We start from the raw sequence: 111,406 nt of genomic DNA, 5'->3' as shown, positions 1-111,406 counted from the left end.
CCCAGACCGAAACCCTTGGCTTCCAGACCGAGGTCAAGCAGCTGCTGCAGCTGATGATCCACTCGCTGTACTCGAACAAGGAGATCTTCCTGCGCGAGCTGGTCTCCAACGCCGCCGACGCCGCCGACAAGCTGCGCTTCGAGGCCCTGACCCAGCCGGCCCTGCTGGAAGGTGACAGCGAGCTGCGCGTGCGCGTCAGCTTCGACGCCGCCGCCCACACCATCACCATCGAAGACAACGGCATCGGCATGAGCCGCGCCGAAGCCATTGCCCACCTGGGCACGATTGCAAAATCCGGCACCGGCGACTTCCTGCGCCAGCTGTCCGGCGACCAGAAGAAGGATTCGCAGCTGATCGGCCAGTTCGGCGTCGGCTTCTACAGCGCCTTCATCGTCGCCGGCGAAGTGGAAGTGACCTCGCGCCGCGCCGGCCTGGCCGCCGGCGAAGGCGTGCGCTGGACCTCCCGCGGCGAAGGCGATTTCGAAGTCGCCACCGTCGACAAGGCCGAGCGCGGCACCCGCATCGTGCTGCACCTGAAGGACGGCGAGCATGACTTCGCCGACGGCTGGCGCCTGCGCAGCATCCTGAAGAAGTATTCGGACCACATCGGCCTGCCGATCCAGATGCCGAAGGAAGGCGAAGAAGGCGCCGCGCTTGAATGGGAAACCGTCAACCGCGCCAGCGCGCTGTGGACCCGCCCGCGCACCGAGATCAGCGACGCCGAGTACACCGAGTTCTACAAGCACGTGGCGCACGACCACAGCGATCCGCTGGCCTGGAGCCACAACAAGGTCGAAGGCAAGCTGGAATACACCTCGCTGCTGTACGTGCCCGGCCGCGCGCCGTTCGACCTGTACCACCGCGATGCGCCCAAGGGCCTGAAGCTGTACGTGCAGCGCGTGTTCGTGATGGACCAGGCCGAGCAGTTCCTGCCGCTGTACCTGCGCTTCATCAAGGGCGTGGTCGATTCCAACGATCTTTCGCTGAACGTGTCGCGCGAAATCCTGCAGTCCGGCCCGGTCATCGATTCGATGAAGGCCGCCCTGACCAAGCGCTCGCTGGACATGCTGGACAAGCTGGCCACCGACAAGCCCGAACAGTACGCCAGCTTCTGGAAGGAATTCGGCCAGGTGCTGAAGGAAGGCCCGGCCGAGGACTACAACAACCGCGAGAAGGTGGCCGGCCTGCTGCGCTTCGCCTCCACCCGTGGCGAGGCCGACGCGCAGAGCGTGTCGCTGGCCGATTACATCGCGCGCATGGCCGAAGGCCAGGACAAGATCTACTACCTGACCGGCGAGAGCTACAGCCAGGTGCGCAACAGCCCGCACCTGGAAGTGTTCCGCAAGAAGGGCGTGGAAGTGCTGCTGCTGACCGATCGCATCGACGAGTGGCTGATGGGCTACCTGACCGATTTCGACGGCAAGGGCTTCGTCGATATCGCCCGTGGCGACCTGGACCTGGGCGCGCTGGAAAGCGAGGCCGACAAGCAGGAACAGGAAGCGGCCGCCAAGGACAAGCAGGCCCTGGTGGAGCGGCTGAAGACGGTGCTGGGCGATGACGTGGCCGAAGTGCGCGTGTCGCACCGCCTGACCGATTCACCGGCGGTGCTGGCCATCGGCGAACAGGACCTGGGCCTGCAGATGCGCCAGATCCTGGAAGCCAGCGGGCAGAAGGTGCCCGACAGCAAGCCGGTGCTGGAGATCAATCCGGGCCACCCGCTGATCGCCAAGCTGGATGCCGAAGCCGATGGTGCACGCTTTGACGATCTGGGCCGGGTGCTGTTCGACCAGGCCGCGCTGGCCGCCGGTGACAGCCTGAAGGACCCGGGTGCCTATGTGGCCCGCCTGAACAAGCTGTTGCTGGAGCTGTCGGCCTGACCGAGGCGGTTGCCGCCGGGCACGGCCCGGCGCAACCGCGCCCTGGTAGATGCCAACCTTGGTTGGCACACCTGCTTTGGTAGGTGCCGACCTTGGTTGGCATGGCTGCTGTGGTAGGTGCCGACCTTGGTTGGCATGGCTGCTGTGGTAGGTGCCAACCTTGGTTGGCACACCAAGAGCGTGTCAACCAAGGTTGACACCTACCAAGGCGGGGGGGGGGGCGGTCCGCTCAGACATTGCGATCCAGCAGGGTGCCAAGCATCTGGTCCTGGCGGCGCACCAGCGCGGCGTTCGCAGCGAAGGCCACCACCTCGGTTTTCGCCGCCAGCAGGTCGCCCAGCGGCGCGCTGGGATCGGGCTCGGTGGTGGCCACCACGGTCTCCACCCCACCCTGCTCCATCGCGCTGCGCTGCACCTGCAGCCGTTGCGCATCCGGGGTCGCCAGGTGGGCCACGTTGTGTGCGGCCACCTGCACGCCCTGCTGGGCCGCACGCATGCCGGAAAGGGCCGTTCCCATCACGCTGTTCATGTTGGCCTCCGGGCCGCCCAACGCAGCCCTCCGTACCCGTTAGCGGCCGGTCGGCCGCAACCTTCAGTCCACATCGGCCCGACAGGCCCGAGTGGTAGCATATCCCCCTGATTTCAGCGCCTTTTGCCAATGCTCAGTTTTTTCCGCCGCAAGAAGCCCCAGGACGCCGCCGCACCGGACGCGCCCAAGACCCAGCACTACTCGGCTGAAGAGCTGGCGGCGGCGTTCCCGTCTGCCGCCCCGGCCGAAGACGCGCCCACCGCTGCGGTGGCCGAAGCCGTAGCACCTGCACCGGCACCGCAACCGGCCCCGGAACCGGCCCCGGTGCCGGCGCCCGTCGCCGAAACGCCCGCCGTGCCGGCTGCACAGCCCGCTGCGCAGCCAGTCATCGCCGCCGAGGACGTGCAGGCCGAAGCGCTGGCCGCCGCCGCTGTGCTGGCGCCGCTGGCCCCGGTCGTCCCGGCCGAAGAGCCGGTCGCCCCGGCCGCCGATCTGCCGGCCCTGGTGGATGCCCCGCCGGCCCCGGCCGGCAAGCCCGGCTGGCGCGAGCGCCTGCGCAACAGCGTCATCGCCCGCAGCTTCGGCGGCCTGTTCTCGCGCAATCCCAAGCTCGACGACGATCTGCTGGACGAGCTGGAAACCGCCCTGATCACAGCCGACGTTGGCGTGGGTGCCACCACCGATCTGGTGGAAGGCCTGGGCAAGCGCATGAAGTCGCGCGAATTCGCCGATGCCAATGCCCTGCTGGCCGCCCTGCGCAGCGAACTGATCGCGATCCTGCAGCCGGTGGCGCAGCCGCTGGTGATCGACCGCAATGCCAAACCGTTCGTCGTGCTCACCGTCGGCGTCAACGGCGTCGGCAAGACCACCACCATCGGCAAGCTGGCCAAGCGCTTCAAGGACGACGGCCACAGCCTGATGCTGGCCGCCGGCGATACCTTCCGTGCCGCCGCCGTGGCCCAGCTGCAGGCCTGGGGCGAGCGCAACGGCGTGGCCGTGGTCGCCCAGGGGCAGAACGCCGATGCCGCCTCGGTGGCTTACGACGCATTGCAGGCCGGCAAGGCCCGTGGCACCTCAGTGCTGATTGCCGACACCGCCGGCCGCCTGCATACCCAGTCCGGCCTGATGAACGAGCTGGGCAAGATTCGCCGCGTGCTCGGCAAGATCGATGAAACCGCCCCGCACGAAGTGCTGATGGTGATCGACGGCACCACCGGCCAGAACGCGCTCTCGCAGCTGCGCCAGTTCAATGCAGCGGTGAAGGTGACCGGCCTGGTGGTGACCAAGCTGGACGGCACCGCCAAGGGCGGCGTGGTGTTCGCGTTGGCCCGCGAGTTCGGCATTCCGATCCGCTTCGCCGGCATTGGCGAGCGCCCGGAAGACCTGCGCGTGTTCGATCCGGAAGCGTTCGTCGACGCCCTGCTGCCTGAAGCGCTGGGCGGCTGATACACCGTGCAGCCACGCATGGCGTGGCTCTACTGCCCCGCGCGCGACACCCTGGTAGAGCCACGCCATGCGTGGCTGCCCTCCCCGGAACACACATGCCCCGCCAGCCGCACGCCAGCGCCGACACCGCCCAGCACGACCGCTTCGTCGACCGCCTGCTGCACTGGTTCGACGCCCACGGTCGCCACGACCTGCCCTGGCAGCATCCGCGCAGCCCGTACCGGGTCTGGCTGTCGGAAATCATGCTGCAGCAGACCCAGGTGGCCACGGTCATCCCGTACTTCCATCGCTTCCTGCAGCACTTCCCGATCCTGCCCGACCTGGCCGCCGCCAGCAACGATGCGGTGATGGCGCAGTGGGCCGGCCTGGGCTACTACGCCCGCGCGCGCAACCTGCATGCCGCGGCCCAGCGCTGCGTGGAACTGCACGACGGCGACCTGCCGCGCGATTTCGATGCGCTGCATGCCCTGCCCGGCATCGGCCGCAGCACCGCCGGCGCGATCCTCAGCCAGGCCTGGAACGACCCGTTCGCCATCCTCGACGGCAACGTCAAGCGCGTGCTCAGCCGTTACCACGGCATTGAAGGCTTCCCCGGCCTGCCGGCCATCGAGAAGCAGTTGTGGACGCTGGCCGAGGATCATGTCCGCCACGTACCCGAAGGCCGCATGGCCGATTACACCCAGGCGCAGATGGATCTGGGCGCGACGGTCTGCAGCCGGGCCAAACCTGCCTGCGTGATCTGCCCGCTGCAGGACGACTGCGTGGCCCGCCGCGACGGTCGCACCGCCGAACTGCCCACCGCCAAGCCCAGCAAGACCCTGCCCGAGCGCGAAGCGGTGGCCCTGCTGCTGCGCGATGCGCGCCAGCGCGTGCTGCTGCAGAAGCGGCCGGACACCGGCATCTGGGCCCAGCTGTGGACCCTTCCGCAGGCCGACGCCGGCAGCGCGCTGCAGGACTGGTTCGACGCCCACGTCGACGGCTCACTGGAAGACGCCGAAGAACTGCCGCTGCTGCAGCACACTTTCAGCCACTACAGGCTGCACCTGCAGGTATTGTCACGTCAGGTGCGCGGCCTGCGCGTGGAAGAACCCACGCTGCGCTGGGTCGCCGCCGATGAACTGCCCGCGCTGGGCCTGCCGGCACCGATCCGCAAGCTGCTGGATGGCGCCAGCGCCAAGGCGCCGAAACGAAAGACCCCGAAACCACGCAACCACGAGTAACCACCATGCCCCGAACCATCTTCTGCCAGTACGAACAACGCGATGCCGAGGGCCTGGACTTCGTGCCCTACCCCGGTGAGCTGGGCCAGCGCGTGTTCAACCACATCGGCAAGCCGGCGTGGACGGCATGGCTGGCGCACCAGACCATGCTGATCAACGAAAACCGGCTGTCGCCGCGCAACCCGGAACACCGCGCGATGCTGGAGGCGGAACTGGTGAAGTTCCTGTTCGAAAAGGACGCCGAAAAGCCGGCCGGGTTCACCCCCGAAGCCTGAGCCGGGTTCCGCCGGGCATGGCCCGGCGCTACCGGTTATTTCGCGGGTTCTTCGCGCTCCTGCACCTGCGCCTGGCGCATTTCCTTTTCCTCCGCACGCAGTGCCTTCACGTCCAGCTTGCGGATGGTCTTGATGAAGCAGGGCATGCGCGGGCCACCGGTGGGATCGCGCACCAGCACCTTGTCGAACGGCGCGCTGACCCGGCCCATGTGGCTGGTCAGGCCGATGGCCGGGGCAAAGGACAGATCCGGGCAGGGCCCGGTCAGCTCCAGCAGGTAGGCCTCGCTGGGCTTGGTCCAGACCGCCAGCGCACTGTCACCCAGTTCGGTCCAGCCATTGAGCGTGCCGAAGAACTGCATGTCCTTCTGCGGCGCGCCCGCGTGGGCGCGATAGAGATCCAGGCGCTCGGCACTGCTCAGCCGACCGGTAGTGGCACAGGCAGCCAGGGCCAGGCACAGCCCAGCCAGCAACAACGGGGTCTTCATCGGCATCTCCACGGGGAAGTGCGCACATCATGCGCCCCGCCGGGCAACACCGGCGCGACGATCGACCGCCAGATTCAGCCGCTGGTCGGCGAGCCCCGCCCGCACGCTGCCCGGTAGGTGCCCACCTTGGTGGGCACACCCAGACACCGCTCAAACCTCGGCGTGCGCCAGCGCGTGCAGCCGCCCTTCGCGCAGCTCCAGCACCCGGTCCAGGCGCCGGGCCAGGCTGCGGTCGTGGGTCACCAGCACCAGGCTGGTATGGCGCGCGCGGTTCAGCTCCAGCATCAGCTCGAACACCGTCGCCGCCGTGCGGTCATCCAGATTGCCGGTCGGTTCGTCACCCAGCACGCAGGCCGGGTGGTTCACCAGTGCGCGTGCGACCGCCGCACGCTGGCGCTCGCCACCGGACAGCTCGCCCGGCTTGTGGTCCAGGCGATGGCCCAGGCCAACGGCCTCCAGCAGCGCGGTGGCGCGCGAGCTGGCTTCGGCCACGGCGGTACCGGCCAGCATCACCGGCATCATCACGTTTTCCAGCGCAGTGAATTCGGGCAACAGATGATGGAACTGGTACACGAAGCCCAGCGCCTGGTTGCGCAGCAGGCCACGGGCGGTGTCTGAGAGCGCCGACATGCGCTGGCCGGTCACGTACACCTCGCCGGCGCTGGGCACATCCAGCCCGCCCAGCAGGTGCAGCAGGGTGCTCTTGCCGGCGCCAGAGGCACCGATGATCGCCACGGTCTCGCCGGCGTTCACCCGCAGGTCCAGGCCGTCGAACACCGGGGTCTGCATGCGGCCTTCGGCGTAGGTCTTGCCCAGCGCTTCGGCACGGATCACTTCATCGCCGCGGTTGACGATCTTATTCATAGCGCAGGGCCTCGGCCGGCTGGGTGCGTGCGGCCCGCCAGGCGGGGTACAGGGTGGCCAGGAAACTCATCAGCAGCGCGATCAGGGTGATCGCCACGATGTCGCCGGTCTGCATGTCGGTGGGCAGGCCGGTGATGTAGTACACGTCTTCCGGCAGCAGCTTCACGTTGAACACCGATTCGATCGCGCCCAGGATGCGCTCCAGGTTCAGGGTCAGGGTGATGCCGCCGATCAGGCCGGCCAGGGTGCCGAAGATGCCGATCAGCGAGCCCTGCACCATGAACACCTGCATCACCCCGCCCGGGGTCAGGCCGAGCGTGCGCAGGATCGCGATGTCGGCCTGCTTGTCAGTCACCAGCATCACCTGCGAGGACACCAGGTTGAACGCGCCCATGGCGATGATCAGCGAGAGCAGGATGCCCATCACCACTTTTTCCATGCGCAGCGAGTGGTACAGGTTGGCGTTCTGCTGGGTCCAGTCGCTGACACGGTACGCCCCGCCCAGGTTCTGCGCCAGGTCCACGCCCACTTCCAGCGAACGGTCCATGTCGTGCAGCTTCAGGCGCACGCCGGTGGCGCCGTCGCTGCGCAGCACGCGCTGCAGATCCTGCATGTTGGCAAAGCCGACGCCGCGGTCCACTTCGTTGTAGCCGGCCTCGAAGATGCCGCTGACCGTGAAGCGTTTCATGCGCGGCACCGCGCCGGCGGGCGTGCCCTGTACTTCGGCGAAGGTGACCAGCACCTGGTCGCCCACGTCCACGCCCAGCCAGATCGCCAGCTCCTTGCCCAGCAGCAGGTTGAAGCTGCCCGGCTTCAGGCTGTCGTAGCTGCCCTTGACCACCTTCTGGTCGATCACCGATACCTTCGGTTCCAGCGCCGGGTCGATGCCCTGCACGATGGCACCCTGCACGCGCGGGCCGCTGATCATCGACTGGATCTCGATGTACGGCGCGGCGCCGGCCACGCGCGGGTCCTTGCTGGCCACGTCCACCACCCGCATCCAGTCGGGCATCGGTTCGCCGTCACGGCTGATGGTGGTGTGGGCGGTCATCTGCAGCAGGCGGCTGCGGATTTCCTTCTGGAAACCGCTCATGACCGCCAGGGTGGTGATCAGCACCGTAACGCCGAGCGCAATGCCCAGGATCGATGCCATCGAGATGAAGGAGATGAAGCCGTTGCGGCGCTTGGCGCGCAGGTAACGCAGGCCGATTGCCACGGGGATGGGTTTGAACATGCAGGCACGCCGGTCAATTCAGCTTATGGTGCCACCGACCGGGGCCGACGGGAAACCGCTCGTGCTGCCACGGCCAGTCGCAGTTCACGTCGCTGTGCGCAATCCAGCACGTCCGGCCAGAACAGCAGGTGCCGACGCCGGCCCTGCTGCCGCCAGCGCAGCAGCAGCCAGGGGCCGCGGGACAGCAGCCGCGGGCTGTCGATGTCCTGCCCGGCCACCTGCAACGGCGCCGGCAGCGAAGGCAGCAGCAGCTCACGCGGCGGCCGGTACAGGCGCCAGCCCAGTTCGGCCAGGCCCACCGCCCACACCGCCGCCAGCACCGGCCAGTACAGCGCCGGCGGCAGCGCCGACGCCTGCAGCAGCCAGGGGGCAGCGATCAGCACTGCCAACTGCGCTGCGCCCTGCAGGCGCGAGGGGCGCCACTCAAGCCTTGAGGGCGAGGATCTTCTGCATGAGCGGAATGGCGTGGGCATGCGGGCAGGCCTCGTAGCCCATGAACCAGCGCCACAACTTATCGTCCTCGCACTCGAGCAGGAACAGGAAAACCTCGCGCTCTTCGGTCGGCGCAGTGCCCCATTCGCGGTCCAGGTAGCGCTCGAACAGCTGGTCCAGTTCGCGCATGCCGCGGCGGCAGCGCCAGCGCAGCTTCTTCAGCAGGACGTCTTCTTCCATCGTGTTTCTCCAGATACAGCAAAGCCACGCATGGCGTGGCTCTACTGGGGGGCACAGCCACGCATGGCGTGGCTCTACCGGGTACCGCCAGCCTGTATCAGGCGCGGCGTTCCATCATCAGCTTCTTGATCTCGGCAATCGCCAGCGCCGGGTTCAGGCCCTTCGGGCAGGTGCGGGCGCAGTTCATGATGGTGTGGCAGCGGTACAGCTTGAACGGATCTTCCAGATCGTCCAGGCGCGCACCGGTGTCTTCATCGCGCGAGTCGATGATCCAGCGGTAGGCCTGCAGCAGGATCGCCGGGCCCAGGTAACGCTCACCGTTCCACCAATAGCTGGGGCAGCTCGTCGAGCAGCAGGCGCACAGGATGCACTCGTACAGGCCGTCCAGCTTCTTGCGGTCTTCCGGCGACTGCAGGCGCTCACGGTCCGGCGGTGCCGGGGTCTGGGTACGGATCCACGGCTTGATCGAGGCGTACTGCGCGTAGAAGTGGGTCAGATCCGGAACCAGATCCTTGACCACGTTCATGTGCGGCAGCGGGTAGATCGGCACTTCCTTCTTGCCGCAGTCCGCGATGGCACGGGTGCAGGCCAGGGTGTTGGTGCCGTCGATGTTCATCGCGCACGAACCGCAGATACCTTCGCGGCACGAACGGCGGAAGGTCAGGGTCGGGTCGATCTCGTTCTTGATCTTGATCAGCGCGTCCAGGACCATCGGGCCGCAGGCGTCCAGATCGATCTCATAGGTGTCGGTGCGCGGATTGCTGTCGTCGTCCGGACTCCAGCGGTAGATCTTGAAGGTGCGCACGTTCTTGCCACCGGTCTTGGCGGGGAAGTGCTGGCCCTTCGTGATCTTGGAATTCTTGGGGAGTGAAAACTCGGCCATGGCTGCTCTCGTTGGCTCAGGCGGCCCGCGCCCGTGGGCGCGGATTGCATGGTAGGCGGGGTCGGATCAGTACACGCGCGGCTTCGGCGGCACCACGGACACGTCGTCGGTCAACGTGTACATGTGCACCGGGCGGTAATCGAAGCTGCACTTGCCCTTCTCGTCCACGCTGACCAGGGTGTGCTTCTGCCAATTGACGTCGTCGCGATCGGGATAGTCCTCGTGCGCATGCGCGCCGCGGCTTTCCTTGCGCTGTTCGGCCGAATTGATCGTCGCCACCGCGTTCAGCAGCAGGTTGTTCAGTTCGTACGTCTCGATCAGGTCCGAGTTCCAGACCAGCGAACGGTCGGAAACCTTCACGTCCTGGAACGAATCGAACACCTTGGCCATCTTCTCGCAGCCTTCCTTCAGGCTTTCGCTGGTGCGGAACACCGCAGCGTCGGCCTGCATGGTGCGCTGCATGCGGTCACGGATGACCGAGGTCGGCGTATCACCATTGGCGTGGCGCAGCTTGTCCAGCAGGCCCAGTGCCTTGTCGCAGGCATCGGCCGGCAGCGGCTTGTGCGCAGCGCCCGGCTTGATGGTCTCGGCGCAGCGGTTGGCCACCGCGCGACCGAACACGACCAGATCCAGCAGCGAGTTCGAACCCAGGCGGTTGGCACCATGCACCGACACGCACGCGGCTTCGCCGATCGCGTACAGGCCCGGCACCACCGAATCGGGGTTGTCGCCGACCTTGCGCACCACTTCACCGTGGAAGTTGGTCGGAATGCCGCCCATGTTGTAGTGCACGGTCGGAATGACCGGGATCGGCTGCTTGTGCACGTCCACGCCGGCGAAGATGCGGGCGCTTTCGGCGATACCCGGCAGCTTCTCGTCGATCACGCCCGGGCCCAGGTGGGTCAGGTCGAGCAGGATGTGATCCTTGTGCTCGCCGACGCCGCGGCCTTCGCGGATTTCGATGGTCATCGAACGGCTGACCACGTCGCGCGAGGCCAGATCCTTGTAGTGCGGTGCGTAGCGTTCCATGAAGCGCTCGCCCGAGCTGTTGCGCAGGATGCCGCCTTCACCGCGGACACCCTCGGTGATCAGGCAGCCGGCGCCGTAGATGCCGGTCGGGTGGAACTGCACGAACTCCATGTCCTGCATGGCGATGCCGGCGCGCATGGCCAGGCCGCCACCGTCGCCGGTGCAGGTGTGCGCCGAGGTGGCGCTGAAGTACGCACGGCCGTAGCCGCCGGTGGCCAGTACCACGCCCTGGGCGCGGAACAGGTGCAGCGTGCCGTCGGACATGTCCAGGGCCAGCACGCCACGGCACACGCCTTCGTCATCGAAGATCAGGTCGAGTGCGAAGTACTCGATCATGAAGCGTGCATCGTGCTTCAGCGACTGCTGGTACAGGGTGTGCAGCATGGCGTGGCCGGTACGGTCGGCCGCCGCGCAGGTACGCTGCGCCGCCGGGCCTTCACCGTACTTGGTGGTCATGCCACCGAACGGACGCTGGTAGATCTTGCCTTCGGCGGTACGGCTGAACGGCACGCCGTAGTGTTCCAGCTCGATGATGGCCGGAATGGCCTCGCGGCACATGTACTCGATGGCGTCCTGGTCGCCCAGCCAGTCCGACCCCTTGATGGTGTCGAAGAAGTGGTAGCGCCAATCGTCTTCGCCCATGTTGGCCAGCGCGGCGGAAATACCACCCTGCGCGGCGACGGTGTGCGAACGGGTCGGGAACACCTTGGTCAGACACACGGTCTGCAGGCCCTTGGCAGCCAGGCCGAACGTGGCGCGCAGGCCGGCGCCGCCGGCGCCCACCACGACCATGTCGTACTTGTGTTCAGTAATCTTGTAAGCGGACATCTAATCTGGATTCCTGTCTTGTGCCTGGGCTCAGGCGACGCCGAGGGCGATGCGGCCCACCGCAAACACGCTGACGATCATGCCGAGCACGGCCACGAACTTCACGAAGGTCTGCAGCACCAGGGCCAGCAGCGATTCGTGGATGTAATCTTCCAGCACCACCTGCAGGCCCAGCTGGGCGTGCCAGAACATGGCGATGAGCAGGCCGATCAGCGGCACCGCGTTCCACGGCTTGGCGATGGCGGCAGTGGCGGTCACGTAATCGGCACCGGCCAGGCGCACCACGAACACCAGGAACCACACGCCCAGCACCACCAGGGCGGCGGCGGTCAGGCGCTGGTGCACGAAGTGTTCGGTACCGGTCTTGGCCGAGCCGAGGCCGCGCACGGTCTTCAGCGGGGTACGGAACTTGTTCGGCTTGTTCATGCGGCACCTCCCAGAAGCACGTAGGCCCACACCAGCGCGGTGATCACCAGGCTGCCGAAGACCGAGATCCAGCTGCTGCGCACGAAGGCGGGAATGCTGAAACCGATGGCGAAGTCCTGCACGATGTGGCGGATGCCATTGCACAGGTGGTAGGCGAACGACCATGTCCACGCGAACAGGAACACGCGGCCATACCAGGCCCCGGCATGGCCGGTGTAGCAGTTCCAGGATTCGGGCCCCATCATCAGAGCCAGCAGGCCCGCGGCGATGATGAGGGCACCAACAGACAGAAAGACGCCAGTGGCTCGATGCAGGATCGAGGTGGCCATCTGAATCTGCCAGCGATACACCTGAAGGTGCGGGGAAAGTGGGCGTTGTCTGGTCGCCATTCGCTGGGCTCGTTGTCTCGGCTGGGCGGCACGCGGCCGCGTTGGCTCAATGCTGATCAGAAATCGATGCAGCGTCCGTTTTTCTCCCAATCGCCGTACCGCACCGGATCAAGTCCGCCGCGGCCACCGAATTCCTCTTCCACCTTTTCCGGTTCCACAGGCACAGGTGCCGCGGGGACCAGCGGGGCTTCAGTTTCGGCGTCGGGAGTGGGGGTTGTTTGGCCTATCATGTTCGGTCTCGCAACGCACAAATTTTAGACCTCGTTCACGTGCCTGACAACCTGCCCCCTGCTTTCGTCGCATATCCGCACCTTCCGGGCCACCAGCTGGTGAGCCTGCAGGGTGCCGATGCGGCCGCGTTCGCCCACGCCCAGTTCAGCAGCGACGTGACCGCCCTGCCCCTGCTGCACTGGCAATGGAGCGCCTGGCTGAGCGCCAAAGGCCGCACCCTGGCGGTGTTCCAGCTACTGCGGCTGGCCGAAGATCACGTAATGCTGGTGCTGGCCGACGGCGACGCCGATGCGATTGCGTCGCAACTGCAACGCTTCGTGTTCCGGCGCAAGGTGAAGGTGCAGGTGCGCGCGGATCTGGCGGTGACCGGCGCCTTCACTGCGCCCGAGGCCGCCAGCGGCGCGGCGATTGCCCTGGCTGAAGGCGCGGACTGGGAACTTGACCTGGGCAGTGATGCGCTGCCGCGCACCCTGCGCATCGGCGCGCCCGACGCAGCGGCCACGGAAGCCGACGCCGCCGCGGACACCTTCGCCCTGGCCTGGCGCCAGGCCGATCTGCGCTTCGGCCTGCCGCGCCTGGATGCCAGCCAGCGCGAGGTGTGGACGCCGCAGCAACTGGGGCTGGACCGCCTGAACGGGTACAGCGTGAAGAAGGGCTGCTACCCGGGCCAGGAAATCGTGGCCCGCACCCATTTCCTGGGCAAGGCCAAGCGTGCGGTGCAGCTGCTGCACACCGCCGCAGCGGCGCAGGCCGGTGACACGGTGCAGCAGGACGCCGCGGCGCTGGGCACCCTGGCCAGCGTGGCCGCGGACCTGGCGCTGGCGGTGCTGCCACTGGAAACCAGCGACGGTGAACTGCAGGTCGGCGGCGTGGCCGCGCAGCGCGTGCCGCTGCTGGACGGCCTGGCGCGCTGAGCCCAGTCGCGGGTGCGGACCTGAACTGGTGGGTGCGGACCTGAACTGGTGGGTGCGGACCTGAACTGGTGGGTGCGGACCTTGGTCCGCACTGCTTCTGCTGGCATCCCATCCACGCATGGCGTGGATCTACGGGGCCCGCTTCATCCACGCATGGCGTGGATCTACGGCGGCCCGCTTCATCCACGCATGGCGTGGATCTATTGGGGCCCTGCTTCATCCACGCATGGCGTGGATCTACTGGGGCCCTGCTTCATCCACGCATGGCGTGGATCTACTGGGGCCCTGCTTCATCCACGCATGGCGTGGATCTACGGCGGCCCGCTTCATCCACGCATGGCGTGGATCTACGGCGCCCCGCTTCATCCACGCATGGCGTGGATCTACGGCGCCCCGCTTCATCCACGCATGGCGTGGATCTACGGGGGCCTCGCTTCATCCACGCATGGCGTGGATCTACCGGGCCCTGCTCTGGTAGGTGCGGACCTTGGTCCGCACGCCGACCAAACATCCTTACAGGCGTTCGCCGGTTTCTGCGCTGAAGAAGTGCAGCCCCTGCGGGTGGATCGCCACGCGGATCTCCTCGCCCACCGCCGGCAGTGCCTGCGGCGCCACGCGCATGGTCAGCGCATGCTGGCCACTGCTCAGGTTCACGAAGATCTCGTTGCCAACCGGCTCGATGCCCTCGATGCGCGCGGTGAAGGCATGCGCATCATCGGCGGCTGCCGGCTGCAGATGCTCCGGACGCACGCCCACGGCGATCGACTTCTGCAGCCACGCCGGGTCGATGGTGGCCTGGCCCAGCGGGGCGCGCCACGCACCGTCCACCACGCTTACGCCACCGGCATCGCCCTGCAGCGTGCCGCGCAGTACGTTCATCGCCGGGCTGCCCAGGAAGCCGGCCACGAACAGGTTGGCCGGGCGGTCGTACAGCGCCATCGGCGTGTCGATCTGCTGGATGATGCCGTCCTTGAGCACCACGATGCGCTGGCCCAGGGTCATCGCTTCCACCTGGTCGTGGGTCACGTAGATCATGGTGGTGCCCAGCTTGCGATGCAGCTGCGCGATTTCGGTACGTACGCTGTGGCGCAGCTTGGCGTCCAGGTTGGACAGCGGTTCGTCCAGCAGGAACACCGCCGGCTCGCGCACCAGTGCACGGCCCAGGGCCACGCGCTGGCGCTGGCCACCGGACATCGCCTTGGGCAGCTTGTCCATCATCTCGGTCAGGCCCAGCGTCTGCGCCGCCTCGGCGATGCGCTTGTCGATGGTCGCCTTGTCGTGGCCGCGCAGCTTCAGGCCAAAGGCCAGGTTCTCGGCCACGGTCATGTGCGGGTACAGCGCGTAGCTCTGGAACACCATCGCGATGTCGCGATCCTTCGGCGCCACGTCATTGACCACCCGGTCACCAATGGTGAGCGTGCCGCCGCTGATTTCCTCCAGGCCCGCCACCATCCGCAGCAGCGTCGACTTGCCGCAGCCGGACGGCCCGACCAGCACCATCAGCTCGCCGTCGGCCACCTCGAACGTGGCGTCCTTCACTGCGACCTGGCCGTTGTCGTAGACCTTGCGCACACCCTGCAACTGCACTTTTGCCATATCACTCTATCCAGTCCGCCCGGTGCCGGGCTGTCATTGGGGACTGCCTTCGGCCCTCCCGATGGCAGTGATGATTGCGCGGTCGCCGCATGACGGCGAGCACTGCAATCGAATACAGTTGCCCATTCTGCCATGTAAACGTTTTCACGTGGCACTATCCGATGGTCGGCGCGCACCGACCTGCAACAGCGGCCAACCGAAAGCGGGCCGTTGCGGTGGTTTCGAATGGAACGGTTGCCCGGACGCCCGGAACACCGCCCCCAGCGAACCTCGGACAGACAGTAGCGCGGATGTCCCCTGAACCCAGCCATGAAGCGATTGACAACGATGTCACCCGGATCTGAAACTCGAGCGATGCACGACACCCTCTTCCTGTTTGGTGCCACAGGTGATCTGGCCCAGCGCTACCTGTTCCCTTCGCTGCTGCGCCTGCTCGGCGACGGCCTGCTGCCGGAGGATTTCCGCATCCGTGCGCTGGCCCTGTCCGGCCACGACACCGAAGCCTTCCATGACATCCTGCGCCCGCGCCTGCAGCAGGCCATGCCGATGGCCAGCCAGGACGACATCGCCGGCCTGCTGCGCCGCATCGACTACCGCTCGGTGGACCTGCGCGACGTCGACTCGGTGGCCGCCGCCGTGTCCGACCTGGTGCACCGCCGCTGCGTGAGCTACCTGGCCATTCCGCCGGGCCTGTACATCTCCACCTGCGAAGGCCTGGCCAAGGGCGGCGCACTGGCATCGCCGGCACGCCTGATGCTGGAAAAGCCGATCGGCAGCGACAGCGAAAGCGCCGAGGAGATCATCAGCACCATCGGCCAGTGGATCGACGAAGACCGCGTGTTCCGCCTGGACCACTACCTGGGCAAGGCCGCGGTGCAGAACCTGATCGCCCTGCGCTTTGGCAACACGCTGCTGGAAGCCGTGTGGAACCGCAACTACATCGAATCGGTGCACATACTGGTGGCCGAAAGCGAAGGCGTGGACGGCCGCGACGCCTACTACGCCCGCTCCGGCGCACTGCGCGACATGGTGCAGAGCCACATCCTGCAGCTGCTGTGCATGGTGGCGATGGAACCGCCGGCCTCGCTGGAAGCCGACCGTATCCGCGACGAAAAGGTGAAGGTGCTGCGCGCGCTGCGCCCGCTGGATGCCAAGCACGCCGCGCGTGACAGCATCCGTGGCCGCTACACGGCTGGCAGCATCAACGGCCAGCCGGCCCAGGCCTACCAGCCGCCGGAAGGCAGCGACGTGGAAACCTTCGCCGGTGTCACCGCGCACATCGACAACTGGCGCTGGAGCGGCGTGCCCTTCCACCTGGTTACCGGCAAGCGCCTGCCCGAGCGCACCACCCGCGTGGTGGTCACCCTGAAGCCAGTCACCCATTGGCTGTTCGAGCGCCCGCAGCGTGCGCAGGCCGCACCGAACCGCCTGGTGTTCCAGCTGCAGCCGCAGGAAAACATCGAACTGGGCCTGATGAGCAGCCTGGCCGGCCCGGAATGGGGCGCGCTGGAACTGCACCCGTTGGAGCTGGAACTGTCGGTGCCAACCGGTCTGCACCGCCGCATCGCCTACGAACGCCTGTTCCTGGACGCCTTCAACGGCAACCACACCCTGTTCGTGCGCGATGACGAAGTGCGCGCCGCCTGGGCCTGGATCGACAGCGTGGCCGACGCCTGGAAGGACGCCAAGCTGCCACTGGAACCCTACCCGGCCGGCCAGTGGGGCCCGAGCAGCGCAACCGGGTTCCTGCCGCAGGGCGTGGATGCTCCCGACAGCGGAGCCTCGGCATGAGTGCCGCCAGCCAGCCGGTGCTGGTGGCCGATATCGGCGGCACCAACGCCCGCTTCGCCCTGGCCGACACCTCGCAGGACGCGCCGCTGCTGAAGGACAGCATCCGCGAATACGCGGTGGCCGAGTTCCCGTCGCTGGGCGATGCCGCGCGCCATTACCTGGAACAGGCCGGCGCCAGCGCCCGCCGCGGCGTGTTCGCCGTGGCCGGCCGCGTGGATGGCGACGAAGCCCGCATCACCAACCACCCGTGGGTGATCTCGCGCAGCCGCACCGCGGCCATGCTCGGCTTCGACGAACTGCACCTGATCAACGATTTCGCCGCGCAGGCCATGGCCGTAGCACTGCTGCAGCCGCATGACGTGGTGCAGATCGGCGGCGCGCACTGGACCCCGGCCGCACCGGGCCAGCCGCGCAACTACGGCGTCATCGGCCCGGGTACGGGGCTGGGCGTGGGCGGCCTGCTTGTGCGCCACGGCCGCAGCTACCCGCTGGAAACCGAAGGCGGCCATGTCAGCTTCCCGCCGGGCACGCCGGAAGAAATCCGGATCCTGGAGATCCTGTCCGAACAGTTCGGCCGCGTTTCCAACGAGCGCCTGATCTGCGGCCCGGGCCTGGTCAACATCCATCGCGCCGTGTGCGAAATGGCCGGCTTCGATCCGGGCCAGCTGCAACCGGCCGATGTGACCGCGCGCGCCGCGCTGGGCGACCCGCAGGCAATGCGCACCGTGGATGTGTTCTGCGCGGTGTTCGGCGCCATCGCCGGCGACCTGGTGCTGGTGCAGGGCGCCTGGGACGGCGTGTTCCTGACCGGCGGCCTGGTGCCGAAGATGCTCGATTCGCTGCAGCATTCCGGTTTCCGCCAGCGCTTCGAACACAAGGGCCGGTTCTCTTCCATCATGGGCCGGGTGCCGTCGCTGGCGATCATGCACCCCTGCCCCGGCCTGCTGGGCGCTGCCGCCTACGCCGCCGACGCCGAACGCGATGCCCCTGGAGTTGCTGCATGAGCCCGATCTTCCACGACGACCGCATCGACTTCGTACAGCACGGCGACGCCGATGCCTGGATCGAAGCGGTGGCCGCCGAGATGGCCCAGGCCATCAACCATGACATCAACGACGTGGGCCGTGCCCGCATCCTGCTGTCCGGCGGCACCACCCCGGCGCCGGTGTACCAGGCGCTGGCCGAACTGGACGTGCATTGGGACCGGGTGGAAGTGAGCCTGGCCGATGAGCGCTGGCTGTCGCCGCAGGATCGCGACAGCAATGCCTGGCTGGTGCGCGAGCACCTGCTCAAGCGTGCCGAAGGCGCGCACTTCGACCCGCTGGTGCGGGTGGGCAAGCCGCTGCCCGAATGCGTGTACACCGCCAACCTGCAGGCCCAGCACAGCCAGGCGCCGAGCGTGGTGGCCCTGGGCATGGGCAACGACGGCCATACCGCGTCGCTGTTCCCGGGTTCGAAGGACCTGACCCGCGCATTGGAAAGCACCCTGCCCTACGCGGCGCTGGATGCCACCGGCTGCCCGGGCTCGAACCAGTGGCCGCTGCGCATCACCCTGACCCCGCGCGGGCTGGGCCAGTGCCGCCAGCGCCTGCTGCTGCTGCGCGGCAAGCAGAAGCTGCAGGTGCTGCGCCAGGCCTTGGACAGCAACGACCCGCAGCTGTACCCGATCCTTTCTGCGATCAACCTGGACGGCGCGCGCCTGCGCGTCCACTGGGCTGATTGATGTCGGCGGCGGCACCTCGGTGCCGCCTGTCACTCGCCACCTTGAATGCCGGTAGCCAATGAGCCTCCATCCGCAACTGCAAGCCATCACCGAGCGTGTCATCCGCCGCAGCGCCGCGTCCCGCGCCGCCTACCTGGCCACGATCGACGCCTCGCTGCGTGACGGCCCGTTCCGCAGCCGCCTGAGCTGCGGCAACCTTGCCCACGGCTTCGCCGCCTGTGGCGGCACGGACAAGAGCCGCCTGCGCGGCGGCGTCACCGCCAACCTGGGCATCATCACCGCGTACAACGACATGCTGTCGGCGCACCAGCCGTTCGAGACCTACCCCGAGCAGATCCGCCAGATCGCCCGCGAACTGGGCGCGACCGCGCAGGTGGCCGGTGCCGTGCCGGCCATGTGTGACGGCGTCACCCAGGGCCGCGGCGGCATGGAACTGTCGCTGTTCTCGCGCGATGTGATCGCCCAGGCGACCGCGATCGGCCTGAGCCACGACATGTTCGACACCACCGTCTACCTTGGTGTGTGCGACAAGATCGTCCCCGGCCTGCTGATCGGCGCGCTGGCCTTCGGCCACCTGCCGGCAGTGTTCGTACCGGCCGGCCCGATGACCCCGGGCATTCCGAACAAGCAGAAAGCCGAAGTGCGCGAGCGCTACGCCGCCGGCGAAGCCACCCGCGAGGAGCTGCTGGAAGCCGAATCGGCGTCGTACCACGGCGCTGGCACCTGCACCTTCTACGGCACCGCCAATTCCAACCAGGTGCTGCTGGAAGCGATGGGCGTGCAGCTGCCGGGCGCGTCGTTCGTGAACCCCGGCACGCCGCTGCGCGATGCACTGACCCGCGAAGCCACCGAGCGCGCACTGGACATCACCGCGCTGGGCGACGATTTCCGTCCGCTGGGCCGCATCATCGACGAGCGCGCCATCATCAACGCGGTGATCGCGCTGATGGCCACCGGCGGTTCGACCAACCACACCATCCACTGGATCGCCGTGGCCCGCGCGGCCGGCATCGTGCTGACCTGGGACGATTTCGACGAGCTGTCGCAGCTGATTCCGCTGCTGGCACGCGTCTATCCGAACGGCGAAGCCGACGTGAACCGCTTTGCCGCCGCCGGTGGCCCGGCCTTCGTGTTCGGTGAACTGATCAAGGCCGGGCTGATGCACGGCGATCTGGTCAGCGTGGCGCGCGGCGGCATGGCCGACTACGCGCGCGAACCGCAGCTGCGCGATGGCCAGCTGGTCTACCTGCCGGGACTGGAACGCAGCGCCGACGACGAGGTGGTGCGCGGCGTGGACAATCCGTTCGAGAGCCAGGGCGGCCTGCGCCTGCTGCGTGGCAACCTGGGCAAGTCGCTGATCAAGCTGTCGGCGGTGAAGCCGCAGTACCGCACCATCGAGGCCCCGGCCGTGGTGGTCGATGCGCCGCAGGTGCTGAACAAGCTGCACGCCGCGGGCATGCTGCCGCAGGATTTCGTGGCGGTGGTGCGTTACCAGGGTCCGCGCGCGAACGGCATGCCGGAACTGCATTCGCTGGCGCCGTTGCTGGGCCTGCTGCAGAACCAGGGCCGGCGCGTGGCGCTGGTTACCGACGGTCGTCTGTCGGGTGCGTCGGGCAAGATTCCGGCGGCCATCCACGTGACGCCGGAAGCGGCGCGCGGGGGGCCGCTGGGCAAGGTGCGCGAGGGCGACATGATCCGTCTGGACGGTGAGGCCGGCACGCTGGAAGTGCTGGTGGATGCGGCCGAATGGGCGGCGCGTACGCTGGCGCCCAATACCGCGCCGGCGGCCAACGACATGGGCCGCAATCTGTTTGCGATCAATCGTCGGGTGGTCGGGCCTGCGGACCAGGGCGCGATTTCGATTTCGTGCGGGCCGGCGGCGGCCGATGGTGGGCCGTGGGATTACGACGCGGAGTACGAGCTGGGGCACGATGCTGCGGCGGCGGCGGCGCCGCATGAGGCGAAGGACGCCTGAGGGTTTGAAGAGCGTTGCGGGTTTGTCGCGGCGGTGGGGTTCCTGGTTGAGGGCGCGGTCAGCCCCAGCCGGGACACGCCGTAAACCCCTCCTTGGGGGCTCGTAGGCGCCATCCATGGCGCCTGCGGTCCCGGCTGGGGCTGACCGCGCCCTCCTGACACTCTCCGGCGCGTCAACGCCGCGAAGTGATCGTTGAAGAGCACAAATAGAGCGAAAGCGAAGGCAAGGGCAAAAGCATGGGTATCGAGCAACATCAGGTTAAGGCGGCGGAGATGCTGCGGGCGGCGGGTATTCTGCCGGTGGTGACGATTCATACGCTGGAGCAGGCGCGGGCGGTCAGTGCGGCGCTGCTGGAGGGCGGGCTGCCGGCCATCGAGTTGACCCTGCGCACGCCGGTGGCGATGGAGGCGCTGGCCATGCTCAAGCGCGAACTGCCCGATGTGGTGGTGGGTGCGGGCACGGTGCTGACCGTGGAGCAGATGCAGCAGGCCATCGATGCCGGTGCGGATTTCCTGGTCACTCCGGGTACGCCGCCGGTGCTGGCCGATGCGCTGGCGGCGGCGCCGCTGCCGGTGGTGCCGGGTGCGGCCACGCCCACCGAGCTGCTGTCGCTCTACGCGCGCGGCTTCCGCGTCTGCAAGCTGTTCCCGGCCACGGCCGTGGGTGGGCTGGCGATGATCAAGGGCCTGGCTGGGCCGGTGGCTGACCTGAAGCTGTGCCCCACCGGTGGCATCACCGAAAACACCGCCGCCGAATACCTGGAGCAGAAGAACGTCGTCTGCATCGGTGGTTCGTGGATGGTGCCGGGCAACTGGATCGCCGATGGCCAGTGGGACAAGGTGCGCGAAAGCGCCGCCCAGGCGGCGAAGATCGTCAAGCGCGTCCGCGGCCACTGAAGAACTACGGGGTCAGAGCCCTTTCCCGCCGGGAAAGGGATCCGACCCCGGGGTCCGCTGGCCCCAGGCCACGAGCGCGCAACGCGCGCGACCCGCTCCCGCTCCTCCTTCTTCATTCCGCGGTGGCGGCGCACGGAAACTATCCGTGGCCCTGCGGAGGGATTGCGCAGGGGCGTGAGCGCCATGGATGGCGCGACCGAGCCTCCAGGGATGGATTCACGGCGTCCCCTGCGCAATCCCTCCGCAGGGCCACCCTCCAGAATCCGACCGCACCACCACCGCGAGGGGCTGCGCCGTTGGCTGGAATTCTTACAGCGGCCGTGCCGGATCCACCAGCCCGTACTGGCTGGCCATGCGCGCCAGCGCGATGTTGTCGTGGATACCCATCTTCTCGAACAGGCGCGCCTTGTGCGTGTTCACCGTCTTCGCGCTCAGGCTCAGGCGCCGGGCGATGTCTTCCTGGCGCAGGCCCTGGGTCAGCAGCAGGGCCACTTCCAGTTCGCGCGGCGATAGCGTATCGAACGGCGAGGCGTTGCCTTCCACCGTGGACAGCGCCAGGTTCTGCGCGATGCTGGTGCCCAGGTAGCGGCGACCGCCGGCCACGTCGCGCACCGCGCGCAGCAGTTCCTGCGCATCGCAGCCCTTGCCGATGTAACCGGCCGCGCCGGCCTCGAGCAGGCGCTTGGGCAGCGGCCCATCTTCCAGCACCGATACGATCACCACGCGCGTGGCGCGGTGGCTGCGCACGATGCGCTCGGTCACCTCCATGCCGCTGACACCGGGCAGGTGCAGATCGCACAGCACCACGTCCGGCAGCAGCTGACGGACCTCACGCAGGGCGTCCTCGCCGGTCTCGGCTTCGCCCACGACCTCGATGTCGGGTTCCCCCGACAGGATCATTTTCATCCCGGTGCGGACCAGCGCGTGGTCATCCACCAGGTAGACTCGAATCGTCATCCACGTCCCTCTTCGAATGCGGCCATCGGGGGCCAAGCTAGGCGTGCGCCATGGCACATCGCAAGCGCGGAAACTGCGCAAAAACGGCGTTCTGCCTTGCGCATCACATTCTTCACGCGCCGATTCCGTCCCTGGCCCCGTAAAACCCCCGACATCGAAACTACACATCCATTGCGCGGCGTCCCAAACGGGACAACCGCGTCAATCCCCTGTTGCGATCGCTTCGCTGGCCCTCGCTGGCGGCGAACCGTGACGCCGCCAAGGATGCCGGCGACGGAACATGACCAGATAGCACCCTACCACCCAAACGAGCGCGGCACACCATCCGGCCAGGATGTCCGAGGGATAGTGCACGCCCAGATAGACCCGGGACACGCTCACCAGCAGGCTGAACGCGGGGGCCAGCACCAGTACCGGCCAACGCCAGCGGGTGTTCCAGGCCAGCAGCACCAGGGTCATCGCCAGGGTCATCGAGCCCATGGCATGGCCGCTGGGGAAACTGAATGTCGATTCCGGCGCGATCGATTCCCACAGGCTGGGGCGGTCACGCTGGAAGAACTGCTTGCTGCCCATGTTCAGCAGCGCCGAACCGACGAAGCACACCGCCACGAAGGTCGCTTCGCGCCAGCGCCGCCGCCAGGCCAGTGCGCCCACGATCAGCACGTCGGCGGGAATCAGGAACCATTCGTAGCCCAGCCGCGACAGCAGTACGAAGAACGTGTCCAATGCCGGCGAATGCAGGCCGTGCATCTGCCACAGCAACGGCGCATCGAAATGGAACGATTCGAACTCGTGCACCTCGTCGGCCAGCGCCACGAAGCCGGCCAGCGGCAGCAGCACGCCGGCAAACAGCAGCAGCAGGCGCCAGGCGTTGCGCGCCATCCAGTGGCGGAAGCCGGACGCCGGCTCCGGCGCGGCCAGGATGACGGGCTTATCCTGCGCTTCGGACATAGGTACGTTCGACGTACTCGTCGATCAGGGCAACGAACTCCTGGGCAATGTTCTCGCCGCGCAGGGTCACCTTCTTCTCGCCATCGACGAACACCGGTGCGGCCGGCGTCTCACCGGTACCCGGCAGCGAAATGCCGATGTTGGCGTGGCGCGACTCGCCCGGGCCGTTGACGATGCAGCCCATCACCGCCAGGGTCATGTTCTCCGCACCCGGGTGGTGGATCTTCCACAGCGGCATCTTCTCGCGCACGTGGTTCTGCACCACCTTGGCCAGTTCCTGGAAGAATTCGGAGGTGGTACGGCCACAGCCCGGGCACGCGGTCACCAGCGGGGTGAAGGCGCGCTGGCCGGTGGTCTGCAGCAGTTCCTGGGCGACGATCACTTCCTGCGTACGCGACTGCCCCGGTTCGGGGGTCAGCGAAATGCGGATGGTGTCACCGATACCTTCCTGCAGCAGCACGCTCAGCGCCGCGGCCGAGGCCACGATGCCCTTGCTGCCGATGCCGGCTTCGGTCAGGCCCAGGTGCAGGGCGAAATCCGAGCGCTGGGCCAGGTCGCGGTACACCGCGATCAGTTCCTGCACGCCGCTCACCTTGGCCGACAGCACGATGCGATCGCGCGGCAGGCCCAGTTCCACCGCCTGTTCGGCCGAATCCAGCGCCGAGCGGATCAGTGCTTCGCGCAGCACGCGGCCGGCGTCCCAGGGCTGTTCGCGATGGTTGTTCTCGTCCATCAGCTTCGCCGCCAGCGCCTGGTCCAGCGAACCCCAGTTGGCACCGATGCGCACCGGCTTGTTGTAGCGCACGGCGAATTCGATCAACTGCGCGAACTGCAGGTCTTTCTTCTTGCCGAAGCCGACGTTGCCCGGGTTGATGCGGTACTTGGCCAGCGCTTCGGCGCAGGCCGGCTCGGCGGTCAACAGCTGGTGGCCGTTGTAGTGGAAATCGCCGATCAGCGGCACGTCGATGCCCATCATCGCCAGCTTGTCGACGATGCGCGGAATGGCCGCGGCCGCTTCAACCGTGTTGACGGTCAGGCGCACCATTTCCGACCCGGCACGCCACAGCTCGGCCACCTGCTTGGTGGTGGACGCCACGTCGGAGGTGTCGGTGTTGGTCATCGACTGCACCACCACCGGCTTGCCGCCGCCTACAGTGACCCCGCCGATCTGGACGGCATGGGTCTGGCGGCGCGGCCAGGCGGTGGCATCGGAGGGGGGCGTAGGGCGGGTGACGGCGTCGTGCATGCGGCCATTCTACCGCCCGCCCCCGCATTCGGGGTGGGTCGCATTCAGCGGCCAGCGCGTCTGCGGCCGATTGTCGCAGGCACCCCGTGCGATGAACGCATACGATGGGCAGGCATGACCGGACCCGACGCCCCGTTCCTTCGTACCCTGTGCAGCCTGCGCTGGCTGGCCGTGGCCGGCCAGGCGGCCACCATCCTGGTCGCCACCTGGGTGCTGGGCCTGCCGTTGCCGCAGCAGCCCCTGTGGGCGGGCGTGGCCGTGCTGGCCGTGTTCAACCTGTACACCCAGCTGCGCCCGGAAGCGGGCGATACCGCCCCGCTGACCGCGTTCGGGCACATCCTGGTGGACGTGATCATCCTGACCTGGATGGTCGGCTGGAGCGGCGGCATCGCCAACCCCTTCGGCTCGCTGTTCCTGATTCTGATCGCGCTGGCCGCCTTCGCCCTGCCCCGCCGCTGGGCGCTGGCGGTGGCCGGCGCCTGCCTGCTGGGCTACGCCGCCAGCGGTGTGTTCGGCCAACCCCTGCCCGCCGGCTACTTCCGCGCGCTGGACCTGAACCGCTGGGGCGTGGTGGCCAATTTCCTGCTGTCTGCGGCGGTCGTGCTGACCTTTTCCACCCGCCTGGCGACGGCCCTGCGCCAGCGCGAACTGGAACTGTCGGCGCTGCGCGAACGCTTCGCCCGCAACGAAGGCATCGTCGCCCTGGCCACCCACGCCGCCTCGGTGGCGCACGAACTGAACACCCCGCTGGCAACCATGACCCTGCTGGCCGATGACGTGGCCGAGCGCAGCGAAGAGCCGGAAGTGCGCGAGGACATGGAAACCCTGCGCGAACTGCTGGTGCAGTGCCGTGAACGCGTGCTGGCGCTGGCCGCGCCGGCATCCACCGAAGGCCCCGGCCGCGGTCATTCCAGCGCGCAGCAGGTGCTGGAACAGTGGCGGCTGGTGCGACCGACCATCGACCTGCACCGCAACGACGACGCGCCGCTACGGCTGCCGCTCGACCCCGGCGTGGGCCACCTGCTGATGGTGCTGCTGAACAACGCGGCCGATGCGGGCGAACAGGCCGGGCGCCCGCGCGTGGACCTGGACCTGCGCATCGAAGGCGACGACCTGATCGGCGAAGTGCGCGATTACGGGCACGGCTTCAACGCCCGTGCCGCCGTGCTGCCGGGCCGGCTGTTCGGCAGCAGTAAAAGTGAAGGCATGGGTGTGGGCCTGGCCCTGTCCCACGCCACCATCGAACGCCTGCAGGGCGAGATGTGGATGCGCCCGGCCCAGGGGGCCGGCAGCCGCGTCGGCTTCCGCCTGCCGCTGGCCCCACGCGAGGACACCCCATGAACGCCTCAACCCTTGGCCTGCTGGTCGACGACGACGAACTGTACCTGCGCACCCTGCAGCGCAGCCTGGCCCGCAAGGGCCTGGAAACGCAGACCGCACAGGATGCGGCCAGCGCGCTGATGCTGGCACGCCAGCAGCCGCCTGCATTCGCCCTGATCGATCTGAAGCTGGGCAACGATTCGGGCCTGGCCCTGATCCAGCCGCTGCGCGCGCTGCGTGCGGACATGCGCATCCTGCTGGTGACCGGTTACGCCAGCATCGCCACCGCAGTGGAAGCGATCAAGCTGGGCGCCGACGATTACCTGCCCAAACCGGCCACGGTGCCGATGATCCTGCGCGCCCTTGGCGAAGAGGATGATGGCCCGGCCGATGAGGGCGAAATGGAAGTGCCCGATGCGATGACACCGATCAGCCGCCTGCAGTGGGAACACATCCAGCAGGCCATGCACGAGACCGGCGGCAATGTGTCGGCCGCGGCGCGGCTGCTGGGCATGCACCGGCGTTCGCTGCAGCGCAAGCTGGCCAAGCGGCCAAGCCCGGAGCGCGACCCGAGCCGTTGATGCGGGGTCGCGTCCGCCGGGCATGGCCCGGCGCTACCGACTTGTAGAGTCGAGCATGGCTCGACTCTACAGATACGTCAGCCCTTCAGCTGCGCCAGGATCTCGCGGGTCATCGGATCGGCAATCGCCACATCCTCGCCCTGCAGCGCCGGCAACAGGCCATTGGCCAGCTGCTTGCCCAGCTCGACACCGAACTGGTCGAAGGCGTTGATGTTCCAGACCACCGACTGCACGTACACCGCGTGTTCGTACATGGCGATCAACGCACCCAGCGCCTGCGGGGTCAGTGCATCGAGCAGGATCAGGGTGCTGGGGCGGCCACCGGGATAGTCGCGGTGCGGATCGTCGCTGGCCTGGCCGTTGGCCAGCGCTTCGGTCTGCGCCAGCAGGTTGGCCAGCAACGCCTGGTGGTTCACCGTGTAGGGATCGTCGTTGCGCACGCAGCCGATGAAATCGGCCGGAATGATGCTGGTGCCCTGGTGCAGCGCCTGGAAGAAGCTGTGCTGCACATCGGTGCCTGCCCCGCCCCACCACACCGGCACGGTGTCGGTGGTGACCGGCTGGCCGTCGCGCTGCACGCGCTTGCCCAGGCTTTCCATCACCAGCTGCTGCAGGTAGGCCGGCAGCAGCGCCAGGCGCTGGTCGTAGGTCATCACCGCGTGGGTGGCATACCCCAGCAGGTTGCGGTTCCAGATATCGGTCAGTGCATGCAGCACCGGCAGGTTGCGCTCCAGCGGCGCGTCCAGCGCATGCGCATCCATCTGCGCGGCACCGTCCAGCAGCTGCTCGAAACGCTCGAAACCAATGGCCAGCGCAATCGGGAAGCCGACCGCCGACCACAGCGAGTAACGCCCGCCCACCCAGTCCCACATCGGCAGCACGCGCTCGGCGGCGATGGCGAAGGCCTTGGCGGCACGCTCGGGGTTGGCGCTGACCGCGTACAGGCGATCGCTGCCGCCCAGCCAGTCATGCAGGATCTGCCCGTTGAGCAGCGTTTCCTGGGTACCGAAGGTCTTGGAAATCAGGATGCCGGCGGTGGTGGCCGGGTCCAGCGTGGCCAGCGTGCGCTGCATGGCGGCGCCGTCCACGTTCGACACGAAATGCACGCGCAGGCGCGCGCCAGTGACCGGACGCAGCGCGTCGGCCACCAGGCGCGGGCCCAGATCGGAACCGCCGATGCCGACGCTGACCACATCGGTCACGCCGCTGTCTTCCAGCGCGCGCACCAGCACGCCCATGCGCTGGCGGATGTCGCGCGCGGTGGCATAGGCCTCGGCCGCCACCGGCGCATCCACGCCATCACCGCGCAGCGCGGTATGCAGCGCCGCACGGCCTTCGGTCAGGTTCACCTGTTCGCCGCGGAACAGGCGGGCGATGGCCGCGCCGACATCGCGCTCGGCGGCCAGCGCCAGCAGCGCCTGCAACGCAGCGGCATCGTACTTCTGCCGCGCGAAATTGACATACAACGGACCGACCCGCAGCGCCAGATCCTGCACGCGGCCAGGTTCGGCGGCCAGCAGGCTGGGAATGCTTGCGCCCTTCAGGCGCTGGGCGTGGGAATGCAGCGAGTCGAATCCGTTGTTCGTTGTCATGCGGCCTGGGTCGGGATCGTGTCGTTGGTGTGGGAAATCTGGTTGTTGCCGTCCACGTACACCAGCTTCGGCTTGAAGCTGTCCGCTTCCTGCTCGGTCATGCTGGCGAAGGCAGCGATGATGATGATGTCGCCGACCTGCACGTGGCGCGCGGCGCCGCCATTGAGCGAGACCACGCCGCTGCCGGCTTCGGCACGGATGGCATAGGTCGAGAAGCGCGCACCGTTGGTCACGTCCCAGATGTGCACCTGCTCGAACTCGCGGATGCCGGTGGCAGCCAGCAGGTTGTCATCGATGGCGATGGAACCTTCGTAGTTCAGCTCGGAATGGGTGACGGTGGCGCGGTGGATCTTGGTCTTCAGCAGGGACAGGTGCATGGCACGGCACAACGCAAAGGAAAGTGCGGATTCTAGCACCCGCGTGGCGCCGGGCATCACGGCTGGCAACTTGTTCAGGTAGCAGGCTGTAAGTGGGGTCAGAGCCCTTTCCCAACGGGAAAGGGATCCGACCCCGCAGACATCAGAATTCCAGGTTGTCGATCAACCGGGTGCTGCCCAGGCGGGCGGCAATCAGCGCCACCCGGCCGCCGCCGTCGAAGGTCGGTTCGGCCAGCTCCGGGGTGCGCAGCACCGCGTAGTCGACCTGGAAACCGGCAGCCTGCAGTGCGGCGGTGGCATCGGCTTCGATCTGCGCCCGCGTGTGCCCGGCCACGTAGCCTTCGCGCATGCCCAGCAGGGTGCGGTGGATCGTGGTGGCCAGCGGTCGCTGCTGCGCATCCAGGTACTGGTTGCGCGAGCTCTTGGCCAGGCCATCGTCGTCACGCACGATCTCGGCACCGACGATCTGGATCGGGAAGGACAGCTCGGCCACCATCTGCTTGATCACCGCCAGCTGCTGGTAGTCCTTGCGACCGAACACGGCCACGTCCGGCTGCACCTGCAGGAACAGGCGCGCCACCACCGTGCAGACGCCATCGAAGTGGCCCGGGCGGCTGGCGCCCTCCAGCACTTCGCTCACGCCGGGGGCGTGCATCTGCGTGGTCTTGTCCACGCCCAGCGGGTACATCGCCTCGACGCTGGGCAGCCACACGGCATCGCAACCGACCTGCTCCAGCCCGGCCACGTCGGCCTCGGGCGTGCGCGGGTAGCGGCTGAAATCTTCGTTCGGCCCGAACTGGGTCGGGTTGACGAAGATGCTGGCCACCACTTTGTCGGCGTACTGCCGGGCCAGGGCCACCAGCGAATGGTGTCCGCCGTGCAGGTTGCCCATGGTCGGCACCAGCGCCACGCGCAGGCCCTGCTGCTTCCACTGGGCGATCTGTTCGCGCAGTGCGCCAAGTTCGTTGAAGGTCTGGATCATTGGGCGTAGGCGTGCTGTTCGTCGGGGAAGCTGCCGTCGCGCACGGCGTCAGCGTAGGCGCGGGTGGCACCGGCCACCGAACCGCCTTCGGCCAGGAAGTCCTTGACGAACTTCGGACGGCGGTGGCCACTGTCCAGGCCGATGAAATCGTGCAGCACCAGCACCTGGCCATCACAGTGCGGGCCGGCACCGATGCCGATGGTCGGCACGTCCACTGCAGCGGTCACTTCAGCCGCCACCGGGGTCGGCATGCATTCGAGCACGATCAGGGTGGCACCGGCGGCGGCCACGGCCTTGGCGTCTTCCACCAGCTGGCGCGCGGCATCGCCACGGCCCTGGATCTTGAAGCCGCCCAGGCGCAGCACCGACTGCGGGGTCAGGCCCAGGTGCGAACACACCGGAATCTCGCGCTCCACCAGGTAGCGCACGATGTCGACCTTGAAGCCGGCACCTTCGATCTTGACCATCTCGGCACCGGCCTGCAGCAGCTGCAGCGAGGCGTCCAGCGCACGTTCCGGGGTGGCATCGGCGCCGAACGGCAGGTCGGCCACCAGCAGCGCCCGCTGCAGCACGCGCGACACCGCACGGGTGTGGTAGACCATGTCCGCCACCGTCACCGGCAGGGTGGAATCGTGGCCCTGCACGACCATGCCCAGCGAATCGCCGATCAGGATCAGGTCCACGCCATTGGCGTCGAAAGTGCGGGCAAAGCCTGCGTCGTAGGCGGTCAACATGACCAGCTTCTGGCCATTGCGCTTGGCTTCGGCCAGCGCGGGTACGGTCCAGGGCTTGCTGTCTGCGTGGGTGCTCATGTGCTGATAACCGGGGGAGATAACCCGGGCATTATCACCCTATCGGCGCGATCCCGCAGGCGTCGACCCGCATCACTGCGTCCTGCACGCTGCCATGGCCGGGAATGGTCAGTTCCGGCGCGATTTCGGCCAGCGGCACCAGTACGAAGGCGCGCTGGTGCAGGTACGGATGCGGCACCTGCAGCGCAGGCGCGTCCACGGTCTGCTGACCGTAAAGGAGCAGGTCCAGATCCAGCGCGCGCGGGCCCCAGTGCACGGCCGGGTCGCGCACCCGGCCGAAACGCTGCTCCAGCGCCAACAGGGCCTGCAGCAGGTCCATCGGCGCCAACGCGGTATCCACGGCCGCCACCGCATTGACGAACGGCGGCTGGTCTTCGTTGCCCCAGGCCGGGGTGGCATACAGCCGCGATGCCCGCTGCAGGCGCGTGCCGGCCAGCGTGTCCAGCGCGGCAATCGCCGCGCGGACCGTGCCCGCCGCATCGCCCAGGTTGGCACCCAGGCCTATCCACGCAACGGTCATGACTTACTCGGCGGCGCCGCCCGGGCTACCGCTGCGACGGCGGCGACGGCGGCGCTTGCGCGGCGCCCCGCCCTCTTCGTCGCCCCCCTCGGCGTGCATGGCGTCGAGCGAGTGTTCCAGCTCGTTGCCCGACTGCGCCTGCGCCTCGCGCCAGAACTGCACATCGGCTTCGTGCTCGGCCGAGGCCACCTGGCGCAGCGACAGGAAATCGAAGGCGGCACGGAAGCGCGGATGGGTCAACGTGCGGAACACGCGCTTGCGCTGGCGCGAACTGAAGCGCGACTGCAGCAGCCAGATTTCCTGCATCGGCAGCGAGAACCGGCGCGGCAGGGCGATGGTGCTCAGCTGCTGCACCGTCACCCGGTCGGCGGCGCGCCGCTGTGCTTCTTCCGGGGCCACGCCCTGCTTGAGCAGGGTGGCCTGGGCACGGCAGTAGGCCGGCCACAGCAGCAGCGCGAACAGGAACGCCGGCGAGACCGGTTCGTCGTTGGCCACGCGGGCATCGGTGTTGGCCAGGCCTTCCACCAGCATGCGGCGCAATGCGCCGGTACGGTTCGACTTCAGCGCCTTGGCGCTTTCCGGGAACAGCACGTCCAGCAGGCCGTAGCGCTCCAGCCCTTCGAAACTGGCCACGCCGTGCCCGGACAGGAACAGCTTCAGCACCTCTTCGAACAGACGTGCCGGGGCCGCCTCATTGAGCAGGCCGGCCAGCTGCGGGATCGGCGCGGCGGTGCCCTGCTCGATCTGGAACCCGAGCTTGGCGGCCAGGCGCACCGCGCGCAGCATGCGCACGGGGTCTTCGCGGTAACGCTGTTCGGGATCGCCGATCAGCTTCATCAGGCGTGCCTGCACGTCCTCGAAGCCGCCGACGTAATCGCGCACCGAGAAATCCTCGATGGCGTAGTACAGGGCGTTGCAGGTGAAGTCGCGGCGCACGGCGTCGTCTTCGATGGTGCCGTAGACGTTGTCGCGCACCAGCATGCCGTTTTCCATTTCGCGGTCGCCGCTGCCGTCATCGCTGTTGGCACGGAAGGTGGCCACTTCGATGATCTCGCGGCCGAAGACCACGTGGGCAAGGCGGAAACGGCGGCCGATCAGGCGGCAGTTGCGGAACAACTGCTTGACCTGTTCGGGCGTGGCGTCGGTGGCCACGTCGAAATCCTTGGGTTGGCCATTGACCAGCAGGTCGCGCACTGCGCCGCCCACGAGGTAGGCGCCGAAACCGGCATCGCGCAGGCGATAAAGCACGCGCAGGGCGTTCGGGCTGATCTCCTTGCGGGAGATCGTGTGCTGGTCGCGCGGAATGACGCGCAGGCTGAACGGAGATGGAGCAGGGGAAATGATGTTGGCGCTTCCGGTTGAAGTTTCGGGATTGCCCATTGGCATCGAGGTACCTATACTACCGCTCCTGCCTCGGCAGCGACATACATGCTCCCTTCGTCTAGTGGTTAGGACGTGGCCCTCTCAAGGCTAAAACAGGGGTTCGAGTCCCCTAGGGAGCACCAGTCGCCGCAGCAGGAACCGAAAAAGCCCGCCAATGTGCGGGCTTTTCTGTTTTCCGGAGTTCACTACTCCGGACGCTTGGTCGCTGTAGCGCCTACCTGTTCCTGCGTTCGAGGGGGCGGGCCACCCTGGCCTGGACACGCCAAAGCCCATCCATGGTGCTCGGTGGCGCCATCCCTGGCGCCAACGGTCCAGGCCAGGGTGGCCCGCCCCCTCCTGACAGTTTCCCGCGACGGCGGCGGGAACAGCCCCGCTCCTCCGCCGCCAATTCGACCCCGACGCGCAGACCTGCGTCCGCCACCCGCAATGTGTCGAGAGGGGGCAGGCCGCCCCCTCCCCCACGTAGCCGGGAGGCGCGAACGCAGCGCCTCCGAAGCCAAAGCGCGTCAGCCTTCCATCTGCTCCAGTTCCTTGCCCTTGGTTTCGCGGACGTAGCGGACCACGAAGAAGATGGAGAGGAAGGCGGCCACGGTGTAGATGCCGTATGCGCCAGCCAGGCCGATGCCGGCCAGCAGCATCGGGAAGGTGACGGTGATGGCGAAGTTCGATGTCCACTGCGCCGCACCGGCCACGGCCAGCGCCGAGCCGCGGATCTGGTTCGGGAACATTTCGCCCAGCATCACCCACATCACCGGGCCCCAGGACATGTTGAAGAACACCACGTAGACGTTGGCCGCCACCAGCGCGAGCCGGCCCATGCCGTCGGACAACTGCAGGCGCCCGTCCACCAGGCTGCCACTGGCAAACGCCACCACCATCAGCGCCAGCGACACCGCCATGCCCACCGAACCGATCCACAGCAGCGGCTTGCGGCCGATCCGGTCGATCAGCAGCACCGTTACCAGGCAGGCGCCGATACTGAGCGCGCCGGACAGCACGTTGATCAACAGCGCGTCGTTTTCCGAGAAGCCCACCGCCTGCCACAGCACGGCCCCGTAGTAGAACACCACGTTGATGCCCACCAGCTGCTGCAGCACCGCCAGGCCGATGCCCACCCAGACGATGCCACGCAGCTTGCCGCTGGCCTTGTCCTTCAGGTCGGCAAACGTCGGCCGGTGCTGGTCCTGGGCCAGGCTGCCCTCGATCTCGCCGCGCTTCACCCGTGCCTCGGCCGGCCCGTACAGGCGGGCCAGCACCGCTTCGGCCTGCGCGTGCCGGCCCTTGGCGACCAGGAAGCGCGGGCTCTCGGGAATGGTCAGCAGCAGCACCAGGAACAGCAGCGAGGGAATGGCCTGCATCCAGAACATCCAGCGCCAGGCCTCCTGCCCCAGCCACAGCGGCTCGGTGGACGCGCCGGCCGCGCGCGCCAGCAGGTAGTTGCTCAGGAAGGCGGCGAACAGCCCGCTGATGATCGCCATCTGCTGCACCGTGGCCAGCTTGCCGCGATAGCGCGCCGAGGCCACTTCGGCAATGTAGGCCGGCGACATCACGCTGGCTGCGCCCACCGCGAAACCGCCGACCATGCGCGCGGCCACGAACAGCCACGATGCATGTGCTGCGCCCGCACCCAGCGCCGACAGCAGGAACAGCACCGCCGAAATGATCAGCACGCTGCGGCGGCCCAGCAGGTCACCCAGGCGCCCGGCCACGAAGGCACCGATGGCGCAGCCCAGCAGCATCGAGGCCACCTCGAAGCCCAGCGCGGCCTCGCTGGAATTGAATGCCTGGCGCAGGCCATCGACCGTACCGTTGATCACCCCGCTGTCGAAGCCGAACAGGAAACCACCGAGGGTGGCCACGCAGCTGATCAGGACGATGAAAGCGGTGTTTTCGCCGCGGCTGCCGGCGCTTGCAGGAATCGCTGTGGACATGGGTTCATCCGCGAAGGGAAAGGGCCTGCCGCTCAGCGCAGCAGGTACTGGTTCAGCAGGTTCTCATAGGCCTCCTGCCGTCCGCTACGCTGGCGCAGCTCGCCGCTCTGTTCGGCCAGCGCGCACAGCGCATCGAGGCCCAGCTGGCCGGCCGCGAACGCCTGGCCCGGGCCCTGGTCGAAGCTGGCGTAGCGCTCGCGCCGCCACTGTTCCAGCGGCGACTGCTGCAGCAGCGCATGGGCCACTTCCAGGCCGCGGGCGAAGGCATCCATGCCGCCGATATGGGCCAGGAACAGATCCTGCGGATCGGTCGATTCGCGCCGCACCTTGGCATCGAAGTTCAGCCCGCCGTGGCCCAGACCGCCCTGCCGCAGCACCACCAGCATCGCCCCGACCGTGTCGTACAGGTCGGTCGGGAACTGGTCGGTATCCCAGCCATTCTGCGGATTGCCCCGGTTCGCATCGATGCTGCCCAGCAGCCCGGCATCGGCCGCCACCTGCAGGTCGTGGGCGAAGGTGTGGCCGGACAGCGTGGCGTGGTTGGCTTCGATGTTCAATTTGAAGTCCGCATCCAGGCCGTGCTGGCGCAGGAAGCCGACCACGGTGGCGCTGTCGAAATCGTACTGGTGGTGCATCGGTTCCATCGGCTTGGGCTCGATCAGGAACGTGCCTTCGAAGCCGATGCTGCGGCCGTGGTCGCGTGCCGCTGCCAGGAACCGCGCCAGGTGGGCCTGCTCACGCTTCATGTCGGTGTTCAGCAGGCAGGCATAGCCTTCGCGGCCGCCCCAGAACACGTAGTTGCTGCCGCCCAGGGCCACCGTGGCTTCAAGCGCGGCCTTGACCTGCACGGCGGCGCGCGCCACCACGGCGAAGTCCGGATTGGTCGCCGCACCGTTCATGTAGCGCGGGTGCGAGAACAGGTTGGCCGTGCCCCACAGCAGCTTCATGCCGGTCTGCTGCTGGCGCTGGCCGGCCAGATCCACCATGTGCGCCAGGTTGGCGCGGTACTCGCCGATGTCATCCGCGTCGGGGGCCAGGTCCACGTCGTGGAAGCACCAGTACGGCACGCCCAGCTTGGTGAAGAATTCGAAGGCGGCATCGCAGCGCGCTTCGGCACGGGCCAGCGGCGTATCGCCCCGGTCCCAGGGGTAGGCGCGGGTGCCCGGCCCGAACGGGTCCTGCCCGGCGCCACAGAAACTGTGCCAGTAGGCCACCGCGAAGCGCAGGTGCTCGGCCATGCTGCGCCCGCCGATCTGCCGCTGCGCGTCATAGACCTTGAAGGCCAGGGGGTTGTCGGAGTCGCGGCCCTCGAAGGGGATGCGACCGATGCCGGGGAAGTACTCACGCTGACCAACATGGAACGGGGTTGCCATGGACGATGCTTCCTTCTTCGGGATCAGGGCAGGCGCTGCTGGAACAACGGCGTCAGCGCCTGCAGGTGGTGGACGAAACGCTGGTAACCGGCCTGGTACAGGGCGCCGCGCTCGGGATCGGGCTGCGCGGCCTGGCCGGCATCGAACTTCAGGTGCTCATCGACCAGATCGGCCAGTGCCCCGCCCTGCCCCTCGCACAGCCACAGCGCCTGCAGTGCAGCGCCGAACGCGGCGCCTTCGGCCTGCACGGGCACGACCACGGGCAACTGGAACAGATCGGCGATCATCTGCCGCCAGCCGGGGCTGTTGGCGCCGCCGCCGGTCAGCACCAGGCGCTGGCCCTGCAGCCCGCCCTCGACCAGGGCGTCGTAGCCCAGGCGCAGGCTGTAGCTGGCCCCTTCCATCGCGGCGCGATAGAGGTTGGCCGGGCCCAGGTTGTGCAGGTCCAGCCCATGCAGGGCGCCGCGCGCCAGCGGCAGGTCCGGGCTGCGTTCGCCATTGAAGAACGGCAGCATCACCAGCCCGTCGGCGCCGGGCGCGCTCTGCGCCAGCAGGTCTTCGCACTGCGCGGGCGACTGCCCCAGCAGCGCGGCCACCTGGCCGGTAGCAACGGTGCAGTTCATCGTGCAGATCAAGGGCAGCCAGCCACCGTCGGAAGCGCAGAACGCGGCCCAGCGTCCCTGCGGATCGATGCTCGGGGTGGCGCTCCACGCGAACAGCGTGCCCGACGTGCCCAGGCTCATGCTCAGCCGCCCTTCGCGCACCGCGCCGGTGCCGATGGCCGCCATCATGTTGTCGCCACCGCCGACCGCCACGCGGGTGTTCGCAGGCAGGCCCAGCAGCGCCGCCACTGCGGGCAACAGGGTGAATCCCTGGTCGGGCTCGACCAGCGGCGGCAGCAGTCCGGCCAGATCGCGCCACTCATCGGTGGCCGCCAGCATCGGCGCCGACCAGGTGCGCCGGCGCACATCCAGCCAGCCGGTACCGGAGGCATCGCCGGCCTCCATGAAGCGCTGCCCGGTCAGCCACAGATTCAGGTAATCATGGGGCAGCGCGATGCCGTCCAGAGCCGCATCGACGTCCGGCCGGTGCTGGCGGGTCCAGCGCAGTTTGGAGGCGGTGTAGCCCACGCGCAGGTCGTTGCCGGCTTCGGCAATGCAGGCCGCCACCCCGCCCATCGCCGACACGATCTGCGCGCACTGCTCGCTGCTGCTGGTGTCGCACCACAGCTTCACCGGCCCCAGCGCGCGGTTGTCCGCGCCCAGCGGTACGAAGCCATGCTGCTGGCCGGAAACGGCAAGCCCGCGCACCCGCGCGCGCAGCGTGCCCGGCAACGCCTGAATGGCCTGCACCAGCGCCTGCACCCAATCGGCTGCGTTCTGCTCGCGCCCGCCGTCGTCGGTGGCGGTCAGCGACAACGGCCGCGCCTGCTGCGCCAGCACCTGCCGTGCCTGCGCGTCATAGGCCACCACCTTCACACTCTGGGTGCCGGCATCGATGCCCAGATACACGCTCATGCCCTGCCCTTCGCTGCGATCCGCACTGTCACCCGCCAGATGTCCACCGATGGACATCGAGTCTGCCGGGGCGGTCGGCGGCTTGGCAATGTGCACTGCGGCAAAGAGGGCTGGCATGCCTGCGGTCGCGGCAGGCAGCGACCGGGCAATCGCTGCGTTTGAGCGCACCGAAGCGTGCAACGGCAGCGCGCGCGGTCAACCTGTTCTAGAATTGTCCGCTTGAAGACGGATCTGCCTCCCCCCTTATGCCCTTTGTCGTCACCGAAAACTGCATCAAGTGCAAACACACCGATTGCGTGGAAGTGTGCCCCGTGGATTGTTTCCACGAAGGTCCGAACTTCCTGGTGATCGACCCGGACGAGTGCATCGACTGCACCCTCTGCGAGCCGGAGTGCCCGGTCAACGCGATCTTCCCCGAAGACGATGTGCCCGCCGGCCAGGAAGTGTTCGTGGGCCTGAATGCCGAACTGGCGCGCGAGTGGCCGGTGCTGACCGTGCGCAAGGACCCGCCCGCCGACGCCGGCGACTGGGACGGCAAGCCGGACAAGCTGAAGCTGCTGGAGCGCTGAGGCGCCAGCGGTTGCAAGGAAAAAGGGCGCCGACGGCGCCCTTTTTCATGACGGGGTACCACCCTCCGCCCTGGTGGGTGCCAACCTTGGTTGGCACCGGAGCGTCAACCAAGGTTGACGCCTACCATCGCAAGGCATGGCCCGGCGCTTACGGCGCCAGCTTGGCCTTCAGTGCGGCGATCAGCTTCACCGGCGCTTCGGCGGTGGCCGGCAGGCCACGCGGGTCGACGGCCGAAATGTAGGCGCCGGCATCGACGGCCACCACGCGCACCAGGAAGTTGCTGCCTTCATAGGCCACGTCGTACGAGCCCAGCAGCTGCGCACGGGTCGCGATGGTCACCCCTTCCAGGCCTTCCAGCGCCGTGCCGACCTTGGTGAAGGCCTCATCCTTGCTGCCCGGCACGATGAAGCCGGTGTTGTTGGCAGCCGGAGCCGCAGCGGCGGCCGGTGCAGCCGGCGCGGCCGGGGCCATCGGGGCGGCCTGCTGCGGGGCTGCGCCCAGCGCCGGCATCTGGTTGCTGCCCGCACCGGCCGGCAGGTTCAGGTCCGGCGGCACTTCCAGCGGACGCATTTCAGGGGCCAGGGCGTAATCGCCCTTGGCGCCGCGCTTGAAGCAACCGGTAGTACCGGCGGCAACGGCGACGGCAAGCAGGGCGTAGGACAGCACGCGGACAGTGGAAACGGATTGACGCATGTGGATCTCCTGGATCAGGCCACGACGACAGGTCAGTGGCTGGAAAGGGCTTCAAGGGCGGCAATGTCGCCGGCAAGATGGTCGGCGGCCGGCGCATGCTCGGCCGACAGCGGCAGCAGCGGCAGGCGCAGATCGTGGCCGATGCCGATCCGGCGCAGCAGCGCCTTCACCGGAATCGGGTTGGGCTCGACGCCACAGAAATCATGGAACGGCTGCAGCCGGCCATCCCACGATTCGGTCGCTTCATGGTCGTGGGCGGCAGCCAGCGCGCACATGCGGCGGTAGGCACCCGGCAGCGCGTTGGAGCCGACCGAGACCAGGCCATCCATGCCGGCCTGGATCGAGCGGGCGGCGGTGCCGTCATCGCCGCTCAGCACGGCGAAATCCGGGGCCGACAGCGCCAGCAGCGCCTGCACCCGGCCGGTGTCGCCCACCGCTTCCTTGATGCCGACGATGTTCGGATGGCGGGCCAGTTCGGCCACGGTCTCCGGCAGCATGTCGCAGCCGGTACGGCCGGGCACGTTGTACAGCACCACCGGCAGGCCACCGTGGTCGGCCACGGCACGGTAGTGCGCGATCAGGCCGGCCTGGGTCGGGCGCACGTACGGCGGCGTGACCACCAGCGCATGGCTGGCGCCCAGCGCAGCGGCGCGGCGGGTCTGTTCGATGGTCTTGGCGGTGCCAGACAGGCCGGTGCCGGCCAGGACCGGAATGCGCCCACCGATGCGCTCGACCGCGCTGGCCAGCAGCTGGTCGTACTCGGCATCGGACAGGGTGGCGGCTTCGCCGGTGGAGCCAGCGACGACAACGCCCTGGACGCCCGCCTCCAGCTGCAGGTGCAGCAGGCGCTGCCAACCGTCGGGATCGAGGGAGCCGTCGGCCCGGAACGGGGTCGCCAGCGCGGTGATGAGGCCGGAAAGGGACAAGGACGTGCTGCTCTTGGCTGGGAAGGGAAACGCCCGCCATTACTGGGCGGGGGCGACCTGAATGTTACTTGCGGCGCGAAACCACGGGCAAGTATGCTGGACACCGGTGGATTCCCGCCCCCCGGCGGGCATTCAGACTCACCCCAAGCATTACCCGGAATCGCCTTGACCGACACCACCCCGCGCCCCGCGCCGAGCGAAAACCACCTCCTGATCAACGCCTATACGACGCATCCGGAGTCCCCCCTGCTGTCTGTCACCCGCCGCATCGCCGACAGTGGCTGCAATCTGGTCGACGCACGCCTGGCCACCGTTGGCCGCGATGTCTCGGTGACCGCGCTGGCCACCGGCTCCTGGGATTCGGTGGCCAAGCTGGAAGCCATGCTGACCCGGCTGGAGCGCGAGGAAGGCCTGAAGCTGGTCTGGTACCGCACCGCCGCCAAGCAGGCGCAGTCCAACCTGCTGCCCTACATCGTGGAAGTGATCGCCGCCGACAAGCCGGGCATCCTGTTCCAGCTGGCCGATTTCTTCGACCGCCAGGGCATCACCATCGAGAACCTGCAGAGCACCCGCTACCGCGCCATGCAGACCGGCGCTGAAATGTTCAGCGCGCAGGTGACCATCGGCGTGCCGGCCAACATGCACATCGCCGCGCTGCGCGATGACTTCCTTGAATTCTGCGACCACTTGAACCTGGACGCGATCATGGACCCGATGAAATTCTGATTCTTCGCGCGCCTCTCACGGGCGCGTGGCGTTTCATGCAATTGTCGTAGAAACAACCCAGGCTCGACAGAAGGACCTCATGAACAACGGCGATACCCTGGACAGCACCACCCTTTCCCTGCCGCTGGCCCTGTCCGGCGGCCACCACGCCACCCTCGGCGACTACGCCGGCCAGTGGCTGGTGCTGTACTTCTACCCCAAGGACAGCACCCCGGGCTGCACCACCGAAGGCATCGACTTCAACGCGCTGCTGCCGCAGTTCAAGAAGGCCGGCGCGGTCGTGCTCGGCGTCTCGCGCGATTCGGTGAAGTCGCACGACAACTTCTGCGCCAAGCAGGGTTTCAACTTCCCGCTGGTCAGCGATGGCGATGAAGCCCTGTGCAGCGCCTTCGACGTGATCAAGCTGAAGAACATGTACGGCAAGCAGGTACGTGGCATCGAGCGCAGCACCTTCCTGATTTCACCCGACAGTCGTATCGTGCAGGCATGGCGCAAGGTCAAGGTTGCTGGCCACGCCGATGCCGTCCTCGCCGAACTCAAGGCCGCCCAAACCAAGTGAGTCCCATCGCCCACTCTGTCCGCCACCACCCTGCCCTGCAGGCTGTGGTGGTTTTTCCCTGTCCGTAACCAGGAAACGACGATGACCCGAGGCAAGCGCATCTACGTGCTGGATACCAACGTGCTGATGCACGATCCCACCGCGCTGTTCAAGTTCGAGGAACACGACGTCTACCTGCCCATGCAGGTGATCGAAGAGCTGGACAACGGCAAGAAGGGAACCTCCGAAGCAAGCCGCAACGCCCGCCAGGTAAGCCGCTTCCTCAACGAGCTGGTGCAGGAATCGGGGCTGGACAACCTGGCCGACGGCATTCCGCTGCAGCGCCCGAACGGGCTGCAGCTGCGTGGCAAGCAGAGCGCCGGCAAGCTGCGCTTCCAGACCAGCCACTTCGACGCCGGCAAGAGCTTCGGCAAGGTCATTCCGGACAACGCCATCCTCGGCGCGATCCTGGCGCTGAAGGAAGAGACCCCGGACCTGCCGGTGGTGTTCGTTTCCAAGGACATCAACCTGCGCATCAAGGCCGCCATCGCCGGCATCGTGTCCGAGGACTACGAGAACGATCGCGCGCTGGACGATTTCAGCCTGCTGTACACCGGCGCCACCGAGCTGCCCGAAGACTTCTGGAAGCGCCACGGCGAAGACCTGCGCAGCTGGAGCGACAAGGGCCGCACCCATTACGAAATCCAGGCGCAGGACGGCGAGGAGTGGTATCCGAACCAGTACGTCTACCTGCCCGGCGAAGACGAAGTGGAACTGCGCGTCAGCCGCGTGGTGGGCGACGGCAAGGTGGTGCTGTCGCTGGTCGATGACTTCCGCCACGGCAGCCACGCCGTGTGGGGCATCAGCGCGCGCAACCGCGAGCAGAATTTCGCACTGAACGCGCTGATGGACCCGGAGATCGATTTCGTCACCCTGCTGGGCACCGCCGGCACCGGCAAGACCCTGCTGGCGCTGGCCGCTGGCCTGGCCCAGACCATGGACCAGCAGCGTTACCGCGAAATCATCATGACCCGCGCCACGGTGAGCGTGGGCGAGGACATCGGCTTCCTGCCCGGCACCGAAGAAGAAAAGATGACGCCGTGGATGGGCGCGCTGACCGACAACCTGGAAGTGCTCACGCACAACCAGGAAGGCGGCACCTGGGGCCGCCAGGCCACCAACGACCTGCTGGCCAGCCGCATCAAGATCCGCTCGATGAACTTCATGCGCGGCCGCACCTTCCTGTCACGTTATCTGATCCTGGACGAGGCGCAGAACCTCACCCCCAAGCAGATGAAGACCCTGATCACCCGCGCCGGCCCCGGCACCAAGATCGTCTGCCTGGGCAACGTCGAACAGATCGACACCCCGTACCTGACCGAGACCACCTCGGGCCTGACCTACGCGGTGGACCGCTTCAAGAACTGGCCACACAGCGCACACATCACCCTGCGCCGTGGCGAGCGTTCGCGCCTGGCCGATTACGCTTCGGAGGTGTTGTGAACCGTTGCACCCGTCTGTTGCTGCCCACGGTGGCGATCGCCCTCGCCACCGCCCTCGGCGCCTGCACCACCACGCGCGGGCCGGCCAGCGTGCCCACCGCCGAACGCACCGGCCAATCGTGGGTGGTCACCCGCCCGGTCATCGCCGCGCAGGTGCTGGATACCTGCTCGCGGCCCAGCCCCGGCCGCGAGGCCGGTCGGGTCACGGGTTACTGGGCGCCCAGCCGGCAGCAGGTGGACCAGCTGGAGGCGAAGCTGCCCTCGCTGGAAGTACAGGTGCCGCACGTACTGGACTTCGACCGCCAGTACGTGGGCATCGAGAGTGGCGGCAAGCGGCTGATCTACATCAACGCCTTCCCGCCTAGCGACAGCGACGTGAATCCCGCACGCGAAGCAATGAGCGTCTGTGATGGCGGCGCGCAGTTCTGGGGTGCAGTGTTCGACCCGGCCAGCAACACCTTCAGCGACCTGCAGTTCAACGGCGGCTTCGACTGACCCTGAGGGGCCTCGCCGATGGGAATCCGCCTGCCCACCTGGGTCTGGATCGGCGCGGTCGCGCTCTCCTGCGTGGCCGGCATGGTCAACGTGGTTGGCTTCCTGGGCTTCGAGCACCAGGCGGTCAGCCACATGACCGGCAGCACCAGCCAGCTGGGCATGGCATTGGCGCAGGGCGACTGGCGTGCGGTGGGTCACCTATGGGGCCTGCTGATCGCCTTCTCGTTGGGCGCCATGCTCAGCGGGCTGTTGATCCAGGACAGCACCCTGCAGCTGGGCCGCCGCTACGGCGTGGCGCTGGCAATTGAATCGATGTTGCTGCTGGTGGCCATTCCGCTGTTTGAGCAGCAGCAGATCTGGGGCGCACTGGCCGCGGCCATGGCCTGCGGCCTGCAGAACGCCATGGCCACCACCTTCAGTGGCGCGGTGGTGCGCACCACGCATCTGAGCGGCATGTTCACCGACCTGGGCATCGGCCTGGGCCACCTGCTGCGCGGCCTGCCGCTGCAACTGCGGCGGCTGACCCTGAGCGGCCTGATCATCAGCGGCTTCCTGGCCGGCGGGGTGATCGGCGCCTGGCTGTTCATGCGCTGGCAGTACGACGCGTTGCTGGCCCCAGCGCTGCTGACCGGCCTGACCGGCATCGTCTACGTGGTGTACCAGCAATGGGCGCGCTGGCGGCATTGAGGGTGCCCGGGGTCGGATCCCTCTCCGGCGGAGAGGGCTCTGACCCCGGCTTGCGGCAGTCGAGCAAGCTCGACTCTACCCGCACCCGCTGGACCACGGCACAATCGACGGATGAGCCCCTCTACGCCCGTTTCCGCCCTGACCATCGCCGGCTCCGATTCCGGCGGCGGCGCCGGCATCCAGGCCGATCTGAAAGCCTTTGCCGCCCACCGCGTGCACGGCCTGTCGGTGATCGCCGCACTGACCGCGCAGAACACGCGCGGGGTGACCGCAGTGCATGTGCCGCCGGTCGACTTCCTGCGCGCGCAGCTGGACGCCTGCTTCGATGATTTCGACATCCACGCGGTGAAACTCGGCATGCTGGCCAATGCCGAGGTGATCAACGCGGTGGCCGAGGCACTTGAACAGCGCCGCCCCGCCCATGTGGTGCTGGACCCGGTGATGGTCGCCACCAGCGGCGCGCGCCTGCTGGAAGACAGCGCGCTGCAGGCACTGCGCGAACGCCTGATTCCGCTGGCCACGCTGATCACCCCGAACACCCCCGAAGCCGAACTGCTGGTCGGCCACCGCATCGGCAATGCCGCGCAGGCAGAACAGGCGGCGGCGGCACTACTGGACCTGGGCGCCGGTGCAGTGCTGCTCAAGGGCGGCCATCTGCAGGAAGGCAACCGCGTGGTCGATCGCTATTTCGACGGCGTCAGCAGCGAGGAGTTCATCCATGCGCGACTGCCGCTGGACGCGCACGGCACCGGCTGCACGCTGGCCTCGGCCATCGCCGCGCAGCTGTGCAACGGCCTGAGCCTGGGCAACGCCTGCGAAGCGGGCATCGACTACGTGGCGCGCGGGCTGCAGCAGGGCTATGCGCCTGGCCGCAGTGAGGTGCTGGTACTGGACCACTTCGGCGCGGCGCCGCACGCATGAGCGCGACGCCACGCACGTTCGCCGTGCAGAGCGGCGATGGCCACCAGTACGAGATCATCGCCTGCGTGCCGCCGCAGCCGCTGGCCCGCCTGCTGTGGCTGCCGGCACTGGGCGTGGCCGCGCGCCATTACCTGCCGCTGGCGCAGGCGCTGGCCGCACGCGGCATTGCGGTGTACCTGCACGAGTGGCGTGGCAATGGCAGCAGCTCGCTGCGCCCCTCCAGGAAGGTGGACTGGGGCTACCGCGAGATTCTCGAACAGGATCTGCCGGCCAGCCAGGACGTGCTGGAGCGCGAAGACAACGAAGCAACGCTGGTGCCCTGGATCATCGGCGGGCACAGCCTGGGCGGGCAGCTGGCCTGCGTGCATGCGGGCCGCGTGCCGGATCGCTTCCAGCACCTGTGGCTGGCTGCCAGCGGCACACCCTTCTGGCGCGCCTTCCCGCCCCCGCGCGGATGGCTGCTGCCGCTGTTCTACCGTTTCCTGCCCTGGATCGCGCGCCGCCAGGGCGTGCTGCACGGCCGCCGCCTCGGCTTTGGCGGCACCGAAGCACGCGGGCTCATCGCCGACTGGGCGCGGGTGGGCCTGAACAACCGCTACGCCGCCGTTGGCATGGCCGAAGATCTGGAGGCGCAGCTGGCGCGCATCCACGGCACCGCGCAGGCGGTGCTGATGGCCGATGACTGGTTCGCCCCGCTGGGTTCGATGCAGGCGCTGCTGGCCAAGCTGCCGAATGTGGCCTCACGCGTGCGCGTACTGTCCGCGCAGGAACTGGGTACGCGTGCCGATCACTTCGCCTGGATGAAGGCCCCGGACGCTGTGGCGGAAAGCTTTTTCATTCAGTTGAATGAAAATTTTCACAAAAGCGTTGACGTCGGGCGCCGACATCCGCATAATTCCGCTCCTGTCGCAGGGCGCCCGTAGCTCAGTTGGATAGAGTACCTGGCTACGAACCAGGCGGTCGGGAGTTCGAATCTCTCCGGGCGCACCACTCGACAGGCTTCCAGCATCCGCCGCTGGAAGATGCAGTAAAATGATGTAACAAATTGATTGTGTACCGCGCGCCCGTAGCTCAGTTGGATAGAGTACCTGGCTACGAACCAGGCGGTCGGGAGTTCGAATCTCTCCGGGCGCACCACACACGATCAACACAACAAGTTTATGTAATTGGCGCCCGTAGCTCAGTTGGATAGAGTACCTGGCTACGAACCAGGCGGTCGGGAGTTCGAATCTCTCCGGGCGCACCATTACACCGAAACAGCAGGCCTCGGCCTGCTGTTTTTTTATGTGTATTTTCTGCAGGGCTGCGCCCTGCACCTGCAGAAGCTTTACAAGCCAGAGCAAGATCAGAAGTGGCGCTGGCTTTCTGCTGGTTGGGCGGGGCGGTGTGGGCTTGCAGGACACGCCGTAAACCCTTCCATGAAGTGACCCCCTGAAGTTGGACAGGTGGGGGATCAGGCGGCCAGCGCGGCCTGCTCCCGGTACTGTACGGGGCTCAAGCCCTTTAGTTTCAAGCGGATACGATTCTCGTTGTAGTACCGGACCTGCAATTTGAAACAAACCTCATATCTATTCATGCAAACCTCGGGGTCGGATTAGGTGTCCAACTCCCGGGGGTCACTTCACCATGGGGGCTCGTAGGCGCCATCCATGGCGCCTGCGGTCCTGCAAGCCCACACCGCCCCACCCCCGACAATTTCCTGCGGCGGTTGGTAACGGCTGTTGCTACTGCTCTTGGTAGGTGTCGACCTTGGTCGACACGATTTTTCTGTCAGATATCGAATTGAATATTGAATCTGCGGTCAGAGCCCGTTGCGTAGCAACGGGATCCGACCCCGTGCGGCGACCGAGCTTACATGGACGTACTTGCAGCGTCCCCCTCAGCCGGACCCACCCCGCCACCCCACGGATACCCAGCTCTTGACCTGGCTTTTGCAGTTGCCGTTGCCTTGAGCAGGTGCAGGGCGCAGCCCTGCAAACAACACCCCCATCCACGCAGGGCGTGGATCTACCCCATTGCCTGCCACCACTGCGCCAGCAGCTCCGGCCTGCGCAGCCGTTCGCGCCACCAGCGCAGGGCCGCGCCATCCTCGCCGGTGCGCCAGGCCAGCCAGAAGGTCTCTTCCGCCTTGGGCTCTTCCACCTCGCGGATCACCAGCTCGCCACGCGCTACCGCCGCGCGCGCGCACGGCTCGGGAAGGAAACCGAATCCCAACCCCTGGCATTGCAGCTTCAACTTGCTGGCCATGTCCGGCACCGTCAGGATCTCCTGCCCCATCAGCAGGCCCACGGTGCGCGGCAGCAGACGCCGCGCGGAATCGGACACCGCAATGGCGCAATGCTCGGCCAGATGCTCGCGGCCCAGCATACCCGGCACCTGCGCCAGCGGATGATCCGGCGCCACCGCAAACACGAAATCCACGCTGCCCAGCGGCTCCACCACATAGCCCCCGCCGCTGGGCCCCTCGCCCGCCGCCCCCACCAGCAGATCGGCGCGCCGGTCCAGCAGGGCCTCCCACGTGCCGGACAGCGCCTCGCCGAACAGCCGCAGGCGCGTCGGCGCCTCGATACCGCGGAACGCGGCGATATCCGGGCCCAGCAGCCAGGTCGGGAACATCGAATCCACCGCCAAACTCAGCTCCGCCTCCCAGCCCGACGCCACCCGGCGCACCCGCAGCTCCAGCTCGCGGGCCGCACGCAACAGGTGCCGGCCCTCGTCCAGCAAGGCGCGCCCGGCCTCGGTCAGCTCGGCGCGCGGGCCCACCCGGTCGAACAACTGCACGCCCAGGTCTTCCTCCAGCTTGGCCACCGTGTAGGAAATGGTGGACGGCACCTTGTGCAGGGCCTTGCCGGCCCCGGCAAACGAGCCGCGGCGGTCGATGGCATCCAGGATCTGCAGGGCATCGAGGCTGATCTTGAGCATTCGAAATTTTCGATGATGGCTGTCAAAACTATCCGTTTTTCAAACCCGCGGCGCAAGCAGATACTTCTCTCCAACCGGGAAACACAGCGGCCACCGGCCCACCCCGCCCCATCGAAACCATCGAACAAGGAGAATCATCATGCTGCAGATCCGCAAGAGCGCTACCCGTGGCCTGGCCGAGCATGGCTGGCTGTCTTCCCGCCACACTTTCTCCTTCGCCAGCTACTACGACCCGCGCTACGTCAGCTTCGGCCCGCTGCGGGTCATCAACGAAGACAAGGTGATCGGCGGCCAGGGCTTCGGCACCCACAGCCACAGCAACATGGAAATCATTTCCTACGTGCTGGGCGGCGCGCTGGAGCACAAGGACTCGATGGGTACCGGCTCGGTGCTGCGCTACGGCGACGTGCAGGTGATGAGCGCCGGCAGCGGCGTCAGCCACAGTGAGTTCAACCACTCGGCCACCGATCCGGTGCATTTCCTGCAGATCTGGGTGTTCCCGGACCGCGAGAACATCGAGCCGTCCTACCGCGAGACCCACTTCGCGCCGGAGAGCAAGCGCGGCCAGCTGCGCCTGATCGCCTCGCCCGACGGCGCCGACGGTTCGCTGCGCATCCAGCAGGATGCCCGCATCTTCGCCACCATCCTGGACGGCGAGCAGAAGCTGCACCATGCGCTGGCCAGCGGCCGTGGCGCTTACGTGCAGGTGGCCCGTGGCCAGCTGCAGGTGAACGGCATCACTCTGGAAGCCGGCGATGCCCTGCAGGTCAGCGACGAAGCGCAGCTGACCCTGGAGAACGGCAACGACGCTGAAGTGCTGGTATTCGACCTGCCGCTGTAAGGCACAAAGACCTGCGGTGCCGCGTGGCACCGCAGGTTCAGCGGTTCACGCCCGCCAATGCGCCTGTGCCGGCAGGCGCGGCGCCGGACAGGTCGCCGCCGGATGCTGAGCGTCGCGCGCCATCCAGTCGTCCACCACCCCGGCCAGCAGGTCCAGGCGCAGCGGCAGGGTGATGTGGTCCTCGCCGCGCATTTCGATGTAATGCGCACGCGGATTGGCCTGGGCCAGTTCGCGGCCCTGGCTGACCGGAATGTGCTGGTCGCCCTGGCCGTGCAGCAGCAACACACAGGCACGGGTATCGGCCAGGGCGCGGGCCACGTCCACCTGGTCCAGGTCCAGGTCCAGGCGCTGCCCGGCGGCGGCCACCACCTGATCGATATCCTGGCCGCCGTAACGCCAGCGGGCATAGCCGGCGATCATCTGCGCCTTCAGCCCTTCCGGCTGCAGCGCCATCAGGTGCGGAATCATCGTGCGGATGGCCACGCCCGCATTGGCGAATGACTCCATCGCCACCACACCCTCGACCTGGTCACCCAGCTTGTCCGCCGCGAACAGCGCGGTGGCTGCGCCATAGGACACCCCGAACAGGTAGAGCGGTCCGCGTATCTCGCCGCGCGCGCGCAGTTCGGCGATCACATCCACCACATCATCGGACTCGTAGGTGCCGTAGCCGGAAGGCCCCGCCCCAGATTGGCCATGGTTGCGCAGGTCCAGGGTCACCACCCGGTAGCCCTGCCCGGCCAGCTGCAACGACCACGGCAGCATCGAATCACCGTTCATCATCCAGCCGTGCAGCAGCACTACGGTGCCGCGCGGCGCCTGTGCGCGGAATGGATGCGGCAGCGCAAGACTCAGGCCGGTATCCAGCGGCAGGCCATTCTGGTGGTGCTGCGGCAGGTAGTGGTAGCGGGCGCCGTAATCGCCCGGATCGAACACCCGCCAGAAGATCGGTACGCCCTCGCGACCACGGGCGAAACCATGGCGGGTGGGCAATGCGGCGATGGCCGCCTGCAGGCGCGGCTGGTCCAGCAGGGTCGAGACCCCGCCCGGCGCGACCAGACGGTCGCTGAGCGAGGTGGAACCGGCATTGATCGAGGAGGAGCATGCAGCCAGCCACAGGCCGGCGCACGCCAGCAGGAGCAGCAGCAGGCGCTTCATGGGCATCAAGGGAAAGGGACGACAGCGCGACAGGCTAGCTGCGTCACGGCGTGTCATCTATCGCACTGTCATGACGAGTTGATGACAACCCAGCCACGGTTCAGCCCGCGCCCGGCCCTATGGCCGCGCTGTGACCGTCGCCGCAGTGCCATCGAACCTGCGTCTTCACGTCACCCCCATGTCATTGGCGCTGCCGACACTCCCGGGCTTTCCCACCGAAGGTCCACCCTCAATGCCCATGCGTGCGTCGTTCCCCCGCCTGTCCCTGCTGGCCCTGCTGATCGCCCCCGCCCTGGATGCCATGGCCGCAGCGCCTGCGGCCGACGCCGACACCGCCAGCACCGATGCGCGCACTCTGGACCAGGTGCAGGTGATCGGCCAGGCCACCAGCTACGCCAAGACCGCGGTCAGTGCCGAAACCCTGAAGCGACAGATGGCGATGAGCAGCGTGAACGATGCACTGAATGAAGTGCCGGGCGTGGTGGTCAGCGAAGCCGATGCCACCGGCTCGTCGGTGTGGGGCACGCAGATCAGCATGCGCGGCTTTGTCACCAACCGCGATACGCAGCAGATCGGCACCACCATCGACGGCCTGCCCAACGGCGGCTCCGGCTACGGCGGCGGTTCGCTGGCCAACCGCTACATCGACACGCTGGACCTGGAAACGGTGGAAGTCAGCCAGGGCACGGCCGATATTTCCTCGCGCTCCAACGAAGCACTCGGCGGCACGCTCAACTTCCTCACCAGCGACCCGCTGCACGACAGCCGCCTGCGTTTCGTGGTCGGCGCCGGTGACAACGACGCGCGCAAGTACTACGTGCGCTACGACACCGGTCTGCTGGGGGGCCACACCCGCGCCTGGATCAGCGCGTCCTCGGCCGAAGTAAACGACTGGATCGACGGCACCGGCCACGCCAGCAACGACCATATCGCCGGCAAATTCATCACCGAACTGGATCGCTGGACGCTGACCGGCTACCTGTCCTACAACGACGCCGACGAGCCGGAGTACACCAGCGTCACCCCGCAGGGCTTCGCCACCCAGCCCGACCGCGACAACCTGGTCGGCACCCTCACCGGCATTCCCTACCTGGACCAGAACTACCGTTCCGGTTCGCGCGCGCTGCGCGAGAACACCTTTGGCTACCTGCGCGCCGCATTCGACGGCGGCAATGGCTTCAAGGCCACGATGGCGGCCTACGGCCACCGCATGCAGGGCCGCGGTGACTGGCTGCCGCCCTACCTGGCCGATGTCAGCGCCGACGGCGCCGGCCGCCCCGAATCGGAATACCTGGGCGGCCGCACCGTGTACGGCGGCGGCAACCTGGGCCAGATCTACTTCGTGAACCCCGACGGCAGCGCCGCCCAGCCGATTGCCGGCTGCACGCCGCGCGCCGGCTTCAGCGCCGAGTACGATCCCAACTGCTACGCCGGCAACGTGCTGGGTGCGCAGTCCTACCGCCACACCCACTACGACAACGACCGCATGGGCGTGACTGCAGACGTGGAATGGCGGCAGACCTTCGGCAGCGTGGACAACACGATCCGTGGCGGCCTGTGGGTGGAGAAGCTGGACCGCACGGCGCGCCGCGACTGGCACCGCCTGCTCAACGTCGGCCAGAACATCGGCTTCGACCATCAGCCGTACTGGGTGCAGTTCGACGACCGTTACAAGGTCGATGAGCAGATGTACTACATCGAGGATGTGGCGCGCTTCGGCCCGTTCAGCGCCCGCCTGGGCGTGAAGCAGTTCTTCGTCGACCAGTCGCGCCGGCGCACCATCGGTGCCAACGAACAGGTCAGCAGCGACTCGAAATCCGACCCGCTGCTGTCCACCGGCTTCACCTGGGCCCCCGGCCCGGAAGGCATGGAGCTGTTCGCCGGCTTCTCGCAGAACTTCGCGGCCATCCCGTCCGGGGTGCTGGGCGAGACCGACCCGCAGCGCTTCCGCAACGTGGAACCGGAAACCGCCGACAACATCGAACTGGGCCTGCGCATCAGCCGCTGGCCGCTGACCGCGTCGGTCACCCTGTACAACATCCGCTTCGACAACCGCATCGTCTACCTGCCGGCCGGCCTGGTCAGTGGCATCGACTACCTGGACGAGACCGATGGCGTGTACGAGAACTTCGGCGGCGTGGAAAGCAATGGTCTGGAAGCCGCATTCGGCTATGGCTGGGACAACGGCTGGCGGGTCAACGCGGCCTACACCTACAACCGCTCCACCTATCTGGGCAGCGGTGATGCCGCCCGCGATACCGAACTGGGCATCGTGGACGGCGCCAAGGTGATCGGCCAAGCGGAAAACACCCTGGTGCTGTCGGCCGACTGGCAGGGCACGAACTGGAACTTCGGCCTGTCCGGCCGCTACCTGGGCAGTCGCTACCTGGATGCGGCCAACGTCAACAAGCTGCCCTCGGCCACCGTCTTCAACGCCAACATCGGCTTCGACCTGCAGGGCCTGTCGCCGCGCCTGAAGGGCATGGGCGCCAACCTGGTGGTGAGCAACCTGACCGACAAGCGGTATCTTGCAGGGGTGGATGGTCGCGATTCCGCCTTCATCGGCGCGCCGCGTACCGTTGGCATCTCTTTCCGTGTGGATCTGTGAGCAAGCCCGTGACTGATATCGGCCGACGCCGGTTGTTGCAGGCCGGCGTGGCTGCCGGCCTTTCCCCGCTGCTGCCCAGCATTGCCCGCGCCGCGGCGATCGCCCCGGCCGCGCATACGCGCAGCCTGCAGGACCTGCAGCACATCGTGGTGTTCATGCAGGAAAACCGGTCGTTCGACCACTACTTCGGCACCCTGCCGGGCGTGCGCGGTTTCGGTGATCGGTTCGTAGCGCCGGCACCGCCACTGGCCGGGGCCGAGGGGCCGCGCACGCTGTGGCTGCAGCCCGATGCCGACGGCAACCGGGCGATCGCGCCCTTCGCGCTGGATACGGCCCGGCACTTCGGCTACATGCGCGTGGAAGGCACCCCGCATACCTGGCCCGATGCGCAGCGCGCCTGGGACCACGGGCGCATGGCGCACTGGCCCCAGGCCAAGCAGAACCACTCGATGGGCTACTTCCAGCGGGCCGACCTGCCGTTCCAGTTCGCCCTGGCCGAAGCGTTCACCGTCTGCGATGCCTACCACTGCGCCATGCAGGCGGGTACCAACCCGAACCGCGTGTTCCTGTGGACCGGCCACAACGATGCCTTTGCCCGGGCCGGTGGCCCGGTCATCGCCAATTCCCACGACAACTTCCCCGAGTACGGCGGCCACGCGCAGTCGTATCACTGGGCCAGCTACGTGGAACGCCTGCAGCAGGCCGGCGTGTCCTGGCAGATCTACCAGGACATGGACGACAACTTCACCGACAACCCGCTGGCCGGCTTCGAAGCGTTCCGCCAGGCCTACCGCGGCGCCGAAGGACATGACCCGCAGCTGCGCCGCCGTGCGGTCAGCAGCCGCGGGCTGGCGCAGCTGCGCCAGGATGTGATCGACGGGACGTTGCCGCAGGTCAGCTTCATCATTGCCGACGCCGCCGGCAGCGAGCATCCCGGACCGTCCAGCCCCGCCCAGGGCGCGGCCTACACCGCGCGCGTGCTCGATGCGCTGACCGCCGATCCTGAGGTGTGGAGCCGTACCGCGCTGCTGCTGATGTTCGACGAGAACGACGGCTTCTTCGACCACATGCCGCCGCCGGCACCGCCATCCGCGCAGGGCGATGGCTGGGCCGGCGCCTCTGCGGTCAGCACCGAAGGCGAATACCACCTGCACCCGGCACCGGGCGATGAGAAGTACGACGACGCCGACCTGCGCGGCCGCCCCTATGGCATGGGACCGCGCGTGCCCCTGTACGTGATTTCGCCGTGGAGCCGCGGCGGCTGGGTCGACTCGCAGGTGTACGACCACACCTCGGTGCTGCGCCTGATCGAGCGCCGCTTCGGCGTGGCCTGCCCGGACATCTCACCGTGGCGGCGTGCGGTCAGTGGCGATCTGGTCAACGCATTCGACTTCGCCCAGCGCGATACCCGGCCGTTCGTGCATGCCCTGCCCGATGTCAGCGCGGTGGCCGCCCGCGCCGCCACCCTGCCCGGACGTACCGTGCCGGCATTGCCGGACGATCTGCAGCCGGCGCGGCAGGAACGCGGCGTGCGTCCGGCACGCGCGCTGCCCTATCGACCGCAGGTGCAGGTGCAATCGCGCGATGCCGACAGCGTCACGCTGGCACTGTCGTGCGAAGGCGCCGCTGCGGTGCTGCACGTGTACGACCGCCTGCGGCTGGAACAGATTCCGCGGCGCTACACGCTGCTGCCAGGGCGCCCGCTGCAGGACCACTGGCCGCTGGATGCACAGGGGCGCTACGACCTGTGGGTGCTGGGCCCGAACGGTTTCCATCGCCACTTCCAGGGAAATGCGAGTGCGCCTGCGCTGCAGGCGTGGGTGCAGCACAGCGACGCCAAGCTGCGGCTGTCGTTGCGCAATCCGGGTACCACTGCGCAGACGGTCCGAGTGAGCGCCGGTGCCTACGCCGGACACATGCCGGAACAGACGCTGTCGCTGGCCGCCGGTGCCGAACAGGTGCTGGACTGGAATGCCGCACCCACTGCAGGCTGGTATGACCTGCACCTGCAGGCCGGTGAACAGCAGCTGCGCCTGGCCGGTCGCGCCGAAGATGGTCGCCCCGGCAGCAGTGACCCGGCGATGGGCAGCCAGCCGCTGCGCTTCGAGCACGGCTGAATCCTTGCGCGGGCATGCGGCGCCTGCCCTGCGCGAGCGTTCGCTCAGGGCAGGCGCCGGAACAGGTTGGTCTGCAGGATCGGCGTGCCCTCGTGGGTGTAGAACGCCTTGGTCTCGGTCATCGTCGAAGGGTCGGCCGCGATCGTGTAGATGCGCGTGGACGCGGGGGCGCCATGGTCGACCAGCTGCATCACCAAGGTGGAGGGCGATGGCAGCTTGAGGTTGGCCTGGTCGGCGCCGTAGGTGCCCGACAGCGGGCCCGGAGTGCCATCCAGCGACAGCGTGCCATCGGACTTCATGGTCTTGCCATCGTGCAGCACGATGTCCACGTGCGAGCTCCAGCGGCCGCCACCGGCATCCTTGAATTCCAGCACCACCTGCTTCGGACGCTGCGCTTCCGGCAGGGCCGACGTGGAGATGTCCAGCGACCAGCGGCCCAGCAGTGGCGACGGGGAGGCATCGGCAGCGGAAGCAGCACCGGCCTGCAGTGACAGCGCGGACAGCAGCACAGCGGACAACAGCTTCATGCAAGGCTCCGTTCGAGTGAAGAGGGATCTGCGGCAACGCGTGCGCACACTGGAACACAGTTTCACCCAGCCGCCTGTTCACGCTCGCGCTGGGCGGGGCGTCAGCCGTTCCAGCCCAGCCCGCGCGGCTCACTGCTGAACCCCGCCGCGCGCAGGGCGTCCACGGCAAGGCCGCGGTGGACCGGCTCGGCATTGATCCGCTGCAGCGTGAAGGACAGCCGCCGGCCGCGCCGCAGGCCGACGGCCAGCGCCTGTGCCGCCGCCGTCCAGCGCGCTGCAGCGTCGGTGTCGGTGTCATCGATCCAACTGGACAGCTGGCGGCCCCCTTGCGGCAGGTACAGCTGCAGCCGACCTTCACCGATCACCACCATCGCCCCGGCGCGTCGCACCGGCCTCGACCCGGCCAGGGCCTGGGGCCAAGGCAACAGGCTGCCGAACGGGTTGGCCGGATCCAGCGCGGACAGCGCAACCCATCCGCCAGCGCCGCCCGCACGCTCGGCACAGGCACGCAGGTGGTCGATGTCTGCGCGCTGGGCGAACTGGGCACCGCCCATCCCCTGCACGAAGCGCCCGCGCAGCAGCTGCCCTGCGTCCTCCATGCTGCGCAGCACCGGCCGCAGTGCCGGGAAGCCGCCGGCCACGGCCTCGCTCATCGCCGCGCTGCGGGTGAGCACCGTGTAGCGGTCCAGCAGCGCCTCGGTCTGCGCCAGCGCACGCACCGTGTCATTGGCCCGCTCCTGTGGCAGCAGCGACCAGCGCCCGGCCAGCGTCGGCCCCGCGCTGCTGGCCAGCGCCAGTCCTGCGGTGCCCGTCGCCAGGGGCGCGAAGGCAAAGCCATGGCGGCGGCGGGACACGGGCATCGGCCGCGCCCGCGCCGGGCGCACGCCGTCGAGCGCGCGCAGCGGTGCCCACAGGTCACTGCTGATCTGCCCGCGCCATGCCAGCTGCCACAGCGCCGTCTGGAAATCCTCGCCTGCACTGCCTGCATCGGCGGGATGCGGCTGTACCTGCATCGCCAGTTGCCGGGCGAAGAACGCACCGCCTGCGGCCAGCACCTGCAGGATGGCCTGCTGCATCGGCGATGGGATGGCATCGCTGTCCATGAGCGGCAGGGTTTCGGCCGCATGGTCCCGCAGGTGCAGCGACACCCATCCATCATCATCGCCCAGCCGGCCGTGGCCGGCCCAGAGCACCGTACCGGTGGCCAGCAGTTCATCCAGCAGCGCAGGCGTGTAACCGGGCACCCGCGCAGGCAGCACCTGCTGCTCCCACAGCGATGCCGGCAGTGGCAGGCCCGCCAGTTGTCCAATCACCTGCAGCACGGCCTCGCTGTCGCTGCCCGGTGTGGCCTTCGGCAGCACGCCCTGCCCTTCCAGCAATACGCCCACGTAGGCTTCCACCGGTACCGGCCGCGTTGCCTCGCGGGCGGCCTGCAGCGAGCGCAGCCGCAACCGCTGCAGCACATCGGCGGCCACCCATTGATGGGCCGCGCGCGGCGAAGGCGGTGCGGCATTGTCGGCCGGCTGGCGAAGATCAAGGCCGAAGCGACCACGGATGATCCGGCCCTGCTCCTGCAACACCTGCAGCGCGTCATCCACCACCGCCACGCCCAATCCGAAACGGGCCGCCACGCTGCCGCTGCTGAAGGGCCCAGCGTGGCGCGCGTGTCGGCCGAGCAGGTCACCCAGTGGATCCACCACCGATGCCAGAAATACCCCGGCAATGTCCGCCGGCGGGTCGATCCCGAGGGCATCGCGCAACCGCGCAGCGTCCTCCACCGCTGCCCACTGTTCAACACCGGCAATGGTCACGCGGATGGCACGCCCAGCAGCCTGCAACGCCTGCAGCCAGGCCGCCACCTGCGTGGGTTCGGTGATGCGCTGGGCGATGTCGCTGGCCGGCAATGGGCCAAGCTCGCGCAGCAGGTCGGCCACGCCTTCGCTGCCACGCGCATGGCGGGGCGGGTCCAAGCGCTGCAGTTCACGGGCGACGGTGGCCACCACCTCATCGTCCAGCAGCTCACCGAGGTCGACCTGGCCCAGCAGCTCGGCGAGCAGGCCACTGTCCAGCGACAGCACCGATGCGCGTCGTTCAGCCAGGGGCACGTCGGCTTCGTACATGAACTCGGCGACATAGCCGAACAACAGGTCCGCCGCGAAGGGCGACGGCACGGCGGTCTCCACCTCGACCACCTGCACCTGGCCGGCCTGCACGCGCAGCATCAGCGCATCCAGCGCGTCCAGGTCGTAGACATCCTGCAGGCATTCGCGCGCGGTCTCGACCAGGATGGGGAAGCCCTCGTGGCCACGCGCGATCTCCAGCAACTGCCCCGCACGCAGGCGCTGCTGCCACAACGGCGAGCGCTTGCCCGGCGTGCGGCGCGGCAGCAGCAGGGCGCGCGAGGCGCACTCACGGAAACGGGCGGCGAACAACGCCGAGCCGGTGACCGACAGCGTGATGGTGTGGCGCAGGCTGGCCGCGTCGAACAGAAAGACGTCCGCGCCCGGCGCCGCCCCGCTGCGGTCAGGCAGGCGCACGATGATGCCATCGTCACTGGCCACCACGGCCGGGTCGATGCCCGCCTGCTCGCGCAGCCGCGCGGCCACTGCCAGCGCCCAGGGGTCGTGCACGCGACGCCCGTAGGGCGAATGCAGCATGACGCGCCAATCGCCCAGTTCATCGCGGCAGCGCTCGACCACCAGGCGCAGGTCGGTCGGCAGCACGCCGGTCGCCTGCTGCTGCTCGGCCACAAGCGCCAGCATGTTGCCGATCGCACTGTCATCCAGGCCACGCCCGCGCAGCCGGGCCCGCAGCGCCGGTGACGGCTCGCCAGCGGCACGCGGATCAGCTTCCAGTTCGGCCAGGAACGCGCCGGTGGCCTGCCCCAGCTCGGCCGGGCGCCCCATGCCCTCGCCCCGCCAGAATGGCAGCCGCGCCGAGCGCCCGGGCGCGGGCGTCACCACGACCTGGTCGAGGGTGATCTGGTCGATGCGCCAGGACGTGGCGCCAAGGGTGATGACATCGTTCACCCGCGACTCGTGCACCATCTCCTCGTCCAGCTCACCCACCCGACGCGAGCCGGCCTGCTCCTCGCCCTCGGGCAGCACCACCGCGTACATGCCGCGGTCCGGGATGGTGCCGCCACTGGTGACCGCCAACTGCCGGGCACCGGGGCGCGCGGTCAACGTGCCTGTCTTCCGGTCCCACACCAGGCGGGGGCGGAAGCCCGCGAATTCGTCGGAAGGATAGCGCCCGGCCAACATGTCCAGCACCGCGTCGAAGGCACTGCGGGGCAGCGTGCGGTAAGGCGCGGCGCGGCAGACCCGTGCAAACCAGGCCTCTGCATCGAGTGGCTCCATCGCCACCGCGGCAACGGTCTGCTGGGCCAGCACATCAAGCGGGTTGCGCGGTGGATCGATGGCTTCGATGCGGCCCTCCAGCATGCTGTCCACCACCACGGCGGCATCGACCAGGTCACGTCGCGTGCGCGGGTAGAGCAGGCCGCGCGACATACCGCCCACCTGGTGCCCCGCACGCCCCACCCGCTGCAGTGCACTGGACACCGACGGCGGCGCCGCAACCTGGATGACCAGATCCACCAGGCCCATGTCGATGCCCAGCTCGAGGCTGGACGTCGCTACGACGCAGCGCAGTTCACCCGTCTTCAACGCCTGCTCGATGGCGGCGCGCTGCTCCTTGGACACCGAGCCATGGTGCGAGCGCGCGATCACCGCGTCGGGTGCCGTGACGCGGTTCACCGTGCTGCCGGTAAATGATCCGTAGGCGGTTGCGGCCGCCACTTCGGTGTCGCCCGCGATTCCCACACTCGTGCGCTCGGCATGCAGCTCGTTGAGCCGCGCGGTGAGCCGTTCGGCCACGCCGCGCGAATTGGCAAAGACGATCGTTGAGCGATGCTGCATCACGTTGTCGAGGATGCTGGCCTCCACGTGCGGCCAGATCGACCCCACGCGTGTGCCGGCCCCGCGCCCTTGCGCCGGGCCGTGCATGGCCAGGTCGGTCATGTCCTCCACCGGCACCACGATCTTCAGCTGCAACTGCCGCTGCGAAGGCGGTTGCACCACCTGCACCGGGCGATCGCCGCCAAGGAAGGCGGCCACGCCCTGCACCGGGCGCACCGTAGCAGACAGGCCGATGCGCTGTGCGGGCACCTGCAGCAAGGCATCCAGCCGTTCCAGGCTGAGGGCAAGGTGCGAGCCTCGCTTGCCGCCGGCCACGGCATGGATCTCATCGAGGATGACCGTATGCACATCGCGCAGAATCTCCCGCGCCTGTGAGGTCAGCATCAGGTACAGCGACTCGGGCGTGGTGATCAGGATGTCCGGCGGACGCCGCAGCAGCCGCGCGCGGTCGCTGCTGCTGGTATCGCCGGTGCGCATGGCCACGGTAAGCGCAACGGCCGGGTCGCCGCGTTCACTGCGGCGCGCACTGATGCCCTGCAGCGGCACCTGCAGGTTGCGCTGCACATCGCTGCCCAGCGCCTTGATCGGCGACAGGTACAGCACGCGCGTGCGCGCCACGGGCATGGCCGCAGGATCGCGGCGAGCATCGCCATCGCGTTCGGCGAACACCTGGTCGATCGCATACAGGAAAGCCGCCAGCGTCTTTCCCGACCCGGTGGGCGCGACCACCAGCGTGTGCTGGCCTGCGGCGATCGATGCCCATGCCTGGTCCTGCACCGGCGTCGATGCCGCGAAGGTGGAACGGAACCAGTCACGCGTGGCGGGATGGAAGTTCTGCAGGGAATCCAAGGCAGGGACGGTCGCCGTGTTCGACGGTTCGATGATACGGCGAAGCTGCACAACGCCGTGAAGATCGGTGTGGCCCCTGGCGGGCCGCAAAGGTCGAGACATGCATGCGACAGACAGCTGCACGCAGAGAAACGCGCACAACGAAAAACGCCCGCAGATCGGAAATCTGCGGGCGCTTTCTTGTATCTGGCGGAGCGAGAGGGATTCGAACCCTCGATAGAGCTTTTGACCCTATACTCCCTTAGCAGGGGAGCCCCTTCAGCCACTCGGGCATCGCTCCGGGGTTTTTACCGCGTCTGGTGCGTTGCACCTCAGCGGGGCGTGAATCATAACGTTAATCACGCGCGAAGGTAAAGCTTTATTCCGCAGAATTTTCGTTGCCGGTGCTGCCGGCTTCGTCACCGCGCTGGATGCGCTGGTAGATCTCTTCGCGATGCACGGCAACGTCCTTCGGCGCGGTGATGCCGATGCGCACCTGGTTGCCCTTGACGCCCAGCACAGTGACGCTGACCGAGTCACCGATCATCAGGGTTTCGCCAACGCGGCGAGTGAGGATCAACATTTTTGAAAGTCTCCATGGAACCGTGTGGAAGGGTATCCCCCACCGGCTTGACGCTCCGTCAAGAAGCGTCCCCACGACAAAGGGAAAAGATTCCGCAATGGTACCGTCAGCCGTCCCGCTCCTACAAGGAGGGGGACGGCCGGGCATTCATCACAGGCGGGGGCTGACCCATTCGACGACCGCAGACAGCGCGGTAGCAAGGGCGGGCCCGTCCTCGCCACCACCCTGGGCGAGGTCCGGGCGTCCGCCGCCCTTGCCCCCGATCTGACCGGCGATATGGGACAACAGTTCCCCGGCCTTGACCTTGCCCATTGCACTGCCGTTCACACCGGCAACCAGGGCGGCCTTGCCGTCCTGGGCGCCGGCCAGCACGATCACCGCGTCGCCCAGCTGCTGCTTCAGGCGGTCGATGGCATCACGCAGGGCCTTGGCATCGAAGCCTTCCAGGCGGGCGGCCAGGACCTTCACCCCGGCCACTTCCACGGCCTGGCTGGACAGGTCGGCGGTGGCGCCGGCGGCAACCTTGGCCTTCACTGCCTCCAGTTCGCGTTCCAGCTGCTTCTGGCGCTGGCCCAGCGCGCGGATCTTCTCGACCACGTCGGCAGCGCTGCCGCCCAGCAGTTCGGCCGCCTCGGCCAGGCGGGCCTCTTCGGCATCCACGTAGTCCAGCGCGCCCTGCCCGGTCACGGCCTCGATGCGGCGCACGCCGGCCGAGACACCGCCTTCCGAGGTGATCTTGAACAGACCGATATCGCCGGTGCGGCCGACGTGGGTACCGCCACACAGTTCGGTGGAGTAGTCACCCATCTTCAGCACGCGCACGTTCTCGCCGTACTTCTCGCCGAACAGGGCCATGGCGCCGAAATCCAGCGCTTCCTGCATGCCCATGTTGTGCACTTCGGCGGCGTTGTTGGCGCGCACCTGCTGGTTGACCTTGCGCTCGATGATCGCCAGTTCCTCGGCCGAAATCGGCTGGAAATGCGAGAAATCGAAGCGCAGGCGGTCCGGTGCCACCAGCGAGCCCTTCTGCTGCACGTGGGTGCCCAGCACTTCGCGCAGGGCGGCATGCAGCAGGTGGGTGGCCGAGTGGTTGAGGATGGTGGCGCCACGGCGCTCGCCATCGACCTGGCCAGCCAGCACGTCGCCCACCTTCAGGCCGCCCTCGGCCAGGGTGCCGACGTGGCCATGGAACTGGCCGGCGAACTTCTGCGTGTCGGTCACGTCCAGGCGCACGCCGGCGCCGCTCAGCACGCCGGTGTCGCCTACCTGGCCGCCGGATTCAGCATAGAACGGGGTCTTGTCGGTGATCACGATGACCGCATCGCCGGCTTCGGCCGCAGCCACCGGGCGGCCGTCCTTGAGCACGGCCAGCACGGTCAGGCCGTCGGCCTGCAGGCGGTCGTAGCCCAGGAACACGGTCGGGGTGAGCGTGGCCACCAGCTCGGCCGGCAGGGTCACGCCGACGCCGAACTTGCCGGCCGCGCGCGCCGTCTCGCGCTGCTGTTCCATGGCCGCATCGAAACCGGCGATGTCCACGGTCAGTTCGCGCTCGCGGGCGATGTCCTGGGTCAGGTCCAGCGGGAAGCCATAGGTGTCGTACAGGCGGAACGCGTCCACGCCGGGAATGACGCCGTTGCCGGCCTTGGCGGCCACGTCCTCGAAGATCTTCATGCCGGCGTCGAGGGTTTCGGCGAAACGCTCCTCTTCGGCCTGCAGGGCGCGAGTGACAGTGTCCAGCGCCGCCGGCAGTTCCGGGTAGGCCTCGCCCATCTGCTCGACCAGGGTCGGCACCAGCTTGCTGAAGAACGGCTGGCGCACACCCAGCATCCAGCCGTGGCGCAGGGCGCGGCGGATGATGCGGCGCAGGACATAGCCACGGCCTTCATTGGACGGCAGCACGCCATCGACGATCAGGAACGAACAGGCGCGGATGTGATCGGCGATCACCCGCAGCGACTTGTTTTCCAGATCGGCCGTGCCGGTCAGCTCGCTGGCCTTGCGGATCAGCGCCTGGAACAGGTCGATCTCGTAATTGGTGTGCACGTGCTGCAGGATCGCCGCCAGGCGCTCCAGGCCCATGCCGGTGTCCACGCACGGCGCCGGCAGCGGCACCAGGGTGCCGTCGGGCTGGCGGTCGAACTGCATGAAGACCAGGTTCCAGATCTCGATGAAGCGGTCGCCGTCTTCATCCGGCGAACCCGGGGGGCCACCGGCGATATGGTCGCCATGGTCGTAGAAGATCTCGGTGCACGGGCCGCAGGGGCCGGTGTCGGCCATCTGCCAGAAGTTGTCCGAGGCGAACGGGGCACCCTTGTTGTCGCCGATGCGCACGATGCGCTCTTCCGGAATGCCGACCATGTCGCGCCACAGCGCGTAGGCTTCGTCGTCGGTCTGGTAGACGGTGACCAGCAGGCGCTCGGCCGGCAGCTTCCAGACCTGGGTCAGCAGCTCCCAGGCCCAGGCAATGGCGTCCTTCTTGAAGTAGTCACCGAAGGACCAGTTCCCCAGCATTTCGAAGAAGGTGTGGTGGCGCGCGGTGTAGCCCACCTGGTCCAGGTCGTTGTGCTTGCCGCCGGCACGCAGGCAGCGCTGCACGTCGGCCGCGCGCACGTAGCTGCGCTTTTCCGCGCCAAGGAACACGTCCTTGAACTGCACCATGCCGGAATTGGTGAACAGCAGGGTCGGATCGTTGCCCGGCACCAGCGGCGCGGACGGCACGATGGTGTGGCCTTTGCCCTTGAAGAATTCAAGGAAATCGCTGCGGATCTGGGAGGTCGTGAATTTGGCGGATGCGTTCATTGGGGGCTGGCAGTCTGCGGGCCGGCGACCCTGCACCGCCGGCCGCACTGGCCGGGGTCGCGACGGACCGCCGAAAACCTAAAGGGTAGCAGGCCCGGCGCCGCCAGTCTCAGTCATCCGGGTCGAAGCGGGTGGCGCGGCGGATGGTGTCGCCGTCGAAGCCCCGCCGGGCCAGCAGATCGGCGGCCTTGCGGCGATGGGCCAGGTCCTGCGGGCCGTCCTCGCCGAAGCGGCGGCGGACCAGATCGCGGGCGTTTTCCTGCCAATCGCCTTCGTAGCTGTCCATGGCGGCGCTGATGGCCGCACTGTCCAGGCCATGGGTTCCCAGTTCGGCACGCACGTGGATCGGGCCATAACCGGTGTTGGCGCGCATGCGCACCAGATTCTCGGCAAAACGGGTGTCGTCCTGCCAGCCAGCCTCGGTCAGCTTGGCCACGGCGGCCTGCGCTGCCTCGTCTTCAATCCCGCGGGCGGTCAGCTTGCGGGTCAATTCCTTGCGCGAATGCTCACGCCGCACCAGCAGGCCCAGGGCACGCTGCACCGGCGTCTGCTCGCGGGGCCGGCGCTTGCGGCCGGTGGGGACGTCGTCAGCGTCGGACATCGGTTACTCCAAGGGTGGCGCCGTCCCTGGCACCCAGCCCATCCGTGGGCGATTCGAACCTGCGGGACAGGGCAACGTCACTGACGGCGCCGCCCTGCCCCACAGCAAGACTTACTCGTCGTCGCCGTCGTCGTCGCCTTCTTCGCGCGCCGCTTCGGCCGGCTGGAACTTCTCGCGCAGTTCCGCTTCCAGCTTGGCAGCCACGGACGGGTTGTCGCGCAGGTAGCCGCGGGCGTTGTCCTTGCCCTGGCCGATACGCTCTTCGCCGTAGCTGTACCAGGCGCCGGCCTTCTCGACCAGCTTGGCGTCCACGCCCATGTCGATCAGTTCGCCCTCGCGGCTGATGCCCTCGCCGTACAGGATTTCAGTGATGACCTGCTTGAACGGCGGTGCCAGCTTGTTCTTGACGACCTTGATCTTGGTCTGGTTGCCGATGATCTCGTCGCCCTTCTTGATCGCGCCGATGCGGCGGATATCCAGGCGGACCGAGGCGTAGAACTTCAGCGCATTGCCACCGGTGGTGGTTTCCGGGCTCTGGCCCGGCATCATCACGCCGATCTTCATGCGCAGCTGGTTGATGAAGATCACCAGCGTGTTGGAACGCTTGATGTTGCCGGTCAGCTTGCGCAGCGCCTGGCTCATCAGGCGGGCCTGCAGGCCCGGCAGCTGATCGCCCATTTCGCCTTCGATTTCGGCCTTCGGGGTCAGCGCGGCAACCGAGTCGATCACCAGGATGTCCACCGAACCCGAACGCACCAGCATGTCGGCGATTTCCAACGCCTGCTCACCGGTATCGGGCTGGGACAGCAGCAGGTCGTCCACGTTCACGCCCAGCTTGCCGGCGTAGATCGGGTCCAGCGCGTGCTCGGCGTCGATGAAGGCGGCGGTGCCGCCCATCTTCTGGCATTCGGCAATGGCCTGCAGGGTCAGGGTGGTCTTGCCCGACGATTCCGGACCATAGATTTCAACGACACGGCCCTTCGGCAGACCGCCGATGCCCAGAGCGATGTCGAGCATCAGCGAACCGGTCGGGATGGCTTCGACGGGCTCGACCACGCGGTCGCCCATGCGCATCACCGAGCCCTTGCCGAACTGCTTCTCGATCTGGCCCAGAGCAGCAGCCAAGGCGCGCTTCTTGTTCTCGTCCATCGTATTGGTCCTTGCAGAGGTCATGTCGTTGGGGGTGCTGTCTTTGGGGGTCTTCTTTGCCATGGGTTCACTTTAAGTCGGACGTATCGCACAGGCTGAGATTCTGCCCGGCGCTCTGAAAAGAATTATCGGACATCCGTACCAACCTCAGTGGAACCAGAGAATCGCCACAAAAGACCGCGGGGAATTGCGCTGTGGAACGGGTCAACGGTTGGGCCGCAGCAGGCCGCAGTACAGGCCCTCGATGGCGAAGTCCTGGTCGGGCAGCACCTCGATCGGCTTGTAGTCGGGGTTGCGCGGCAGCAGACGGATGCGGTCCTTGGCGATCTTCAGCAGCTTGACGGTGATCTCGTCATCGATGCGGGCCACCACGATCTGCCCGGAATGGGCATCGCGGGTGCGGTGCACACCGATCAGGTCGCCGTCGAAGATGCCTTCGTCGATCATCGAATCGCCCTGCACCTTCAGCAGGTAGTCCGGCGCGGGCGAGAAGAACACCCGGTCCAGCACCACGAAGTCGTCCGAGCCGATGTCGGCGCCGATCGGCAGACCGGCTGCGACCCGACCCAGCACCGGCAGCCGCAGGACGCTGTCGGTCAGCCCCGGCTCGGCCAGCTTCTGCAGCGGCGGCGCCTGTACCAGGCGGATGCCGCGGGCCTGGCCCGGGATGCGGCGGATCGCCCCGGCCTGCTCCAGCGCTTCCAGGTGGTACTGGGCCGCGCGGACGCCCTTGAAGCCGAAGGCGCGTGCGATTTCAGTCTGCGACGGCGGTGCGCCCTCGCTCTCGATACGCTCGGCGATCAACTGCAGGATCGCCTGCTGGGTGTCGGTCAGGTCCATGGTTAGTAGTATTACTACTAATATCGGCCACCGCAAGTGCCGGGTGCGACACTGCGGCGGGGCATGGACCAGCAGGCCACGGCAAGGGCAGCCGACTGACAGTCGGCTCTACCGGATCGGCTCTCCCGGAATAGCGCAGGTTACGTGTGCTTGCCGCTGCGCCAGATCGAGAACAGGATCCATACCCCGCAGAACCCGGCGCCGACAAAGCCGCACACCCCCAGCGCCAGCAGCCAGCGACTGGAGATGCCGCCCACGCTGTGCATGACGATGGACGAGCCGATGATCAGCGCGGCGGTGACGATGCCCATTACCAGCCGGTTGGCGGCGCGGTTCACCTGGTCGCCGAAACCCTGCAGGGCGCTGGTCTCCACCTTCAACTGCAGCCGGCCGCGGCGTGCTGCCTGTACCAGCTTGCGCAGGTCACGCGGCAGTTCTCCGGCCAGGTCGATCATGCCCTGCAGGGAGCGCCGGCCACGCTTGATCAGCGCCCGCGGCGCGTAGCGCTGCAGCACCACGCGCTCCAGGAACGGGCGCGCGGCGCTGGCCATGTCGAAATCCGGATCGAGCTGCCGGCCCATGCCCTCCAGGGTCAGGAAGGCCTTGATCATCAGCGCCAGGTCGGCCGGCAGGGTCAGGCTGTAGCTGCGCAGCAGCTGGGTGATGTCACCGAGCATCAGGCCGATGCGCAGGTCCTTCAGCGGCACCCCGCGGTACTGGTCGACGAACTGGCTGATGTCGTGCTGCAGCCGGTTTTCATCCACCTCCACGCCACCGGCCCAGTCCAGCAGCACGTCGGCCACGCCCTGCGGGTCTTGTTCCACCAGGCCGTGCAGCAGCTGCGCGACCTGGAAGCGGCGCACCTCGGACAAGGCGCCGACCATGCCGAAGTCGATCACCCCGATACGGCCATCGCGCAGGTAGATGATGTTGCCCGGGTGCGGATCGGCATGGAAGCTGCCGTCCTCGAGCACCATCTTCAGGACGATATCGGCACCGCGCCGCGCCAAGGTGCGACGGTCCAGGCCGGCGGCATCCACGGCCGCCAGGTCACGGCCGGGAATGCCGTCCACGAAGTCCTGCACGTTCAGGCTTTCGCAGGTCCACTGCCAGTGCACCGCGGGAACCAGGATGTCGTCGCGCCCCTGGAAATTGCGGGCAATGCGCTCGGCGTTGCGGCACTCGGCGGCGAAGTCGAGTTCGCGGCGCAGCGATACGGTGAACTGCTGCACGACCTCGGCCGGCCGGTAGCGGCGCAGGTCTGGAAGGCGCGCTTCCACGATCTCGGCCAGGCGCGCCAGCAGCCGCAGGTCGGCTTCGACCACGTCACGGATGCCGGGCCGGCGCACTTTCAACACTACCTCGCTGCCGTCATGCAGGCGCGCCCGGTGTGCCTGGGCCAGCGAGGCGGCCGCCATCGGCGTTTCATCCAGAAAGGCGAATACCTGCGCCGGCGGCGCCCCCAGGTCGGCCTCCAGTTGTTCGCGGATGGCCGCGTACGGCAGCGCGGGCACGGCGTTCTGCAGTTCGGAAAGCTCGGCGATCCAGTCCGGCGGCAGCAGGTCCACGCGGGTGGCCAGCACCTGGCCCAGTTTCACGAAGGTCGGCCCCAGATCCTGCAGGGCGCTGCGCACGCGCACCGGCGCGGTCATGCGCAGCATCTGCTGGCCTTCCTCGTTCCAGTGCAGCAGGCGGCCGGCGCGCTCCAGCACGCTGGCCAGGCCAATGCGCCGCACCACATCACCGAATCCATAGCGGATCAGGACGGCCGCGATTTCCTGCAGCCGGCCCAGGTCACGGACTGTGCCCAGTGTTTCCCACATCGCTGACGCCTCCGGTCATGTACCGGGCCAGCATGTCACAGCTGGGCGTCGATACCGCGCAACGCGGCCGCAACGGTCTGCCGGCGGATGGCGTCGCGGTCGCCATCGAACTGGAACAGTTGCGCATGCGCATAGCCGCCGCGGCGCTTCCAGCCAATCCAGACACTGCCCACCGGCTTGTCCGCGCTTCCGCCGCCCGGGCCGGCAATGCCGGTGACCGCCACGGCGATGCCCGCCCCGGAATTGACCAGCGCGCCGGACACCATTTCCAGCACCGTTTCGCGGCTGACCGCACCGGACTGTTCCAGCGTCTGCGCGCGCACCCCCAGCAGCCGCTGCTTGGCCTCGTAGCTGTAGACCACCATGCCGCAGTCGAAGAACGCCGACGAACCGGCGATATCGGTCATGCACTTGGCGATCCAGCCGCCACTGCAGCTTTCGGCGGTGACCAGTTGCAGCGCGGCGTGCTGCAGGCGCTGCCCAAGCGCGGCGGCCTGGGCGTTCAGATCGGCATCGGTGGGGATGGACATCGGCAGGGTTCGCGGAAACGACGGCACGTTGTACCGCAGATCCGCGCCGCTGTCCCGCCGCATCAGTGGTCGTGGTGCAGGTAACGGGCCTGGGCCGGCAGGCGCAGGCTGACCAGGAAGGCCACCACCATCATCACCGTGACATACCAGAAGAACAGCTGCTCATGGCCCAGCTGCTTCAGCCCCAGCGCGGCGTACTCGGCACTGCCACCGAACACGGCGTTGCCGATGGCGTAGGCCAGGCCCACGCCCAGTGCGCGCACCTGCGGCGGGAACATTTCGGCTTTCACGATGCCCGAGATGGACGTGTAGAAACTGACGATGGCCAACGCCAGCACGATCAGGCCGAAGGCCGCCCACGGGCTGGTGACGTGCTGCAGGGTAATCAGGATCGGCACGGTGGTGAGCGCACCGAGCCCACCGAACAGCATCATGCTGGTGCGACGGCCGATGCGGTCGGAGAGCATGCCGAACAGCGGCTGCATGCACATGTACAGGAACAATGCCCCGGTCATCACGTAACTGGCGGTCTTGATCGGCAGGTGCACCGTGTTCACCAGGAACTTCTGCATGTAGGTGGTGAAGGTGTAGAAGATCAGCGAGCCGCCAGCGGTATAGCCAAGCACGGTGAAGAAAGCCGCCTTGTGGTCGCGGAACAGCGCGCCCAGCGTGCCGGCATCCTTGTCATCGCGGCTCGACTCGCTCTGGGTTTCGTGCAGGGTACGCCGCAGCAGCAGCGCCACCACCGCCGCGACGGCACCCAGCACGAACGGAATGCGCCAGCCCCAGGCGCGGATCTCGGCCTCGCTCAGCACCGATTCCATGATGACGATCACCAGCACGGCCAGCAGCTGGCCGCCGATCAGGGTGACGTACTGGAACGAAGAGAAGAATCCGCGCTGGCCGCGCAGCGCGACTTCGCTCATGTAGGTGGCCGTGGTCCCGTACTCGCCGCCCACCGACAGGCCCTGGATCAGCCGCGCCACCAGCAGCAGCACCGGCGCCAGCGCACCGATGGTCGCGTAGGTCGGCAGACAGGCCACCATCAGCGAACCACCGCACATCATGCTGACCGAGATCAGCAGTGACTTCTTGCGCCCCAGGCGGTCAGCAATGCGCCCGAACAGCCAGCCGCCGATCGGCCGCATCAGGAAGCCGGCGGCGAACACGCCGGCGGTGTTGAGCAGCTGCACCGTCGGGTTGGAGGCGGGGAAGAAGGCGCCCGCGAAGTAGATCGCACAGAACGCGTAGACGTAGAAGTCGAACCATTCCACCAGGTTGCCGGACGAGGCCGACATGATGGCGAAGACGCGATGGCGCTTCTCCGCAGCGGTGTACTGGGGCAGATCGACGGCCGGGGCCTGCGACATGGGGAACTCCGAAGGGGGCCGTGGGGGCCGACCTTCGGATCATCCTCCCGCCGTGTGCAAGACGGTGTGCAGCATCAGGCGGCTGGCGTGCGGTAATCGGCCGGTTGTGCGACGGGATCGGATACCGAAAGGCGAAGGGGTCGGATCCCGTTGCAACGCAACGGGCTCCGACCCCACCCGCCGGCATCACCACTCAGGCAGTTTCTCCGGCAGCAACGCACGGATCGGCGCGCCATCGGCGCTGGCCGCCAGTTTCTCGGCCTCGGCAATCGGAAGATCGACCTGCAGCAGCCAGCCGTCTTCATCGGCCTGCTCGCTGCGGATCACTTCCAGCTGATGCAGGCGTGCGCGCAGCCGCCCCGCACTGGGTGGCAGGCGCAGCTCGCCGGTCACGTGCTGCAGGCCCAGGCGGCGGCCCAGCACGGTCTGCAGCAGCTCCAGGCCCTGGCCATCACGCGCCGAGATCCAGACCCGCTCGCGACGGGCCTCGTCGGGCACGCCGTCCTGGCCGTCGTGGCGCACCTGCGCGCCGTCAATGCGGTCGATCTTGTTGAACACCAGCAACTGCGGCAGGTCGCCTGCACCCACCGCAGCCAGCACCTCGTCCACCTGGGCGATGCGCTCTTCGCGGTGCGGATCGGCGGCATCGACGATATGCAGCAGGAAATCCGCCTCGCGCGCTTCGGACAGGGTGGAGCGGAACGCCGCCACCAGATCATGTGGCAGGTCGCGCACGAAGCCCACCGTGTCGGCCAGCACCACGTTGCCACCGGGCACCGCAATGCGCCGCACGGTGGGATCCAGGGTCGCGAACAGCTGGTCGGCCGCGTACGCCTCGGCACCGGTCAGCGCGTTGAACAGCGTGGACTTGCCAGCGTTGGTGTAGCCCACCAGGGCCACGCGCGGCAGTTCGCTGCGCACGCGCGCACGGCGCATCTGGGTGCGCTGCACTTCCACCTTCTCCAGCCGCTTCTGCAGCTGTTCCACCCGCTTCTGCAGCAGGCGGCGGTCGGTTTCCAGCTGGGTTTCACCCGGGCCACGCAGGCCGATCGAACCGCCGCGCTGGCGCTCCAGGTGGGTCCAGCCGCGCACCAGCCGCGTGGCGATATGCCGCAGCTGGGCCAGCTCGACCTGCAGCTTGCCTTCGTGGCTGTGCGCACGCTGGGCGAAGATGTCCAGGATCAGACCGGTACGGTCGATCACCCGGCGTTCCAGGAAGCGTTCCAGGTTGCGTTCCTGGCCCGGGCTGAGTGCGTGGTTGACCAGGATCAGGTCGGCGCCGGTGGCCTCCACCGCCGCCTTGATCTCATCCAGCTTGCCGCTGCCGATCAGGGTGGACGGATTGGGGCGATCCAGGCGCGCGGTGATGGTGGCAGCGATGCTGGCCCCGGCCGAGCGGGCCAGATCGCCGAATTCTTCCAGCACATCCTCTTCCAGCTTGCCGAAGTGGGGCTGGATCAGCAGGGCGTGTTCGCCCCGTTTCGAGCGGTCAAACATTCACCGCTCCGTTGTTACTCGTCTGCTTCATCACCCGCCTGACCATTTTCACCCGACTGCACGTAGCCGCCACCCGGGCCGACCTTGACGTTGCGTGCCGGCACCACCGTGGAGATGGCGTGCTTGTAGACCATCTGGCTGACGGTGTTGCGCAGCAGGACCACGAACTGATCGAACGATTCGATCGTGCCCTGCAGCTTGATACCGTTGACCAGGTACACCGAAACCGGCACGCGTTCGCGCCGCAGTGCGTTCAGGAAAGGATCCTGCAGCGATTGCCCCTTGGACATTGCATACTCCTGATTATTGTTCTTATTGGATTGCCGGCGCTGGCTGCGGCCCCCGAGCCACACGCCGGCCCATGATGGTACACGGCCAGCGGCCGTTCAGCGTGCGACGAAGGTCGCGACTGCGTCGGCCAGCCGCTGTTGGTCGATATGGGGGTCGAACCAGCGGGCATCAAGCTCGCCGCGCAGCCAGGTCAGCTGCCGCTTGGCCAGCTGGCGGGTGGCGAAGATGCCCTTGTCACGGAACCCGGCGGCAGTGCCCTGCCCGTCCAGGAATTCCCAGGCCTGGCGGTAACCGACCGCCCTGACCGCCGGCAGGTCCAGCGGCGCAGCCACGGCAGCCATCTGCGGCAGGGCGCGCAGGGCGCGCACCTCGTCCAGGAACCCCTGCGCCAGCATGGTGTCGAAACGGGCCTCGATGCGCTGGTGCAGCACTGCGCGCTCGCGCGGGGCCAGGATCAGCTTCAGGGTCCGCACCGGCAGCGGCGCGACACCGCGCTGGCGCTGCAGTTCGGTGATCGGCGTGCCGGTCAGCCGGTACACCTCCAGCGCCCGCTGGATGCGCTGCGGGTCGGTGGCATGGATGCGCGCCGCCGCGGCCGGATCGACCGCCGCAAGCTCGTTGTGCAGGGCGGCCCAGCCACGCTCGGCCGCCTCTGCCGCCAGCGCTTCGCGCATGCCGGGATCGGCTTCCGGCATCGGCGAAAGGCCTTCCAGCAGCGCCCGGAAGTACAGCCCGGTGCCACCGGCCAGGATCGGCGTGCGGCCACGGGCCACGATATCGGCGACCACGCGGCCGGCGTCGGCGGCGAACTCGGCCGCCGAATACGTCTGCCAGGGATCACGCAGGTCCAGCAGATGGTGCGGCGCCTGCGCGCGCTCGGCTGCGTCCGGCTTGGCCGAGCCGATATCCAGGCCGCGGTAGACCAGCGCCGAATCGACGCTGACGATCTCGCCGTTCAACTGCTTGGCCAGGGCGATCGCGGTGGCGGTCTTGCCGCTGGCGGTCGGCCCCATCACGGCGATCGCCAGCGGCCGCCGGTCGGCGGCCATCAGTCTTCGTCCGGCCAGCGGATCGCCGGGGTGGCGGCCACGCGCGGGGCGGGCACGGCCTCGACCGCCTGCCAGATCTTCAATGCATCGACCGTGGCGGCCACGTCGTGCACGCGCACGATGCGCGCACCGCGCTGCACCGCGATCAGGTGCGCGGCCACCGACGCGGCGACCCGCTCGGTTGGCGCCTGCCGCCCGGTCAGCTCGCCCAGGCTGCGCTTGCGCGACAGGCCGGCCAGCATCGGCACGCCCAGTTCCAGGAAGCGCTCGGAACGGGCCAGCAGGGTCATGTTGTGCGCGGTGGTCTTGCCGAAGCCGAAGCCGAGGTCGATGACCAGGTGCTTCTTGGCGATGCCGGCCATTTCGGCGGCGAACAGGCGCTGCACCAGGAAGCCGTGCACCTCGGCCACCACGTCGTCGTAGTGCGGTTCGGCCTGCATGTTGCCGGGTTCGCCCTGCATGTGCATCAGCACCACCGGCACGCCCGCGGCGGCGGCGGCTTCCAGCGCGCCTTCCTGGCGCAGCCCGTAGATGTCGTTGATCATGCCCGCGCCAGCGGCCACGGCCGCGCGCATCACTTCCGGCTTGAAGGTGTCGATGCTGATCGGCACCTGGGTGCGGGCCGCGAGCTGTTCGATGACCGGCACGACGCGCTGCAGCTCTTCCTCGATCGACACCGGGGCGGCGCCCGGGCGCGTGGATTCACCGCCGATATCGAGCAGGTCGGCGCCCTGCTCCACCAGCTTCAGGCCATGGGCGACCGCCGCGTCGGTGCTGTCATGTGCGCCGCCGTCGGAGAACGAATCGGGGGTCACGTTGACGATGCCCATGACCTGGGCACGATCCAGGCGCAGGATGCGGCCGGCGCAGTCGAGCTGGGGCGAGATATCGAACATGGGCGATCCTGCAGGTAACGGCGTCTAGTTTAGTTCGGCAGGGCGGCGCCCTGCACCCGCAGAGGCAACGGCAACGGCCAAAGCAACAGCAACAGCGGGCATTCCGTGGGTTGGCGGGATGGGTCCGGTTGAGGGGGACACTGCAAGTACGTCCATGTAAGCTCGGTCGCCGCATCCATGCGGCTCACGCCCCCTCAACCGGACCCATCCCGCCTTCGACAGATTCTCGCGAGCTGTCGGGGCACGGGGTCGGATCCCGTTGCTGCGCAACGGGCTCTGACCCCAGGTCAATTTCGATATCTGACAGATCCATCCACGCATGGCGTGGATCTACCGTGTCGACCAAGGTCGACACCTACCATCAGCTGCGGGAATCTGTCAGAGGTGGGGCGGTGTCGGATTGCGGGGTGTCAGCCGCATGGATGCGGCTGCCAAGCCTACAGGGACGTACTCGCGGCGTCCCCGCAATCCGACACCGCCCCGCCATCCCACGGAATGCACGCTTTTGACGTTGACGTTGACGTTGACGTTGAGCGGGTGCAGGGCGCAGCCCTGCCGGGAAACCCTCAGCGCGGGCGGCGGCGTTTGCGGTCGACGTACAGGGTCTTGATGATGCTCAGCACGATACCCACGCCAATGCCGACACCGCAGCCCAGCAACAGGTTGTCCAGGGTCAGCCCGACCACGACACCGACGATGGTGGCGATGACCATTTCAACGGTGTGGGAGATCGGCTGCGGCGGGGGAATGGACATGCGGGCTCCAGCGAAAGACAGGGGTGCGGGTATAGCGCGGAAACAACGAGGCCGGGTTGCCCCGGCCTCGTCTGCGATCAGCATTGGCAGGCCGTCAGTGCGACTCGGCCGGGCCGGCGATCGGCGGCAGCGGACGGGCGTCGCCGCCCTTGTCGTTGCTGCCACCATCCTTGTTGGACTTGTTCCAGCCCATCGGCGGCGGCGGATCGCGGCCTTCCATGATCGCGTCGATCTGCGGCGCGTCGATGGTTTCGTACTGCAGCAGCAGCTGCGACATCGCGTGCAGCTTGTCCAGGTTGGCCGTCATCAGCTCGGTGGTACGCGCGTAGGCCTCGTCGAGGATGTTGCGCACTTCCTCGTCGATGCGGCGCGCGGTGTCGTTGGACACGCTCTTGTGCTGGGTGACCGAACGGCCCAGGAACACTTCGTCGTCCTCTTCGCCATAGGCGATCGGGCCGAGCTGGTCGGACAGGCCCCACTTGGTGACCATGTTGCGGGCCATCTTGGTGGCGCGCTCGATGTCGTTGGAGGCACCGGTGGTGACCTTGTCGGCACCGAAGATCAACTCCTCGGCCACGCGACCACCGTACAGCGAGCACAGCTGCGATTTGATCGCCACGCGGTTCATCGAATAGCGGTCGCCTTCCGGCAGATACATGGTCACACCCAGCGCACGGCCGCGCGGAATGATGGTGACCTTGTAGACCGGATCATGCTCGGGCACCAGGCGACCGACGATGGCGTGGCCGGCTTCGTGGTACGCGGTAAGGGTCTTCTCTTCCTCGCTCATGGCCATCGAGCGGCGCTCGGCACCCATCAGGATCTTGTCGCGGGCACGGTCGAAGTGGTCCATGCGGACTTCCTTCTCGTTGCCGCGCGCGGCGAACAGGGCCGCTTCGTTGCACAGGTTGGCCAGGTCGGCACCGGAGAAGCCCGGGGTACCGCGCGCGATCACCATCGGCTCGACGTCATCGGCCAGCGGCAGCTTGCGCATGTGCACCTTCAGGATGTGCTCGCGGCCCTTCACGTCCGGCAGGCCGACCACGACCTGGCGGTCGAAACGGCCCGGGCGCAGCAGCGCCGGGTCCAGCACGTCCGGACGGTTGGTCGCGGCGATCACGATCACGCCTTCGCCACCTTCGAAACCGTCCATCTCGACCAGCAGCTGGTTCAGGGTCTGCTCGCGCTCGTCATGACCGCCGCCCAGGCCGGCGCCACGGTGGCGACCGACGGCGTCGATTTCATCGATGAAGATGATGCAGGGGGCGTGCTTCTTGGCCTGCTCGAACATGTCCCGCACGCGGCTGGCGCCGACGCCGACGAACATTTCCACGAAATCCGAACCGGAGATCGAGAAGAACGGCACCTTGGCTTCGCCGGCGATGGCCTTGGCCAGCAGCGTCTTGCCGGTACCGGGCGGACCGACCATCAGCACGCCGCGCGGAATCTTGCCGCCCAGCTTGGTGAACTTGGACGGATCACGCAGGAAGTCGACGAGCTCGCCCACTTCTTCCTTGGCTTCATCGCAGCCAGCAACGTCGGCGAAGGTGACCTTGATCTGGTCTTCGCCCTGCAGCTTGGCGCGCGACTTGCCGAAGGACATGGCGCCCTTGGCACCACCGCCACCGCCCTGCATCTGGCGCATGATGAACAGCCAGAAGCCGATGATCAGGATGACCGGCAGGAAGTTCATCAGGATGGCCGCGAAGGAAATGCCGCTGGACGGCTGTTCCTGCACGATGTCCACGTTCTTGGTACGCAGCACGTTGATCAGGTCGCGATCAGCCGGTGCCGACACCGTGCCGGTCTGGCCGCCACGGGTGGTGTAGGTGATTTCGTTGGTCAGGCCGCGCGAATCGCCACCGAAGGTGACCTTCTGCACGTTGCCGCTGTCCACCTGGTCCAGGAACTGCGAATACGATGTGGCCTGCGCCCCGGCCCCGGAGGACTTGGGCGAGAAGCTCTGGAAGACCACCATCAGCACGACGGCGACGACCACCCATAGCAGGAGGTTCTTGGTCAAGTCGTTCATCCTCATTGGCTCCAGCGTTCCTCTTTCAGTGCGGGCATTGCGTTGGGGTCGAGCTTACGGGTCGAGCTTACTTCATGTGGGCGCGTTTTCCCTGACCCAAGGCGTAGACCTCGGGGGAACGCTTGCGCGAGGCTTCCGGCTTGCGGATGGAGACCTTGTCGTACCGACGGCGCATTTCACGCACGTAGTCATCGAAGCCTTCGCCCTGGAACAGCTTGATCAGGAACGCCCCACCGGTCTTGAGGTGGTTGTCGGCGAAATCCAGGGCCAGCTCTGCCAGGTGCATCATCCGCGGCTGGTCGACCGCGCCTACACCACTCTTATTGGGGGCCATGTCCGACAGCACAAGGTCTACCGGCTGATCGCCCAGCATGGCCTCGAACTGCGATAGGACGGTTTCTTCCCTGAAGTCACCGTGAAGGAACTCCACCCCGGCCAACGGCGGCATGTCCAGGATGTCCAGGGCCAGCACGCGGCCGGTGTCGCCAATCTGTCTCCGCACCTGCTGAGACCAGCCGCCCGGGGCGGCGCCGAGATCGACCACGACCATGTGCGGCTTCAGCAGCCGGTCACGTTCGAGCAGCTCTTCGAGCTTGTAGGCGGCACGCGAGCGCATGCCTTCGGCCTGCGCCTTCTTCACGAAGGGGTCGGAGAAGTGTTCCTTGAGCCAGCGCTGGCTGCTTTTGCTGCGGGTAGCCATTGGAAATAGGGGGTTACGGGGTCGTCATGATACCCTGATCACCCCATTCAACCGTGTTTTCTGCATGCCCATCGCCCTGACCGCTTCCCAGACCCGTTTCCTGCGCGGCCAAGCCCACGATCTGAAGGCACTGCTGCAGACCGGCGGCAAGGGCATCACGCCCGCGTTCATCGCCGAGCTGAACGAGGTGCTGGAGCGCCACGAACTGGTGAAAGTGAAGGTGGCCGCTGAAGATCGCGACGCCCGCGACGTGATGATCGGCGAGATCGTCGAAGCGACCGAAGCCGCGCTGGTGCAGCGTATCGGCCACGTGGCCGTGCTCTACCGCCCGAGCAAGGAACAGCGGCAGATCGTGCTTCCGCGCGGCTGACCGCCCTGCCCCATGCAGCTGAACCACGAACCGCCTGATTACGCATACAGCCTGCGCGCGGCCGATGGCCGCTCGGCGCGGGTGAACGACCAGTCGCTGTCCAGCAGCTTCTTCCTGACGCCTGAACAGTTGGCAACGAACTGGCCGGTAGTGCGCGCCGCCGATCTGCAGGTGGCCGACCTGGAACCGATTCTGGCCCTGAGCCCGGCGCTGATCGTGCTGGGTACCGGCGATCGCCAGGTATTCCCGCCGGCCGTGGTGATGGCCGCCTGCCTGTCGCGCGGCATCGGCCTGGAAGTGATGAACAATCCGGCCGCCGCGCGCACATTCAATATTCTTGCCGGCGAAGGCCGCAAGGTCGCCGCAGCCTTCATCCTGGAAGGTTGACGCGGCAGCCGCCGGGCGTAGCCCGGATCAGATCGCGATACCCACAGCGCCCGAGCCGATGCTCGGGCGTTTTCGTGTGGGCGCAATGAGCCGCCGGGCATGGCCCGGCGCTACCCGTATCTGCCTGCACTTTCGTGTGGGCGCGAAGAGCCGCCGGGCATGGCCCGGCGCTACCCGTATCTGCCTGCGCTAGCGCGCCGGCAGATACTGCTGCGGGTCGACCGGCTTGCCGTTGTAACGAATCTCGAAGTGCAGCATGTCGCGGTTCGCACCGGTGCGGCCCATTTCCGCGATCTGCTCGCCGGCCTTCACGTTCTGCCCTTCGTTCACCAGGCGCTTGCGGTTGTGACCATAGGCCGACAGCCACTGGTCGCTGTGCTTGATGATGATCAGCTCGCCGTAGCCCACCAGGCCTGCGCCGGAGTACACCACCACGCCGTTGGCCGATGCGCGTACCGGGGCGCCGCTGCTGCCTGCAATGTCGACGCCCTGCTTGGTGGCATCGCCCGCCACATAGCGCCCCACGACCGCACCGTCGGCCGGCCAGCGCCAGGCAATGCTGCTCTTCACCGGTGTAGCCGGCGCGGTGCTCGGCGCCGTCGAAGGCGTGCTGCCACTGCCGGTGGCCGGACGCGGCGCGGTGACCACCGTGGTGGGTGCACGGCCGCTGCCGGCACCCTGCGGATACAACCGGATGACCTGCCCCGGGTAGATCTGCGACGGGTTATCCAGGCGGTTCCAGGCAATCAGGTCGGCCGGGGTGATGTCGTGGATGCGCGCGAGTGCGTAGATGGTGTCGCCCTTGCGCACGACCACGGTCTGCCCCGGCTTGGGCACCGAGGTCTTGGGCGTACTGGCCGCAGCGCCGCTGCCACCGGGGCGGACCACCGTGGCGGTGCCACAGGCAGCCAGCGAGGAAACCAGCAATGCCAGCGCGCCGATGCGCACGCCCTTGCCCAGACCATTTGCATTCATGCGAACTTCGACCTCCATACAAGCCAGGCAACCAGCACCACCACCAACGCGGTGGCGATCCAGCCCAGCGGTTCAATCCAGCGCCGCAGCGCGGCTTCCGCGCGCGGGCCGCCAATGCGGATCACGGCGGCCAGAACGTACACACGCTTGCCGCGACCGATCAGCATGCTCAACAGATACTGCGGCATGGGCACACCGACGATACCCGATGCCCACGTGAAGACCTTCATCGGGATGGGCATGAAGCCTCCCAGCACCAGGAAGGTGAACACCGCCCAGGGCGACTCGGCCATCTTGGCCTGCACCGTGGCGATGCCATCTTCAATGGCCGGCAGCATGCCCAGCATCTCGAACAGGGGCTTCACCGCCTCGAAGGCGTAGTGACCCAGGGCGTAACCGATCACTGCGCCCACCATCGAGCCGGCCAGGCTGAGGGTGGCGAACCACCAGCCGCGCTTGGGCTGGGCCACGCACATCGGCGCCAGCATCACTTCCGGCATGACCGGGAAGATGATGGCTTCGAAGAAACTCAAGACGGTCAGATAGGTCGGCGCGCGCTCGTGCGCCGCCCATTTCATCGCCCGCTCGTACAGCGGCCCGAAAATCTTCATGCAACCCTGCTCCCTGGATTCAGTCGAGCATGCCGGACAGCAGCGGCACGAAGGTGACCGGCGCCAGCACGCGTTGTTCAATGCTGCCGTCGGCCTTGCGATCCAGCTGTACCAGCGATTGCCCGCCAGGGCCGCCGACCGGCGCCACCAGGCGGCCCCCCACGGCCAACTGCTCGACCAGCGCATCGACCAGCGCCGGTGCGGCCGCGGTGACCACCACGGCGTCGTACGGGCCGTGCTCGGCCCAGCCCACCCGGCCGTCGTCATGCTTGGTGCGGATGTTCATGCCCAGCGCGCGGAAGCGCTTGCGCGCCTGCCGCAGCAGATCGCCGATGCGTTCGACCGTGTAGACCTCAAGCCCCACCGCGCCGAGTACGGCGGCCTGGTAGCCCGAGCCGGTGCCCACTTCCAGCACCGTCTTCGGTGCAACCTGCAGCACCGCTTCGGTCATCCGCGCCACCACCCAGGGCTGGGAAATGGTCTGGCCATGGCCGATCGGCAGCGCGGTGTCCTCATAGGCACGCGAGGCCAGGGCTTCATCGATGAACAGATGGCGCGGCACGATGCGGATGGCATTGAGCGTGGCCTCGTCAGCAATGCCGGCCTCGCGCAGGCGATCGACCAGGCGGTCGCGCACGCGCTGCGAAGTCATGCCGATCCCCACGGCTTCCGGCTGCAGGCGCAGGCGCGGGCTCATGCCGGCTGGTCCAGCGCGGCGCTCAGGCCACCGACCCAGCTGGCCACCTTCTCCAGCGCCTGGTAGCGGGTCAGGTCGACCTGGATGGGGGTGATCGAAATATGGCCGGTGCGCACCGCGTGGAAATCGGTACCGGGACCGGAGTCCTGCTCGCGACCGGCCGGACCGATCCAGTACACCTCGTTGCCGCGCGGATCTTTCTGCGCGATGCAGCCTTCGGCGCGGTGGCGGTTGCCCAGGCGGGTCACTTCGAAGCCCTTCACCTCGCCCCACGGCAGGTCAGGCACGTTCACGTTCAGAATGGTGTCGGCCGGCAGCGGGTCGGCCTTCAGCCGGGCCACGATCTCCACCGCCGCACGCGCGGCGGTTTCGAAATGCTTCGGGTCATGGTTGCGGCTGACCAGCGAGACCGCCACTGCCGGCAGGCCCAGGAACCGCCCTTCCATGGCCGCCGAGACCGTGCCGGAGTAGATGACATCGTCGCCGAGGTTGGCGGCGTTGTTGATGCCCGACACGACGATATCCGGTTCGAACTCGAGCAGGCCGGTCAGCGCCAGATGCACGCAGTCGGTGGGCGTACCCGCCACCGAGACGGTGTAGTGGTCGATGCGCTTGAGCCGGATCGGCAGATCCAGCGTCAATGAATTGCTGGCACCAGACCGGTCGCGGTCGGGGGCAACCACCGTGACTTCATGCCCGGCGTCGCGCAGCACCTGTGCCAGCATCCGGATGCCTGCAGCGTCTACGCCGTCGTCGTTGCTGACCAGGATGCGCATGTTCGATTCAACCGCTTGATTTTCCAAGAATTCGATTCCATCACCTTGCCGCGTGGGCGGGACCGGCAGCCGCCCCCTCGGGAACCGGCGATCTCGCAAGTGCGCCCACTATTGTGCCGCAAGCGGGGCGCGGGTCCTACCCTGCCGACGGTCACGAACGCGCTTGAAATGCCGTAGGCACCGCATCACCGGCGGTTTACCCTGTGCACATGTCGCACCCAGAAGATGAAGACCCCGCCGCGCTGTTCCGCGCGGCCATCGGCGAAGTCACCCCGCTGCGCAAGGATGCCGAACCGGCGCCGGCCGCGCCACGGCCGAAACCGCGTGCCCGCATGGCCGAACGCGACGAGCAGGAAGCGGCCGGGGAGTTCGCCCGGCTGCTGCGCGACAGCAGCCCGCTGGAGGCGGGCGATACCGCCAGCTACCGGCGTGACACGCTGCCGCCGCGCATGTTCCAGCGGCTCAAGCGCGGCCAGTATTCGGTGCAGGACGAACTGGACCTGCACGGCGCGACTGCCGCGCAGGCCGAAGTGCTGCTGCGCCAGTTCCTGCTGGAAGCGCATGCGCATGAGTTCGGCTGCGTGCGCATCATCCACGGCAAGGGGCTGCAGTCTGACGGCGGCGCGCCGGTATTGAAGAACCTGGTGGACCGCCTGTTGCGGCTGCGCAACGATGTGCTGGCGTTTCATTCGGCGCCGGCCGGCCAGGGCGGCACCGGCGCGGTGCTGGTGTTGTTGGCGCGGCGGTGAGGCATTCATCCACGCGTGGCGTGGATCTACTGGTGCATGCATCCACGCATGGCGTGGATCTACTGGTGCGTGCATCCACGCGTGGCGTGGATCTACTGGTGCATGCATCCACGCGTGGCGTGGATCTACTGGTGCGTGCATCCACGCGTGGCGTGGATCTACTGGTGCATGCATCCACGCATGGCGTGGATCTACCGGGATCATGAGGGGGGCGATGCGGCAGTAGATCCACGCCATGCGTGGATGCGCCGCACCGCCGGGCCTTCACTCCTGCGAGGCGTCCTCTACCGGACCCAGCTCATGCAGTACCGCCGTGGCGTAGCAGCCCGGCGGCAGCGCAAAGGAAAGTTCGAGCACGTCATCGGCCAGCCACTGGTGCTGCAGCAACGCCGGGCGCAGGCGCAACGCGCGCCGTTCCTGCTTCAGGCGCGCATCTTCCAGCCCTGCGCGCAGCGCCTTGGACTCCTCATCGTCCAGCGCACCCAGTTCCAGCGCGCGCGCGGCATCGGTACTGCGCAGCTCGCCCTCGCCCCACAACGGCGCGCTGGGATGGATGTCGAACCGTGCCAGGCGATCAGCCAACGCATCGGTGTACGGCTCCGGACCGAACACGCTGCGGCTGCCATCAAGCATCCACACCTCACCCTGCAGCGGCTGATCCCAGCTGCCCTGCTCCACCCGGGCAGCCAGCACCCGGTTGAACAGCGCCGAACGGGCAGCCGACAGCAGCAGCGACCGCTGGTCCTTGCGCATGCGGCGGCCGCCGAACATGGCCAGGGCCGCCGGCACGTTGCCACCGTCGCGACCAAAGCGCTGTTCGCCGAACCAGTTGGGCAGGCCACGGCTGGCGATCTGCTGCAGGCGTTCGCTGATCGCGGCGGCATCGCCCTGCACATCGCGCAGGACCAGCTTGAAGCGATTGCCGGCCAGCGCGCCCCGCTGCAGTTTGCGGTTGTGCCAGGTGGCGTCGATCACTTCGATCTCGTCGCTGGCCAGTGTGGCCAGGTCAGGCGCCACCCGCTTGGGCAGGTGCACGCTGAAGCGCTGGGTGGTGACCGCGTGGCGGTCCTTCATGCCGGCATAGCTGACCGCCATTTCCGGCAGACCGGCCCACGCCGCCAGCAGCTTGGCCACATGCACCGTGTTGGCGCCGCGCTTGCGGATGTGCAGCAGCAGGTGCTCGCCCTCGCCGGTGGCCTCGAAGGCCGGCAGTTCGTCCACCTGGAAATCTTCCGGCGTGCTGCGGATGCGGGCGCGCAGCAACGGCGCACCGAACGCCAACGGCACCGGAATCATGCGGCCACCAGCAGCACCACCGCCTGCGCGGCGATGCCTTCGCCACGCCCGGTGAAGCCCAGCTTCTCCGAGGTGGTGGCCTTCACGCTGACCGCGTCCAGCGGCAGCTGCAACAGGCCGCCGATGCGCTCACGCATGGCCAGCGCATGCGGACCGACCTTGGGGCGCTCGCAGATGACGGTGATGTCGGTGTTGCCGACCCGCCAGCCGCGCTCGCGCAGCAGGCTGTCGCAGTGGCGCACGAAGTCGCTGCTGTCGGCGCCCTTCCAGCGGTCGTCACTGGGCGGGAAGTGCTGGCCGATATCGCCCAGCGCAAGCGCGCCCAGCATCGCATCGCACAGCGCGTGCAGGATCACGTCGCCATCGCTGTGGGCCAGCACGCCGCAGCTGTGCGGCACGTTCACGCCGCCAAGCATGATGTGGTCGCCTTCACCGAAGGCATGGACGTCATAGCCCTGGCCGATACGGACGGGCGGGAACGGAGCGGTGCTCATGGATGCAACCCTTGCAGCAGGGCCGCGCGGTCACTCAACCGGCGCGGCGGGAAAGTACGAATTCGAAACGGTCAAGGTCGGCCGGCGTGGTGATCTTGAAGTTGTCCTCGCTGCCTTCCACCAGCAGCGGGCGGTGGCCCTGGCGCTCCATCGCCATGGCCTCGTCGGTCACCTCGACATCGGCAGCGGCGGCATCGGCCAGCGCGCGGGCCAGCTGGTGGCGGCGGAACAGCTGCGGGGTCAGCGCGCGCCACAGGCGTGCGCGCGGCTCGGTGGCATCGATGCCACCATCGTCGCCGGCACGCTTCAAGGTGTCGCGCACCGGCGCGGCCAGGATGGCGCCGACCGGGTCGGCACGCCCCACTTCCAGCAGCCGGCCCAGATCGGCCGGCGACAGGTTCGGGCGCGCGGCATCGTGCACCAGCACGAATTCATCGGCGCGCACGCTGTCGGGCAACGCCTGCAGTCCGGCCAGCACCGACGCGGCGCGGGTGGCGCCGCCGATGCAGGTCAGCACCGGCTTGCCCGCGAACTCGGTCCAGCCCGGCCAGTCGGCATCGTCCGGGCCCAGCACGACCATCACACCGGCCACCGCCGGATGCGGCAGCAGCGCATCCAGGGTGTGGGCCAGCAGGATCCTGCCGCCTGCCTGCAGGTACTGCTTGGGCAGCGGCGCGCCGAAGCGGGTGCCGCGGCCCGCCGCTGGCACCACCACCCAGATGGCCGCGCTCATGGCACGTCCGCCGCGTGGTCGCCGGTCTGTGCAGCCACCGGCGCAGCCGCCGGCGGACGCGAGGCAGCATCCTCCACCACGCGGTAGAACTTCTCGCCGGGCTTGATCATGCCCAGCTCGCTGCGCGCACGTTCTTCGATGGCGGCCTGGCCTTCCTTCAGGTCCTTCACTTCGGCAGCCAGCGCATCGTTGCGCTGCTGCAGACCTTCGTTGTCCCGTTCCTGGTTGGCGACCTGGGCTTCGAGCATCATCACTTCACCCGAATTGCCCGGGCCGAACCAGAAACGGTACTGCAGCCATGCCAGCAGCAGGGCCAGCACCAGCAGCAGCCAGCGCCAATCGCGCATGGGCTCAGCGCTTCAGCGAAACGAACGCGTCACGACCGGCGTAACGCGCGCCGGCACCGAGGGCTTCCTCGATGCGCAGCAGCTGGTTGTACTTGGCCACGCGATCGCTGCGGCACAGCGAACCGGTCTTGATCTGGGTCGCGGTGGTGGCAACGGAGATATCGGCGATGGTGGTGTCTTCGGTTTCGCCCGAACGGTGCGAGACCACCGCGGCGTAGCCGGCACGGTCGGCCATGGCGATCGCTTCCAGAGTTTCGCTGAGCGTACCGATCTGGTTGACCTTGATCAGGATCGCGTTGGCGGTGCCCGAATCGATGCCTTCCTGGAAGATGCGCGGATTGGTGACGAACAGATCGTCACCCACCAGCTGCACCTGCTTGCCGATGCGGTCGGTCAGCAGCTTCCAGCCGGCCCAGTCGTTCTCGGCCAGGCCATCTTCAATCGTGATGATCGGGTACTGCGCGGCCCAGTCGGCCAGGAAGTCGACGAACTGCTCGGAGGTCAGGCGCTTGTTCTCGCCCACCAGGTTGTACTTGCCGTTTTCGAAGAATTCGCTGGAGGCCACGTCCAGGCCCAGCAGCACGTCTTCACCGGCGGTGTAGCCGGCCTTGCCGATGGCTTCCAGGATGGTGTCCAGCGCTTCGACGTTGCTGCGGAAGTCCGGCGCGAAGCCGCCTTCGTCGCCCACGGCGGTGCTCAGGCCGTGGCCCTTCAGCACCGACTTCAGCGAATGGAAGATTTCGGTGCCGGCGCGCAGCGCTTCGGAGAACGAGGCGAAGCCGACCGGCAGCACCATGAATTCCTGGAAATCGACGTTGTTGTCGGCATGCGCACCGCCATTGATGATGTTCATCATCGGCACCGGCAGCGACGGGGTGGCGCCGGTCTTGCCGGCCAGGTACTGCCACAGCGCCTGCTTGCTGGAAGCGGCGGCAGCGTGCGCGGCGGCCATGGAAACACCCAGCAGCGCGTTGGCGCCCAGGCGGCCCTTGTTCTCGGTGCCATCCAGATCGATCAGGCGACGGTCCAGGCCGGCCTGGTCGGTGGCTTCAAAGCCCTTCAGCGCATTGGCGATGGCGCCATTGACGTTGTCGACGGCCTTGCGCACGCCCTTGCCCAGGTAACGGGTCTTGTCGCCGTCACGCAGCTCCACCGCTTCCTTGGTGCCGGTCGAGGCGCCGGAGGGGACTGCGGCACGACCGAACGAACCGTCCTCCAGGATGACTTCGGCTTCCAGCGTGGGGTTGCCACGGCTGTCGAGGATTTCACGGGCGTGGATGCTGCGGATCGTACTCATGGTCGGGCCGGTTACCTGTAAGGAGAGGAGGCGACAAAACGAATGCCGCGTGATTATCCCCGGCTGCCCGCCGCTTGCCAAATGGTGTCGCCGATCACGACCGGATCCTGGCCCTGCGCCAGCATCGGCACGGCCACGATCATGCCCAGCAGGGCCAGCAGCAACGCCGCCACCGCGGCCATGCTGCGCCCACGCTGCAGGCGCCAGGCCAGCACCGAAGCGATTCCACTGCCCAGCGCGGACACTGCCAGCACGCCGATGGCCGCAAACAGGGCCACCTGCACCGATTCCAGCGCATGGCTGCCATCGCCAGGTGAACCGATGGCCGACAGAAACACCAGCAGGCCTGCGCCCAGGGCCGCCCAGGCCAGCACGGCCAGGCCGAGCGCACACAGGCCCCAGGGCCACGGCCGGCGCGAAGCGGGCGCGGAAGACGTTGGATTCATGAAGTGAATGGGCTCCCCGCCCGGGTGAGGATCACAGCTGGGCCAGCACGACCCCGCCCAGCAGCAGCGCCATGGCAAGCAACAGCAGGCCTGCCAGCATGGCCGCGCCACGCGCACGACGCAGGCGCCAGCCCAGCACGGTAGTGACCGCGCTCGCCACGCACGACACGGCCGCCGTGTTCAGGCAGGCCCAGGCCATCGTGTGCTGCCAGCGCGGCGCGGCACCGTCGCCGGGCATGCGCATGCTTCCCGCCGCCAGCAGCACGGCATAGGCCAGCGCCGCCCACATCAGCACGCCGAAGGCCACGGCCACCCAGCCCCACGGCCACTGCCGCCGGCGACGCTGGGCTTCCAGCGCCGCCCACGGGTCCAGACTCACGCGAAGCGCGAGAAACCGTGCTTCTTGGTCACCGCATCGAGCTCCATCAGGGTCTCGAGCAGGGCTTCCATCTGGTCCAGCGGCCACGCATTGGGACCGTCGGACAGCGCCTTGGACGGGTCCGGATGGGTTTCGGCGAACAGGCCGGAAATGCCCACCGCCACGGCAGCGCGCGCCAGCACCGGCACGTGTTCACGCTGGCCACCGGAACTGGTGCCCTGCCCGCCCGGCAGCTGCACCGAATGGGTGGCGTCGAACACCACCGGGCAGCCGGTGTCGCGCATCACCGCCAGCGAACGCATGTCGCTGACCAGGTTGTTGTAGCCGAAGCTGGCGCCACGCTCGCAGACCATGATCTGCTCGTTGCCGGTGGACTTGGCCTTCTCAACGACCGGCTTCATGTCCCACGGCGCCAGGAACTGGCCCTTCTTGATGTTGACCGGCTTGCCGGCGGCGCACACCTTGCGGATGAAATCGGTCTGGCGGACCAGGAATGCCGGGGTCTGCAGCACGTCCACCACCGAGGCCACTTCGTCCATCGGGGTGTATTCATGCACGTCGGTCAGCACCGGCACGCCGATCTGCTTCTTCACTTCGGCCAGCACCTTCAGGCCCTCTTCCATGCCCGGGCCGCGGAAGGCGGTGCCCGAGGTACGGTTGGCCTTGTCGAAGCTCGACTTGAAGATGAAGTTGACGCCAAGCTTGTCGGTGATCTCCTTCAGCTTGCCGGCGGTATCGAGCTGCAGCTGCATCGACTCGATCACGCAGGGTCCAGCGATCAGGAACAGGGGCTGGTCCAGCCCAACCTCGAATCCACACAGTTTCATGGCGTTTCCTTGTTGGTCCGCGCGCCGTACAAGCCAGCGCGCTGGGGTTGAAGCATGCAGGATGGGGGCCGCAACCCCCATTCACAAGTCAGGCGCGGGCTTCGGCCAGCAGTGCGCCGCCAGCCTTGCGCTCACGCGCGGCACGGATGAAGCCGATGAACAGCGGGTGGCCGTCGCGCGGCGTGGACAGGAATTCCGGGTGCGCCTGGCAGGCCAGGAACCACGGGTGCGCATCGCGCGGCAGCTCCACCACTTCCACCAGGGTGTCGTCCATCGACTTGCCGGAGATCACCAGGCCGGCATCTTCCAGCTGGGTGCGGTAGCGGTTGTTGAACTCGTAGCGATGGCGATGGCGCTCGGCCACCACGTCCTTGCCGTACAGGTCGCGGGCCAGGGTGCCCGGCTTCAGGCGCTGTTCCTGCAGGCCCAGGCGCATGGTGCCGCCCAGGTCGCTCTTGTCGTCGCGCTTTTCGACATCACCGGTGGCGGTGCGCCATTCGGTGATCAGGCCGATCACCGGGTCCGGCGACTGGCGGTCGTTCTCGGTGCTGTTGGCCCGCTCCAGGCCCAGCACGTGGCGCGCGTAATCGACCACCGCGGCCTGCATGCCGTAGCAGATGCCGAAGTACGGCACGCTGTTCTGGCGCGCGAACTGCGAGGTCAGCACCTTGCCTTCGAAGCCACGGTCACCGAAGCCGCCCGGCACCAGGATGCCATCGACGTCGGCCAGGGCGGCCATGTCGGTGCCTTCCAGGTCCTGCGCTTCCAGCCACTTCAGGTTGACCTTGGTGCGCTGGCGCAGGCCACCATGCTTGAGCGCTTCACCCACCGACTTGTAGGCGTCCTGGTGGTCGACGTACTTGCCGACCACGGCGATGGTCACTTCGTCCAGCGGGTGCAGGGTGGCATCGACGGCGTCTTCCCACATCGACAGGTCCACCGGGCCGGCCTTGTCGGCCAGCTTCAGCTGGTTCACCACGATCTCGTCCAGGCCCTGCGCGTGCAGGCCCGAGGGAATGCGGTAGAGCACGTCCACGTCCGGCACGCTGATGACGGCGCGTTCGGAGACGTTGGTGAACTGGGCGATCTTGCGGCGCTCCGAATCGGGCACCGCCTGCTCGGAACGGCACAGCAGCACGTCCGGCTGGATGCCGATCGAGCGCAGTTCCTTCACCGAATGCTGGGTCGGCTTGGTCTTCAGCTCACCGGCGGCGCCGATGTAGGGCACCAAGGTGAGGTGCATGAACAGGGCCTTCTCCGGGCCACGCTCGGTGCGCACCTGGCGGATGGCCTCCAGGAACGGCAGCGATTCGATGTCGCCGACCGTGCCGCCGATCTCGACCAGGGCCACGTCGTAACCCTCGGTGGCTTCGTCGATGCAGCGACGGATCTCGTCGGTGATGTGCGGAATGACCTGCACGGTCGCGCCCAGGTAGTCGCCGCGGCGCTCCTTGCGGATCACGTTCTCGTAGATGCGACCGGTGGTGACCGAGTTCTTGCGGCTCAGGCGGGTGCGCACGAAACGCTCGTAATGGCCCAGGTCGAGGTCGGTCTCGGCGCCATCGTCGGTGACGTAGACCTCGCCGTGCTGGAACGGGCTCATCGTGCCCGGGTCCACGTTGATGTACGGGTCGAGCTTCATCATCGTGACCTTCAGGCCACGCGCTTCAAGAATGGCGGCCAGCGACGCAGCGGCAATGCCTTTGCCGAGCGAGGACACCACGCCGCCGGTTACGAAAATCAAGGGAGTCATGGCTGCAAGCATCCTGTCTGGAAATGGAAAACGGCAGCACCACGCCTGCCCGGGGGGCAGACAGGGTGCAGAGAGGGGGTTTTCCGGTTCGCTGGGACAGCGAGGGAGGCGCGGACCTGGCCGGCGGCTGGCGCCGGGCGGGAACCTTCGTGCGAGGTCGGGGCGGCCGTGCCGGCCATTTTGACCGTCACCTGCGACCCGCATTGCTGGAGGCCAGACCTGGCCCTTCCAGCCCATTCGCAAAGGGTGGACACGCACTTACTCCCGGAAAGCCATAGTTTACAGATAGAGGGCCGCCAACCCAAGGGGCAGATGGCGGCAAGGGCAAAAGAAAACGCCCCGCAATGCGGGGCGTTCAGGAACAGAACCCTTGTACCAAGGGCCTTGGGCGCGGAAGCCTTAACGCTTCTTCCGCGCTTCCTCTTCTTCTTCCTGCTGCGGGGCGGGCTGGCCCTTGGCCTTCATTTCGGCATTGGCCTGGGCCCGGCGCTTGGCCTTGGCATCGGCTTCGGACTGCGCAGCCTTGTCGGCCTGGTCGTTCTGCTGCGGGGCCGGCTGGCCGGCGTTCTGCGCCATCACCAGGGGCACGGCAACGGCGGCGGCGGCCAGGATCGCAATGGTCAGCAACTTCTTCATGGAGTCCTCCTCGCGGTATCGCTTCGACATGGGGGTGCCGGCGTCTGGATTCCAGCGATGCCCATTTTACCCCCTTGCGGCGGCCGAGGCTGAACCGCAGGCGTGCAAAATCGCGTTCCAGACCGCACACTTGCGCGTCGCTCCAAGCTTCCGAACATAGATGAACGCCCGCTATAACGCCGCCGATATTGAAGTCCTGTCCGGCCTTGACCCGGTCAAGCGCCGTCCTGGCATGTATACCGACACCGCGCGCCCGAACCATCTGGCGCAGGAAGTGATCGACAACTCGGTGGACGAGGCGCTGGCCGGCCATGCCCGCTCCATCGAGATCACCCTGTACAAGGATGGCAGCGTGGAAGTCAGCGATGACGGCCGCGGCATGCCGGTGGACATCCACCCGGAAGAAAAGATTCCCGGCGTGGAGCTGATCCTGACCCGCCTGCATGCGGGCGGCAAGTTCAGCAACAACAACTACACCTTCTCCGGCGGCCTGCACGGCGTGGGCGTGAGCGTGGTCAACGCGCTGTCCACCCTGGTGGAAGTGCACATCAAGCGCGAAGGCGCCGAGCACCGCATCACCTTCCGCAACGGCGACCGCGCCACCCCGCTGGAAGTGGTCGGCACGGTGGGCAAGAAGAACACCGGTACCCGCGTGCGCTTCTGGCCCGACCCGAAGTATTTCGACACGCCCAAGTTCGCCGTGCGTGCGCTCAAGCACCTGCTGCGCGCCAAGGCCGTGCTGTGCCCGGGCCTGACCGTGAAGCTGACCGACGAGGCCACCGGCGAAGTCGACACCTGGTACTACGAAGACGGCCTGCGCGATTACCTGAAGCTGGAACTGGGCGAGCGCGAATCGCTGCCGGCCGACCTGTTCGTGGGCAACCTGAAGAAGGACACCGAAGTGGTGGACTGGGCCGTGGCCTGGCTGCCGGAAGGTGAGCTGGTGCAGGAAAGCTACGTCAACCTGATTCCCACCGCCCAGCACGGCACCCATGTGAACGGCCTGCGTACCGGTCTGACCGAGGCGCTGCGCGAGTTCTGCGATTTCCGCAACCTGCTGCCGCGCGGCGTCAAGCTGGCCCCGGAAGACGTGTGGGACCGCGTGTCCTTCGTGCTGTCGCTGAAGATGACCGACCCGCAGTTCAGTGGCCAGACCAAGGAACGCCTGTCCTCGCGCCAGGCCGCCGGCTTCGTCGAAGGCGCCGCCCACGATGCCTTCAGCCTGCTGCTGAACCAGAACGTGGAGCTGGGCGAAAAGATCGCGCAGATCGCCATCGAACGCGCCAGTGCCCGCCTGAAAACCGAAAAGCTGGTGGTGCGCAAGAAGGTCACCCAGGGCCCTGCCCTGCCCGGCAAGCTGGCCGACTGCATCAGCCAGGACCTGTCGCGCACCGAACTGTTCCTGGTGGAAGGTGATTCGGCAGGCGGCAGCGCCAAGCAGGCACGCGACAAGGATTTCCAGGCGATCATGCCGCTGCGCGGCAAGATCCTGAACACCTGGGAAGTGTCGTCCAACAGCGTGCTGGCCTCGGAAGAAGTGCACAACCTGGCCATCGCCATCGGCTGTGACCCGGGCAAGGATGACATCAGCGGCCTGCGCTACGGCAAGGTGGTGATCCTGGCCGACGCCGACTCCGACGGCCTGCACATCGCCACCCTGCTGACCGCACTGTTCCTGAAGCACTTCCCGGCGCTGGTCGATGCCGGCCACGTGTTCGTGGCGATGCCGCCCCTGTTCCGCATCGACGTGGGCAAGCAGGTGTTCTACGCGCTGGACGAGGAAGAGAAGCGTTCCATGCTGGACAAGATCGAGCGCGAGAAGATCAAGGGCGCGGTGAACGTGACCCGCTTCAAGGGCCTGGGTGAAATGAATCCGCCGCAGCTGCGTGAATCCACCATCCACCCCGATACGCGCCGGTTGGTGCAGTTGACCGTGGACGATGGCGAGCAGACCCGCTCGCTGATGGACATGCTGCTGGCCAAGAAGCGCGCGAGCGATCGCAAGGGCTGGCTGGAAAGCAAGGGCGACCTGGCTTCGCTGGAAGCCTGACCCTGGCGCGGGGTCGGATCCGGTTGCGCAGCAACGGGCTCTGACCCCAGCTTCCCGGCGATGGGGTCAGCGCCCTTTCCTTTGGACAGGGATCCGACCCCGCCCTTCCGCCGCCATCGGCAAAGCCGGCAGCGCGATAATGCGCGTCCACCTGCTTGGACCACCGTATTGCCCAGCCACTCGCTGCTGTTCCCGGGCCTGCCGCTGCACAGCGCACGCCTGGTCCTGAGCCCGATCCGCCGCGACGACGCCGCCGCGCTCTACGCCCTGCAGTCCGATGCGGAGGTGATGCGCTGGTGGAACCACCCGGCCTGGACCCGCCCGGCCGAAGCGCGTGCGCAGATAGACGATGACCTTGCCGCACAGGCCACCGGCACCCAGCTGAAGCTGGCCGTGCGCGAATCGATCGATGGCCCGCTGCTGGGCATCTGTGTGGTGTTCGCGCTGGACCGTGATGCGCAGCGGGCCGAGATTGGCTACCTGCTGGCACCGGCGCAGCAGGGCCAGGGCTACATGCATGAGGCCCTGCAGCGGCTGCTGGATTACCTGTTCCAGACACTGCGGCTGCATCGCGTGGAAGCCGAGCTCGATCCGCGCAATGCGCCCTCGGCGCACGTGCTGGAACGACTGGGCTTCGCCCGCGAAGGCCTGCTGCGGCAGCGCTGGCGCATCCAGGGCGAACTGGCCGATTCGGTGGTGTACGGCCTGCTGGCCGACGACGACCGCGCGCCACGACCGGCTTGACCTAATCTGGCCGCAACCCTGGCCGCAACGGCGTGCGCGGGCAAGCCATGCCTTTGGACACATACCGCACGCGGCGTGGCGACCTAGCATCGCAGTCCCCTTCCGCTACCGCTCTGGTGCCATGAAGTTCCTGCTGCACACTGCCGCGCTCTGCGTCGGCCTGCTTGTTGCCCCTGCCAGCGCCCTGGCGGCGCCTGCTGCCGACGCCGCCGAAACCAAGGCCCCTGCCACCGAAGCTGCGGCCCTGCCGGCCGATGCGTCGGTGCGGCAGAGCATGCGCCTGGGCGGCCGCACGCTGGATTACACCGCCAGCGTCGGCACCCTGCCGGTACGCGATGACAAGGGCAAGGTGATTGCCGACGTGGTGTTCACCGCCTACACGATGCCCGGCAAGGACCGCCCGGTCACCTTCGCCCTCAACGGCGGTCCCGGCGCATCGTCGGTCTACCTCAATCTGGGTGCGATCGGCCCGAAGGTGGTCACCTTCGGTTCGGAAGGCGACAGTGCATCGGCACCGGCCACCCTGCACGACAATCCCGGCACCTGGCTGGACTTCACCGACCTGGTGTTCATCGATCCGGTCGGCACCGGCTTCAGCCGCGCGCGCATCGGCGACGACGAGGCGAAGAAGCAGCTGTACACCCCCAGCGCCGACGTCGAATACCTGTCACGCACCATCTACGACTGGCTGCTGCGCAACCAGCGCATGGCCTCGCGCAAGTACCTGACCGGTGAAAGCTACGGTGGCTACCGCGGCCCGCGCATCACCCACTATCTGCAAACCCGGCTGGGCGTGGCGATGAACGGCCTGGTGCTGGTGTCGCCCTACCTGAGCCCGACCCTGGAAGACAACGCCGATGTCTCGCCGATGGCGTGGATGCAGACCCTGCCCTCCATCGCCGCCGCGCACCTGGAGCGGCAGGGCAAGCTGACCGATGCGGCCATGCGCGAGGTGGTCGAATACACCCGCGGCGACTATGCCACCGCGCTGATGAAGGGCCGCAGCGATCCGCAGGCCACCGAAGCGATGCTGCGCCGGGTGAGTGAGCTGACCGGGCTGGACCCGCAGTTCGTGCGCCGCGCCGGCGGGCGGCTGGAAACGCAGGCGTACCTGCGCGAAGTGTTCCGTGACAAGGGCACGCTGGGCAGCCGCTACGATTCCAACGTGACTGCGTTCGATCCGTTCCCGAATGATCCCGAGCAGCGCGCCAACGACCCGCTGCTTGACAGCATCATCGCGCCGACCACCACGGCCATGGTCGACTTCGTGACCCGCGTGGTGGGCTGGAAAGTGGATGCGCGCTACCAGGCACTGAACTACGAGGTGAACCGGCTGTGGGACCGCAATGGCGACCTGCGCCAGGGGGCGGTGACCCAGCTGCGCCAGGCGGTGGCGATCGACCCGCACCTGCAGGTGCTGATCGTGCATGGCTGGAACGACCTGTCGTGCCCGTTCATGGGTTCGATCCTGACGGTGGACCAGATGCCGGCGATGGGCAGCAACCCGGACCGGGTGCAGGTGCGCAGCTATCCGGGCGGGCATATGTTCTACAGCCGGGCGGACAGCCAGGCCGCGTTCCGTCGCGATGTGCAGGCCCTGTTCCAGCGCAACTGAGGTGGGTGGCAGGCCGGGCCTGCGGCCCGGCACCCGCTGAAGGCAACGGCAACAGCAACAGCAACAGCAACGGCAAAAGCCTGCATCTCGGGGGCGGCGGGATGGGGTGGGCAGGCGGGGGACGGCAAGAGCCGCTCCTGCGTGCCTCGTAGAGCGCCATCCATGGCGCTCTGCGCCCCCGCCTGCCCACCCCACCCCGCCGCTGACGGGTTCATGGCGCTGTTGGTGGATGGTCGACCGTCTGCTGGTGGTGGGGGTGCCGACCGTTGGTCGGCACGGGCTCTGATCCTGGTCCTGCTTTGGTAGGTGTCGACCTTGGTCGACACGATGGGTGTGGAGGAATGGTTTCTCCCATGAAAAAAGCCCGCCGGAATCCGGCGGGCTTTCTTTGTTTTCGGGGGTCAGATCCTTTTCCCGCAGGGAAAGGGCTCTGACCCCGGGGCTGCCGGCATCAGGTCCAGCCGGCCAGCTCGAACAGCTTCAGGATCAGGTACGCACAGCCGCCGGCCGCCGGGATGGTCAGGATCCAGGCCCAGACGATGCGTTCGATCACGCCGAACTTCAGCGAACGCGGGTTCTTGGCAAAGCCCACGCCCATGATCGCGGTGGAGATGCTGTGGGTGGTCGAGACCGGCATGCCGAAGTGGGCGGCCAGGGTCAGGATGGTGGCCGAGCTGGTCTCCGCGGCGAAGCCGTGGATCGGGTGCAGCTTCACCATCTTGTGGCCCAGGGTCTTGATGATCTTCCAGCCGCCCGAGGCGGTACCGGCAGCCATCACCACCGCACAGGTCAGCACGATCCACATGGCAATGCCGTCGCCGGCGCTGGCATCGGGGTGCATGAAGGCCAGCCACGACGGCAAGTTGTCCAGCGCGCCGGTGGCTTCAGCGCCGATCAGGGTCATGGCGATGATGCCCATGGTCTTCTGCGCGTCGTTGTGGCCGTGGGCGAAGCCCATGTAGGCCGCCGAGGCGATCTGCGCCTTGCCGAAGAACGCGTTGACGATGCGCGGACGGGCCAGGCGGCCGATGGCACCGCCGATCTTGGCCAGGCCGGCGATCAGGCCCCACAGCAGCACCATCACCACGATGCCCAGCAGGAAGCCGGCGATCGGCGAGGTGATCATCGGCACGAAGACCTTCCACAGCAGGCCCTTGTTCTGCGCCCAGCTGCCCAGGCGCTCGGACCAGATCAGCGCATCCCAGTTGTTGTGGGCGGCCGCCAGGCCGGCACCGCACAGGCCGCCGATCAGGGCGTGCGAGGACGAGGACGGCAGGCCCTTCCACCAGGTGATCAGGTTCCAGATGATGCCGCCCAGCAGCGCGCACAGGATCACCTGCGGGGTGACATCGACCACGTTGGTGTTGAGCAGGCCCGAGGCGATGGTCAGCGCCACCGCGGTACCGGTCAGCGCGCCGATGAGGTTCATGAAGGCGGCCAGCATCACCGCCCAGCCGGGCGAGAGCACCTTGGTCGCCACCACGGTGGCAATGGAATTGGCGGTGTCGTGGAAGCCGTTGATGAACTCGAAGACGAGCGCGGCCAGGATCACCACCAGGACAAGGGTCAACATGCGGCGGCGTCCGTCAGCTGTTCTTCAACACGATCTGGTACGCCACCACGCCGGCCTCGCGGCAACGGTCGATGGCCTTTTCCAGGATCTCGAAGAATTCCTTCAGCAGGAACATCTGCAGGTTGTCCAGGCGACCGGAGTAGATGTCGCGGTACAGCTCCAGCATCAGGCGGTCGGCTTCGTTTTCCAGCGAGCGCAGCTTCTCGTTCAGCGCGGTCATCCGGTCCAGGTTCATGTGGCGCAGGTCGGCCACCATTTCCACGACCACGCCAGCGGCCTGTTCCAGCATCGCCGCGCGCGGCGCGAAGTCGATGTGTTCCAGGTGGGTGGTGGCCAGCGAATAGCGATCGGCGAACTTCTCGATCTGCTTGGGAATCTTGTACAGGGCCGAGCCCAGCGCTTCGATGTCTTCGCGCTCGATGGGGGTCATGAAGCTGTCCACCAGCGCCTGGCTGATCTTGTCCGACGCCGCGCGCTCGCGCAGGCGGGCCAGCTTGAAGGCGTCCAGCGCCGGCTGGCGGTCGGCCTCGCGCAGCATGGAATGCAGCGCCTTGGCGGCATCGTTGGCCGCGACGGCAGCCTCATCAAGCAGGGTGTAGAACTGTTTGCCGGAACCGAAAATGGTCTGCAGAGAGAACATTGAGAAACCTGTCAGCCGTCGCGGGAAGGACGGCACCAGAGGGAATTATGACGGCTAGATGACCATCACGGGTATACCCGCCCGCTTCCGGGGGTGGAAAACCCTCAACCTGAACAGGCAGTTGCCATCCCGCCACGCCCCTTTGCTAAGATGCCAGCGCGCCCCCGGGCGCACCTTATGGACGACGACCCTTATCCCCCCGCGCCGCGCCGGACCCCGTTCCTGAGCGCCAGCCGCCACCGCAAGCACCCGCCCTCCCTGCCACCAACCGGGGACGACGCCCGTGTTTGAAATGATCCTGATTGTCTTCGCGCTTGTTCTGCTGAACGGCTTCTTCGCCATGTCCGAGATGTCGGTCATGACCTCGCGCAAGAGCCGCCTGAAGCAGATGGCCAGCACCTCCAAGCGCGCGGCCAAGGCGCTGGAACTGTCCGAAAAGCCGGAAAGCTTCCTGTCCACCGTGCAGATCGGCATCACCGTGATCGGCGTGCTGACCGGCTACCTGGGCGGTGAAGCGCTGGGCGAGGCGTTCGCCGGCTGGATCCAGGGCCTGATGCCCGGTTTTGCCTACGCCGGCAAGATCGGCACGGTGCTGGCGGTCAGCCTGATCACCTTCATCACGCTGATCTTCGGCGAACTGGTACCCAAGCGCCTGGCACTGACCCGTTCGGAGTCCATCGCCGGCCTGGTGGCCATGCCGATGAGCTGGCTGGCCAAGCTGGCGCTCCCCTTCGTCTGGCTGCTGTCCAAGACCACCCAGCTGGTGCTGAAGGTGCTGGGGCTGGGCAATGACGAAGCCGCTTCGGTCACCGAAGAAGAAATCCGCATGCTGGTGGCCGAAAGCCACGAAGCCGGCGTGATCGACGCCCATGAGCGCGACATGATGAACCGCGTGATGCGCCTGGGCGACCGCACCGCCGACAGCCTGATGACCCCGCGCAACCGCATTGCCTGGCTGGACACCCAGGCCGGCCTGGAGCGCAACCTGGAAATCATGGCCGAGCACGAGTTCTCGCGCTATCCGGTGTTCCGCGACAACGACCAGGACGTGGTCGGCGTACTGGAACTGAAATCGCTGGCCACCCGCATGGCACGCGGCGACAACGCCCTGTTCCAGACCCTGCGCGAAGCGCTGTATGTGTCCGAATCGACCCATGCGATGAAGCTGCTGGAAATCTTCCGCGAGGAACAGCAGTCGATGGCGCTGGTGGTGGACGAATACGGTGAAATCCAGGGCCTGGTGACCATCAGCGACCTGATGGGCGCGGTGGTTGGCCGCCTGCAGGCGGTGGAGAACGCCGACGAGGATGCGCTGGTGGTGACCCGCGAAGACGGCTCGCTGCTGGTGGATGGCTCGTTGCCGATCGAAGACCTGCGCGAACTGATCGGCAGCAACGAGCTGCCCGATGCCGAGGAAGGCGATTACTACACGCTGGCCGGCATGTGCATCCACTACTTCGGCCGCATCCCGCATGCGGGCGAGTATTTCGACTGGGCCGGCTGGCGCTTTGAAGTGGTGGACCTGGACGGTGCCCGCGTGGACAAGCTGCTGCTGCGCACCCTGTCGGACGAGCAGGCCGATGAGCTCACCGCCTGATCCAGGCCACGGCGCGGGCGACGAGCGCCCGAGCTATCGCAACGAGGGCATCCGCACCCTGTTGGCGATGTTCGAATTCGGTGATCCGGCCCAGCACATGAAGCTGGGCCAGATCCTGCAGGACCTGCAGCAGAGCGCGTTCGGCGTATTCCTGTTCGTGGCCATCCTGCCGGCCTTCATCCCCATTCCGGGGCTGGGCGGCGCGGTCAGCGGGCCGCTGGTCATCCTGATCGGGCTGCAGATGCTGTTCTGCATGCGCAAGCCCTGGCTGCCGGGCTTCATCGCCCGCCGTGGGCCCCGCCGCGGCACCATGCACCGGTTCCTGGACCGCATCGACCGGCCGCTGCGGCGGCTGGACCGCATGCTGAAGCCGCGCATGCCGCAGTGTGTGGCGCCAGCGCCGGCACACGCCTTCACCGGTCTGCTGCTGGTCCTGCTGGGGCTGCTGCTGTCGCTGCCGATCCCGTTCACCAACTACCTGTTCGGGTTCCAGCTGCTGCTGTTTTCGCTGGCGTTGCTGGAACGCGATGGCGCGCTGATGCTGTTCAACTGGATTGGCGGCGTGGTGGCGGTGGCCTTCTTCGGTTTCAGTTCCGGCCAGCTGGTCGGTTACACCGCCGACCTGTTCCAGCGCTGGTTCTGAGCGTTGGCCGCAGGGCTCGCCGGGCATGGCCCGGCGCTACCCACCACGACCCGATCGGTAGCGCCGGGCCATGCCCGGCGGGGGTGCATCACCGCAGATCGATGAATCCGTTATCGCCCAACTGCGACGGATCATCCTGCACTGCCGACAAAACGAAGCTCAACGCCTTGCCCAGCAGCGTGCCTGGGCCTTCCCAGTACTCGGCGGTCTCCGCACGTACCTGGATCAGGCGAAGGTTCGGATCATCCTTGCCGCCGGGGAAGAACAGCTTCATCGCCGGCGACCACAGCGCCTCGATCTTTTCACGGTCGTCCACGATGCGCGCCCGGCCAGACACCGACACGTAAGTATTCTTCGACGTGGAGGCGTAGGCCACGTTGACGCGCGGATTCAAGGCAATCTCCGCCACCTTCGGGCTGTCGGCGGCGGTGGCGAACCACAGGTCGCCGTCGAAATCGACCTGCTGGGTGCCCAGCGGCCGGCTGTACAGCCGACCGTCCACGCCGGTGGTGGTGAACATGGCCACCTCCACGTCCTTGATCAGTTCGGACAACTGGGCGATGTGCTCGGCACGGGTATCGGTCATGGAAGGGGCTCCGGAATCAGGAGCCCCCATCAGAGCGCGTCGCCCTGCAATGCACCGTGACGCAAACGTTCAGCCGGCGTGGCGGGCGTGCCAGGCCTGCATGGCCAGTTCGAACGAACGCAGGCGCGCGCGGTGGTCATACAGGTTGGCGGTAAGCAGCAGTTCGTCCGGCGCGTGGCGGTCGACGAAGGCGGCGATACCCTCGCCCACCTGCTGCGCATCGCCCAGCACGGTGCAGGCCAGGGCGCGTTCCACGCCCAGCTTTTCATGCGGTTCCCAGAAGCTGTCGATGTCATCGATCGGCGCGGGAATGCGGCCCGGGCGGCCACGGCGCAGGTTGACGAAGCTCTGCTGCTGGCTGGTGAACAGCCGGCGCGATTCGGCTTCGCTGTCGCTGGCCACGACGTTCAGCGCCAGCATCGCGTGCGGCTGCTTCAGCGTGGCCGAGGGCCGGAACTCACGGCGGTAGACGGCCAGCGCTTCATCCATCGCATCGGGCGCGAAGTGCGAGGCGAACGCGTACGGCAGCCCCATGGAGGCGGCAAGGCGCGCACCGAACAGGCTGGAACCGAGGATCCAGGTCGGCACCCGCAGACCGCCGCCGGGCACTGCCTGCACCGCCTGCCCGGCCTGCACCGGCTCGAAGTAATGCAGCACCTCGCGCACGTCCTGCGGGAACTGGTCGGCACTGTCGAAGTAGCGGCGCAGCGCACGCGCCGTGGGCTGGTCGGTGCCCGGCGCACGGCCCAGGCCCAGATCGATGCGGTCCGGGTACAGCGATGCCAGCGTGCCGAACTGCTCGGCCACCTGCAGTGGCGCATGGTTGGGCAGCATGATGCCGCCGGCGCCGACGCGGATGCGCCGCGTGCCCCCGGCCACGTGGCCGATCAGCACCGCGGTGGCGGCGCTGGCGATGCCGGGCATGTTGTGGTGTTCGGCCAGCCAGTAGCGGCGGTAGCCCAGCGCATCGGCATGCTGGGCCAGTTCCAGCATGTTGGCGAAGGCGGCGGTGGTATCACTGCCCTCGCAGACCGGGGCCAGGTCGAGGATCGACAACGGGATCATCAGGGGGTTTTCCGTCACAGGATTCCCCCTGCATGGGGTCGCCACGGCGCCACGGCCAGTGACGGTGGCGGAATGCTGATTCCTGCCGAACCGGTTCAGGGGCGCCGGGCATGTACCGGCGCGACCTCAAGGGCAGTTCAGAATGCGCTGGGGCGCGGCTCGGGCAGCGGCTGGTCGACCAGCGGCTTCAGCTCGGCATCCAGCGCCACCCGCTCGTCGAAGACGAAGCAGCGACCCTCGTAGCCTTCGCCACCGACCTCCTCGAAATAGCCCAGGATGCCGCCATCGAGCTGCAGGACATTGTCCATGCCATCGTTGACCATCCACAGCGCCGCCTTTTCGCAACGGATGCCGCCGGTGCAGAAGCTGACCACCGTGCTGTCCTGCAGCGCCTGCCGATGCGGCGCCAGCGCTTCAGGCAGATCGGTGAACTTCTCGATGGGCAGCACCAGCGCATCCTTGAAGGTGCCATGGGCCACCTCCTGCAGGTTGCGCGTATCGAGCATCACCACCGGCTTGCCGGCATCGTCGTGGCCCTGGCGCAGCCAGCGCTGCACCGTGGCCGGATCGACCGCCGGCGCACGCGGGTAGGCCAGCGGCTGGCCATCGTCGCGCCGGAAGCTGATGATCTCGTCCTTCACCTTGGCCTTCAGCCGCGCGAAGGGCTGGTGTTCGCTGACGCTGGTCTTGACCCGCATGTCGGCAAACCGCGCATCAGCGTGCAGGTGCGCGTAGAAGTCCTGCACCGCCTGCGGCGCCCCGGCCAGGAACAGGTTCAGCCCCTCGCCCGCCACCAGGATCGTGCCGCGCAGCGCCGCCGCCTCGGCACGCGCCAGCAGCTGGTCGCACAGGGCCTGGGGGGCGTCGATGACGGCGAAGTGATAGGCAGCGGTATTGGCGATCATTCCGCCATTTTACCGCCTTCAGACATCGGGGTCAGAGCCCTCTGCGCAGCAAAGGGATCCGACCCCGTGCGGTTCCCTGTGTCGACCAAGGTCGACACCTACCGACAGCCGCGGGGATTGTCAGAGGCGGGGCGGTGGGGCAGGCGGGGGCGCAGAGCGCCATGGGCCCGAGGCATGCCTCGGGCGGGTTGGGCAGGACGCCCAACCCCGGTCTTGCCGGGCGCGCAGGATTGCGCGCACGAGCAAGGCGCTCTACGAGGCACGCAGGAGCAGCTCTTGCCGTCCCCCGCCTGCCCCCACCGCCCTGCCCGTTCACGGAAAACCCGCTTTTGACGTTGACGTTGCTTCGGCGGGTGCCGGGTGCAAGCCGTCCGCAACAGCCCCCTATCCCCGCAACAACATGAACGGCAGCAGCACCAGCGCCGCCGCACCCGCCATCCCCAGCAGCACCAGCGCCACGAACAGCGGCCGCCGCCGCAGCACGCTGCCGAACGTTTCGGCCGTGCCATCGCGCAGCGCCTGCTCGCGCTCGGCACGGATGCGCGGCGCCCGCTCGGCCTGGTAATCGGCCATCAGGGCCTTGGCCCGCGGCTGGTCCGCATCATCGCGCAGCCACAGGCCGCCATTGGAAATGCCCCAGGGGCTGGGTTCGGTGCGATACCAGGCGATGCCGTGCTGGTCCAGCAGGGTGCACACATCGGCGTACTCGTCGTCGCCGACATTGCGCAGGTTGAGCAGAAGTTTGGCCATGCCACCATGATACCCGGCGCCGATGCGCTACCCTTGCCGCCCGCGAACACCCTACGGAGACGCCCGATGCGCCGCCTGCTGCTTCCCCTGCTGCTGTCCCTTGTTGCCGCCGGTTGTTCGTCCGAACCCGCCGGCCCGCCGCCGGGCGGCACCCTGACCACCTTCGAACGCATCGATACCCAGGTGGGAACCGGCGCCGAAGCCGTGCCCGGGCAGAAAGTGACCGTGCACTACACCGGTTGGATCTACGACAACCGCACCGAGAACAAGCACGGCAAGACCTTCGACAGCTCGGTCGGCCGCGGCCAGCCCTTCGTCTTCGCGTTGGGCGCCGGCCAGGTCATCCGTGGCTGGGACGAAGGCGTGGCCGGCATGAAAGTGGGCGGCAAGCGCACCCTGATGATCCCGCCGGACTACGGCTATGGCGACCGTGGCGTCGGCCCGATCCCGGCCGGCTCCTCGCTGGTGTTCGACGTCGAGCTGCTCGATGTCCAACCCTGATCTGCAACCGCCGCGCCGCGTCGCCGTGGTCGGCGGCGGCCCGGCTGGCCTGTTCGCCGCCGAGCGCCTGCGCGCCGCCGGCCTGGAGGTCGATCTGTACGAGGCCAAGGGCTCGCCCGGCCGCAAGTTCCTGATTGCCGGCAAGGGCGGGCTGAACCTGACCCATTCCGACGAACGGCCGTTGTTCGACAGCCGTTACCGCGAACACAGCGCCGCCGTGGGTGACTGGCTGGACGGCTTCGATGCGCAGGCACTGCGTGAGTGGGCCTCAGGGTTCGGCGTGGAAACCTACGTCGGCAGTTCCGGCCGGGTGTTTCCGGTGGACCGCAAGGCGGCCCCGCTGCTGCGCGGCTGGGTACGGCGCCTGAAGGAACGGGACGTGCGCCTGCACGTCAATCATCGCTGGACCGGCTGGGCCGATGACGGTGCCCTGCAGTTCGCCAGCGAACACGGCGAGGTGCGCGTACACGCCGATGCCACGGTGCTGGCCCTGGGCGGCGGCAGTTGGCCGCAGCTGGGCAGCGATGGCGCCTGGGTGGCACCGCTGCAGGCACGCGGCGTGGATGTCGCGCCGCTGCAGCCGGCCAACTGCGGGTTCGACGTGGACTGGAGCCCGCATTTCGCCCAGCGCCATGCCGGCGCCCCACTCAAGCCGGTGGTGGCCTATTGGACCGATCTGCAGGGTCGGCCGCAGTCGCTGCAGGGTGAGTGCGTGGCCAGCAGCTATGGCATCGAAGGCAGCCTGGTCTACGCGCTGGCCGCTGATCTGCGCGACACCATCAACCGCGATGGCCATGCCGTGCTGGCCCTGGATCTTGTACCCGGCCGTGACGAGGCACGCCTGCTGGCCGACCTGTCCCGGCCGCGCAAGGGCCGGAGCTTTGGCGAACACCTGCGCCGCCAGGCCGGTCTGGATGCGGTGAAGGCCGCGCTGGTGTTCGAGCACCTGGGCAAGGACGCCGGCAACGATCTGCCGGCCGTGGCAGCAACGCTCAAGCGCCTGCCCCTGCGGCTGCTGCGACCGCGGCCGATGGCCGAGGTGATCAGCACCGCGGGCGGTGTGCGGCTGCAGGCCATGGACCGCCAGCTGATGCTCAACGCCATGCCGGGCGTGTTCTGCGCCGGCGAAATGCTGGACTGGGAAGCGCCGACCGGCGGCTACCTGCTGACCGCCTGCTATGCCAGCGGACTGCGCGCGGCTGAAGGCGTGGTGGCGTGGCTGGCAGCGCGCTGACCCGGCGATTGTAGAGTCGAGCTTGCTCGACTGCTTCGGTAGAGTCGAGCTTGCTCGACTGATGGAAAAACAGTCGAGCAAGCTCGACTCTACAAAAGCGGAAAAGCAGTCGAGCAAGCTCGACTCTACAAGGGGCGGTGCATGCGCACCGAGGCCAGGGCTACGCCGCTGGGGTGCGGGTACAGCTCCTCCCGGTCGGCCACGAAGCCCTGGCGCTGGTAGAACGCGACGGCGTTCAGCGAGGCCGACAGCACCACCTCGCGCTTGGGATCGGCCATCGCCAGCAACCGCTGCATCAACGCCTGACCAATACCCTGCCCGCCCCGATCCGGATCGACGAACAACGCGTCCACCTCGTTGGCGTCGCTGTCGAACACGCCAAACCCCAGCAGTGCGCCCTGCGCATCCTCAGCCACCACGCAGCCGCCCTGCCCCAGCAGCCGCGCGTACTGCGACGGTGGCGGCGAGGCCGACCACGGTGCGATCACCTCGGGCGGATAATGGCTGCTGCAGGTCTCGCGCACGCAGCGGGTGCGCAATGCCCACAGCGTGGCTACATCATCGGCGGTGCCGGTTCTGAACTGCATGGCATGTCCTTGTAGAGTCGAGCCATGCTCGACTGCATTGCGATTGATAAAAGCAGTCGAGCAAGCTCGACTCTACAACGGCGGCTAGCGCGATTTGCTGGCGCGCAGCGCCTGGATGCGCGCTGGCGGCTGGAACGAATCGCTGCGGGCATCGGCCCAGAACGCATGGAACACCGCGTGATCGGGCACTTTGTGCAGCAGCTCGCCCGGTTCCAGATAGCGGTACAGCGTGGCCAGCGAACGGATCTCGACCGGCGAAACGCGACGCAGGATATGCTCCGGCCCCAACTCTGCCGGGTCGTTCAACCCGGCGGCACACAGCAGTTCCTTCAACGCGTGCAGCGTGTGCTCGTGGTAGCTGTACACCCGCGTGGCCTTGTCCGGAGCATCCAGGTGCTTCCAGCGCGCCGGGTTCTGGGTGGCGATGCCGGTCGGGCATTTGTCGGTGTGGCAGCTCAGCGACTGGATGCAGCCCAGCGCGAACATGAAGCCGCGGCCGGCGTTGCACCAGTCCGCGCCAAGGGCGATGGTGCGCGCGATGTCGAACGCACTGGTGATCTTGCCGGCCGCACCAATGCGGATGTGTTCGCGCAGGTCCAGCCCGACCAACGTGTTGTGCACCAGCAGCAGCGCCTCATGCATGGGCACGCCCACGTGGTCGACGAACTCGGCCGGTGCCGCGCCGGTGCCGCCCTCGGCGCCGTCCACCACGATGAAATCAGGGCGCAGGCCGGTTTCGTGCATGGCCTTGGCGATGCCGAACCATTCCCAGGGGTGGCCGATGGCCAGCTTGAAGCCCACCGGCTTGCCACCGGACAGCTCGCGCAGGCGCGCAACGAACTGCAGCAGTTCCACCGGTGTGGAAAACGCCGAATGGCGCGACGGTGACACACAGTCCACGCCCATCGGCACGCCACGGGTGGCGGAAATCTCAGCGGTGACCTTCGGTGCCGGCAACACGCCGCCGTGGCCGGGCTTTGCACCTTGGGACAGTTTGATCTCGATCATCTTCACCTGATCGTGGGTGGCGTTGGCGATGAAACGCTCTTCGCTGAAGCCGCCCTTCTCGTCGCGGCAACCGAAATAGCCCGAGCCGATCTCCCAGACCAGGTCCCCGCCCATTTCGCGGTGGTAAGGCGAGATCGAGCCTTCGCCAGTGTCGTGGTAGAAGCCACCGCGGCGCGCACCGTCGTTCAGCGCGCGGATCGCGTTGGCCGACAGCGAACCGAAACTCATCGCGGAAATATTGAACACGCTGGCCGAATAGGGTTTCGCACAGGTCGGCCCGATCAGCACGCGGAAGTCGTGCTTGCCGATCGTGGTCGGCGCCAGCGAGTGGTTGATCCACTCGTAATCCACCGCGTAGGTGCTGCGCAGGGTGCCGAACGGCACCGTGTCCATTTCATTCTTGGCGCGTTGGTAGATCAGCGCGCGCTGCTGGCGCGAGAACGGCACGTCTTCCAGGTCGCTCTGCACGAAGTACTGGCGGATCTCCGGGCCGATCGATTCAAGCCCGTAACGGAAATGGGCCATGACCGGGTAATTGCGGCGCAGGGTGCTGCGCTTCTGCAGCAGGTCCCAGCAGCCCAGCGCCACCATCGCCGCGGACAGGCCGACGCCCCAATACCAGGCGGGCCAGAGCGTCGCCAGCCACAGACTGACCGGCAGCATCAGGATGGCGAGCACGAAGACAATGTAGCGGTGCATGGCGTTCCTCGGTTGCAACTGGCCCCGAGTCTACCCCGCCACGGGTGTACGCCCGCTAGAGGCGATCATCGACCACGCTGCGTGGCCAGGCAGACTTCACGTCGTAGACCAGCCCGCCGGGCACCAGCAGCGCGCGGATCTGCCCCTCGTCCAATGCGGTGAAGGCGGCGTGCGCCACCGCCAGCACCACGGCGTCATAGACGCCCTGCTGCGGTTGCTGCAACCACTGCACGCCGGTGTCGGCCAGCGCCGCCGGCCCCACCCAGGGGTCGCTCACATCCACCTGCGCGCCACTTTCCTGCAACCGCTGCGCCAGTTCCAGCGCACGACTGTTGCGCAGGTCCGGGCACTCTTCCTTGAAGGTGACGCCCAGCACCAGGATGCGCGACTGCGCCGGGCTGCGCCCCCGCTCGGCCAGCATTGCCAGCACCCGCGCGGCCACATGTTCGCCCACCCGGTTGTTGACCTGGCGGGCGGTGTGGATCAGATCGGGGTGGTAGCCCACGCTCTCGGATTTATGCAGCAGGTAGTACGGGTCCACGCCGATGCAATGGCCACCGACCAGGCCGGGCCGGAACGGCAGGAAATTCCACTTGCTGCCCGCCGCGTCGAGCACATCCTGGGTGTCGATGCCCAGGCGGTCGAAGATCAGTGCCAGCTCGTTCACCAGGGCGATGTTGACGTCGCGCTGGATGTTCTCCACCACTTTGGCCGCCTCGGCCACGCGCATCGAGGGCGCCGGGAAGGTGCCCGCGCGGATGATCTGCCGGTACAGCCCATCGATCACTGCCGCCACTTCCGGCGTCGAACCGGAGGTGATCTTGCGGATGTCGGCCAGTCGCCGCGCGCGATCGCCGGGGCTGACCCGTTCCGGGCTGTAGCCGCAGTAGAAGTCTTCATTGAAGCGCAGGCCCGAGCCCTGCTCCAGCAGGGGTACGCACACTTCCTCGGTGGTGCCGGGGTAGACGGTGGATTCGTAGACCACCACGTCGCCACGGCGCAGATGGCTGGCGATCAGGCGGGTGGCCGAGCGCAGCGGCTCCAGGTCCGGCTGCTCGTAGGCATCGATCGGGGTCGGCACGGTCACGATGTACACATTGCAGGCATCGAGTTGCGCCGGGTCACTGCTGTAACGCAGCTGGGCAGCCGTGGCCAGCTCGTCGGGCTCCATTTCCAGGGTGTGGTCCTGGCCGCCACGAAGCTCGGCGATGCGCGCTTCATCGATGTCATAGCCCAGCGTCGGCAGGTGCTGGCCGAAGGCCACCGCCAGTGGCAGGCCGACATAACCCAGGCCGATCACGGCCGGCGCAGGCGCCAGCGCCGCGCTGATCGGCGCGCTCAAGCGTGATGCCCCATGGGCATCAACAGGGTGCAAGGGCTCATCCGGGCATCCGCAGGCGTTCAGACATGCGTACAAGAGTAACGGCCATGGGCGCTGCAGGTCACGCCCGCGTGCGTCCCGGCCCTAGCCCAGGCTGACCGCAGCGGGCTCCAGCTCCCCATGTCCGCCCATCCACGAACGCAGCAGCAGCGCGAAGCCGTTGCCCGGCCAATGCGGATCGTTGTCGAAGCCATGCCAGGGCGCTGCCACGATGCTGGCCAGCGCACCCGGTTCGATCATGCGGTTGGCCATGGTCCAGCGCGGGAACCAGCGCGCCTGCAGGGGCCCTACGGCCAGTTCGGTCAGACAGGCATGGCGGCGCGCGTTGACGATGCGGGCATGGACAGACGCCAACCCATCGCGCGGGCCTTCGGCGTACTGCAGGAAACGGGTGCCGTCGTACATCAGCACACCGGTGACCCCGGCCATGCGGTTGAAGGCGGTGGCATCGGCCAGCAAGGCGTCCAGCGCAGGCAGGTCCAGCCCTTCGCAGGCCGTACTGACGTAGGCGAACGCGTGCAACGACATGGCCCATCCCCCCCTGGTGGATGAATGGGACTATGCCACGAAGCGCGCGTACTGCCTACGACCGCTATTCCGGCGGCGCTTCCACCTGATACCCACGCTGCTGCAGCGCCTGCAGATACCCCTCGCCCAGCAGCAGGCTGACCGGCACGGTGGCGAAGGTGGCCGCATGCTTCTGCAGCGCGTTGTCCACGCCCTGCAGCCAGCGCTGGCGTACCTGTTCGGGCAGGTTGCTCCAGCCGCGACGGCGCACGAAGGCCGACTCCTGCAGCACTTCGCGGCAGGTCTGCGCCATGGCCGAGCCGGACAGCCGGCGCAACGCTGCCACATCGCCCAGCGCCCAGGCATTGGCACGCTCACGCAGCACCGGGGCCTGGAATTCGACCGTGTCGAGCGTGCGCTCGAAACACGCGCGGTCATCCACTTCGGTCACCTGCAGTTCCTTCAGCGTGGCCCGCGCATCGTCGATTTTCAGGGTGACCTTCAGCGCCTCCGGCTGCAGGTCGCGCGCCTTGTAGAGCCGCTGCAGCGCCTTGTCCACCTGCTTGCCGTCGCGCAACCCGTTGCGTTTCAGGAAGGCCTGGTACAGACGACCGGACGCCACCAGCGGGCGCTCCTTCTCGACGCCGCGATCGCTGCCCAGGTAGGTCTGCTTGAGCTGCAGCCAGCGCTCGTAGGTCGGTGCCGACAGGACCTGCTGCAGCGTGCGCCCCTGCGGATCGCGCGCGCTGCGGCGTGCCAGCGGCAGCAGGGTCAGACCCTTCAGCAGCCCCACCTGCGCATCGACCTTGAAACCCGGCTCGCCCAGTACATGATCGACCCCGGCGATGGTGCGCTCGACTTCGTCCGGTCGCCATTCCACGCCCGCCGGCAAGGGCGAAACCGTGCCCAGTATCCACAGCACATGCCCCTGCGGCGCGGTCACCTTCCACAGCCCGGGGCCGGGCTGCTCGCCGGTCACCTGCACGGTGGCCATGTCCACCACGCCATCGGCCGGCGGCGGGCGCTGCAGCGCGCCCAACGGGCCCGTCGCCAGCAACAGCACCGACAGCCCCAGAACCATCCTTCGCATGCGCCGTCGTGCCATGTCGCCCTTCCTGTGTGCGTTGGCGGACTGTAGCGGGCCGCGCACGGCCCTGCGTAAAAGCCGCGTTAGCCGCTGCCGACCAGGTCGATTCGGCTACAATCGGCGCGCGCTGCAGGCCCGGATGGCGAAACTGGTAGACGCATCGGACTTAAAATCCGCCGGGGGCAACCCCATGCCGGTTCGATTCCGGCTCCGGGCACCACCCAGGTCAACCAAGGATTCCCATGCACAGGATGTGCCTGCTGCTGTCGCTGGCGCTTGCTCCCAGCGCGCGCGCCGCCGCGCCGGTCTACAGCGACCTGGGCGACTGGCAACTGACCTGCGACAACCGCAATGACTGCGTGGCCGTGGCCCGCGCGGTGGGCTATGCCGGGCACCTGCGCATCAGCCGCGCGGGCGGCCTGCGCAGCGTGCCGCAGCTTGAACTGTTCGCGCCGGGCGTTTCCGCGCCGCACTGGCAGGTCGATGGTGAGACCCCCGCCTTCGACGATCCCGGCCGTGCCCTGGCGCCCGGGCACCAGCAGTGGACCGGCATGGCGGCTGTACGCGCTCGCCTGCAGAGCCTGCAGGGCGGCCGCGTATTGAATTACGGCGCACGGGACATCGAATCGATTTCCCTGAGTGGGGTGGACGCGCTGCTGCAGGCCTTCGACCGTGCGCAGGGGCGCAGCGGCACCGACGATGGGCTGCTGCCGGGAACCGCTGCGGCGCAGGCACACCCGCGCGACGCCCTGCCCACCCTGTCGACGCCGGCGCTTGCCCGGCGCGTGCTGTCGGCGACCGCACGCGCGAACCTCATCGCCGATCTGCGCAGGCTGCAGGCACCGGCATTGGCCCAGCTGCACTGCGATGCGGACGACGGCAGCCTGTCCCGCGCGCACGACGGCGCCTGGACGATCGACGCCACGCACGATCTGGTGTTCATCGGCTGCCAGGCCGGCATGTACAACGCCAACGTGGTGGCCTTCGTAGTCGCCGATGGTCAGTTGCCGCACACACGGCCACTGCAGCTGGAGCTGGCCGACGCCCCGGCAGTCAGCGACGATGAAACCCGCTTCGTGCTGCCGCGGCTGGGCTGGCCACGCTTCGATGCCGCGCAGGGCCGCCTGGCCGAAACCACCCTGTTCCGCGGCGCCGCCGATTGCGGTCACGCAGCCAGCTGGCGCTGGGATGGCCGCCAGTTCCAGATCGAGACCCTGCAGCTGCAGCGCAACTGCATCGGCGGCGAGCCCGGTGACTGGCCGCTGCTGTGGCGCAGCGTGGGCGGCCCGACCAATGTGGCCCGCCAGTACGGCCCGCTGCGGGCCGAATGACGTAATCGCTCAGATCGCCCGCGAGTAACGCGGTTGCTGCTGCGCGCGCAGGTACGGGTCGAAACACATCGCCAGCAACCGCAGCAGTGGCCGGCCCGGCTCGGTGGCGCGCACCACGCCATCGCGGTACTCGGCCAGTCCGTCGCCCTGCAGCCGCTGCACGGCCTGCAGGTCTTCGGCGAAGTACTGCTCGAAATCCACAGCGTGGCGCTGCCCCAGCACAGCGCCATCCACTTCGCCCTGGCACATCAGCTGCTGGATCAGTTCGGCGCGCAGCTGGTCATCGGCGCTCAGGGCCACGCCGCGCCAGACCGGCAGCTGGCCCTGGTCGACGGCCGCTTCCCACGCCGGCAGTTCGCGCGGATTCTGGCTGTAGGTGGCGCCCACGTGGCTGATCGCACTCACGCCCAGGCCCAGCAGATCGGTATCGGCATGGGTGGTGTAGCCCATGAAGTTGCGGTGCAGCTGCCCGGCACGCTGGGCGCGCGACAGGTCTTCTTCGGGCAGGGCGAAGTGGTCCATGCCGACGTACTGGTAGCCGGCAGCGGACAGGCGTTCCACCGCCAGGCCCAGCAATGCCAGCTTGTCCTCCGGCGACGGCAACCGGGTTTCGTCGATCTGCCGCTGCGCGCGGAACAGATGCGGCAGGTGCGCGTAGCCATATACCGCCAGCCGATCCGGGCGCAGTGCCAGCACCAGTTCCAGCGTGCGCCCGAAGCCCTCCAGACTCTGCCCGGGCAGGCCGTAGATCAGGTCCACGTTCACCGAGCGCATGCCGTTGTCGCGGCAGGCGCGCAGGATGTCCAGGGTCTGCCGCACGCCCTGCACGCGGTTGATCGATTCCTGAACCTGCGGGTCGAAATCCTGCACGCCCAGGCTGGCGCGGTTGAAGCCCAGCCGGGCCAGCAGGGCCACGTCGCCCACATCGATGAAGCGCGGGTCCAGTTCGATGGAGAAATCGCGATGGGCCGATTCGCTGAAGTCGAAGCGTCTGCGCAGCCCTTCCACCAGCGTGGTCATGGCCTCGGCATCGAGGAAGTTCGGGGTGCCGCCGCCCAGATGCAGCTGGATCACCTCGCGACCGTCGGCGAACTGCGGCGCCAGCAGGTCCGCCTCGGCCAGCACGCGCGCCACGTAGCTGTGGCCGCGGCTGCGGTCACGCGTGATGATCCGGTTGCAGCCGCAGTAGAAGCAGGGGCTGCTGCAGTACGGCACGTGCACGTACAGCGACAGCGCGCGCGCCAGCGGGTTGCTGTCGGCGATGGCCTGGCGCAGGGCGGATGCATCGAAACCGTCGTGGAAGTGCGGCGCGGTGGGGTACGAGGTATAGCGCGGCCCGGGCCGGTCATGCCGCCGCAGCAGTTCGGGGTCGAAGGTCCAGGCCAGGCCGCCGGCGGCGGGAGAGAACGTGTCCATGGCTCCAGCATCGCCCTGCCCCGGGCGGCACGCCTTGACCCAGATCAATCGCGGCCGGGAACACCCAGGACCGGCAGGCCCACCTGCGGCCAGCGCAGCATCTGGTAGCGGCGCCAGAAGGTATCGGCGATGCGCGCGGCCACGTCGTCGGCCAGCGCCTGCATCGGCGGATTTCCACACTCGGCCGTGGTCTGCCGGAACAGCACCAACCAGCGGTCGAACAGATCCTTGTCCAGGGCGATGGCCATGTGTTTGGACATCGGCGAGCCCTTGAAACGGCGCGTGCCGCGCAGCATGGCCGACCAGAAATCGACCAGCTGTTCCAGGTGTGCCGGCCAGTCGTGCACGTGCCCGCCGAACACCGGGCCCAGGCGGTCTTCCTGGCGCACCCGCGCGTAGAAATCGTGGACGAGTCGGGTCACCTCGGCTTCGCTGCACAGCTCCAGCGACGCGGTGGGAATCTCAGGCGGGGACGTTGCGTTCATGCAGGGGCACCAGAAGCGTTGCAGCAGTGTGGTGCCAGCCTTCACCGCCACCGTTGATCCAGATCAATGTCGGCGCCGGGCACCGCGCATAGGCTGACGCGCTTGCAGGACCCACGCCCCGCGCATGCCGCGCCCGCCACGGCGAAGTATACGCGCCGCCCTCCACCCCGAGCCCGCACCCACATGAACACACCGCATTCCAGCCGCCGCCAGCGGTTGATCCAGCACTGGGGCGCGATCCTGTGGCCCAGCTTCGTCGCCGCCGGCCTGGCCAGCGTGATCTTCTTCGCCTTCGTCGACCCGATCCGGCTGCAGGCGATCAGCTTCCCAGGCACGCCCATCAGCCGTGAGCTGGGCTACAGCGTGGGCTTTTTCATGTTCTGGTCGGTCACCGCGCTGGCCAGCGCTGTGACCGGATACCTGCTGCGTCCCATGGCTGAGGACGACGACGAGCTGCCGCTGGGATGAGTGCGCCCGTCCGCTCCCGCCACTGGCGCTGGCGCGGCCCCC

General features: G+C 67.6%; 108 protein-coding genes, 6 tRNA genes and 1 pseudogene (2 of these 115 cut by a window edge). 41 read left to right on the top strand and 74 right to left on the bottom strand.

Translation table 11 applies throughout. The features are described from left to right. A protein-coding gene (gene htpG / locus C1930_RS08200; RefSeq protein ID WP_108771461.1) for a molecular chaperone HtpG crosses the window boundary here: on the top strand, positions 1 to 1,877 show its 3' portion. It extends 13 nt beyond the left edge of the window; the window shows 1,877 of its 1,890 coding nt (coding positions 14–1,890); its start codon lies beyond the left edge, outside the window; it ends in the stop codon at positions 1,875 to 1,877. Positions 1,878 to 2,106: 229 nt separating this feature from the next. Here htpG and C1930_RS08195 read toward each other — a convergent pair whose 3' ends face one another. Then, on the bottom strand, positions 2,107 to 2,406 hold the full coding sequence (locus tag C1930_RS08195) for a hypothetical protein (protein ID WP_108772560.1): 300 nt from the start codon (positions 2,404 to 2,406) through the stop codon (positions 2,107 to 2,109). A gap of 129 nt (positions 2,407 to 2,535) precedes the next feature. Here C1930_RS08195 and ftsY point away from each other — a divergent pair, with 129 nt between their 5' ends. The 3 genes from ftsY to C1930_RS08180 all read left to right on the top strand — a co-directional run bounded on the left by ftsY (position 2,536) and on the right by C1930_RS08180 (position 5,347). Then, the gene (gene ftsY, locus C1930_RS08190) at positions 2,536 to 3,852 is read left to right on the top strand and encodes a signal recognition particle-docking protein FtsY (RefSeq protein ID WP_108771460.1); all 1,317 of its coding nucleotides are present in this window, start codon (positions 2,536 to 2,538) and stop codon (positions 3,850 to 3,852) included. A gap of 95 nt (positions 3,853 to 3,947) precedes the next feature. Next, positions 3,948 to 5,072, top strand: a complete 1,125-nt coding sequence (gene mutY, locus C1930_RS08185) for an A/G-specific adenine glycosylase (RefSeq protein WP_108771459.1) — start codon at positions 3,948 to 3,950, stop codon at positions 5,070 to 5,072. A 5-nt stretch (positions 5,073 to 5,077) separates the two neighbouring features. Beyond that, entirely contained in the window at positions 5,078 to 5,347 is a 270-nt protein-coding gene (locus tag C1930_RS08180) for an oxidative damage protection protein (RefSeq protein ID WP_108755928.1), read from the top strand. A 35-nt stretch (positions 5,348 to 5,382) separates the two neighbouring features. On the opposite strand, the gene C1930_RS08175 is transcribed toward C1930_RS08180, so the two are convergent. From C1930_RS08175 to C1930_RS08130, 10 genes are all read right to left on the bottom strand, one after another. Continuing rightward, the gene (locus C1930_RS08175) at positions 5,383 to 5,832 is read right to left on the bottom strand and encodes a DUF6491 family protein (RefSeq protein WP_108771458.1); all 450 of its coding nucleotides are present in this window, start codon (positions 5,830 to 5,832) and stop codon (positions 5,383 to 5,385) included. Between the two features lie 150 nt (positions 5,833 to 5,982). Continuing rightward, positions 5,983 to 6,696, bottom strand: a complete 714-nt coding sequence (lolD, locus tag C1930_RS08170; RefSeq protein ID WP_108749290.1) for a lipoprotein-releasing ABC transporter ATP-binding protein LolD — start codon at positions 6,694 to 6,696, stop codon at positions 5,983 to 5,985. Further along, complete coding sequence (locus C1930_RS08165; RefSeq protein WP_108752791.1) at positions 6,689 to 7,930, bottom strand: lipoprotein-releasing ABC transporter permease subunit; 1,242 nt, start codon at positions 7,928 to 7,930, stop codon at positions 6,689 to 6,691. Before C1930_RS08165 ends, lolD begins: the two co-directional genes overlap by 8 nt. A 23-nt stretch (positions 7,931 to 7,953) precedes the next feature. Then, positions 7,954 to 8,403 (bottom strand): hypothetical protein, encoded by a 450-nt coding sequence (locus C1930_RS08160; protein ID WP_108771457.1) that lies wholly within the window; start codon positions 8,401 to 8,403, stop codon positions 7,954 to 7,956. Then, a complete protein-coding gene (locus tag C1930_RS08155; protein WP_108752789.1) occupies positions 8,354 to 8,602 on the bottom strand; it encodes a succinate dehydrogenase assembly factor 2 in 249 nt (82 codons plus the stop codon). The genes C1930_RS08160 and C1930_RS08155 overlap by 50 nt, the downstream gene beginning before the upstream one ends. Positions 8,603 to 8,699: 97 nt before the next feature. After that, complete coding sequence (locus C1930_RS08150; protein WP_108752788.1) at positions 8,700 to 9,485, bottom strand: succinate dehydrogenase iron-sulfur subunit; 786 nt, start codon at positions 9,483 to 9,485, stop codon at positions 8,700 to 8,702. A gap of 66 nt (positions 9,486 to 9,551) precedes the next feature. Next, positions 9,552 to 11,342 (bottom strand): succinate dehydrogenase flavoprotein subunit, encoded by a 1,791-nt coding sequence (sdhA, locus tag C1930_RS08145; RefSeq protein ID WP_108752787.1) that lies wholly within the window; start codon positions 11,340 to 11,342, stop codon positions 9,552 to 9,554. A 30-nt stretch (positions 11,343 to 11,372) separates the two neighbouring features. Further along, entirely contained in the window at positions 11,373 to 11,768 is a 396-nt protein-coding gene (sdhD, locus tag C1930_RS08140) for a succinate dehydrogenase, hydrophobic membrane anchor protein (RefSeq protein WP_108752786.1), read from the bottom strand. Further along, positions 11,765 to 12,157 carry a succinate dehydrogenase, cytochrome b556 subunit gene (gene sdhC / locus C1930_RS08135; protein WP_108755925.1) on the bottom strand — a complete coding sequence of 131 codons (393 nt, stop codon included), beginning with the start codon at positions 12,155 to 12,157 and terminating at the stop codon, positions 11,765 to 11,767. Before sdhC ends, sdhD begins: the two co-directional genes overlap by 4 nt. Before the next feature lie 56 nt (positions 12,158 to 12,213). Continuing rightward, positions 12,214 to 12,387 (bottom strand): DUF1674 domain-containing protein, encoded by a 174-nt coding sequence (locus C1930_RS08130; protein WP_108752784.1) that lies wholly within the window; start codon positions 12,385 to 12,387, stop codon positions 12,214 to 12,216. A gap of 39 nt (positions 12,388 to 12,426) precedes the next feature. On the opposite strand from C1930_RS08130, the gene C1930_RS08125 reads away from it, so the two are divergent. Next, positions 12,427 to 13,302, top strand: a complete 876-nt coding sequence (locus C1930_RS08125; RefSeq protein ID WP_108771456.1) for a folate-binding protein YgfZ — start codon at positions 12,427 to 12,429, stop codon at positions 13,300 to 13,302. A gap of 513 nt (positions 13,303 to 13,815) precedes the next feature. Here the strand turns inward: C1930_RS08125 and ugpC are convergent. Then, a complete protein-coding gene (ugpC, locus tag C1930_RS08120; protein ID WP_108755923.1) occupies positions 13,816 to 14,898 on the bottom strand; it encodes a sn-glycerol-3-phosphate ABC transporter ATP-binding protein UgpC in 1,083 nt (360 codons plus the stop codon). Positions 14,899 to 15,252: 354 nt separating this feature from the next. Here ugpC and zwf point away from each other — a divergent pair, with 354 nt between their 5' ends. The 5 genes from zwf to C1930_RS08095 all read left to right on the top strand — a co-directional run bounded on the left by zwf (position 15,253) and on the right by C1930_RS08095 (position 21,283). After that, positions 15,253 to 16,689, top strand: a complete 1,437-nt coding sequence (zwf, locus tag C1930_RS08115) for a glucose-6-phosphate dehydrogenase (protein ID WP_108749281.1) — start codon at positions 15,253 to 15,255, stop codon at positions 16,687 to 16,689. Beyond that, positions 16,686 to 17,693, top strand: coding sequence for a glucokinase (gene glk / locus C1930_RS08110; RefSeq protein ID WP_108771455.1), 1,008 nt, complete (start codon positions 16,686 to 16,688; stop codon positions 17,691 to 17,693). The genes zwf and glk overlap by 4 nt, the downstream gene beginning before the upstream one ends. Beyond that, positions 17,690 to 18,412 carry a 6-phosphogluconolactonase gene (gene pgl, locus C1930_RS08105; RefSeq protein ID WP_108755922.1) on the top strand — a complete coding sequence of 241 codons (723 nt, stop codon included), beginning with the start codon at positions 17,690 to 17,692 and terminating at the stop codon, positions 18,410 to 18,412. Before glk ends, pgl begins: the two co-directional genes overlap by 4 nt. 58 nt (positions 18,413 to 18,470) lie before the next feature. After that, on the top strand, positions 18,471 to 20,387 hold the full coding sequence (edd, locus tag C1930_RS08100) for a phosphogluconate dehydratase (protein ID WP_108771454.1): 1,917 nt from the start codon (positions 18,471 to 18,473) through the stop codon (positions 20,385 to 20,387). 236 nt (positions 20,388 to 20,623) lie between these two features. Next, on the top strand, positions 20,624 to 21,283 hold the full coding sequence (locus C1930_RS08095) for a bifunctional 4-hydroxy-2-oxoglutarate aldolase/2-dehydro-3-deoxy-phosphogluconate aldolase (protein WP_108749277.1): 660 nt from the start codon (positions 20,624 to 20,626) through the stop codon (positions 21,281 to 21,283). 309 nt (positions 21,284 to 21,592) lie between these two features. On the opposite strand, the gene C1930_RS08090 is transcribed toward C1930_RS08095, so the two are convergent. From C1930_RS08090 to ispG, 3 genes are all read right to left on the bottom strand, one after another. Further along, positions 21,593 to 22,240 (bottom strand): response regulator, encoded by a 648-nt coding sequence (locus C1930_RS08090; protein WP_108749276.1) that lies wholly within the window; start codon positions 22,238 to 22,240, stop codon positions 21,593 to 21,595. A 201-nt stretch (positions 22,241 to 22,441) separates the two neighbouring features. Continuing rightward, a complete protein-coding gene (locus C1930_RS08085; RefSeq protein ID WP_108749275.1) occupies positions 22,442 to 23,191 on the bottom strand; it encodes a phosphatase PAP2 family protein in 750 nt (249 codons plus the stop codon). Beyond that, on the bottom strand, positions 23,172 to 24,437 hold the full coding sequence (gene ispG / locus C1930_RS08080) for a flavodoxin-dependent (E)-4-hydroxy-3-methylbut-2-enyl-diphosphate synthase (RefSeq protein WP_108755920.1): 1,266 nt from the start codon (positions 24,435 to 24,437) through the stop codon (positions 23,172 to 23,174). Before ispG ends, C1930_RS08085 begins: the two co-directional genes overlap by 20 nt. A 114-nt stretch (positions 24,438 to 24,551) precedes the next feature. On the opposite strand from ispG, the gene C1930_RS08075 reads away from it, so the two are divergent. Then, a complete protein-coding gene (locus tag C1930_RS08075) occupies positions 24,552 to 25,778 on the top strand; it encodes an ATP-binding protein (RefSeq protein WP_108755919.1) in 1,227 nt (408 codons plus the stop codon). Next, the gene (locus C1930_RS08070) at positions 25,775 to 26,338 is read left to right on the top strand and encodes a response regulator transcription factor (protein WP_108771453.1); all 564 of its coding nucleotides are present in this window, start codon (positions 25,775 to 25,777) and stop codon (positions 26,336 to 26,338) included. The genes C1930_RS08075 and C1930_RS08070 overlap by 4 nt, the downstream gene beginning before the upstream one ends. A gap of 77 nt (positions 26,339 to 26,415) precedes the next feature. On the opposite strand, the gene pgi is transcribed toward C1930_RS08070, so the two are convergent. The 6 genes from pgi to pcnB form a co-directional block, all read right to left on the bottom strand. Continuing rightward, the gene (pgi, locus tag C1930_RS08065) at positions 26,416 to 27,930 is read right to left on the bottom strand and encodes a glucose-6-phosphate isomerase (RefSeq protein WP_108771452.1); all 1,515 of its coding nucleotides are present in this window, start codon (positions 27,928 to 27,930) and stop codon (positions 26,416 to 26,418) included. Then, positions 27,927 to 28,307 (bottom strand): aspartate 1-decarboxylase, encoded by a 381-nt coding sequence (panD, locus tag C1930_RS08060; RefSeq protein ID WP_004153087.1) that lies wholly within the window; start codon positions 28,305 to 28,307, stop codon positions 27,927 to 27,929. The genes pgi and panD overlap by 4 nt, the downstream gene beginning before the upstream one ends. A gap of 142 nt (positions 28,308 to 28,449) precedes the next feature. Further along, positions 28,450 to 29,289, bottom strand: a complete 840-nt coding sequence (gene panC, locus C1930_RS08055) for a pantoate--beta-alanine ligase (protein ID WP_108755916.1) — start codon at positions 29,287 to 29,289, stop codon at positions 28,450 to 28,452. After that, positions 29,286 to 30,101, bottom strand: a complete 816-nt coding sequence (gene panB, locus C1930_RS08050) for a 3-methyl-2-oxobutanoate hydroxymethyltransferase (protein WP_079221487.1) — start codon at positions 30,099 to 30,101, stop codon at positions 29,286 to 29,288. The genes panC and panB overlap by 4 nt, the downstream gene beginning before the upstream one ends. 34 nt (positions 30,102 to 30,135) lie before the next feature. Next, the gene (gene folK / locus C1930_RS08045) at positions 30,136 to 30,621 is read right to left on the bottom strand and encodes a 2-amino-4-hydroxy-6-hydroxymethyldihydropteridine diphosphokinase (protein WP_108771451.1); all 486 of its coding nucleotides are present in this window, start codon (positions 30,619 to 30,621) and stop codon (positions 30,136 to 30,138) included. 3 nt (positions 30,622 to 30,624) lie between these two features. After that, on the bottom strand, positions 30,625 to 32,001 hold the full coding sequence (gene pcnB / locus C1930_RS08040) for a polynucleotide adenylyltransferase PcnB (protein ID WP_108771450.1): 1,377 nt from the start codon (positions 31,999 to 32,001) through the stop codon (positions 30,625 to 30,627). A 50-nt stretch (positions 32,002 to 32,051) separates the two neighbouring features. On the opposite strand from pcnB, the gene C1930_RS08035 reads away from it, so the two are divergent. After that, positions 32,052 to 32,126 (top strand) — tRNA-Glu (locus C1930_RS08035). A gap of 384 nt (positions 32,127 to 32,510) precedes the next feature. Here the strand turns inward: C1930_RS08035 and C1930_RS08030 are convergent. Genes C1930_RS08030 through xylB form a run of 3 tightly spaced genes read right to left on the bottom strand, consistent with a single transcriptional unit; the run spans position 32,511 to position 36,825 of the window. Continuing rightward, positions 32,511 to 33,935, bottom strand: coding sequence for a sugar porter family MFS transporter (locus tag C1930_RS08030; RefSeq protein WP_108752769.1), 1,425 nt, complete (start codon positions 33,933 to 33,935; stop codon positions 32,511 to 32,513). A 32-nt stretch (positions 33,936 to 33,967) separates the two neighbouring features. Then, entirely contained in the window at positions 33,968 to 35,308 is a 1,341-nt protein-coding gene (gene xylA / locus C1930_RS08025; RefSeq protein WP_108771449.1) for a xylose isomerase, read from the bottom strand. A gap of 23 nt (positions 35,309 to 35,331) precedes the next feature. Further along, positions 35,332 to 36,825 (bottom strand): xylulokinase, encoded by a 1,494-nt coding sequence (gene xylB, locus C1930_RS08020; protein ID WP_108772559.1) that lies wholly within the window; start codon positions 36,823 to 36,825, stop codon positions 35,332 to 35,334. Positions 36,826 to 37,070: 245 nt separating this feature from the next. On the opposite strand from xylB, the gene fdxA reads away from it, so the two are divergent. Then, a complete protein-coding gene (gene fdxA / locus C1930_RS08015) occupies positions 37,071 to 37,394 on the top strand; it encodes a ferredoxin FdxA (RefSeq protein ID WP_108749264.1) in 324 nt (107 codons plus the stop codon). 148 nt (positions 37,395 to 37,542) lie between these two features. On the opposite strand, the gene C1930_RS08010 is transcribed toward fdxA, so the two are convergent. Next, on the bottom strand, positions 37,543 to 38,088 hold the full coding sequence (locus C1930_RS08010; protein ID WP_108771448.1) for a hypothetical protein: 546 nt from the start codon (positions 38,086 to 38,088) through the stop codon (positions 37,543 to 37,545). A 32-nt stretch (positions 38,089 to 38,120) separates the two neighbouring features. Continuing rightward, entirely contained in the window at positions 38,121 to 39,014 is an 894-nt protein-coding gene (gene dapA / locus C1930_RS08005; protein ID WP_108752765.1) for a 4-hydroxy-tetrahydrodipicolinate synthase, read from the bottom strand. A gap of 165 nt (positions 39,015 to 39,179) precedes the next feature. Here dapA and C1930_RS08000 point away from each other — a divergent pair, with 165 nt between their 5' ends. The 10 genes from C1930_RS08000 (at position 39,180) to C1930_RS07955 (ending at position 45,129) form a co-directional block, all read left to right on the top strand. Then, on the top strand, positions 39,180 to 39,740 hold the full coding sequence (locus C1930_RS08000; RefSeq protein ID WP_005409051.1) for a glycine cleavage system protein R: 561 nt from the start codon (positions 39,180 to 39,182) through the stop codon (positions 39,738 to 39,740). A 79-nt stretch (positions 39,741 to 39,819) separates the two neighbouring features. Then, entirely contained in the window at positions 39,820 to 40,299 is a 480-nt protein-coding gene (locus tag C1930_RS07995; protein WP_108755912.1) for a peroxiredoxin, read from the top strand. Positions 40,300 to 40,380: 81 nt separating this feature from the next. Then, a complete protein-coding gene (locus C1930_RS07990) occupies positions 40,381 to 41,781 on the top strand; it encodes a PhoH family protein (RefSeq protein ID WP_108749260.1) in 1,401 nt (466 codons plus the stop codon). Continuing rightward, positions 41,778 to 42,275: a hypothetical protein gene (locus C1930_RS07985; protein ID WP_108755911.1), complete on the top strand. Its 498-nt coding sequence runs from the start codon at positions 41,778 to 41,780 to the stop codon at positions 42,273 to 42,275. Before C1930_RS07990 ends, C1930_RS07985 begins: the two co-directional genes overlap by 4 nt. A gap of 18 nt (positions 42,276 to 42,293) precedes the next feature. Continuing rightward, positions 42,294 to 42,962, top strand: a complete 669-nt coding sequence (locus tag C1930_RS07980) for a YoaK family protein (protein ID WP_108752762.1) — start codon at positions 42,294 to 42,296, stop codon at positions 42,960 to 42,962. Between the two features lie 111 nt (positions 42,963 to 43,073). Beyond that, complete coding sequence (gene thiD, locus C1930_RS07975; protein ID WP_108755910.1) at positions 43,074 to 43,883, top strand: bifunctional hydroxymethylpyrimidine kinase/phosphomethylpyrimidine kinase; 810 nt, start codon at positions 43,074 to 43,076, stop codon at positions 43,881 to 43,883. Continuing rightward, a complete protein-coding gene (locus tag C1930_RS07970) occupies positions 43,880 to 44,806 on the top strand; it encodes an alpha/beta fold hydrolase (RefSeq protein WP_108771447.1) in 927 nt (308 codons plus the stop codon). Before thiD ends, C1930_RS07970 begins: the two co-directional genes overlap by 4 nt. After that, positions 44,797 to 44,873: transfer RNA gene (locus C1930_RS07965), tRNA-Arg, on the top strand. The genes C1930_RS07970 and C1930_RS07965 overlap by 10 nt, the downstream gene beginning before the upstream one ends. A gap of 70 nt (positions 44,874 to 44,943) precedes the next feature. Continuing rightward, a tRNA-Arg gene (locus C1930_RS07960) sits at positions 44,944 to 45,020 on the top strand. 32 nt (positions 45,021 to 45,052) lie between these two features. Beyond that, a tRNA-Arg gene (locus C1930_RS07955) sits at positions 45,053 to 45,129 on the top strand. 207 nt (positions 45,130 to 45,336) lie between these two features. On the opposite strand, the pseudogene C1930_RS07950 reads toward C1930_RS07955, so the two are convergent. After that, a pseudogene (locus C1930_RS07950) lies at positions 45,337 to 45,426 on the bottom strand (IS3 family transposase); the annotation flags it as partial. 464 nt (positions 45,427 to 45,890) lie between these two features. Then, on the bottom strand, positions 45,891 to 46,805 hold the full coding sequence (locus tag C1930_RS07945) for a LysR family transcriptional regulator (RefSeq protein WP_108771446.1): 915 nt from the start codon (positions 46,803 to 46,805) through the stop codon (positions 45,891 to 45,893). 139 nt (positions 46,806 to 46,944) lie between these two features. Here C1930_RS07945 and C1930_RS07940 point away from each other — a divergent pair, with 139 nt between their 5' ends. Next, positions 46,945 to 47,646, top strand: a complete 702-nt coding sequence (locus tag C1930_RS07940; protein ID WP_108752758.1) for a pirin family protein — start codon at positions 46,945 to 46,947, stop codon at positions 47,644 to 47,646. 45 nt (positions 47,647 to 47,691) lie between these two features. Here the strand turns inward: C1930_RS07940 and C1930_RS07935 are convergent, their stop codons facing one another. Next, complete coding sequence (locus C1930_RS07935) at positions 47,692 to 48,804, bottom strand: alpha/beta fold hydrolase (RefSeq protein ID WP_108755907.1); 1,113 nt, start codon at positions 48,802 to 48,804, stop codon at positions 47,692 to 47,694. 232 nt (positions 48,805 to 49,036) lie between these two features. On the opposite strand from C1930_RS07935, the gene C1930_RS07930 reads away from it, so the two are divergent. Both C1930_RS07930 and C1930_RS07925 read left to right on the top strand, forming a co-directional pair. Next, positions 49,037 to 51,412 (top strand): TonB-dependent receptor, encoded by a 2,376-nt coding sequence (locus tag C1930_RS07930; protein ID WP_108771445.1) that lies wholly within the window; start codon positions 49,037 to 49,039, stop codon positions 51,410 to 51,412. 8 nt (positions 51,413 to 51,420) lie between these two features. After that, the gene (locus C1930_RS07925) at positions 51,421 to 53,529 is read left to right on the top strand and encodes a phospholipase C, phosphocholine-specific (RefSeq protein ID WP_108757691.1); all 2,109 of its coding nucleotides are present in this window, start codon (positions 51,421 to 51,423) and stop codon (positions 53,527 to 53,529) included. 44 nt (positions 53,530 to 53,573) lie between these two features. Here C1930_RS07925 and C1930_RS07920 read toward each other — a convergent pair whose 3' ends face one another. From C1930_RS07920 to rlmE, 18 genes are all read right to left on the bottom strand, one after another. Further along, on the bottom strand, positions 53,574 to 54,056 hold the full coding sequence (locus C1930_RS07920; RefSeq protein WP_108752755.1) for a LuxR family transcriptional regulator: 483 nt from the start codon (positions 54,054 to 54,056) through the stop codon (positions 53,574 to 53,576). A gap of 101 nt (positions 54,057 to 54,157) precedes the next feature. Beyond that, positions 54,158 to 58,825, bottom strand: a complete 4,668-nt coding sequence (locus C1930_RS07915) for an ATP-dependent helicase (protein WP_234412747.1) — start codon at positions 58,823 to 58,825, stop codon at positions 54,158 to 54,160. Positions 58,826 to 59,012: 187 nt separating this feature from the next. Continuing rightward, positions 59,013 to 59,105, bottom strand: a tRNA-Ser gene (locus tag C1930_RS07910). A 78-nt stretch (positions 59,106 to 59,183) separates the two neighbouring features. Continuing rightward, positions 59,184 to 59,387 carry a carbon storage regulator CsrA gene (gene csrA, locus C1930_RS07905; protein WP_108749250.1) on the bottom strand — a complete coding sequence of 68 codons (204 nt, stop codon included), beginning with the start codon at positions 59,385 to 59,387 and terminating at the stop codon, positions 59,184 to 59,186. Positions 59,388 to 59,537: 150 nt separating this feature from the next. Next, entirely contained in the window at positions 59,538 to 62,186 is a 2,649-nt protein-coding gene (alaS, locus tag C1930_RS07900; protein ID WP_108771443.1) for an alanine--tRNA ligase, read from the bottom strand. Between the two features lie 109 nt (positions 62,187 to 62,295). Next, the gene (recX, locus tag C1930_RS07895) at positions 62,296 to 62,787 is read right to left on the bottom strand and encodes a recombination regulator RecX (RefSeq protein WP_108755903.1); all 492 of its coding nucleotides are present in this window, start codon (positions 62,785 to 62,787) and stop codon (positions 62,296 to 62,298) included. A gap of 111 nt (positions 62,788 to 62,898) precedes the next feature. Beyond that, on the bottom strand, positions 62,899 to 63,936 hold the full coding sequence (recA, locus tag C1930_RS07890; RefSeq protein ID WP_108749247.1) for a recombinase RecA: 1,038 nt from the start codon (positions 63,934 to 63,936) through the stop codon (positions 62,899 to 62,901). Between the two features lie 204 nt (positions 63,937 to 64,140). Further along, positions 64,141 to 64,776: a transcriptional repressor LexA gene (lexA, locus tag C1930_RS07885; protein ID WP_108771442.1), complete on the bottom strand. Its 636-nt coding sequence runs from the start codon at positions 64,774 to 64,776 to the stop codon at positions 64,141 to 64,143. Between the two features lie 140 nt (positions 64,777 to 64,916). Further along, complete coding sequence (gene ubiB, locus C1930_RS07880) at positions 64,917 to 66,599, bottom strand: 2-polyprenylphenol 6-hydroxylase (RefSeq protein ID WP_108755901.1); 1,683 nt, start codon at positions 66,597 to 66,599, stop codon at positions 64,917 to 64,919. A 35-nt stretch (positions 66,600 to 66,634) separates the two neighbouring features. After that, complete coding sequence (locus C1930_RS07875; RefSeq protein ID WP_108757690.1) at positions 66,635 to 67,129, bottom strand: nicotinamide-nucleotide amidohydrolase family protein; 495 nt, start codon at positions 67,127 to 67,129, stop codon at positions 66,635 to 66,637. A 62-nt stretch (positions 67,130 to 67,191) separates the two neighbouring features. Next, positions 67,192 to 68,499 (bottom strand): MFS family transporter, encoded by a 1,308-nt coding sequence (locus C1930_RS07870; protein WP_108755900.1) that lies wholly within the window; start codon positions 68,497 to 68,499, stop codon positions 67,192 to 67,194. 186 nt (positions 68,500 to 68,685) lie between these two features. Then, entirely contained in the window at positions 68,686 to 69,996 is a 1,311-nt protein-coding gene (hflX, locus tag C1930_RS07865) for a ribosome rescue GTPase HflX (RefSeq protein WP_108752750.1), read from the bottom strand. Positions 69,997 to 70,010: 14 nt separating this feature from the next. After that, positions 70,011 to 70,286 carry an RNA chaperone Hfq gene (gene hfq / locus C1930_RS07860; RefSeq protein ID WP_079221450.1) on the bottom strand — a complete coding sequence of 92 codons (276 nt, stop codon included), beginning with the start codon at positions 70,284 to 70,286 and terminating at the stop codon, positions 70,011 to 70,013. A gap of 96 nt (positions 70,287 to 70,382) precedes the next feature. Beyond that, positions 70,383 to 71,336, bottom strand: coding sequence for a tRNA (adenosine(37)-N6)-dimethylallyltransferase MiaA (gene miaA / locus C1930_RS07855; protein WP_108755899.1), 954 nt, complete (start codon positions 71,334 to 71,336; stop codon positions 70,383 to 70,385). Further along, positions 71,336 to 72,232, bottom strand: a complete 897-nt coding sequence (gene folP / locus C1930_RS07850) for a dihydropteroate synthase (protein WP_108771441.1) — start codon at positions 72,230 to 72,232, stop codon at positions 71,336 to 71,338. Before folP ends, miaA begins: the two co-directional genes overlap by 1 nt. Before the next feature lie 566 nt (positions 72,233 to 72,798). Beyond that, a complete protein-coding gene (locus C1930_RS07845) occupies positions 72,799 to 72,987 on the bottom strand; it encodes a hypothetical protein (protein ID WP_108749239.1) in 189 nt (62 codons plus the stop codon). Between the two features lie 94 nt (positions 72,988 to 73,081). After that, entirely contained in the window at positions 73,082 to 75,019 is a 1,938-nt protein-coding gene (gene ftsH, locus C1930_RS07840) for an ATP-dependent zinc metalloprotease FtsH (protein WP_164271596.1), read from the bottom strand. A gap of 67 nt (positions 75,020 to 75,086) precedes the next feature. Beyond that, positions 75,087 to 75,719, bottom strand: a complete 633-nt coding sequence (rlmE, locus tag C1930_RS07835) for a 23S rRNA (uridine(2552)-2'-O)-methyltransferase RlmE (protein WP_008265654.1) — start codon at positions 75,717 to 75,719, stop codon at positions 75,087 to 75,089. Between the two features lie 64 nt (positions 75,720 to 75,783). On the opposite strand from rlmE, the gene yhbY reads away from it, so the two are divergent. Together yhbY and C1930_RS07825 are read left to right on the top strand one after the other, a co-directional pair. Next, positions 75,784 to 76,089, top strand: coding sequence for a ribosome assembly RNA-binding protein YhbY (gene yhbY / locus C1930_RS07830; RefSeq protein WP_108752746.1), 306 nt, complete (start codon positions 75,784 to 75,786; stop codon positions 76,087 to 76,089). A gap of 12 nt (positions 76,090 to 76,101) precedes the next feature. After that, positions 76,102 to 76,476, top strand: coding sequence for an Mth938-like domain-containing protein (locus C1930_RS07825; RefSeq protein WP_108755897.1), 375 nt, complete (start codon positions 76,102 to 76,104; stop codon positions 76,474 to 76,476). A gap of 189 nt (positions 76,477 to 76,665) precedes the next feature. Here C1930_RS07825 and C1930_RS07820 read toward each other — a convergent pair whose 3' ends face one another. Genes C1930_RS07820 through surE form a run of 4 tightly spaced genes read right to left on the bottom strand, consistent with a single transcriptional unit; the run spans position 76,666 to position 79,535 of the window. Continuing rightward, the gene (locus C1930_RS07820) at positions 76,666 to 77,451 is read right to left on the bottom strand and encodes a peptidoglycan DD-metalloendopeptidase family protein (RefSeq protein WP_108752744.1); all 786 of its coding nucleotides are present in this window, start codon (positions 77,449 to 77,451) and stop codon (positions 76,666 to 76,668) included. Next, on the bottom strand, positions 77,448 to 78,062 hold the full coding sequence (locus C1930_RS07815) for a YqaA family protein (protein WP_108752743.1): 615 nt from the start codon (positions 78,060 to 78,062) through the stop codon (positions 77,448 to 77,450). The genes C1930_RS07820 and C1930_RS07815 overlap by 4 nt, the downstream gene beginning before the upstream one ends. Before the next feature lie 19 nt (positions 78,063 to 78,081). Further along, positions 78,082 to 78,759, bottom strand: coding sequence for a protein-L-isoaspartate(D-aspartate) O-methyltransferase (locus C1930_RS07810; protein ID WP_108752742.1), 678 nt, complete (start codon positions 78,757 to 78,759; stop codon positions 78,082 to 78,084). Beyond that, a complete protein-coding gene (gene surE / locus C1930_RS07805) occupies positions 78,756 to 79,535 on the bottom strand; it encodes a 5'/3'-nucleotidase SurE (protein ID WP_108752741.1) in 780 nt (259 codons plus the stop codon). The genes C1930_RS07810 and surE overlap by 4 nt, the downstream gene beginning before the upstream one ends. 209 nt (positions 79,536 to 79,744) lie before the next feature. Between surE and C1930_RS07800 the strand changes: the two genes are divergently transcribed. Next, on the top strand, positions 79,745 to 80,284 hold the full coding sequence (locus C1930_RS07800; protein WP_108755896.1) for a Smr/MutS family protein: 540 nt from the start codon (positions 79,745 to 79,747) through the stop codon (positions 80,282 to 80,284). A 264-nt stretch (positions 80,285 to 80,548) separates the two neighbouring features. Here the strand turns inward: C1930_RS07800 and truD are convergent, their stop codons facing one another. From truD to C1930_RS07750, 10 genes are all read right to left on the bottom strand, one after another. Next, the gene (gene truD, locus C1930_RS07795; protein WP_108755895.1) at positions 80,549 to 81,580 is read right to left on the bottom strand and encodes a tRNA pseudouridine(13) synthase TruD; all 1,032 of its coding nucleotides are present in this window, start codon (positions 81,578 to 81,580) and stop codon (positions 80,549 to 80,551) included. Beyond that, positions 81,577 to 82,074 (bottom strand): 2-C-methyl-D-erythritol 2,4-cyclodiphosphate synthase, encoded by a 498-nt coding sequence (ispF, locus tag C1930_RS07790; RefSeq protein ID WP_005409005.1) that lies wholly within the window; start codon positions 82,072 to 82,074, stop codon positions 81,577 to 81,579. Before ispF ends, truD begins: the two co-directional genes overlap by 4 nt. Positions 82,075 to 82,108: 34 nt before the next feature. Continuing rightward, the gene (gene ispD / locus C1930_RS07785) at positions 82,109 to 82,807 is read right to left on the bottom strand and encodes a 2-C-methyl-D-erythritol 4-phosphate cytidylyltransferase (protein WP_108771440.1); all 699 of its coding nucleotides are present in this window, start codon (positions 82,805 to 82,807) and stop codon (positions 82,109 to 82,111) included. Beyond that, a complete protein-coding gene (gene ftsB, locus C1930_RS07780) occupies positions 82,804 to 83,154 on the bottom strand; it encodes a cell division protein FtsB (protein WP_108749227.1) in 351 nt (116 codons plus the stop codon). The genes ispD and ftsB overlap by 4 nt, the downstream gene beginning before the upstream one ends. A gap of 4 nt (positions 83,155 to 83,158) precedes the next feature. Next, positions 83,159 to 84,451: a phosphopyruvate hydratase gene (gene eno / locus C1930_RS07775; protein ID WP_108771439.1), complete on the bottom strand. Its 1,293-nt coding sequence runs from the start codon at positions 84,449 to 84,451 to the stop codon at positions 83,159 to 83,161. A 53-nt stretch (positions 84,452 to 84,504) separates the two neighbouring features. After that, a complete protein-coding gene (locus C1930_RS07770) occupies positions 84,505 to 84,897 on the bottom strand; it encodes a hypothetical protein (protein ID WP_199912415.1) in 393 nt (130 codons plus the stop codon). 31 nt (positions 84,898 to 84,928) lie between these two features. Next, on the bottom strand, positions 84,929 to 85,276 hold the full coding sequence (locus tag C1930_RS07765) for a hypothetical protein (protein ID WP_108771438.1): 348 nt from the start codon (positions 85,274 to 85,276) through the stop codon (positions 84,929 to 84,931). Next, entirely contained in the window at positions 85,273 to 86,103 is an 831-nt protein-coding gene (gene kdsA / locus C1930_RS07760) for a 3-deoxy-8-phosphooctulonate synthase (protein WP_108749223.1), read from the bottom strand. The genes C1930_RS07765 and kdsA overlap by 4 nt, the downstream gene beginning before the upstream one ends. 88 nt (positions 86,104 to 86,191) lie before the next feature. Further along, positions 86,192 to 87,856, bottom strand: coding sequence for a CTP synthase (locus tag C1930_RS07755; RefSeq protein WP_108771437.1), 1,665 nt, complete (start codon positions 87,854 to 87,856; stop codon positions 86,192 to 86,194). A 399-nt stretch (positions 87,857 to 88,255) separates the two neighbouring features. Then, a complete protein-coding gene (locus C1930_RS07750) occupies positions 88,256 to 88,492 on the bottom strand; it encodes a hypothetical protein (RefSeq protein WP_108771436.1) in 237 nt (78 codons plus the stop codon). 160 nt (positions 88,493 to 88,652) lie between these two features. Between C1930_RS07750 and parE the strand changes: the two genes are divergently transcribed. The 3 genes from parE (at position 88,653) to C1930_RS07735 (ending at position 92,901) form a co-directional block, all read left to right on the top strand. Then, positions 88,653 to 90,542, top strand: a complete 1,890-nt coding sequence (gene parE, locus C1930_RS07745; RefSeq protein ID WP_108749221.1) for a DNA topoisomerase IV subunit B — start codon at positions 88,653 to 88,655, stop codon at positions 90,540 to 90,542. A gap of 168 nt (positions 90,543 to 90,710) precedes the next feature. Further along, entirely contained in the window at positions 90,711 to 91,286 is a 576-nt protein-coding gene (locus C1930_RS07740) for a GNAT family protein (protein WP_108752732.1), read from the top strand. Between the two features lie 121 nt (positions 91,287 to 91,407). Beyond that, positions 91,408 to 92,901 carry a S10 family peptidase gene (locus C1930_RS07735; protein WP_108755891.1) on the top strand — a complete coding sequence of 498 codons (1,494 nt, stop codon included), beginning with the start codon at positions 91,408 to 91,410 and terminating at the stop codon, positions 92,899 to 92,901. A 451-nt stretch (positions 92,902 to 93,352) separates the two neighbouring features. Here C1930_RS07735 and C1930_RS07730 read toward each other — a convergent pair whose 3' ends face one another. Further along, entirely contained in the window at positions 93,353 to 94,474 is a 1,122-nt protein-coding gene (locus tag C1930_RS07730; protein WP_108752730.1) for an inorganic phosphate transporter, read from the bottom strand. Between the two features lie 13 nt (positions 94,475 to 94,487). Further along, the gene (locus C1930_RS07725; RefSeq protein WP_079221423.1) at positions 94,488 to 95,114 is read right to left on the bottom strand and encodes a DUF47 family protein; all 627 of its coding nucleotides are present in this window, start codon (positions 95,112 to 95,114) and stop codon (positions 94,488 to 94,490) included. A gap of 292 nt (positions 95,115 to 95,406) precedes the next feature. Here C1930_RS07725 and C1930_RS07720 point away from each other — a divergent pair, with 292 nt between their 5' ends. Both C1930_RS07720 and C1930_RS07715 read left to right on the top strand, forming a co-directional pair. Next, entirely contained in the window at positions 95,407 to 96,711 is a 1,305-nt protein-coding gene (locus C1930_RS07720) for a hemolysin family protein (protein ID WP_108771435.1), read from the top strand. Continuing rightward, positions 96,695 to 97,354 carry an exopolysaccharide biosynthesis protein gene (locus C1930_RS07715; protein WP_108752728.1) on the top strand — a complete coding sequence of 220 codons (660 nt, stop codon included), beginning with the start codon at positions 96,695 to 96,697 and terminating at the stop codon, positions 97,352 to 97,354. Before C1930_RS07720 ends, C1930_RS07715 begins: the two co-directional genes overlap by 17 nt. A gap of 88 nt (positions 97,355 to 97,442) precedes the next feature. On the opposite strand, the gene C1930_RS07710 is transcribed toward C1930_RS07715, so the two are convergent. The 4 genes from C1930_RS07710 to C1930_RS07695 form a co-directional block, all read right to left on the bottom strand. Continuing rightward, positions 97,443 to 97,940, bottom strand: a complete 498-nt coding sequence (locus C1930_RS07710; RefSeq protein ID WP_108755889.1) for a pyridoxamine 5'-phosphate oxidase family protein — start codon at positions 97,938 to 97,940, stop codon at positions 97,443 to 97,445. A gap of 69 nt (positions 97,941 to 98,009) precedes the next feature. Next, positions 98,010 to 99,005 carry an LLM class flavin-dependent oxidoreductase gene (locus C1930_RS07705; RefSeq protein WP_108749214.1) on the bottom strand — a complete coding sequence of 332 codons (996 nt, stop codon included), beginning with the start codon at positions 99,003 to 99,005 and terminating at the stop codon, positions 98,010 to 98,012. A gap of 137 nt (positions 99,006 to 99,142) precedes the next feature. Beyond that, entirely contained in the window at positions 99,143 to 99,910 is a 768-nt protein-coding gene (locus C1930_RS07700) for a sulfurtransferase (RefSeq protein WP_108771434.1), read from the bottom strand. A 384-nt stretch (positions 99,911 to 100,294) separates the two neighbouring features. After that, positions 100,295 to 100,660, bottom strand: a complete 366-nt coding sequence (locus C1930_RS07695) for a DUF6164 family protein (RefSeq protein WP_108771433.1) — start codon at positions 100,658 to 100,660, stop codon at positions 100,295 to 100,297. A 66-nt stretch (positions 100,661 to 100,726) separates the two neighbouring features. Between C1930_RS07695 and C1930_RS07690 the strand changes: the two genes are divergently transcribed. Beyond that, positions 100,727 to 101,161 (top strand): FKBP-type peptidyl-prolyl cis-trans isomerase, encoded by a 435-nt coding sequence (locus C1930_RS07690; RefSeq protein WP_108755885.1) that lies wholly within the window; start codon positions 100,727 to 100,729, stop codon positions 101,159 to 101,161. Further along, positions 101,148 to 102,395 carry a TIGR03862 family flavoprotein gene (locus tag C1930_RS07685; protein WP_108755884.1) on the top strand — a complete coding sequence of 416 codons (1,248 nt, stop codon included), beginning with the start codon at positions 101,148 to 101,150 and terminating at the stop codon, positions 102,393 to 102,395. The genes C1930_RS07690 and C1930_RS07685 overlap by 14 nt, the downstream gene beginning before the upstream one ends. Positions 102,396 to 102,520: 125 nt before the next feature. Here the strand turns inward: C1930_RS07685 and C1930_RS07680 are convergent, their stop codons facing one another. From C1930_RS07680 to C1930_RS07660, 5 genes are all read right to left on the bottom strand, one after another. Then, positions 102,521 to 102,982, bottom strand: a complete 462-nt coding sequence (locus tag C1930_RS07680) for a GNAT family N-acetyltransferase (RefSeq protein ID WP_108771432.1) — start codon at positions 102,980 to 102,982, stop codon at positions 102,521 to 102,523. A gap of 84 nt (positions 102,983 to 103,066) precedes the next feature. Beyond that, the gene (locus C1930_RS07675) at positions 103,067 to 104,689 is read right to left on the bottom strand and encodes an FMN-binding glutamate synthase family protein (protein ID WP_108755882.1); all 1,623 of its coding nucleotides are present in this window, start codon (positions 104,687 to 104,689) and stop codon (positions 103,067 to 103,069) included. Positions 104,690 to 104,744: 55 nt separating this feature from the next. Continuing rightward, on the bottom strand, positions 104,745 to 106,031 hold the full coding sequence (locus C1930_RS07670) for a nucleotide sugar dehydrogenase (RefSeq protein ID WP_108755881.1): 1,287 nt from the start codon (positions 106,029 to 106,031) through the stop codon (positions 104,745 to 104,747). A 123-nt stretch (positions 106,032 to 106,154) separates the two neighbouring features. Then, a complete protein-coding gene (locus C1930_RS07665) occupies positions 106,155 to 106,598 on the bottom strand; it encodes a BLUF domain-containing protein (protein ID WP_108771431.1) in 444 nt (147 codons plus the stop codon). A gap of 64 nt (positions 106,599 to 106,662) precedes the next feature. Next, positions 106,663 to 107,667, bottom strand: a complete 1,005-nt coding sequence (locus C1930_RS07660) for a TraB/GumN family protein (protein WP_159093571.1) — start codon at positions 107,665 to 107,667, stop codon at positions 106,663 to 106,665. Between the two features lie 130 nt (positions 107,668 to 107,797). Here C1930_RS07660 and C1930_RS07655 point away from each other — a divergent pair. Both C1930_RS07655 and C1930_RS07650 read left to right on the top strand, forming a co-directional pair. Further along, positions 107,798 to 107,884: transfer RNA gene (locus tag C1930_RS07655), tRNA-Leu, on the top strand. Positions 107,885 to 107,906: 22 nt separating this feature from the next. After that, on the top strand, positions 107,907 to 108,995 hold the full coding sequence (locus C1930_RS07650) for a DUF1176 domain-containing protein (protein ID WP_108771429.1): 1,089 nt from the start codon (positions 107,907 to 107,909) through the stop codon (positions 108,993 to 108,995). Between the two features lie 9 nt (positions 108,996 to 109,004). Here the strand turns inward: C1930_RS07650 and hemN are convergent, their stop codons facing one another. Together hemN and C1930_RS07640 are read right to left on the bottom strand one after the other, a co-directional pair. Next, entirely contained in the window at positions 109,005 to 110,411 is a 1,407-nt protein-coding gene (hemN, locus tag C1930_RS07645; protein WP_108771428.1) for an oxygen-independent coproporphyrinogen III oxidase, read from the bottom strand. A 44-nt stretch (positions 110,412 to 110,455) separates the two neighbouring features. After that, positions 110,456 to 110,896 carry a group III truncated hemoglobin gene (locus C1930_RS07640; protein WP_108772558.1) on the bottom strand — a complete coding sequence of 147 codons (441 nt, stop codon included), beginning with the start codon at positions 110,894 to 110,896 and terminating at the stop codon, positions 110,456 to 110,458. A gap of 183 nt (positions 110,897 to 111,079) precedes the next feature. Between C1930_RS07640 and C1930_RS07635 the strand changes: the two genes are divergently transcribed. Further along, the gene (locus tag C1930_RS07635) at positions 111,080 to 111,364 is read left to right on the top strand and encodes a hypothetical protein (RefSeq protein WP_108749202.1); all 285 of its coding nucleotides are present in this window, start codon (positions 111,080 to 111,082) and stop codon (positions 111,362 to 111,364) included. Next, positions 111,361 to 111,406, top strand: the 5' portion of a protein-coding gene (locus C1930_RS07630) for a 4Fe-4S dicluster domain-containing protein (protein WP_108771427.1). The gene runs 998 nt beyond the window's last position; 46 of the gene's 1,044 nt are visible here — the first part of the coding sequence; the start codon lies at positions 111,361 to 111,363; the stop codon falls past the right edge of the window. The genes C1930_RS07635 and C1930_RS07630 overlap by 4 nt, the downstream gene beginning before the upstream one ends.

The organism is Stenotrophomonas sp. SAU14A_NAIMI4_8 (assembly GCF_003086695.1).
GTDB lineage: Bacteria > Pseudomonadota > Gammaproteobacteria > Xanthomonadales > Xanthomonadaceae > Stenotrophomonas.
This window is presented reverse-complemented; position numbering and strand designations above follow the sequence as displayed.

Coding starts and splice junctions, on each gene's coding strand:
- C1930_RS08195 (WP_108772560.1), bottom strand. CDS start 2,406: ATGAACAGCGTGATGGGAACGGCCCTTTCCGGCATGCGTGCGGCCCAG.
- ftsY (WP_108771460.1), top strand. CDS start 2,536: ATGCTCAGTTTTTTCCGCCGCAAGAAGCCCCAGGACGCCGCCGCACCG.
- mutY (WP_108771459.1), top strand. CDS start 3,948: ATGCCCCGCCAGCCGCACGCCAGCGCCGACACCGCCCAGCACGACCGC.
- C1930_RS08180 (WP_108755928.1), top strand. CDS start 5,078: ATGCCCCGAACCATCTTCTGCCAGTACGAACAACGCGATGCCGAGGGC.
- C1930_RS08175 (WP_108771458.1), bottom strand. CDS start 5,832: ATGAAGACCCCGTTGTTGCTGGCTGGGCTGTGCCTGGCCCTGGCTGCC.
- lolD (WP_108749290.1), bottom strand. CDS start 6,696: ATGAATAAGATCGTCAACCGCGGCGATGAAGTGATCCGTGCCGAAGCG.
- C1930_RS08165 (WP_108752791.1), bottom strand. CDS start 7,930: ATGTTCAAACCCATCCCCGTGGCAATCGGCCTGCGTTACCTGCGCGCC.
- C1930_RS08160 (WP_108771457.1), bottom strand. CDS start 8,403: ATGCCCACGCCATTCCGCTCATGCAGAAGATCCTCGCCCTCAAGGCTT.
- C1930_RS08155 (WP_108752789.1), bottom strand. CDS start 8,602: ATGGAAGAAGACGTCCTGCTGAAGAAGCTGCGCTGGCGCTGCCGCCGC.
- C1930_RS08150 (WP_108752788.1), bottom strand. CDS start 9,485: ATGGCCGAGTTTTCACTCCCCAAGAATTCCAAGATCACGAAGGGCCAG.
- sdhA (WP_108752787.1), bottom strand. CDS start 11,342: ATGTCCGCTTACAAGATTACTGAACACAAGTACGACATGGTCGTGGTG.
- sdhD (WP_108752786.1), bottom strand. CDS start 11,768: ATGAACAAGCCGAACAAGTTCCGTACCCCGCTGAAGACCGTGCGCGGC.
- sdhC (WP_108755925.1), bottom strand. CDS start 12,157: ATGGCGACCAGACAACGCCCACTTTCCCCGCACCTTCAGGTGTATCGC.
- C1930_RS08130 (WP_108752784.1), bottom strand. CDS start 12,387: ATGATAGGCCAAACAACCCCCACTCCCGACGCCGAAACTGAAGCCCCG.
- ugpC (WP_108755923.1), bottom strand. CDS start 14,898: ATGGCAAAAGTGCAGTTGCAGGGTGTGCGCAAGGTCTACGACAACGGC.
- zwf (WP_108749281.1), top strand. CDS start 15,253: ATGCACGACACCCTCTTCCTGTTTGGTGCCACAGGTGATCTGGCCCAG.
- glk (WP_108771455.1), top strand. CDS start 16,686: ATGAGTGCCGCCAGCCAGCCGGTGCTGGTGGCCGATATCGGCGGCACC.
- pgl (WP_108755922.1), top strand. CDS start 17,690: ATGAGCCCGATCTTCCACGACGACCGCATCGACTTCGTACAGCACGGC.
- edd (WP_108771454.1), top strand. CDS start 18,471: ATGAGCCTCCATCCGCAACTGCAAGCCATCACCGAGCGTGTCATCCGC.
- C1930_RS08095 (WP_108749277.1), top strand. CDS start 20,624: ATGGGTATCGAGCAACATCAGGTTAAGGCGGCGGAGATGCTGCGGGCG.
- C1930_RS08090 (WP_108749276.1), bottom strand. CDS start 22,240: ATGACGATTCGAGTCTACCTGGTGGATGACCACGCGCTGGTCCGCACC.
- C1930_RS08085 (WP_108749275.1), bottom strand. CDS start 23,191: ATGTCCGAAGCGCAGGATAAGCCCGTCATCCTGGCCGCGCCGGAGCCG.
- ispG (WP_108755920.1), bottom strand. CDS start 24,437: ATGCACGACGCCGTCACCCGCCCTACGCCCCCCTCCGATGCCACCGCC.
- C1930_RS08075 (WP_108755919.1), top strand. CDS start 24,552: ATGACCGGACCCGACGCCCCGTTCCTTCGTACCCTGTGCAGCCTGCGC.
- C1930_RS08070 (WP_108771453.1), top strand. CDS start 25,775: ATGAACGCCTCAACCCTTGGCCTGCTGGTCGACGACGACGAACTGTAC.
- pgi (WP_108771452.1), bottom strand. CDS start 27,930: ATGACAACGAACAACGGATTCGACTCGCTGCATTCCCACGCCCAGCGC.
- panD (WP_004153087.1), bottom strand. CDS start 28,307: ATGCACCTGTCCCTGCTGAAGACCAAGATCCACCGCGCCACCGTCACC.
- panC (WP_108755916.1), bottom strand. CDS start 29,289: ATGATCCAGACCTTCAACGAACTTGGCGCACTGCGCGAACAGATCGCC.
- panB (WP_079221487.1), bottom strand. CDS start 30,101: ATGAGCACCCACGCAGACAGCAAGCCCTGGACCGTACCCGCGCTGGCC.
- folK (WP_108771451.1), bottom strand. CDS start 30,621: ATGACCGTTGCGTGGATAGGCCTGGGTGCCAACCTGGGCGATGCGGCG.
- pcnB (WP_108771450.1), bottom strand. CDS start 32,001: ATGGGCAATCCCGAAACTTCAACCGGAAGCGCCAACATCATTTCCCCT.
- C1930_RS08030 (WP_108752769.1), bottom strand. CDS start 33,935: ATGTCCACAGCGATTCCTGCAAGCGCCGGCAGCCGCGGCGAAAACACC.
- xylA (WP_108771449.1), bottom strand. CDS start 35,308: ATGGCAACCCCGTTCCATGTTGGTCAGCGTGAGTACTTCCCCGGCATC.
- xylB (WP_108772559.1), bottom strand. CDS start 36,825: ATGAGCGTGTATCTGGGCATCGATGCCGGCACCCAGAGTGTGAAGGTG.
- fdxA (WP_108749264.1), top strand. CDS start 37,071: ATGCCCTTTGTCGTCACCGAAAACTGCATCAAGTGCAAACACACCGAT.
- C1930_RS08010 (WP_108771448.1), bottom strand. CDS start 38,088: ATGCGTCAATCCGTTTCCACTGTCCGCGTGCTGTCCTACGCCCTGCTT.
- C1930_RS07995 (WP_108755912.1), top strand. CDS start 39,820: ATGAACAACGGCGATACCCTGGACAGCACCACCCTTTCCCTGCCGCTG.
- C1930_RS07990 (WP_108749260.1), top strand. CDS start 40,381: ATGACCCGAGGCAAGCGCATCTACGTGCTGGATACCAACGTGCTGATG.
- C1930_RS07980 (WP_108752762.1), top strand. CDS start 42,294: ATGGGAATCCGCCTGCCCACCTGGGTCTGGATCGGCGCGGTCGCGCTC.
- thiD (WP_108755910.1), top strand. CDS start 43,074: ATGAGCCCCTCTACGCCCGTTTCCGCCCTGACCATCGCCGGCTCCGAT.
- C1930_RS07970 (WP_108771447.1), top strand. CDS start 43,880: ATGAGCGCGACGCCACGCACGTTCGCCGTGCAGAGCGGCGATGGCCAC.
- C1930_RS07945 (WP_108771446.1), bottom strand. CDS start 46,805: ATGCTCAAGATCAGCCTCGATGCCCTGCAGATCCTGGATGCCATCGAC.
- C1930_RS07940 (WP_108752758.1), top strand. CDS start 46,945: ATGCTGCAGATCCGCAAGAGCGCTACCCGTGGCCTGGCCGAGCATGGC.
- C1930_RS07935 (WP_108755907.1), bottom strand. CDS start 48,804: ATGAAGCGCCTGCTGCTGCTCCTGCTGGCGTGCGCCGGCCTGTGGCTG.
- C1930_RS07930 (WP_108771445.1), top strand. CDS start 49,037: ATGCCCATGCGTGCGTCGTTCCCCCGCCTGTCCCTGCTGGCCCTGCTG.
- C1930_RS07920 (WP_108752755.1), bottom strand. CDS start 54,056: ATGAAGCTGTTGTCCGCTGTGCTGCTGTCCGCGCTGTCACTGCAGGCC.
- csrA (WP_108749250.1), bottom strand. CDS start 59,387: ATGTTGATCCTCACTCGCCGCGTTGGCGAAACCCTGATGATCGGTGAC.
- alaS (WP_108771443.1), bottom strand. CDS start 62,186: ATGAACGCATCCGCCAAATTCACGACCTCCCAGATCCGCAGCGATTTC.
- recX (WP_108755903.1), bottom strand. CDS start 62,787: ATGTCCGACGCTGACGACGTCCCCACCGGCCGCAAGCGCCGGCCCCGC.
- recA (WP_108749247.1), bottom strand. CDS start 63,936: ATGGACGAGAACAAGAAGCGCGCCTTGGCTGCTGCTCTGGGCCAGATC.
- lexA (WP_108771442.1), bottom strand. CDS start 64,776: ATGGACCTGACCGACACCCAGCAGGCGATCCTGCAGTTGATCGCCGAG.
- ubiB (WP_108755901.1), bottom strand. CDS start 66,599: ATGTGGGAAACACTGGGCACAGTCCGTGACCTGGGCCGGCTGCAGGAA.
- C1930_RS07875 (WP_108757690.1), bottom strand. CDS start 67,129: ATGTCCATCCCCACCGATGCCGATCTGAACGCCCAGGCCGCCGCGCTT.
- C1930_RS07870 (WP_108755900.1), bottom strand. CDS start 68,499: ATGTCGCAGGCCCCGGCCGTCGATCTGCCCCAGTACACCGCTGCGGAG.
- hflX (WP_108752750.1), bottom strand. CDS start 69,996: ATGTTTGACCGCTCGAAACGGGGCGAACACGCCCTGCTGATCCAGCCC.
- hfq (WP_079221450.1), bottom strand. CDS start 70,286: ATGTCCAAGGGGCAATCGCTGCAGGATCCTTTCCTGAACGCACTGCGG.
- miaA (WP_108755899.1), bottom strand. CDS start 71,336: ATGGCCGCCGACCGGCGGCCGCTGGCGATCGCCGTGATGGGGCCGACC.
- folP (WP_108771441.1), bottom strand. CDS start 72,232: ATGTTCGATATCTCGCCCCAGCTCGACTGCGCCGGCCGCATCCTGCGC.
- C1930_RS07845 (WP_108749239.1), bottom strand. CDS start 72,987: ATGTCCATTCCCCCGCCGCAGCCGATCTCCCACACCGTTGAAATGGTC.
- ftsH (WP_164271596.1), bottom strand. CDS start 75,019: ATGAACGACTTGACCAAGAACCTCCTGCTATGGGTGGTCGTCGCCGTC.
- rlmE (WP_008265654.1), bottom strand. CDS start 75,719: ATGGCTACCCGCAGCAAAAGCAGCCAGCGCTGGCTCAAGGAACACTTC.
- yhbY (WP_108752746.1), top strand. CDS start 75,784: ATGCCCATCGCCCTGACCGCTTCCCAGACCCGTTTCCTGCGCGGCCAA.
- C1930_RS07825 (WP_108755897.1), top strand. CDS start 76,102: ATGCAGCTGAACCACGAACCGCCTGATTACGCATACAGCCTGCGCGCG.
- C1930_RS07820 (WP_108752744.1), bottom strand. CDS start 77,451: ATGAATGCAAATGGTCTGGGCAAGGGCGTGCGCATCGGCGCGCTGGCA.
- C1930_RS07815 (WP_108752743.1), bottom strand. CDS start 78,062: ATGAAGATTTTCGGGCCGCTGTACGAGCGGGCGATGAAATGGGCGGCG.
- C1930_RS07810 (WP_108752742.1), bottom strand. CDS start 78,759: ATGAGCCCGCGCCTGCGCCTGCAGCCGGAAGCCGTGGGGATCGGCATG.
- surE (WP_108752741.1), bottom strand. CDS start 79,535: ATGCGCATCCTGGTCAGCAACGACGACGGCGTAGACGCTGCAGGCATC.
- C1930_RS07800 (WP_108755896.1), top strand. CDS start 79,745: ATGTCGCACCCAGAAGATGAAGACCCCGCCGCGCTGTTCCGCGCGGCC.
- truD (WP_108755895.1), bottom strand. CDS start 81,580: ATGATTCCGGTGCCGTTGGCGTTCGGTGCGCCGTTGCTGCGCGCCCGC.
- ispF (WP_005409005.1), bottom strand. CDS start 82,074: ATGAGCACCGCTCCGTTCCCGCCCGTCCGTATCGGCCAGGGCTATGAC.
- ispD (WP_108771440.1), bottom strand. CDS start 82,807: ATGAGCGCGGCCATCTGGGTGGTGGTGCCAGCGGCGGGCCGCGGCACC.
- ftsB (WP_108749227.1), bottom strand. CDS start 83,154: ATGCGCGATTGGCGCTGGCTGCTGCTGGTGCTGGCCCTGCTGCTGGCA.
- eno (WP_108771439.1), bottom strand. CDS start 84,451: ATGAGTACGATCCGCAGCATCCACGCCCGTGAAATCCTCGACAGCCGT.
- C1930_RS07770 (WP_199912415.1), bottom strand. CDS start 84,897: ATGAATCCAACGTCTTCCGCGCCCGCTTCGCGCCGGCCGTGGCCCTGG.
- kdsA (WP_108749223.1), bottom strand. CDS start 86,103: ATGAAACTGTGTGGATTCGAGGTTGGGCTGGACCAGCCCCTGTTCCTG.
- C1930_RS07755 (WP_108771437.1), bottom strand. CDS start 87,856: ATGACTCCCTTGATTTTCGTAACCGGCGGCGTGGTGTCCTCGCTCGGC.
- C1930_RS07750 (WP_108771436.1), bottom strand. CDS start 88,492: ATGAAGAAGTTGCTGACCATTGCGATCCTGGCCGCCGCCGCCGTTGCC.
- parE (WP_108749221.1), top strand. CDS start 88,653: ATGAACGCCCGCTATAACGCCGCCGATATTGAAGTCCTGTCCGGCCTT.
- C1930_RS07735 (WP_108755891.1), top strand. CDS start 91,408: ATGAAGTTCCTGCTGCACACTGCCGCGCTCTGCGTCGGCCTGCTTGTT.
- C1930_RS07730 (WP_108752730.1), bottom strand. CDS start 94,474: ATGTTGACCCTTGTCCTGGTGGTGATCCTGGCCGCGCTCGTCTTCGAG.
- C1930_RS07725 (WP_079221423.1), bottom strand. CDS start 95,114: ATGTTCTCTCTGCAGACCATTTTCGGTTCCGGCAAACAGTTCTACACC.
- C1930_RS07720 (WP_108771435.1), top strand. CDS start 95,407: ATGATCCTGATTGTCTTCGCGCTTGTTCTGCTGAACGGCTTCTTCGCC.
- C1930_RS07715 (WP_108752728.1), top strand. CDS start 96,695: ATGAGCTCACCGCCTGATCCAGGCCACGGCGCGGGCGACGAGCGCCCG.
- C1930_RS07710 (WP_108755889.1), bottom strand. CDS start 97,940: ATGACCGATACCCGTGCCGAGCACATCGCCCAGTTGTCCGAACTGATC.
- C1930_RS07705 (WP_108749214.1), bottom strand. CDS start 99,005: ATGATCCCGTTGTCGATCCTCGACCTGGCCCCGGTCTGCGAGGGCAGT.
- C1930_RS07700 (WP_108771434.1), bottom strand. CDS start 99,910: ATGATCGCCAATACCGCTGCCTATCACTTCGCCGTCATCGACGCCCCC.
- C1930_RS07695 (WP_108771433.1), bottom strand. CDS start 100,660: ATGGCCAAACTTCTGCTCAACCTGCGCAATGTCGGCGACGACGAGTAC.
- C1930_RS07690 (WP_108755885.1), top strand. CDS start 100,727: ATGCGCCGCCTGCTGCTTCCCCTGCTGCTGTCCCTTGTTGCCGCCGGT.
- C1930_RS07685 (WP_108755884.1), top strand. CDS start 101,148: ATGTCCAACCCTGATCTGCAACCGCCGCGCCGCGTCGCCGTGGTCGGC.
- C1930_RS07680 (WP_108771432.1), bottom strand. CDS start 102,982: ATGCAGTTCAGAACCGGCACCGCCGATGATGTAGCCACGCTGTGGGCA.
- C1930_RS07675 (WP_108755882.1), bottom strand. CDS start 104,689: ATGCACCGCTACATTGTCTTCGTGCTCGCCATCCTGATGCTGCCGGTC.
- C1930_RS07665 (WP_108771431.1), bottom strand. CDS start 106,598: ATGTCGTTGCACGCGTTCGCCTACGTCAGTACGGCCTGCGAAGGGCTG.
- C1930_RS07660 (WP_159093571.1), bottom strand. CDS start 107,667: ATGCGAAGGATGGTTCTGGGGCTGTCGGTGCTGTTGCTGGCGACGGGC.
- C1930_RS07650 (WP_108771429.1), top strand. CDS start 107,907: ATGCACAGGATGTGCCTGCTGCTGTCGCTGGCGCTTGCTCCCAGCGCG.
- hemN (WP_108771428.1), bottom strand. CDS start 110,411: ATGGACACGTTCTCTCCCGCCGCCGGCGGCCTGGCCTGGACCTTCGAC.
- C1930_RS07640 (WP_108772558.1), bottom strand. CDS start 110,896: ATGAACGCAACGTCCCCGCCTGAGATTCCCACCGCGTCGCTGGAGCTG.
- C1930_RS07635 (WP_108749202.1), top strand. CDS start 111,080: ATGAACACACCGCATTCCAGCCGCCGCCAGCGGTTGATCCAGCACTGG.